This is a genomic window from Cupriavidus necator N-1, assembly GCF_000219215.1.
GTDB classification, from domain to species: domain Bacteria; phylum Pseudomonadota; class Gammaproteobacteria; order Burkholderiales; family Burkholderiaceae; genus Cupriavidus; species Cupriavidus necator.
This window is the reverse complement of the sequence record NC_015727.1, coordinates 1,209,803-1,324,594: the sequence shown is the minus strand read 5'-3', so window position 1 is coordinate 1,324,594 and position 114,792 is coordinate 1,209,803. Positions and strand designations below refer to the sequence as shown.

Sequence of the window (114,792 nt, the reverse complement as noted above, 5' to 3'; positions counted from 1 at the left end):
CGTTGGAGGCGGCGACAGACGGCGCATCAATCGTCACGACCGTGACTCGCGCCCGTGAGCCGTTCCTGAAAGCGGAAATGCTTGCGCGCGGCGCCCACTTGAACGCTGTCGGAGCAATCCTTCCGGTCAACGCTGAGTTCAATCAGGACGTATTCGCGCGTGTTGGATTCATAGCGGTCGATGACGTGGCGAACGCGCGCAAGGCATCACGCGAACTCATCGACTATTTCGAGAAGGGGCCTGGTGCCGGGGATTGGGATAAGGTTCGCCCACTCGGCAGCGTCATTGCCGATCACGAGTCTGCGCCGGATGATTGTGACCTCACGTTGTTCAAGTCGATGGGAATGGGTATCTCAGATCTGACCGTCGCCGCTCTTGCATACCAGCGCGCCGTGGAAAATGGAAGAGGCACTCCATTTCCGCTGACCAGCAAGGCCACGATACGCTGGACCAACTAACCGACAAGAGCTACTGGCCAAAATAAATAGCACAGTCAAAGGAGACACGGATGAACAACGGTATTACTCTGGTTGACTTGAGCGGGGCGCCGGCCCGGGAGCAAGCCTTCTGGCCAACAGTCGTGCTGCGCAAGGCCGCCATCGAGACGGAGATCGAGCGTCTCGCAAGTCTAGGCAGTCCTGCAGACGGGCGTCGGGTTGCGTCGGTAAATCATCCGATGAATACCGGCCCGGTGCCGGCGTATGCGCCCGGAATCGATGTGCAGATAATTGTACTCAAGCCGGGCGAGAGAAGCGAACCGGTGCTGCGCAACTCGAGCCGCGTCGACATGTGCATTCGTGGCAGCGGTGTAGTCAGGACGGACTCGAAGGTATTCGAGGTCGAGAAGTTCGACGTATGGAATACACCGTCAATGCAACCGCAAGTTGTGGAAAACAACGGGGATGACCTGTTCGTCCGTCTGTCCTACAGCAACGCTCCATTGCTTGAACGGCTCGAAGTCCATTACGTCAATGACAAGCCGCAAGTGATCGAGTCCAGTGGCGTCGTAGACGATACGGTGAAGGGGCAGCGTCGCGCGCGCGATGCATCGAAGCCGATCCCGATTGGATCGGACGGCGCGCAATTGCTCGGCTACGAATGGCTGGTCGACATTGACCCTGTGGACTCGAGGGCGCTGCACTGGCCGTGGAAGGAAGTGGCGCCCCATCTGGAGACGGTCTACGGCATGGATCTGGGCTACACCGGACGACATCTCTACGTGCTCTATAACCCGGCAACCGAGCGTCGGATCGGTACCTCGCCCAGCTTTTTTGCCACCATCGCGAAGCTGCCACCAGGAAAGGTCGACAAGCCTCACCGCCACACATCGGCCGCAATCAACTACATCATGTGGGGGCACGGAAAGAGCGTGGTCAATGGTGAAAAGATCGAATGGTCGGAAGGGGATTTACATTTTTCAGCGCCAGGCTGGTCGATACACAACCACGCTTCGCGCGAGCAGGGATTCATTGCTCTCACAATTCAGGATCATCCGTTGCATATCGCCAATGAATCGCTGCTGTGGCAGGAAACGCTCAAGTCGCCAATCCTGAAGCTGGGCACGGACTACGGCGTGCAGACGAACCTCGGCAGCCTTGGGGAGTGATGGCAAATGAAAGATCGGATTGCTCCGCTGGTGAAAGAAGTGCAGCGTAACGCCGAGACGATCGCGCTGGAAAGCGAACTTCGGAGTTTGTATGACGAAGTGGCGGACTTGCTCGACCATGATGAAGTCGAGAGGTTCCCCTCGTACTTCATCGAGGACTGCATTTACCAGGTTGTCTCGCGTGAGAACTATGCCGAAGGGTTACCCCAGGCAACCATTTATTGTGACGGCGTTAATATGGTGCAAGACCGTGTCACTGCACTTCGTGAAACACAGGTGTACGTGCCGCGCATCTGGCGGCACTTCATCAGTGGTGTTCGTATCACCGCAATCGAGGATGGCGAGATTCATGCGCGGGGCAATTTTCTCCTGACCGAAGCGATGTCAGATGCCGATCCCACCGTGTTCCTGGTTGGCCAGTACATCGACGTGCTGGTTCGCGTGGGCGGGACCCTGAAGTTCAGGCAGCGCCTAGCCGTATTCGACAATCACCATGTACGGCGCTCTCTAATCGTACCCGTGTGATAAGAGGGAGGAGACAACGATGGAACACACAATGAAAGCCGTATCGGCATCATCGGGTGCCGCAGAACGCCACTGGCCTTCGGAGGGTTGGACGCGCGTACCGTACTGGGTCTATACGGATCCGGACATTTATCAGCGTGAACTGGAAACGTTCTACTACGGGCCAACGTGGAATTACGTCGCACTTGAGTGTGAGATCCCCGAGAAGGGGTCATACAAGCGCAGTTGGATCGGCGAGCGCCAGGTGGTGGTGGTACGGGGAGAGAACGACAGAATCCACGTGTGGGAGAACCAGTGTGCCCATCGTGGGGCTCGCGTGTGCTGGAAGAACAAAGGAAAGGAAGAGTCTTTCACCTGCCCGTACCATCAATGGAACTACGGACTCGAGGGAAATCTTCAGGGCGTGCCGCTCAAGCGTGGTGTGCTAAAGAAGGGCGGCATGCCATCCGATTTCGATAATCGTCAACATGGCCTGCGGTCCCTCTCCGTGCACGTCGAGGGGGGCACAATTTGGGCCAGTTTCTCAGAGAACCCGCTGCCATTTGCCGAGTATTGCGGCGAAGAAGTGTTGGTGAATCTTCGTCGCCAGTTTCCCGGAAAGAAGCTTCGATTGCTTGGCTACAACCGGCAACTCATCCCCGGAAATTGGAAGCTCTATTTTGAGAATCTGAAGGACCCATACCACGCGACGTTGCTGCATTCGTTCCTGATTACATTCGGCTTGTGGCGCGCAGATACACAATCGGAATCGATTCCAGGCGATTCAGGCCATAGCATCATGGTTTCACGCAACGTCGGAAAGACCAAGTCGGAAGCGGCTGCAGAGATCGCGCGCTTCAAGGAGGCGTTGGAACTGCTGGATGCTGATACCGTGAGCCCGCGCCGCGAATTCGATGATGGGAAGGTGGTCGCAATCGCTCACTTTCCAAGCGTCGTCATTCATCAGCAGGCTAACACGCTCGGCGTTCGTCACGTCATTCCGAAGGGCACGGATTCGTTCGAACTGGCATGGACGTTCTTTGGCTACGAAGACGACGATGACGAAATGACGCGTCTGCGCGTGCGCCATGCGAACCTTTACGGGCCTGCCGGTTTTGTCGCAATGGAAGATGGGGAGGTGCTATGCGAAACGCAACATGGCGCCCACCATTACGGGCATCGTAGTGCCGTGGTCGAGATGGGCGGGCGCGACGTCGAGAGGCAGGACCACATGGTGACGGAAGTGCTCATCCGGGCGTTCTATAAGCACTATCGGGAGATGATGAATTTGTAAGAAATTTCCTTCCGACTTTGTGAAATCACCATCCACGGCCGCTGACTGCCACGTTGCTCCGTAACAGGTCGCGGCTGATAGAAAACGGAGGAGACATGTACAACTACCAGGAAGACGAAGGCGTCGCGGCATCGCGTCGCCAGTTCATCAAGGGCGCGGGCGCACTAGGCGCAACCGCGTTGTTCGGCGGCCTTGCTCCGGCAGTACTTGCGAAGTCCGTCGCACCGTTGCGGATCGGCGTGCTGAACACCTTCTCAAAGGTGTACGCTGCGCTCGGTAGCGCGAACCTTAACGGGATGAACCTCTATTTCGAGCAGATCGGCAACACTATTGCCGGCAGGAAGATCGAACTGCTGAAAGAGGACGACGAGCTCAATCCGCAGGTCGGCCTGCAGAAGCTGAAGAAGCTGATTGAATCCGATTCCTGCGACCTCATCACCGGAATCCAGGGTAGCAATATCGCAATGGCGGCAGTTCAGTACATGCGCCAGAGCCAGGCCTTCGTACTTTGCTCCGGTGCCGGAATCACGGACCTGTCGTATACAGGCCTGCCTTATCTCTTTCGTTGCTCGACCTCGTCGTACACCACCCTTGCGACCATGGGCGAATGGCTCTGCGCAAACCTGGCAAAGCAGGCTGTCATTACGGCTTCCGATTTTGCCGGTGGTCGCAACGCCGTGGCCGAGTTCAAGGCTGGCTTTGTGAAGCGCGGTGGAACGGTGGTGAAGGAAATCTATCCTCCGCTTGGAAACAACGATTTCAGCCCGTACCTCGCAGATATCCGTAGCACTGGCGCCAAAGTAACCTTCGGGTTTTATGCCGGCACGGATGCTGTGCGGTTCGTCAAACAATATGACGAATATGGACTGAGCAAGAACTGTCGGTTGACCGGGTCGGGCTTCATGCTCGACGGCGACACATTGCCGGCTCAAGGCCGCGCCGCGTTGGGTGGGATTAACGCGTTGCATTATGCCGATACGCTAGACAATGCCGCGAACAAGAAATTCGTGGCGGACTATACGGCGCGCTACAAGGAGTTTCCGAACGTGTACGCGGAATATGGTTACGTGGCAGCGCGCATCCTACAAGCAGCCATTGAGGCAGTCGACGGCAATACGAGCGAAAAGAATAAGCTACGGGAAGCCATGCGTGCGGTCAGATTCGAGGCGCCCCGTGGACCGTTTCGTTTCACCCCGGAAACGCAGAGTCCGACCCAGAACGTGTATATCCGGGAAGTCTCTGAGATTGATGGCCGGATCACGAACAAGGTTATCCATACTGTGCGCGAAGTAGCGGAGCCAGCTAAACGCCCGCTTTAAAGCACCACCCAGCTGCGTACCGCAATCTGGCCGACCGCGATCGGCCAGAGTCTTCCATACCTACGAGAAGGCGCTATGGATTTCTTCGTCTCACAATTTATTAACAGCTTGTGCTTGGGTGCATTGCTCTTCATGGCCTCAGCCGGATTGTCGTTGATCTTCGGGCTAATGAATGTCGTCAACCTCGCACATGGTTCGTTTTTCATGATCGGCGCGTTCGTCGCGCTTTCCATCATCAAGTTAACCGGCAGCTTCTGGCTGGCGCTCGGCTTTGGCTGGATCCCGGCCGCGATTGTGGCGATCGTGATGGAGCGATATTTCATCCGTCCAATGTACAGCGCCGGTCACTTGAAGCAGGTACTGCTGACGTTCGGATTCATCATGGTCTTCGGCGACGCCTGCAGGTTCCTGTGGGGCACCGAAATCCGCAACATTGCGCCTCCCGCAGTTCTGGAAGGCAGTCTCGAAGTCGGTGGAGCAGTTCTACCTCTGTATCGCGTTTTCGTCGTGGCGCTTGGCGCGGCAACTGGGTTCGCGATCTGGTGGTTTCTGGAGCGCAGCCGGATTGGCGCGATGGTGCGCGCAGGCGTCGATGACGCGGCCACTGCCGCCGGCATTGGAATCAACGTGCCATTGCTATTTGCGGCGATCTTTGCCCTTGGCGCTGCCCTCGCAGCGATTGGCGGCATCGTCGCCGGTCCGATCCTCGGCGTCTATCTCGGCATGGATATTGAAGTTCTGATACCTGCATTCATCGTGATCGTGATCGGCGGAATGGGCAGTCTGCGTGGCGCGTTGGTCGGTGCCTTGCTCTTCGCGTTCATCGATACGTTTGGGAAGGCATTCTTTCCCGATTACGCGTTGTTCCTGGTTTATCTGTTGATGGTGGTAGTGCTGCTGACCCGACCGCAAGGGCTGTTTGGTATCGCTAGGGGATAAGACAATGACACTGCGAAAGCAATCTATCGTGTTTGTGGCCCTGTGCATACTGTTGGTGGCGGGTTGGTTCGCGACTGACTATGCCAAGGAGATCATCGCTGAGGTGCTCATTTTCGGAATATTCGCGATGAGCCTGAACCTGCTCGTTGGCTATACCGGAATGATGTCGTTCGGGCATGCTGCCTTTTTCGGCATATCGACCTATACAGTCATTGCGCTAGGGGTGCATCTGGGCGTGTCAGGCTGGCTCGGGTTCGCAGCGGGAGTTGCGGCGTCGACTTTGCTAGCGGGGGTCATCGGCATGTTTTGCATCCAGGCCAGCGGGATATCGTTTCTCATGCTTACCATGGCGTTTTCCCAATTGCTGTTTGCAGGGGCACTGAAGTGGCGGAGCGTGACCGGTGGCACTGATGGATTGACTGGATTCGTCGCCCCCGATTTATTCGGAATCAGCCTCGCACAAAGCGCCGGAGCTCGCTATGCGGTGATCTCGATCGGATTCTTGATTGTGGTGGCACTGTTCGCCCGCCTGGTTCGGTCGCCGCTCGGGTCGATTCTTATTGGCATACGCGACAATGAACGGCGCATGCGGGCGATTGGCTATCCGGTACGGCGCTTCAAGTTGCTGGCTTTTATGATTGCTGGCGGACTGGCCGGGGTTGCCGGTGGGCTATACGCATTCCTGAATGCCTACGTATCGACGGACATCCTACATTGGCAGCAATCCGGTGACGCGATGATCATGGTGGTATTGGGGGGCAGCGGTACGGTGATCGGACCAGTGGTTGGGGCAGGGATCTTCTTGCTGCTGAAAACAGTCATGAGTTCTCACAACGAGTACTGGGCGTTCTGGGTGGGTGCAATCTTTATCGTCTGCGTGATGTTCCTGAGGGACGGGGCATGGGGGTTCATCATTGGACGGTTGTCTAGTCTCGGTGGACCGTCGCGCAAGGAGGCTGGATTAGCTAGCGCGGCAAGCGACATTTCGGAGGTAAAACATGACATTGCTTAAGACGGAAGCACTCCGCAAGGCATACGGCAGTCTCGTCGTGACGAGGGATGTCGACCTGGAGGTCTCGGTTGGGCAACGACATGTCATTATCGGCCCTAACGGTGCGGGAAAAACGAGCCTGGTTCACCAGCTATCGGGGCAGATTAGGCCGACAGCGGGCCGGATATTCTTTAAGGACCGCGACGTTACCGGGGGTGCTCCAGAGGCGATCTGTCAGATGGGCATGGGACGTACATTTCAGAAGAACAACCTATTCTCGAGCCTTTCGGTACGCGAAAACGTGCGTCTTGCCGTCCAAGCAAAGCATGGCGGATGGTATGAGGCGCTTCGAAGCGTCGGGTCGAGGCGGCAACAGTGGGAACGAGCAGATCAGCTTATCGAGCAGGTTCACCTGTCGGGCGATTACAGGCGCGCGGTGTCTAGCCTATCTTACGGCGAACAGCGACAGCTCGAGGTCGCAATCGCACTTGCCACAGACCCGGAACTACTGCTGCTCGATGAGCCAACCTCGGGAATGTCGCCAGCCGAGACTGATCGCATGATCGACCTAGTGCGGGAGCTGCCCGCTTCGCTGGCGGTTTTGATGATTGAGCATGACATGAAGGTAGTGTTTTCGCTGGCCGACCGCATTACGGTGCTCTATTACGGTGAGGTCTTGGCGTCAGGATCTCCGCAGGAGATACAGGGCGATGCCCGTGTGAGGGAAGTCTATCTCGGAGGGAAACACTGATGCTCGAGGTGAATGATATCCACACCTACTATGGGAACAGCCACGTGCTGCGAGGTGTTTCGTTGCAGGTAAAAGCCGGGGCGGTGACCTCGCTGCTCGGGCGAAATGGCGCTGGAAAGACAACAACGGCGCTCTCCGTAATGGGCTATCTGAAGCCGCGCTTAGGGAGCATTACCTATGCGGGGAGGGCGATTGCCGGGTTGCCGTCCTATAGCATTTCGCGCATGGGGGTAGGATTCGTTCCCCAGGAGCGAGGGATCTTCCCCAGTCTGTCAGTGGAGGAGAATTTAACCGTCGCCGCGAGGTCAGGCCGGGACAATCGATGGACGCTGGCACGCATTTACGAGATGTTCCCACGCCTTAAGGAGCGCCGCAATAATCGTGGGTTTCAGCTCTCCGGCGGAGAACAGCAAATGGTTGCGATTGCCCGAGCTCTGATGCTGAACCCCAGCGTCATTGTGCTTGACGAACCGTCGGAAGGGCTAGCACCGCTCATTGTCGACGAGATTGTCGAGATTCTGCGAAGGATGAAATCCGAAGGATTGGCAATTTTGCTAATTGAGCAGAACCTCAGTGCAGCGCTGGACTTGGGCGATATCCACTACGTACTGTCAAAAGGCGAGGTGTGTTTCAGCGGGACTAGCGACATGCTGCGAAGTAACGAACGCGTGCTGAGCGATTACCTTAGCGTGTAGCCCCGGTGGGGCGCTTGGGCGGCAGGCCTGCCGAGCGGGCGCCCGTAGCCATTCGCTTGCCCATTCCGTCGGTCGACCGTTGCCAGACGGCACTACGCGGCCCTGACGCTTCAGTTGCTCCGACCGGAGGCATGGCTTGATCGTCATCAGGGAGTCGACGTCAGGATATCCGTGAACCGTAACTGTCAGTCCAAGAATGCGCGGTTGACTCCCCGTCTTCTTGGGGGGGAATGTAGCGGATGGGCGCAATCGCGGGCCGCAAAGATGACCAACCGTGCGTCAATCTAGCGCCACGCTCAGCAGCGCTTACACAGCCCCCGGTAGAGTAAAAGAACCGATATGAAGCTAAAACACCAAGTTTTGCTGCGCAGTCAATTGCTGATTGCGGCCGAATGGCGGGATGCCGTCAGCGGCGAACGGATTATTGTGAATAACCCGGCGACGGGCGACGCGATTGGCACCGTGCCGATGGCCGGCGAAATGGAAGCGCAGATAGCTGTCGCTTCGGCGGCGCGGGCGCTAGAGAGCTGGCGCGCGCAGACGGGCAAGGTACGCGCCTCCATCTTGAGGCGTTGGAGCGACCTCATGCTACAACATTCAGTTAGCGGCTTGCCCTGTTCTGCCAGCACGCGGTGAAATCGCATATGCCGCGTCGTTTCTCGAGTGGTTTTCCGAGGAGGCCAAGCGTGTCGACGGCGACGTGCTGGCCAGCCCGCGCGCTGATCAGAAACTGTTGGTGCTGCGGCAGCCGGTCGGAGTGTGCGCCGCAATCACGCCCTGGAACTTCCCGGCCGCTATGATTACCCGGAAGGTCGGTCCGGCGCTGGCCGCTGGCTGCACCATCATCGTCAAGCCCGCCGAGCAGACACCACTTACGGCGCTGGCGCTTGCAGTGCTAGCCGAAGAGGCAGGTGTCCCGGGGGGAGTACTTCAGGTTGTGACCGGCGATGCCAAGAAGATTGGCGGCGTGCTGTGCAGCAGCCCGCTTGTACGCAAGCTTAGTTTCACGGGTTCGACTGAAGTTGGTCGCCTGCTAATGGCTCAGTGTTCCGACACGGTGAAACGACTTTCGCTTGAGCTGGGCGGTAACGCCCCGCTGATTGTATTCGAGGACGCCGATCTTGACCGTGCGGTGGATGGCATCATGGCGGCGAAGTTCCGCAACAGCGGCCAGACCTGCGTATGCGCCAATCGCATCTACGTGCATGACCACGTCTATGACGAGCTCGCACGGCGACTGGTGACCGCAGTCGCACGGATTCGGCCGGGAAATGGGTTAGCCCCGGACGTCACGCAGGGTCCGCTGATCGACGAAGAGGCTGTCAGAAAAGTTGAGGAACATATTGCTGATGCGGTGAAGCACGGAGCCACCGTGCTGGTTGGAGGTGAGCGCCATGCACTTGGGCGCACCTTTTTTGAGCCCACCGTAGTGTCCGAGGCAACTCCGGCCATGCGCGTGGCCCGCGAGGAAACGTTTGGTCCGCTGGCGCCCCTGTTTCGCTTCCGTAGTGATGAAGAAGTTATAGGCATGGCGAACGACACTGAGTTCGGCTTGGCTGCGTACTTCTTTTCGAGCAATCTGGAGCGGATTTGGCGAGTGGCGGAAGCACTCGAGTACGGCATGGTGGGGATCAACACGGGCATGATCTCAAATGAGGTAGGGCCGTTCGGTGGCATCAAGCAATCCGGCGTTGGACGAGAAGGATCACGCTACGGTATCGAAGAGTACCTGGAGATGAAGTACTTGTGCCTGGCCACCTGAACGGCGCTCTACGACGAAGTGATGGTTCGAGGCATTGAGCTGCCCGCTATTGGGATATTGGACTGAAGTGGTGGGTGTGACCGGCGAGGTATAAAAAGGGGGGGGCTTCCGGCCTCGCTTTAGCGTGGCAACCGTGGAAGCCAGATGGGGAGAGCGAGCGCCATCCCCTAGCTTTGCCGTGGTAGGCAGCGACGCAGCGATCAAGCTACGGATGCGTTCGCCTTAACGCCTATTTGCTCACATCGAGCGAACTGGCGTCGATGGTATAGCAATGGAGTCTGTGAAGTGCAGGAGACCTTCTCTATGGACCCCACAATTAGAACGTGGTCACCAACTGTGAGTTCGGACGAAAGCCTTGCCGCCACAAAGCCGCAGCTATCCGGCAAGCAGGGAACGTCACCGTCAAGGATCCAATCAAGGCGTGAAAATTTGTTCACCGTCGATTGAGAAAACAGTCTTGCAACTGCCTCCTGATGATCAGCTAGGACATTAACACCGAATCTACCAGCCCGAAGTATCTGGCTCAATGTTCTACTTTCGCGGCCAAGTGCGACCATGATAAGCGGTGGCTGCGCCGACACACTTGAACAGGCTGTGACAGTAGCGCCGGAGGGCGCGTCATCCGCATATGCTGTGACTATCGTTACCGTAGACGCGAACGACGCGAAAAGTTCGCGAAACGTCTCTGAAGAGATTGCCATGCTAGTCAGGCCACAAGCGCAGTTGGACTCTTGCACACGCTTAGGAATAGGACGTGCTTTGCCACCGCATTTGCGAGACTATGCTGCAATCGTTCAGATGTGAGCTTGCCCTCTGGTGAGAATGCCTGGGGCGCACTTGGGACAATGACCATGTCGGGAAGCACATGCATTCCAAGGCTGAAGAGAATCGAGCTCAGGCTAGACAAGCCGCGAAAACCACCGAAGGCACCCGGTGATGCGCTCATCAGTGACACAGATTTCCCGGAAAATGGAAGCTTGCCTTCCTGCGTTTTTGTTGGCCTGCTGGTCCAATCCAGAACATTCTTAAGCAATGGCGAGATGGCACTATTGTATTCAGGTGACGCGATGATAAAACCATGATGGGCGATCATAATATCCCTTAACGCCGTAGCATTCTTTGGAACGCCCTGTTCTTCTTCGATGTCGCCATCGTAAATCGGCAATGGAAAATCGCCAAGATTAACCAAGGTTACATCCGCGCCCAGATGGTCGGCCTCTGCCACCGCCAGAGAAATAAGCCGCTTATTGAATGAAGCTTTTCGAGTGCTACCCGAGAAAGCGAGAATTTTTGGTGTCGATTCCATGGTAAGTATAAATTTGGTTATCCGAGCCGGTGAAGAAGTCAGCGCTCCTTCACTTTTCAAGTCCGTTGACAAGAAGCTCCATAACTTCTCGTAACTGGGAAATCCCCTTCTTTGCCGTGGGCGTCTTTCCAGAAAGCCAGCGGAGAGTCTGAGCCCGGTAGATTGAAACAAGCAACCACGCGGCAGTGGCAGGGTTGACCTCAGGGCGAATGCCGCCAGACGCTTGATTCGCCTCGATTATCTTTTCAAGGTAGCCCATGCCACGCTCGTGACGCTCTCGCCAGCGCTTTACCTGAGGGCCATCCTTTCCGGTATCACTGTCAAAATGAAATGACTCGTGAAGAGCGGCCCTAAATAATACGGCGTCGCTTGCAAAATATTCATATTGACAGGCGAAAATATGGAGAATCTGGCCGAGCAACGATCCATCCTTCGGTTGCACATCAAACTGTTTCTGCAAGAGAGTGTCAAGCTCATCGTTGATGAGAAGGAATAGCAAATCGCGCTTGTCCTTTGCATAGACAAACAGCGTGGCAATTGCAATATCCGCTCGATCTGCTATCTCGCGAGTTGTAGCAGCTTCGAAACCCTTTTCCCGAAACACATCGCGAGCGGCTTGAACGATCCGCCTGTACTTTTCCAATTTGCCGCGATCTCGGCGCCCGAGCGAGCTGTCTAGGCTTTCGATCTCGTTAGTCCGCTGTGAGTTTGACATTTGCGTGAGTTCCTGTCGTCACTGAATTACCTGCCGTTCGTCCTGAAGGGCGTCATTATAGAATGACAGGTCAATGTACTCAGAGAGTTGACGTCCGCTTTGGCAGGATTCCACGTACTTTCGGCGGAGTCCAAGCACGGTTTGCATCCCTTCGAGGTCGACGGCTGCATCTTGCTGAAAACCCTGGTTCCCGTCGATCATCGCAGCGTAACTCGCTTGCGCCAGCTCAGGCCCGATCTGGGGCAAGTGCTTTATGAGAATTCGGATAGCCTCATCTCGATTCTCCGGCGCGTAGAGCCATTGGACGCCAGCGACCTGCGCACGAATAAATCGAACGAGTAGTTCTCGGTTCTCGAGCGCCCAGGACCGCCGCACCGCAGCCACTACCCCTTGGTACGACCCCAGCTGGGTAAAAGCGCTTGCCAGAGTTCGAAATCCTTTGGCATTCGCAATCAGGTCGAAGGGCGAAACGAGAAGCGTCGCATCGAAATCATGCTTGAGAAGCCCTTTGAAGCGGTCCGCGACTCCTCCGACCTTTACGAATTCCACATCCGCCTTAGCCAGGCCGAAATTGGCAAGTATGTCCATCAAGACAAATGCGTAACCAGTCGTTAAAGCATCAACTGCGACTTTGTGACCTTTCAGTGAACTGATATCGGTGAATTCAGCGGTGGAGACAAGTGAGAGGAATCCTCGGTCCCCCCCGCTGACGGCGACTACATCAGCTTGCTGCGAAGCTTTGGCGTCAGTCGCGCCATCCCGATAGGCGACCACGTTATCAAACGCGGTCATGGCGATGTCAAACTCGCCGCCGATCAGCGAGGTCATCTGGTATACGGAATTCGGCGTTGGAGTAATGCTGACATCCAGCCGTTCACGTTCAAAAAAGCCTAGCTCGGTTGCTGCAAATAGTGGCCAGTTGAACCCGCCAGGAAATACGATGGTTGAGATCTTATCCATTTTAGGAATTTAAAAAGTTATTGGTTGACAGGAATGATACGACCTTTTCTCGAACGTCCGGAAAAGTACTCCGTGATCGGTGTCATAATCAAACGGTCGCTCGCAACGTAAGCGATTACAACCGTGCAGCAAGTCGCAATCACGAGGGCGATGTTGCCGCTCTCCTGAGCATTTAGCATGACAAATCCAAGGCCGGAACTAGCACCAAACAGCTCTGAAACCAAGGATAGTTTCCACGCCATCCCAAGTGCCATTCTAAGAGACGACGCAATGAATGGCATCAATAGTGGTAGAACTAATTTGAAGAAAATAATGCTATTAGTCCGCGTGAAGCTTCTACCCATCTCGATAATTTCGAGGTCCAACTGCCGAATTCCAACCGTAACGTTGACAAGGCAGAACGGGACCAGAATAGCGACTTGAACGAACATCACCGCAAAATTTGACACATCAAACCAGATAACGCCAATGATTGCCCATCCAATGGATGGAATAGCATTAACAAATGGTTGAATCCGATTTTCGACAATCTCCGATGCCCAGGGCCACCACAACGGTAAGACTGCGAAGGCGGTACCAAGGAAGGTTGAGATCAATACCGCACCGAGTACGCGGGCGCCAGTACTGCCAAGATGCCAAAGCATTTCGGGGTCATATCCAAATCTGAGCAAGTTGCTCATGACATCGACAGGTCCCGGCAACACATAAGCGGGAAGTCCTTTGGCCGCATACCACCATATGACGAGCACAGCTACGAGGAAGCCGTCCGCAATAAGCCGCGCTGATTTCGGCGTGTGCACCTTCAACATTTCACGATTCGCGAGCATTTGGTTCACCAAGAAGGCGCTGTAACGGAGCGAAGATCAATCGATCTACAAAATAGATGATCGACATGATTACCGCGAATATGGCGAAAATTGTCGACATATCGAAACCCTGTCTGGCAATGTTCAGCAGAAATCCGAGGCCGGCTCCGCCGCCAAAAAGCTCGGCAGTCAAAGTAATCTTCCATGCAGTACCAAAATTGATTCGAAATGTTGCAAAGGCATATGGGACTACCGAGGGAAAGACGATGAGGCGAAGTAACTCAAGTTTGTTTCTTCCGAAGCTCGCCCCCATCTCGATAAGCTCGTGGTCAACGCTGTCAATTGCGGCGCGCATGTTGATGATGGCGAGCGGAGTAAGCACCAACGTGATGGTAAATATGACAGAAGTGCTTCCAATTCCGAACCAAACTAGCGCCAGAAGCGCCCAGCCTACACCGGGAAATGAATTGATGAATGGAAGAATTCGATGACGAATTAGAATGTCGAGTTGCTGAATCTCGCGGGATAGGATGGCCAGCAGCGTACCGACGATGAATGATGCAATCAGAGCGAGACCGACGTGTAATATCGATGCATACACATTAGCCATGGTTTCTTGGTCAGAAACCATGCCCCATAGAGTTCTCGCTACCAGTGTCGGCCCTGGAATCAAGTACGGCGGAAGAGCCAATGACGCCAGAAACCACATGGCTAGGGCTGCAAGAGTAAAAAGATGCGCAGCCAGTTTAGGCGAAATCGACAGTGACGAGGGCCCTGTCTCCCTGGCGCCCTGCATGCTGTGCAGTTTCATTGGGACAAGACTCCTTGCCAAACGGCAGCCACTCCGCTAGGGTAAGACGAGATTACCCCAAGCTCCTTCGAGAAACTCCAGATCTTCTCCAAGGACACAATGTCCTTCTGCCCGACGATTACTGGGAAGCTAATGTAGTGGTCAAACCAAGCTTCAAAATACTCCACCGGCATACCAGTTTCCTTCGATACAGCCCTAAACACTTCCGCTCGATTGGCTTGTGTATAGTCCAGGGAAGCTTTCATGATTCGAATGAATTCTTTGAACGCCTCCGGTCGTGCCTTGAGTCTGTCCGGATAACTGACGAGAACTGAATAAACCACATCCGAGCCGATCAACGCCTTAATGTCTCCAGACAAATCACCAAACTTTTTGAAATTTGGGTCTGACCGTACTTGAAATGCCTGGGTCGGGATAAGATTGGTCGCTTCAATGCGGTGCTGTGACAACGCGGCGGGCAAGTTGGGGGAGGGCATCTCCACCAGCTTTACATCACCTCCGGCTAGTGATACGTTAAAACCATAGCGCTTCAATAGAGCCAGGCGGATCATTGTCGTTCCCATTGACTTCAGACCCGTGACACCCAAGCTCTTACCTTTAAGATCTTGTATGGACTTGATGCTACTTTCAGCCGTCGTCCAAAGGGCCATACCCTCTCCATTCGGGACAAGCTTTTGGCCGATGCCAATAATTTTCAAATCTAGGCCACGAGTCGCCGCGTCTGGAACGGCAAGAGCGCTGGTTTGAATGACGTCAAATTGTTTTGTCGTAGTCGCTTGCGTTAGCGATGGCACAGTTAGTGCCTTCAGATCGATGGTGATCTTGTCCGATTTGATTTTGCCGGCCTTAATCGCATAGATCAGAGCTTCTTGGGCAGGATCTTTAAGATACGCATATGAGATCGATTCGGCAGCGAAAACCGACTCACCGGCAGTAAAGAGGAATAGACCAGAGATTGTCGCCAGTACTTTTTTAAGGCTACGCATTTAAGTTCTCCTCCGTGCAATCATTCTTACCGTCTGCGATATCCATTGCTGAGAACCAGGATAGGAGCTCGTCGCGGATAGTGTGTAAGGTGGGGCACCGCAAGTCTCTTGGTCGGGGTTGGTCAATACTGAGACTGCGCTCGAGGCGAGTAGGCTTCCTTGAAAAAGCAAGGACTCGATCGGCGAGCACAAGTGCTTCATCGATGTCGTGAGTGACGAAGATGACGGTCTTGCCCGTTTTATTCCATAGTTCGAGCAGTTCATTTCGCATTAGAGCTCGAGTGTTTGGATCAAGCGCTGAGAACGGTTCATCCATAAGGATGATTTCCGGATCTACCGCGAGTGCTCGCGCAATTGCAATACGCTGGCGCTCGCCGCCGGAAAGTTGGGCTGGCAGACGAGCTGCCTCCTTGTGTAAGCCGACGAGCTGAAGTGCATTCAAGGCTCGTTCGCGCCTCTCGTTGCGACTCCAGGCGCCGCGTAGCTCCATCCCCATTTCCACGTTGGCAAGAGCAGTCCGCCAAGGGGCTAACCGCGGAGATTGAAAGACATAGGCGATGCGCTTCCAGTTGTTAGCCGGAGTGCCGCCTGCAATGACCACGTTGCCGCTGTCCGGTTGCAATAGTCCACCGATGAGACGGAGGGCGGTGGATTTCCCGCATCCACTCGGTCCGAGAATGCATATAAACTCGCCAGCCTTGATAGAAAAGCTGATGTGGTCATAGATAACTTGATCGCCGAGGCGAGTGAGAACTCGATCGAATCTCACAATTTCCTGTTGCGGAGCGGAATTCTCTATCTCTCCGGAGGCGCGATAGCGGAACGGGGCTTCTGCGACGTTTGAAAACATTGTCTACTCCTTTAATTATATTATTATTGGTTTGTTGTCACGTCTGAAGTCGCGCACCGAGTGATAGGACGAACTCTAGGGAATCTGACAAGCCCCAGAACTCTTGAAGTTTTCCATCCTTGAACCTCAATACGCCGGCCTCATCTTTCGTAACATTCTTGCCATTGGAATTAAATCCAAGAAATGGGTCACCACTGAATGTGGCACTCAATGTCCATGTTCCCATGACCAGGTCTCCTTCGGCAATCAGTAGGTTTACCGTGTGGTGCCAGTCGGGGAAGGAGCGTCGAATGACTTGTAAGCCATTCATGAATCCATCCAGAGACGACGCTGCGTCGCCACGAATGCTCCGCTGTACTCCGAGGGCCTGTACGGCGCCTTGTAGGCCTGTTCGAAGATTGCGAAAGTCGTCTGCAATCAATTGCTTTGCGAGGTCGAAATCTGCTGTCCCAATCACATCTTCGATGATCCGTCTGGCGGCGGCCTTATTGCGTTGCTCAATAGTAGGCATCGTCTACGCTTTCCTTGGTTTGGGTATGCTCGGGCGAAACACCACGTCAGATGGGATCTACTCGTTGAAATTGCGGCATAACGCGTTCAGTGAACAGTCTCATCGAATGATCAAGTTTTTCAGGGGAGAGATTCCCGAAGTAAAGGCACGCGGTGAAATTCCGAATCCCGGCGGATTCATATTCCTTGAGTCGAGCAACAACAGTCTCAGGCGAGCCGACAATCATTGCCCGCGTCACGAACTGGTCAGTGTCAATCGCGCGTACTCCCATCTTCGGTTGCGTATTGCCAGAGTCGAGGCTCATGTCCTTGGGACTGTCGCTGGGGTACGCAATCTTGAAAATGTCGCCGTAGAGCTTCAGCGGCTCTCGCAAGTCGGCAAAGGCCTGTTCGTCAGTATCGGCGACGTAGACAATTTTTTGCATCAAGGTCCATTCAAGGCACTCCTTGATGACGTCATCCGAATGGCCGGCCTGGCGAAGCGCTTCCTCGTAACGGATTAGCAGCTGGCCGGCTTCCGCGGGCATGTAGCGCCCAAAGAACCAAGGCCAGCCCTGCTTCGCCGCATAGAGCATGCCGTCTTCGCTCGTGGATGCGCGACCAAGACGAGGGTGGGATTTCCGGAAGGGAGCAGGCATGATCCGGTTATGTACTTCCCCGTGGTCGTGCTCCGTCTCATATTGGAGAGGGGAATCGCCGGGCTTTAGAGACCACGCGTCATAAAGGATATCTACGACCTGCTCCATCAATCCACGTCGACGCGACGGGTCTCGCCCCATTCCTTTAAATTCAGTCGGTGAACCGCCGGTGGCAAGGCCAATGATGGCCTTCCCCTCCGACAGTTGGTCAAGCAGATTTGCCTTCTGGGCAAGTGCCATTGGATTGTGCAAGGCGGGTACTGCGGCAGTCAGAATGATGGTCGCTCGCTTGAGTTGAGGTGCGAGGTATGCCGCGTACATGAACGCATCGCCATAGGTGTTGTAGTCAGTGAACTGATGTTCAGTGAGACATACGGCATCAAAACCGCTTCTGTCAGCCAACAATACATGGTCTGTCGTTCGGCGGATGACTTCGGCATCGCTTTCTGGTCCAGGTGTCTGCGGATTCACATACAAGAAGAACTTCATGATTTCCCTCTTTGCCAATGATTGGATAGTGGTGCTGTTCCACGACCGCGGCCAAGCACCTAGAATATATCGCGCTCAAAGTTGAACGCGTTATGAAAACAATAGCTAGAGCAGACCCGATGGTCAAGATGTTTCGGCGTCGTGTGGGGGCAAAAAGGGGAAAACCCTAGGTTAGCTGCGAGGCCGCATTTCACTTCGCACCAGTGCGTAGGATTGGCGGATGCCGCCCATGCTCACTCATGCCTCGGCGAGGCAGAGTTCGAGCAGATACTCCGGGTCGGCGGACGAACCATGCTTTGCCGATGCGTCGCTTTCGTGCACGTTCAGAGGCTGGCAGGCTTGTGCCTGGTCCAGTGATCCAAGTTTTTGCGGCGTGCTGCCCGCATGCCCTGAGTCAACAGCCGAGCAGGGCTCCTCACTTCAATGTCGCCGCCTGACTGCGCAGGAGGGGGCCAGACCGCGCCCGTTGCGGTGCTGAGCGTGAATTTACGCGTCTCGCCGGCGATAGCGTTCACTGCGATAGGGGTATACGCCACTGATAATGACGTTCATCGATGAGCATACTTAAAAATGAGCATGTTATGAAAACCTGCTTTGGGGGACCGAGTTTTAACCATGCTTGTTCGGTGAGGCAGTCGTCGAACGGGAAGCGAGTTGTGCTGGCTGTCGAGCTAGAGGCATGGCTGTTGCCGATGATCGCCGCATGTCCGCTCATCGATTGCTCTTCAAAAGAAATACATGATGAAAGGGTGGAGAGAGGCAATGTTGGAGAGACGTGTTTGCGCACTAGCAGTTGCTGGCTTGTTTGTCAGTTCCGGAGCCGTCGCGCAGTCGGAATCAGTCGGAGCTATACAAGCGAGGGCACCGTCCGAATCGGAAGTGCAAGAGATAGCGCGCGCCGCCGCAGCGGCAGCGAAGGAAGCGGCGGATGCCGCGGCACGCGCGACGGCAGCCGCGGACGCAGCAGCCAAAGCCGCAGCGCGACTGAACGCGATTATGGCTCCCGGTACAACTCTAGCGACAAACTCAGGGGGGCGCAGCGAAGAGGAAACTAGCGCACGAAGCAGTGGAACGCAAACGGCTGCCGTTGACCCCAAGGATCCGGGAGAAAAGGTAAGCGCGAACGTGACGCCAGAAAAGAAATATGCCGGGGCGCAGCAACCGAGCGAGGACATTCGGCGCATACAGGGGACCGAGATCTATGGTGTGGCGCTTCCCTTCTTTAATACCGTCGGCGCCTCAGGTGCAACTGGGACGGCACCAAAGGGTGGCGCTAGTCTGCTTGCCCCGCAATCCTATACGGGCCTCAGTCAAGCGTCTCGGAATCGTATCGATGGTATTGCATTGATCGGCTTTCGAGGGAAAAAGGTCTTCTCAGATGACCTTTCTGCGCTCTACCAAGTCGAGAGTTCCTACGATACGACGGGCGATCAACAAGGCACAATTGGTAGTCGTAACAGCGGGGTGTCCTTGTCAAGCGTGAAATGGGGAACGGCACTTATCGGTATTTGGGATACGCCATATCAATTCGCGACTCAGAAGGCAGCGGCAATTCGCGGAAATAGTTCATTTGACTACGGAAACGTAATTGGTGTTCCTGGTTTCAATGTGCCCGTCTCTCTAACGCGTGCGGGTCCGGATGGTTCGAAGGCGGACGCAGGTTTTAACCGTCGACAAGGTAACATCATCCAGTACTGGACACCCTCGATAGCAAATTTCAGTGCCCGATTTGCGTACTCGTCAAACGAGTATCGTAACGCCACTACGAGCGGTACATCTACGAGCGCCAACCCGTATATTCTTTCGGCCTCCCTTTCCTATGATAAAGGCCCACTTACCTTGCGGTATGCGTATGAAACACACAAGGACTACTTTGGGCTTTCGCAACTAGGCGTTAGTTCTGGGCCCGTGGTGACAGTATCGCCGGGGCGATCTGCCACGAATCCTTCGTCTAGCGACTCAGCGCATAAGCTGTTTGTTCAGTATGAGTTTGGATCATCTCGGTTGCTCGGGATTTGGGAGCGCCTACAATATGAGAATCATGACTCAAAAATCGGAATGGTCAATCAGTACGAGCGCGATGCGTTCTACGTCATGGGGCAAACAAGATTTGGTAAGCATATTGTTTGGATGAGCTATGGCCTTGCAGGAAGCGGCCGTTGCTCCAAAGTTGGGGGCGCGGCGTGTTCGACTAGTGGCTTAGATGGAAACATGGCAACGCTTGGATATATGTATAACATTAGCCCAACGTTCGACGTCTACGCTGCGGCGTTCACGGTCAGAAACGGCGCCTCCGGCCAGTACGGAATTTATCCAACGCTTGGCTCAGGGACTGCCCCGGGATCCACCTATCGCGGCGTCGGGGTTGGCGTTCTCGCGGTGTTTAATTGATGCATGTCGGCGGATTGGAAAATCCTGTCATATACGTGTGCCACGTGAGCCAAGGTTACGCATGCACCTCACGTCGCTAAAATTTTGAGCACATCTAAAATATGAAGCGCGATCATAAATACGCTTTGCTAATAGCAACTTGTGCATTTTTGAGTGTTGCCGTAATCGGATGCAGCACACTTAACCCAGTATCTCAGGGGGTGGCATTAATTGGATCGGACAAAGGTGCAGTAGAAAAATCTTTTGGGAAGCCAACAGATGTTTATCAATTTTCCGATGGGACAACGCGTTGGTTCTATTCGACGCAACCGGCAGGGTACCAATCATACGCAGCAGATTTCGACTCCAATGGTAAGCTGTCAAGTTTTCGCCAGACGTTAGTAGAAAAGGAATTGTATAAGGCAAAAATTGGAGTTTGGACGAAGACCGATGTTGAGCGAAGTTTTGGTAGGCCACGCGAGGCGGTAAAGAACTACTCGATAGAGAAAATCGAGGTGTGGTCTTATCGTGTATTTTTAAATGGAGGGCAACCTGGGCATTTTTACTTCTACTTTGATGACAAAGGGGTATTGCGCTCAACTGACGTTGATGTGGATATCTTGTATTGATTGTCACGTAATGTATGGGTTGAGAAATCGACGCGCTAAGATTGGGCAGCGCGGTGATCGGTGATCCGTACGCGCTAGCCGACTGATACCTGGCATTGGGGGCGATACGGTTGCGCTGGAGTACACCGGGGTCTACTGGATCCCGGTGTACGAGGTGCTGGAACAGCATGGGATGGCGGTCGGGCTGGTCGACGCGAGACAGCAGTATGGTACCGCCCTGATAGCATTCATCGCGTGGCCGCCGCAAAGCCATGCTCGGCGCACTGAAATCGGACTCGATGGCCATCTTGCCGGAAGGCATTCAAGATCGAAAAGGCAAAACACATTCCGGGGTGCGAAAGGGGTGGGCTCGAAGCCGAGGTCAGCGGCGGGACATCGCCTGGCCCCTTCTCCGGAACATACTTGGATGCTCGCCTAGAGGCGTCCGGCCGCAAATGTCGCCCGGATTTCTGCATAGTTGCTTAGGGATAAGCCGACGTCGCCGGAAGGCGCGCAGTCGGCGCGGTGAAACCGCATCAACTCAACCCGTCTGACCGCAGTGGCATTGCCATCGAACTCGAGAACGATCGTGCATCGCATGTCGGCTCTCCGTCTCTTTGATACCGAAACGATACGCCGATGGCGGGCGGTATCCCAGGGTTTTTAACGGCTTCCGCCAACAACAGCCATGCTCCATCTGCCGTCCAGCGCTGCTCTTTCGAACGCAGGCCGAATTGCAGTCAGCGGCATGAGACGTCATCAGGACGGTGCAACGGTTCGGCCAGAAAGGAACCAGGTATGTACCAAGCCGATCCCCTTAGCAACGATGGTCCCACGCTCTTCAAACAAGAATTGCTCACCAAGCCGGTGCCGCGTTGCATCCGTTACCTGCACCCGTCCCGCCACGCCGTGGGATTCCATCCGGCTGGCGGTATTTACCGCATCGCCCCACAAGTCATAAATGAATTTTCGTTTTCCGATGACGCCGGCTACCACCGCACCGCTATTGATGCCGATGCGCATCTGCAGCTTATAGCCGCAGTGCTGATTGAAGCGCCCTAATGCGTCGATCATGTCCAACGCCATATGCGCAGCGCGTGTCGCGTGATCTGCTGCCGGTTCCGGAAGCCCCGCAGCCGCCATGTAAGCATCGCCAATGGTCTTAATCTTTTCAAGACCTCGATGGTCAGCAATGGTGTCGAATTCGGAGAAGATCTCGTTGAGAAGGCCTACGAGCCGCTCGGGTTTCATCCCCGCCGAAAACCTAGTAAATTCCACGATGTCGGCAAATAAGACTGTCACATCCGGGAAGCTGTCGGCGATGATTTCCGGGATGCAGTCGGCAATCAGCTCAGGACGAGCCTTCAATCGCTCCGCAATCGGGTAGGGAAGCAAATTTAGAAGCAACCGCTCCGACACTTTCTGCTCTGCTACGATCTTATTGTAGAGACTCTGGAGCTCGTCACGCTGGCGTCGAATCAATTCTCGGCTCGCCTGCAACTCTTCGTTCTTCCTTGCGATCTCGGCCTCGGCAAGCTTCTTCTCAGTGATATTGCGGCCTTCAGGCAGCAGAAATATGACCTTGCCATTCTTATCTCTGATTGGTAAGAGGGAGAAATCAACGATGATAGTATCCTCGCCCGCTGTTTGACCGTAGACTTCAAAGTCGCAGCGGACAAATTCGCCGTGGCTTGCGCGCCGGATCAGCCCCCGCAGCAATGCCTGTGTCTCCGACGAGATGACCCACCAACGGGCTTCCCAGAACGGCTTTCCCCGGACTTCATCGATTCGTATCCCAACTGCGTCGAGCGCTGCCCGGTTGATCTCTAGCATTATTCCGTCTGCATCCAATAGGCCGACGAACTGGTACATCGAGGCCAGCATGATGCGCGCGAGCTTATCCCGCTGTGTCTCGAGATCGTCGTCCGCACAGAGCGTAACATCGCACACATCGAGCTGCCGGGAAACGGAGAATAGTTGATGGCCGATGATATCCATCCATCACTTCCTGCGCTTGCTGTTGACTGTAGCCCTGTTAACGGGTTTCCAGCAAAGGTACCGAGCTAACGCCTGTTGACTGTTCGCGTCCTTGCCCGAGCCAACAGTACTTGTCCTTTGTATCAAGTTTTGGCTATCTGATCCAGGAAAGTCGGCGCCAAGGTCCATTGGGTCTGCCCGCCGGCCGGCAGGCAGGCCGACCTGCTCGGTCGAAAGTTTCGACTATGCCCGCCGATTACTTTTTAGGCGCTCGCATAAATCAGGCCGACGATATTGGCCCACTGACCCGGCGGCTTGCACAAAAGTCGAAGCGAATCGTGATCGGATTCGTGCCGTCTACGCTCTACGGCTCACTGCCGGATGTGATTCGTACGTTCCGCGAGACACAGCAAGACGTCGAACTGTCGTTACAGTAATCGAAATGTTCACACTCGAGCAACTCGGCGCGCTGAAGGGCGGCCGCATTGACGTCGGTTTCGGTCGGCTGCGGTTTTACGACGACCAGCTCGTGCGCGAGGCGCTTGTGGAGGAGAAGCGCAGTACTGGCGGCCGGGCATGCGCTTGCCGAACCCAAGCGGCCAGTAACGCTCGCCGACATAGCGCGGGAGACGTTGATTGTCTATCCGAGCACGCCGCGGCCTAGTTTCGCGGATCAGCAACTGTCTGCTCTGCGTGACGGCGGGCTCCAACCTGCGGCCATTTACGAGGTTCGAGAGCTGCAGACGGCGCTCGGTCTTGTTGCCGCGCAAGTTGCGCGTATCACTCGCGCCGGAAAGCGTTGAAGGTGTGCGGGTGCGGGGCATCATCTATCGTCGACTGCCCGAGCCAGTCGCTACGTCGCCAATCATCATGAGCCGCCGGCTGCGCGACGATAGTACTGTTACGGCGGCCTTCTGTCCGATCGGCGGGACTACTTCCAGCCGTAGTTCCGCCTGGGCGAGCGCGTGCCATACGAGGAGATGAACATCACGCGCGCAGCCGAGCGCCTGCACATGACGCAGCCGCCGTTGAGCCGGCAGCTCCAGGCTATCGAGGATGAGGTTGGCTTGCCGCTGTTCGAGCGTGGCGCCAGACCGCTCAAGCTGACTGACGCCGGACGGATGTTTTATGCGCAGGCGAGGCGCCTGGTAGCACTGCCTCGCCTCGAGGCGGAGCTGGCAGCTCGTGATCCCCCTTCTTGACCGTGCCGACGCCCGGACCGACATCGATCTCCACGCCTGCTCCATGGGGATTGATGGTTTCCATGGTTCGGTTCCTGTCCCGTTGCGCGCATGCGTAGGAAACGGCAGCGTTCACATTCCCTGAGATTCTGGAAGCGTTGTACACCATCCATTCCTCCAGGTGAATTCGGATTCTTACCTAATCGTGGCCCCCTGAGGCTATTGGTGCGCTGCATCTCTCCATCGGCGCATCCGGATAAGCGGATTCGACTTCTGAGTGGGCTCCATTCGGCGCGACTTCTTCGCGCGCCGTCTAAACCAATGTGTAATAGCCCGCCTGCGGGCTGCCCACTAATCTACGGACACTGTCTGGTACACGCGAGCGGCCAGACAGATAGCCGATACCAAATAGGAAAGTAGCGAAGCTGTCGCAGTTCCATGCATACCTCGAAAGTATGGAAATAGTACGAATCGGTGTTGGACGCAGGGTAGAGGATATTCATACCATCTGCATCAACAGGAGCGAACCGGATGATAGCAGCAGCCCCGGCCATCGAGCGCGTTGAGACACTATTAGGCGACATCCCAACGATCAGGCATCACAAACTGTCGGTCGCCACGATGAATTGCCAGACCCCAGTATTTGTCCGAGTTCGATGCCGGCACGGTATTGAGGGCGTAGGCGTAGGCACGACGATCGGCGGCCTGGCGTACGGCGAGGAAAGCCCGGAGAGCATCCAAGTCAGCATAGACACCTATTTCGCGGCGCTGCCGCTGGGGATGGACGCGACCCGCAATGGCGCCGCGATGGCGCATGTGCGCAAGCTTTTCCAGGACAACCGTTTTGCGAAGTGCGCGCTTGTTACGAAGATTTCAAGTTACATTTGCCCTAGGCTACTGGCCTTGGCATCGCATTCGACTGGGCTCGCATCGACAGGATGAAGCCCCGGCCTCATTAAACCCTCACACAACAGCCACATAGGAGACACTAATGGACAAGCAAGCCATCGACGCCCTGCTGAAGACGTTCGACGATTCCGCGACAAAGCCGGGCAACCCGCGCGTGCGATCGATTGTAAACCGGATCGTAAAGGACCTTTTCTACACGATCGAGGACTTCGATGTTCAGCCGAGCGAATTTTGGACGGCGCTAAACTACCTCAATGAAGCCGGGAGGGAGTTTGGCCTAATTGCCGCCGGGCTTGGCTTCGAGCGCTTCCTTGACATCCGAATGGACGAAGCTGAAGCGAAGGCCGGAATCCACGGCGGCACACCGCGTACCATCGAAGGGCCGCTCTACGTCGCGGGCGCACCGGAGTCGGTCGGTTATGCGCGACTTGACGACGGCACAGATCCAGGTCAGACGCTGGTGATGCGCGGGCAGGTTCTCGACGAGAACGGTGTGCCGCTCGCAAACGCACTCGTCGAGGTCTGGCATGCGAACCATCTTGGCAACTACTCATACTTCGACCCGTCGCAGCCGCCGTTCAACCTGCGCCGCTCGATCCGGACCGATGCCGAAGGCCGTTACAGTTTTCGCAGCGTGCTGCCGGTTGGCTACAGCGTGCCGCCGGGCAGCAAGACTGAGCAGTTGCTAGATCAGCTTGGCCGGCACGGTCATCGTCCCGCCCATATCCACTTCTTCGTTTCCGCGGCTGGATATCGCAAGCTGACGACGCAGATCAATATCGAAGGCGATCCGCACATCTGGGACGACTTCGCATTTGCGACCCGCGAAGGTCTTATCCCGAAGATCAAGCAGGCCGGAGGCGCTGAAGGGAAGCCGTACGGCATCGACGGCCAGTTCGCACTGATCGAGTTCGACTATACGCTGCTCAAGGAGCGGGAAAATGTCCCGGCGGCCGAAGTCGAGCGCTTGCGCGTAAAATCCTGATTCGAAAAGGCGGCGGGAGAAATCTGAGAGGCAAGGCATGCTATTTCAGGTGGAAACGAATATCGGCCTGCCCCGAAATGGCTCCCGTCAAGTGCAGCACCCTGAAGGCAACAGAAGGCAGTAGCCAACGATGCAGCGCGATAGCCCCTTGCGGCATTTATCGCCCATCGCTCGGGCGCTATGCGAATGTCAGCATCCTCGACGACGAGGGCCCACGCAGTTGCACCGGGCTGCTAAGACAGTTTCCGATGTCCCTACACATGGACATCGAATTGCGCGCTGTGGGACATCCAACATTTGGCCCACGACCACGAGCAGCGGTGATCCCCTGTCGATCCATGCGCCTTTGTGAGGCATGGATCGAAACGCATCACGTCATGGCCGAGACCTCACCACGCGCCGGGACATCCACATGCTGCGATCAGATCGCAGAGTCTTTCCCTTCGCTGGAAACGCCGGATTGAAGCTTTTCAACCATCCGCACCAGTTCCGGTAGCGATCGCGCCTTCATTTTCTGCATGATGTTGTGCCGGTGTACCTTTATGGTTACCTCTGCGATGCCAAAATCGGCGGCTACCTGCTTATTCAGCATCCCCCGAACAATCAACGGCATCACTTCCCGCTCGCGCGCGGTAAGCGTCGCATATCTGTGCTCAAGCTCACCTCGCTCGGCCTGTTGCTGCCGGGTAATGAAGTTGTGCGCGAGCGCCTCACGAATGGCGCTCAGCAGGTCTTCTTCACGAAATGGCTTCGGCAGAAATTCCAGCGCTCCGGCTTTCATAGCGCGCACCGTCATCGGGATATCCCCATGACCGGTAATAAATATCACCGGAATCCTGTCCTTCGCGTCGAGCAGCATACGCTGTAAGTCTAGCCCGCTCAGCCCGGGCATACGGACGTCCAGCACCAAGCACGTGGGGGCATCTGGGCGTGCAAAATCCAGGAATTCCTGAGCCGATGCGAAGGCTTCGACGCGCAGCCCGACTGAACGAACGAGGCTGGTCAGTCCTTCCCGCACAGAAAAGTCGTCATCGACCAGAAAGACGAGGGGCTCGATCGGGTTCATGATCCATCCGATGCTGCAATGGGGAAAGTGAAATGGAAGCTCGCGCCGAAACCGTCGTTCGGCATCGCCCAAAGCTGTCCGCCATGGGTCTCGACGATCGAGCGGCAGATCGCGAGCCCCATTCCCATGCCCTGCGGCTTAGTCGTGTAGAAGGCGTCAAAGACCCGCTCAAGTTGACGAGTATCGAGGCCCACTCCTGTGTCACGTATCGCGACATGCACGGCGCTCTGGTCATTCCTTTGAGTGGTCACCATTAAAACTCGGGCTCGCCCCTCGACCAAACTCATTGCCTCGATCGCGTTCATGACCAGGTTCAGAATGACCTGTTGCAATTGAACTCGATCAGCCGCTACAGGTGGGAGGTTGGGGGCTAATGCTTCACACAGAGAGATGCGGTTACTGCGCAGCGAATCCTGTACCATGCTAATCACTTCGGAAACGACCTCGTTTGGGCGAATTGCCGTTCGTTGTGGTTCTTCCCGTTTTAGGAACTGCCGGATCCTGGCGATCACGTTTCCGGCCCGGTTTGCGTCGCGGATGATGCGCTGCACCGCCTCATGCGCTTCTTGCTCGTTCGGCGGTGAAGCGGCTAGCCAGCGGAGGCAGGCGTGGCCGTTTGCCACCACTCCAGCCAAGGGCTGGTTTACTTCATGCGCGATGGACGCCGCTAGTTCACCCATCGTGGTCACGCGGCTGACGCGGGCTAGTTCCGCTTCGGTCTGCGCAAGCGCATGCTCCGCCCGTTTGCGTTCGGTAATATCTTCGACAATGCCGACCAGCATAGATTGCCTACTTCCGTCTCCAGGAATCAACGACACGCTAGTGTCCACCCAGACAGCACTGCCATCCTTGCGTGAATATCGCTTCTCCAGTCGATACTCGCGCCGCTTGCCTCCCACGAGGTTGGCAATGTGCAATCGAGCTATGGCTCGATCCTCTGCCGGCGTGATCGACTCGATCGACAGCCGCGTAAGTTCCTTTTCGGTGTATCCGAGCATCCGGCGAAACGCCGGATTGGCCGCCATGAACTGTCCATCGGTATCGGTCAATGCTATGCCCACGGCCGAATTCTCGAAGACCACCCGCCAGCGTTGCTCCGACGCCCGCTCTGCGGCAAGGCTCCGCTGCAATTCTTGACGGCTCGCAATGAGCTGCCGGGCTAATTGCCCAAGGTCATCGTTCTGGCTCGCGAGTTCTTTCTGCAGTACGTCGCGCGCAGATTTCATCCGGATGAGATTGCGGACCCTCACTCGTAGCTCGTGAACCGAAAACGGCTTGATGACATAGTCTTGCACCGAACTTGCTAGAAGTTCCAGTCGAAGTGCGTCGTCGGCCCTGGCCGAAAGCACTAGCACGGGCACTTGTGCGAGCGATGCTTGCTTACGCATCTCCGCAACGAGTTCGTCGCCGGAGAGCTCGGGCATCATGAGATCAGTGACGACGAGATCAGGCGGCTCCGCAATGGCGGCTGCCAATGCTTTCGAGCCGTCCATCGCGTGCTCGACGCGATATTCGTCGGCAAGTATCTGGGAAAGGAAGCGCCCCATTTCGACATTGTCTTCGACCACGAGCACGCGCGGTCGGTCGAGCGCTTGTCGGCTGTCTGCGTAGGGCAGTTCAGTGGCCAGCAGGGCCTCATTCACATCAACATTTACGGCGGGCACAACACGCTGTGGCAGGGCAACGTCCTGCCTAACGTAAGTCCCCTTCGGTGCTAACAATGGCAATTCAACTTGGAAGAGTGCGCCGCCCCCCGGGGCTTCAGACATGGACACCGTGCCGCCGTGCAGGTCGACAAACTCCTTGACGATGGCCAAGCCCAGTCCAGTGCCCCCAAACTCACCGGCCATGCCCGCGCGCCCCTGGCAGAATGGTTCGAAGAGGACAGTTCGCATCTCTGGCGCGACCCCTGGCCCGCTATCCTGCACGGTGACAAGAAAACGACTGTTCCCGCTCGGCTCGAGCCCGCATCTGATACGGCCACCCGGCGGCGTGAATTTGAAAGCGTTGGAGAGCAGATTCAGCACAATACGCTCAAATTTCTGCGGATCGACTTCTGCTTCGCAGGCCTCTGGTAACGCAACCACGTAGGAATACGACCGCTGCGGCGCCAGCGTGTCGAAGTGTGCAGCGACGGCACGGACGGTGTGCGCCACGTCGATACGCGCATAATCGAGCGATATCTTGCCGGCGTCGAGTTTGGCGAGGTCGAGCAGGTCGTTGACGTGCTTGAGCAGCGTGGTGGCGTTGCGACGAATCACAGTCAAGTCGCGCCTCTGCTGCTCGTTCAGATTGTCGCTGCCCGCAATCAAGGATTCCGCCGGCCCAAGGATGAGCGCTAGCGGTGTGCGAAGTTCATGGCTGACTTTGGCGAAAAAGTCGCTCTTCAGCGCGTCGATCTGCCGGATCTTGTCGAGTAGCTGCTGTAACTCCTCATTCTTGCGCACGATTTCCGCCTCGGACCGCTTTTTCTCGGTGATGTTGCGGGCTTCGGCAAGCAGAAACATGACCTCGTTACGCCGGTCCTTAACGGGGAGCAGCGAGAAGTCAACGATGATTGTCTCCTCGCCACCTGTCCGCCCATAGACTTCCACGTCAAAGCGCACGAACTCGCCCCGACAGGCGCGTTCGATAGCGTCCTGTGCACATTCCTGAGTCTGCTTTGAGACACACCACCACCGTGCCTCCCAGAACGGCTTGCCTTGGATATCGTCCAGCCGGATACCGGCACCCGCAAGCGCAGCCTCGTTGATCTCCAAAGTCAAGCCGTCAGCGTCCAAGAGCCCGACGAATTGGTACATCTGGTCAAGTACGATGCGTGCAAGCTTTTCACGGTGCGTCCGCAAACCATCGGTCGCGCGCAATGTGACGCCGCCCACGCGAAGCGTCTGCCCGTGCGAGAACAGTTGGGGATTGATGGTTTGCATGGTTCTGTTCCGGTGTCGTTGCGGGATCATGCGTAGGAAACGGCCAGCGTTCACCGATCGCTGAAGTCTTTGCAGGTTCCCGGAGATTTCGGAAGTGTTGTACACCATTCTATTCCTTCTGGTGAATTCGGAGTCCTACCTAATCCCGTCCTCGTGAAGCTCTTAGTGCGTTGCATCTCACGATCGATGCTTCCGGATAAGCGCGCCATCTTCAGGCTGGGCCGCATTCGGCTTGACTTCGCCGAAGGGTTCCTTCTAAACCAATGTGTAATAGCCCACCGACGCCCCGCGCACTAATCTACGGACACTGTTTGGTGCATCTGAGCCGCCAGTCAAATAGCCGATACTATTGATCCGGCATTCATGAACTTGAATCACGCCCCGTACTCGACCGAATGATGCTGAGAATAACGTCGAATGCGTTCGGGCTGTTTCTTGACACTGCGCAGGTGGCTGGACGCGGCCTTGACGAGTTGCAGTTTTTTACGAGCCGATGCCCGTGAGGTGCCCGCCTGCTTGATCGCGGCGTTGGCCATTTCGTCGGGATTGAGTTCGGGACTGTAACTGGGCAGGTAAAACATTTCGATCTGCTCGTTGTGATGGGCCAGCCAAGCTTTGACCGGCTTGCTGTGATGCGCCCTCAGGTTATCGAGAATCAGAAAAGCCCGTGTCGGCGAGCGCTTTGCACAGACCGGCCCAGTTGCCTGCGGCGCATTTCATGCTTAACCGCACCTTCGAGAACCGCGCTATGACGTTCTCGTACACGCTTGCTTTGACGCGCGCATGCGTGTCCCAGTTTGCGCCGGCCACCGCGACCGCCATCACCGCATTGCTCAAGTCCGAAAAGTCCGACACATGGGGTGTTAATGGGATGGACGCCCCCTTAAGTGGATGAATGGTGCGGACCAGTTCTGCAATCAGGCGAATGAAAAGCCGGATGCGCGCTCCGTCATGGCCGGCCAGGGGTGGCTGGAAAGGCTTTCAAGATGCAGGGCTATAGCAGCCTTGGGGAAGAGATCCTTTACCTGGGCGTAGGGATGTCGCCTTTTGGGGGCCGTACTCCGGTCAGTACATGAATGAAACGATTCAACGCTTGCTCTGTCCCGAATTCTGCGTGAAATTTCTGATTCGCATCTGACGACTCGCGCTGAGTATCTCCTCGCCGAGCAGGGGATTGGCACCGGCTACCGCCCTGGACACGATGAGCGCGCCTACCATCTCGCTGTAAACGCGATTGTCTCGTGGCGCGCATCGTCACTGTCGCTGTCGGCGCTCAGCGACGAGGCCTGTCAAGGTTTCAATCCTCACCTCAAAGCCGCTTGCAAAGTTCGACTGTGCCTCATGGTCTAGCCGGCGGACGTCCGCGGTAAGGCCGGCTACGGCGGAGCTCTGCTTGATATCGCTGCAGCCTGCCTGACAGGAAATAGTCAACCATTCGGCGCGACTTCGTCGGCCGCCGTCTAAACCAATGTGTAATAGCCCGTCTGCACGCTGCCCACTAATCTACGGACACTGTCTGGTCCACCTGAGCGGACAGACAACTAGCCGATACCAAATAGGAGACATCACCATGGCGTTATTGGAACGCGCGGACTGGTACGACATTGCACGCGCCACGAACTGGACTCCAAGCTACGTTGCGGAGTCCGAATTGTTTCCCGAAATTATGACTGGTGCCCAAGGCATCCCAATGACGAGCTGGGAGTCCTACGACGAGCCATACAAGACCTCCTATCCCGAGTATGTGCGGATCCAGCGGGAGAAGGATGCAGGAGCCTACTCTGTCAAGGCTGCCCTGGAGCGCAGCCGCATGTTTGAGGACGCGGACCCGGGCTGGTTGTCGATCCTGAAAGCACATTACGGCGCCATTGCGCTTGCAGAGTACGCGGGGATGAGTGCAGAGGCTCGCATGGTCCGATTCGGCCGAGCACCTGGCATGCGAAACATGGCTACGTTCGGCATGCTCGATGAGAACCGGCACGGACAGCTGCAACTGCATTTTCCTCACGATTACTGCTCCAAGGATCGCCAGTTCGATTGGGCCCACAAAGCCTATCACACGAACGAATGGGGCGCGATCGCTGCACGCAGCGCCTTCGACGACCTGATGATGTCGCGCAGCGCGATCGAGATCTCAGTGATGCTGACGTTCGCATTCGAGACGGGTTTCACCAACATGCAGTTCCTCGGACTCGCAGCGGATGCAGCCGAAGCGGGCGATTTCACATTCTCGAGCTTGATCTCCAGTATCCAGACTGATGAGTCGCGTCATGCACAGATCGGCGGACCCGCGCTACAGGTGCTCATTGCGAATGGCAGAAAAGAAGAGGCCCAGAGGCTCATTGACGTCGCGATTGCGCGAGCCTGGAGGCTATTTAGCCTGCTCACCGGTACTGCGATGGACTATTACACCCCGCTGGAGCACCGGAAGCAGTCGTTCAAGGAGTTCATGCAGGAATGGATCGTCGGCCAGTTTGAACGCATGCTGATTGATCTGGGTCTCGACATCCCGTGGTACTGGGATCAGATGATCAACGAGCTTGACTACCAGCATCACGCATACCACCTCGGCGTCTGGTTCTGGCGCCCGACGGTCTGGTGGAACCCAGCCGCTGGTATGACACATGAATGCCGCGACTGGCTAGAGGAAAAATATCCCGGCTGGAACGACACGTTCGGTGCGGCCTGGGACGTCATCATCGAAAACCTGCTGGCAGGCAAGCCAGAACTGACCGTTCCGGAGACGCTGCCCATTATCTGCAACATGAGCCAGCTGCCAATCTGCGCGGTCCCAGGAAGCGGATGGAACGTCAAGGATTATCCGCTCGACTACAACGGCCGCACGTACCACTTCAACTCTGAGATCGACCGTTGGGTGTTCCAGCAAGACCCAGTTCGCTACCGTGGCCACCTTTCCTTGGTGGACCGGTTCCTCGCCGGCCATATTCAGCCGCCTGATCTGTCGGGTGCACTCAAGTATATGAATCTCGGGCCGGGTGAAATGGGTGACGATGCGCACAAGTACGCGTGGGTCGAAACCTACCGCGACATGCGATATCAGAAGAAGGCCGCCTAAGGCCGCAATCGAACGGAGGATGACATGGCAGTCTTTCCAGTAATTTCCAATTTTCAATACGATTTCCTACTTCAGCTGGTCGCTGTCGATACCGAAAACACCATGGATGAGGTGGCCGCTGCAGCCGCTCATCATTCGGTCGGCCGGCGCGTTGCACCTCGGCCGGGCAAGGTGGTCAGGGTACGGCGCCAGGGCAGCGACCAGTTCTATCCGCGCGACGTGAAACTGAGCGAGACGGACATCAAACCGATGGAAGCGCTCGAATTCATCTTCAGCGAAAATTGAGCTCGGCTATGAATTTCCAGAAAGTTTGCACCCTCGATGAGTTCTGGGAGGGCGAGATGATCGAGGTGGAGATCGACAATCACGTGATCGTCTTGGTCTGGCCAGAGGGCGAGGAACCGCGCGCATTCCAGGGCATCTGCCCGCACCAGGACATCCCACTCGTGGAAGGAAAGTTCGACGGTCGTGTACTGATGTGTCGCGCTCATCAGTGGACGTTCGACGCGCGCACCGGGCGAGGAATCAACCCAGGAGACTGCCGTCTCGCCGAGTATGCGGTGAAGCTGGACGGAGACGACGTTCTGGTTGCCGTCGATGGCGTCCAACCGCTTTTTGCCCATTCCTAATTGGATAGAACTACACCATGAGCATCAACAAGACGGCAGACGCCTACCGCAACAACCGGGTCGGCCCTGTGCTGCGCGGAAGCGATATTACAGCCGGCGTGATCGAGGCCGCGCGGGAGGACAACCCAGGCAAGGATATTCGCATTGACGACAAAGTAGCGTATGTCCGCATCGATACCGACGGCGAATTGATCCTGCGCCGCTCCACCTTGGAGGAAGCGCTCGGTCGCCCATTCAAGATGTCTGAGCTGGAAGTCAACCTCAGTTCGTTTGCGGGCCGGATCGAAATCTCGGACGACCAGGTTCGATTCTATTACGAGAAGACGCTTTAAACGGAGGCGAAGATGTCCCAACCCGAGTTTCTGAAACCCCTGAAGACCTGGAGCCACTTGGCCGCTCGGCGGCGCAAGCCCAGCGAGTATGAAATCGTTACGACAAATCTTCACTACACCACTAACAACCCCGAAGCACCATTCGAGCTAGATCCGAACTTTGGGATGGCGCAATGGTTCAAGCGCTATCGAAATTCGTCAGCGCTAAGCCATCCCGACTGGAATGCGTTCCGCGATCCAGACGAAATGGTTTACCGTACCTACAATCTGCTCCAGGACGGTCAGGAAACCTACGTTTCTGGGTTGTTGGACCAGTTCTCGGCGCGCGGCCACGATGCGATGCTCGAGCGCACGTGGGCCGGTACCTTGGTGCGCCTTTATACGCCGGCACGCTTCCTGTTTCACGCACTGCAAATGGGGTCGGCATATTTGGCGCAGATGGCCCCAGCTTCGACCATTTCCAACTGCGCCGCTTATCAGACTGCCGATTCACTGCGCTGGCTAACGCATACCGCCTATAGAACGCGTGAGCTCTCGCGCACGTTCACCGACCTCGGGTTCGGTCGCGACGAACGTCACTATTGGGAGCAGGATCCTGCGTGGCAGGGTTGGCGCAGAGTTGTCGAACAGGCGCTGGTCGCGTGGGACTGGGCCGAAAGTTTTTTCGCGCTCAACCTTGTTGTTCGACCGGCCATGGAGGAGACCGTGCTGCGCGGTCTCGGACAAGCCGCCCGGCATAACGGCGACATGCTGTTGGGGCTATTGACCGACTCACAACTTGCCGACGCTCAGCGGCACCGACGATGGGCCGCCAAGTTGGTCGGAATGGCGCTGCAGCAAGAGTCGAACGGCTCCGCCTTCGCGACGTGGTTAAACAAGTGGGAACCATTAGCCGACGAGGCTGTGGCGGCGTATTGCGCCGCGCTGCCTGACGCACCTGAAGCCCAGGCAAGCGCGATTGCCGCTACACGAGACTTCAGGCTCACGATCGGATTGTAATGAAGGGGCCGAGGCGACTCGGCCGTGCCCACGGGAAACGGCGATGGAACACCAAGTAACGATTGAAGGCGGCGAGGCATTCAGCGTCGCCGCCAATGAGGACACCTTACTGCGGGGCGCGTTGCGTGCCGGCGTCGGATTCCCGCACGAATGTAGCGTTGGCGGCTGCGGAGCGTGCCGCTTCGAGCTCGTCTCCGGCACTATGGAGACGCTATGGCTGGAAGCACCCGGGCTGGCCGAGCGCGACCGCCGACGTGGCAAGCGGCTCGCCTGCCAGTCGCGACCAACCAGCAACTGCACTATTCGCGTGCGCTGTGCCGACTCTTACCGGCCGATCGTAGATCCCAACCGATGGTCCGCAGTACTGCTAAATAGGCGCGCGCTGACACCGGACATGAGCGAATTTACGCTCCACGTCCCGGACGCGGCGCAATTCCGGCCGGGCCAGTATGCGTTGTTGTACCCGCCTATGGCGCAAGGCGCGCGCGCCTATTCGATGTCGAATCTTTCCAATGGCGATGGCCTCTGGCAGTTCATTATTCGCCGAGTCCCCGGGGGAGCGAGCAGCAACGCGTTGTTCGACATCCGCGTCGGCGAGAGGATAACGCTCGATGGCCCGTACGGCCACGCCTTTCTGCGTGATGAAAATGAGCGCGACATCATCTGTATCGCCGGCGGATCCGGCTTCGCACCGATGCTTTCTGTCGCACGTGGAGCCCTCGCGCAGCCAGGTTCAAGGCGAGTCAGCTTCTTTTATGGAGCCCGCACACAGGCCGATCTTGGCGCCTCGGCAGAACTCGACGAAATCGCGCACGAACGGCTCGATACAACTATTGTGCTTTCGACCCCTCAGGTATCGTCTCCTTGGAGGGGTGCGACCGGCTTCGTGCACGAAGAGGTCGAGCGTGCGATTGCGAGGCCGTTGAACCGTTATGAATTCTATTTCGCAGGGCCGGCGCCCATGGTAGATGCCATCCAGACCTTGCTCATGCAAAAGCATCAGGTTCCATTCGCGCAGGTCCATTTTGATCGATTCTTATGACGACCTCATCATCGGCATCAAGTATCGATATCTCCCTCCGAGCCCCGCCAATGTATTAACGAGCATGCTCGAGGAATAACTTCCGAGCGCTCTCATTGATGGGAAGAGGGCAGATAAGAAATAGATCAGGAGACAAGTTGTGAAGTGTCGTTACGCTCGTGTGGCGTCCGCTATCTGTGCGGCCGTGCTGTGCCCCCATGCCAATGCAACGGAGGTATTCAACATGGAAGGTTATGGGCCGATCTCCCGCGGCATGGGAGGCATCGGCGTAGCCTATGACATCGGCTCTGCTGCGATGATGTTGAATCCCGCGACGCTTGGATTGATGCCAGAAGGAAAGCATATCTCTATTGGACTCGACGTGGTGAACACCGACATCAAGGTTACGAACACCGCGACCGGGGAATCTGTGCATTCCGGGAAGCATGGAAGCAACAATGGTCCATACTTTGCACCGGAGCTGGCTTTCGTCTATCGCCGCAATCCCTATGCTTTTGGCGTCGGGGTATTTGCGGAAGGTGGGGTGGGAACACAATACGGATCGAGCAGCTTCCTCTCCCGGACAACCACGAACAGTGTGGATACAGGGCTGGACAACTTTTCCCGGCTGCTCGTGTTGAGGATCCCGTTCTCTGCCGCGTACAACGTGACGGATAAACTGACAGTGGGCGGATCGCTCGACGTGGTGTGGACCGCGTTGAACGTCGGAATGCTGTTGGACGCATCGCAGATCGGCGGATTGGCTGCGGCAAATCGTGTTTCTGGCACCCTGGTGCCCGCGCTGCTTGGAATTCCGGGGCTTTCGGGCGGCCACATCAGGTTTTCACGTGACGGCCTAGTTGGTGGCGGAGCTGATGCCTGGGGCGTAGCCGGAAAATTGGGGATGACTTATCAGCTTGCGCCAAGCACGAGAATTGGAGTGGCATATAGCTCCAAAACGGCCGTTGGTGATCTCAGAGGTAATGCTACTCTGAATGCGGTGAGCGCAACGGCCGGCAACATCCCGGTGAGCGGAACCATCGTGGTCCGAAATTTTCAAATGCCAGCGCAATTCTCTCTCGGCATTAGCCACGACATCACGGACAACCTAACGGTCGCCGCCGATTATCAGCGAATTTTTTGGGCAAGCACGATGAAAAATATCAATATTGGATTCACAAGCTCCGGAAATGGCGCCAATTTGAACATCTCTCTACCTCAAAATTATAGAGACACCAATGTTTTTGGTGTCGGAGCCAGCTATCGTATCAATTCGAAATGGACGTTCAGAGGCGGGGTGCGTTACGCCCAGGAAGCAATACCTGGCGACAGTCTTCTTGCGGTCATTCCGGCGACGCCAACAACCCATTTGAGCACAGGCGCCTCATATGCAATCGGCAAGGATGACATTCTCGATTTCGCGCTGTCGCTTGCCTTGCAGAAGACACTCACGAACCCAGGCGGAACGAATAGCTCCGTTCCGATCAGGACGGAGCATTCCCAACTCAACGCGGTTATTGCTTATCGAAAGCGCTTCTAGTGGTAGGAGATGTGCATGACCTGTGCGGATTTGGTTAGCGCTTGTCTCAAGGCGATCGGAAAATCGGCTTTCGCGAGCTGACGTCATGTCGTCGTGTATAGCTGGGATTCAGGGCGCGGCAACGCCGATTCGGTGCCAACGTCACGCGAATGTGGAAGTAGCCAGGACAGGTAGTAAGACGGGAGACATCGCATGAACACGCAAGACATTCACGTAGCAACCACGCTAAAAGTGTTGGTCAGGGAGAAGGAGACGGTCGCCGACGGAATAGTACGTTTCGAACTCCGCCCGACCTCGGGGGAACTGCTGCCCTCATTCACCGCAGGGTCGCATATCGACGTCACCCTACCCAACGGCGCGGTGCGGCAGTATTCGCTCTGCAATGCGCCGGACGACAACGGCCGCTACGAAATTGCGGTACTGCTCGAACCGCTAGGCCGAGGCGGCTCACGTAGCGCCCACGTCGACCTGCATCGAGGCTCGGTCCTACAAATCAGCCCGCCGCGCAATCTCTTTCCACTGTCGGACGCCGGGCACTCGATCCTCATCGCAGGCGGAATCGGTATCACGCCAATTCTCAGCATGGCGCATCATCTGGCCTGCGGCGGCCGATCCTTCGAATTGCACTATTGCACGCGATCGGTGGCTCGCACCGCGTTTCTCGAGCGGATCACTTCGTCCGAATTCGCGGATAGCGTCACGATCTACCACGACGACTACACTCAGCAGGAACGGTTCTCAGCAAGAAACACGCTCGCCAGTCCAACTGACGATACGCACATCTACGTATGTGGACCGACCGGATTCATGGATCACGTCATCGGCGTCGCACTCGCTGCCGGATGGCAGACGGCAAACGTGCACCGCGAGTATTTCGTCGCACCTTCGGCAGATACATCGGGCGATCGTCCGTTTACGGTCGAGTTCGCTCGGACCGGGCAAGCCGTCGTCGTGCCACCTTCCCAGAGCGTAGCGCAGGCCCTTGCAGCGCACGGCATCGACATCCCAGTCTCGTGCGAACAGGGGATCTGCGGCACCTGCATGATGCGCGTGCTCGAAGGCGAGCCAGACCATCGCGACACCTTTCTGACCACTCAGGAACACGCCGCCAATGATCGCTTTACCCCCTGCTGTTCCCGGTCGAAGACAGCCCGTCTAGTGATCGATTTCTGATTGTTTCATTGCCGGGAAAGCTGTGCTCAGTCAACCCCGGAACGAATCGTTATAACTTGAGCTATGGAGTGAGCGAGATGAAAACCCAATCGCCTTATCTGATGAATGCCTGGTACGTCGCGGCGCTCTCGACGGAAGTGGGACCTGAGGAGCTCTTTCATCGAAAGATCCTCGACGTGTCCGTGATGATTTATCGAAAACAGGACGACGGCACTCCTGTCGCGATGCATGACCGGTGCCCCCATCGATTCGCGCCGCTGCATCTCGGCAAGCGGCACGGTGACGAGGTTTCATGCCCGTACCACGCGCTTCGCTTCGATTGCTTGGGGACGTGCACACACAATCCACACGGGACCGGCCATATTCCTAAAGCGGCAAGTGTGAAAACATTTCCGCTCGCCGAAAAGTACGGCTTCGTCTGGATCTGGATGGGAGATGAGGCGCCCGATCTCAAGCTGCTCCCGGATTACAGCGAACTCGACATTGGTCACGCGAACGCTGTCGGCTACACGTACATGCACATGCCGGTCAACTATGAACTGATCATCGATAACGTGATGGACCTCAGCCACATCGACCACGTCCACGGCGAAATCATCACAACTCGTGGCAAGCTGTCCCCGGTCATTCCGAAAGTGGCAGATGTTCAGCGCACCGTGAACGCCCGGTGGGAATGGACGCAGAGTCCTGCGATGATGATCTTTGCAAACTTCTTGCCTCAGCCAGAAGAGGAAGCGCGCCACTATTTCGACATTACGTGGGCACCGCCCGCCAACATTCAGCTTTCGGTCGGAGCCGTTCAGGGCGAAATGTCGTTTGACGATTACATCGGCCAGTACGATTTGCACACCACGACGCCCGAGACTCAAGGCAGCACGCATTACTTCTTCGCGACTCGGCGTAATCATATCGTGGAGGACGGCGACTACAACAAGATGAAGATTCAGGCCATGCACGGGGCGTTCGAGAACGAGGACGGACCCATCATTTCCGCGGTACAGCGAGAAATGGGGGACGCAAACTTCTTCGATCTTAATCCGGTTCTAATGTCTAACGACGTCGCAGCTGTCAAGGTGCGCCGCAAGCTCGAGATGCTTATCAGCGCTGAACGCCAGAGAAAGCTGGAGGAGTAAGAGGGCAACCGCTGGACACCAACAGGGACAGTCAATATGAAAACCAAAGCTGCAGTTGCATGGAGGGCCGGCGCTCCGTTGACAATCGAGGAAGTCGAACTCGAGGGTCCGAGCGTTGGTGAAGTGTTGATCGAGCTGAAAGCAACGGGCATTTGCCATACCGACTATTACACGCTGTCGGGCTCGGATCCCGAGGGGATATTTCCCTCGATCCTGGGGCACGAGGGTGCAGGCGTGGTGATCGATGTCGGTCGAGGCGTCGGCACGGTGAAGAAGGGCGATCACGTGATTCCGCTCTACACGCCAGAATGCCGAGAGTGCAAGTTTTGCCTGTCGCGCAAGACAAACCTGTGCCAGAAGATCCGTGCGACGCAAGGCAAGGGCCTAATGCCGGATTCGACATCGCGCTTTTCTCTCGACGGCCAGCCGATCTTTCACTACATGGGGACGTCCACATTCTCAAACTACATCGTTGTGCCAGAGATTGCGGTCGCTAAGATCCGCGAGGACGCGCCGTTCGATAAGGTTTGCTATATCGGCTGCGGTGTGACGACGGGCGTCGGCGCAGTGGTCTACTCGGCGAAGGTGGTGGCGGGCGCGAATGTCGTCGTGTTCGGGCTCGGCGGGATCGGGCTAAACGTCATCCAGGGCGCCAAAATGGTCGGTGCGGACAAGATCATCGGCATCGACATCAACCCTGCGCGCGTCGAACTCGCCAATAAGTTCGGGATGACTCATTTCATCAACCCCAAGGAAGTAGAAAACGTTGTCGACCACATCGTACAGATTACGGACGGCGGCGCCGACTATTCGTTCGAATGCATTGGCAACGTGACGACGATGCGCCAGGCGCTAGAGTGCACGCACAAGGGCTGGGGCCAGTCGTTTGTCATCGGTGTCGCATCTGCGGGGCAGGAGATCAGCACGCGGCCGTTCCAGCTGGTGACAGGCCGGGAGTGGAAGGGCTCGGCGTTTGGCGGCGCGCGGGGCCGTACCGATGTGCCAAAAATCGTCGACTGGTACATGGAAGGCAAGATCAATATCGACGACCTGATTACGCACACGCTGCCCCTAGAAAGAATCAACGAGGGCTTCGATCTGATGAAGAGCGGCGAGTCCATCCGCTCCGTCGTCATGTTCTGAGGTGATCATGCTTGAGCTGATTTCGGAACATTGCTGCCATGGTGGCAGCCAGCGGGTCTACCGGCATCAGTCGGAGACCATCGGACTGCCCATGCGGTTCTCGGTCTTCCTGCCGGCGCAGGTGCTGCGTCAGTGGGCTGGTGAGGGTGAACCAATCCGCCGTTTCCCGGCGCTGATCTATCTCGCAGGGCTGACATGCAATGAGGACACATTCATGACGAAGGCCGGCGCCCAACGGCTTGCCGCCGCCCGGGGGCTGATCCTGGTAGCGCCAGATACTAGCCCGCGTGACGCCGGCATCCAGGCCGAATCTACGTCGTGGGATTTTGGCGTGGGTGCCGGTTTCTATGTCGATGCAACGGAAGATCCATGGTCCGTTCATTGGCGCATGGAGTCGTATGTCGTCAGGGAGTTGTTCGGCATCCTGACCACAGTCTTACCAGCGGATGCGAATCGAGTCGGCATCTTTGGTCACTCGATGGGCGGCCATGGCGCGCTGGTGCTGGCGCAGCGGCATCCCCGGCGCTTCCGGTCAGTGTCAGCCTTCGCACCGATTTGTGCACCGGTTCAGTCGCCGTGGGGGGAAAAGGCGTTCACTGGCTATCTTGGCCCGGAACGGAACACATGGGGCGCCTACGATGCTTCCGCGCTCATGCGGCGCCAATCGCGCCCGCCGTATCCGGAGGGCATCCTCGTGGATCAGGGGCTAGCTGACAAGTTTCTGCAGGAGCAGCTCAAGCCCGAGATTTTTCAGCAGGCGTGCGAGAGCGTCTTGCAGCCATTGATTCTGCGCCGCCACGAAGGCTATGACCACGGCTACTTCTTTATCACGACGTTTATTGAGGACCACATCCACTTTCACGCAAGCATTCTAGCTGGGGCGATGCGCCCGTTACTGACGGGCGGGCTCCAGGTGCGGCACGACACCCCAAGGCCGGTTCATCCGCCAAGGCACTAAGCAGTTCACTGACATTTTGACAGGAGACCGTAGCATGTCGATCATTTCCCATGTGGTTGTTGGCACCAACGACCTGGAGCGCGCCCGCGTATTCTATGACGCGGTTTTGAAGACGCTGGGAGTCAAGCGGGTCGTGAACCTGGAAACCGCGTCACTTTGGGGCACGGAGAGCCCGGAATTCATGGTTACGAGGCCAGGCAATGGACTGCCGTCCACCTACGCCAACGGCGGCACTATCGGCTTTGCGGCCCCCAACCGCGCTGCTGTGCACGCCTTCCATGAGGCAGCAATCAAAGCACGGTGCCAGGGACGAGGGACAGCCCGGCCCGCGCCAGTTTACCCCCACGTCTTACGCTGCATATGTACGGGATCCGGACGGTAACAAGATCTGTGCTTACTGCTTTGCCCCGTCTTGATTGGCCCCTGTTCAAGTCCCGCTCTGCGACATCTGACCGTTTGGCCCTGCATTGGTAGGGCCATTTTTCTGCGTACCAGTTTTCAGGACAGGAAGCAAAGGAATGACAGCACGGTCAACGCCGCCCCGAAGGGTCAGTTCGACTCGATGTGGGCGGCCCGCGCGATAGGTGCAAGCCGAGCGCGCTTGCGCCAACGGGGAAGCCCTTGTAGTCTTTTCAGTGCCGTCCTTCATGCGAACAGTGAGCCGTCCGGATACGGCATAGCCCACATGGGAGGCCTGACAATGGTCGGTCTTGACCACCGGTTTGATGCACTCCGACCACCGCCATCCGGGTTCGAAGTTGAATCGACCGATCGTGAAGCCTTCAAGTTGAACGACCTCGACCCGGGTTTTCGCAGGGGTGCGGACCTCATCTGGCGACGCATGGGATTTCACTTCAAATTTTGTTACGGCGACTGGGGCTACCATGTTCTCACCTCCCATTGTCCGAAAAGCGAACACTGATCAGAAACCCACCGCTACAGGAACGGTGTCAGTCCCACTGGCGCTCCCCGGCAGCGCCAATCCAAATCTAGTACAGAATGTTGGTGATCGACGTGCTCGTCGACAGTGAGCCGCGTGGTCATCTTCGCTGGCCGGGCGTCGGCGGCATCCTATGCGCGCGTCAGTAGCGGGCGAGCTCGGCAATCAGCGCGTCGGTCACGGGCACCAGGGGCCGGGGCTTGTCGCCTGCGACCGACGATTTCCAGCCACCAGCACTGGGTCCCCTGCGCGTCGCTGGCCGTGGATCTCAGCGCTTTCAGTCCAGCCTCCCAACCAGCCAGACGATGGCAAGGTAGGTCAGCCCGTGCGCGTACTGGTCCAGGCCAAATGCCCACCAGAACTGCGGCTGATTCGGTGACAACTTCGCGCGTCGGCCGAGGCGCACCTTCCAGCGATCGATCAGGTAGTGAACGACAGCGTCGAAGATCCCCAGCCAGAGCCAGTAGGCCATACCGAAGCCGACGAGCAGCACCGCGGTACACAGGCCATGCAAGCCCGCGTGGGCATAACCACCTGGGCTCCGGAAATCGCCCTTGCCGGCCAGCATCCAGCCCGGCTGCCACAGGTAGTCGCAGATGAGATGCTTGGTGAACAGCGCGAACAGCAGCGGCAACGCCATGACCAGCCCTCCACCCAAAGTCATGCCGGACGGTGCGCATTAACGACTGCACGCCACGCAGATTGTGGCGACGGACGTAGAGCGAAGCAATTGTGCCACCGGCTCGCCTTTGATAGCTGCGGCCTGTAGGCAATTGCGGTGGCACTTTTGCTTTCACTTGGATCGAATGCAAAAGTGCCATTTCGCACACAGTACGCCTGAAATTTGCCACCTCAAATCCTAGACTTCGAGACCTGTCCCTAAGGTCTTGATCTGATGGAAAATTCTCCGCAGTTCACGGAGCCGGTCGCGCTTGCCCGACCGCCTGGCGCACACCGGTTAGAAGCCTTCAGCCCGAAGCTGGGACGACGGTTGACGTTCTATCGGCGCGCCTTGCTTGACCTGTGGTTGCTGTTCGAGGCGGACGCCAGCGTGATCGCCTTTTGTGAGCGCCCTGGCTACGTACACCTTGGTGAAAACGCTCGGCTTGCCGATTTCTGGGTTCAATACGTCGACCGACAAGAACTGGTTCTTCTCGCAGACGCCGGTATGGACGAGAGGGCAGCGCCGGGTAAGCAGGAACTGGACGAGGCAGCATTCTCAATCCGCAGCATGTCGTCGGGCGACCTCGCGGCCGCGCGCGTTTGGATTGGCAACTGGCAGCGCATGCTGCCATGCATCGTGGCCAATCGAGGTCTCATCCCATGGTCACTGTCCCGATCAGTCGAGCGCCTCCTGGAAAATCCACAGCAGCTAGAGACCCTCGAGCGCAAATGTTCGAACGTGGATCCGGTGTTGTTCAGGGCTGCACTGTTTGGCCTGGTGCATGGCGGTCGCGTCGCGGCGCCCGACCTGCGTACTCAGCCACTGTCCTTGCACACGTCGTTCGCTGTAGTCGACACGAACTCATGAACCGCCGCAAACCGGAGTTGCAAGCTCTCGACCTGGGGTCATGGCCGGAGGTCGCCTATACAGAGCTCGCCAGAGCTCTCGTATGTCACGTGGGAATGGATGAAGCTCGACAACGCCAAGGCGAACCTGGCTAACGAAACGCTGAGGGCACTGTGTGAATTCATCGGTTGTCTAGTCGATGCCGGTCCCAGGTACTGTCCGGATGAGCGCCCGTACATCGAACGCTTCTTCGGCACGCTGGCGCAGCGACTGTCTTCGCGCCTACCCGGCTACACGGGTTCGCACCCACGCGATTTGCGCCGCGCGCTCGCCGATCCGAAGGGCAATCTTCGGCTCTATGTGTCGCTCGACGAACTGGAGGAGCTGGTTGAGTATGCGATCACGACGTACAACGGTACACCGCATACCGGCTTGAACAGCGTGACCCCGCTCGAAGCAATGGAATACTTGCTCAATACTCAACAGACGGTGCTGACGCGGCTTGCTGAGCATCATCGTCGCACCCTGTGCTTGATGCAGTCGGCCCGCCGTTGTCGTGTGCGTGCCTATCTTGAGCAAGGCGTACGTCCGCACATTAACCTGTATGGCGTGCGCTACACGAGCGGTGTGCTGGCAAGAAGCGCGCGGCTGGTCGGCAAGCAGCTACTCGTCTACCTGAATGCTGACGATCTGCGATGCGTGCGAGCCTTTCTCACGGATGGCACGGAACTTGGCGTCCTGGATGCACAAGGCGCCTGGGGTGTGGTGCCGCACAACCTGAAGCTGCGCCAGGAGGTGAGAAAGCTGCGGGATCGGCGTCGAAGCCAACCGGGCGACTCGAACCCGATCGAGGCTTATGTGCAGGCCAAGCTCGCGCAGGCAAAGACCAGTCGGAAAGCCGCGACGGAATACGCGCGGACCGTGCGGCTGCTTGCCAGTGCACCGATAACGCGTACGCCAGCCGAGGCCATGTCCACGCGGAGCGCCGCCTCCTCTGTGGTGTCTGCACCGGCCGCGGTAGCGGCGGACGGTGTCCCGATCGCGCCTCACACGCCGGCGCAGCCGCGCAAACTCACGATCGGGACTGGCCAAGTCTTCTAACACCGTCGTTCACATTGCGAGGTATGCCATGACACCTCAGATGCTGCGTCCGATCGATCCGTCACTTCACCCGCTGGTGACCGGCAACTATCGTATCGCCACGCCTGCGATCGAAGCCTTCTATGAACTGGTTGCTCGATGTCTACGCTACCGGGTCATGGGAGCACTGACCTATGGCCCGTCCCGCATCGGCAAGACACGCGCCATCGAGTACGTGCGATTACTGCTGGCGCGCAATCATCCGAAGATGACGAGCTACCACGCGCAATGCGAACACAAGCCGCGGCATGCCGAAGGCCCGTTCTTTGCGAACTTGCTCGAGGCTGTTGGAGACCCGGACCCGAACGCAGGTTCCAATCCGGCCAAGCGGATGCGTCTGGCCCTCCGGATTCGCGAGGCGGCGGCTCGAGCGGGAAGCGGCACGGTGCTGCTCTTCTGTGACGAGGCACAGCTTAGGTGCGGATCTTGTTTGTATGTACGGTCCCATTCTACGTCGCCGCAAACATCGCTTTGAGCGCGTCGACGATCGCCCGCCGCGTTCATGAACTTATCGTCGTTTCTCGCGCGCGCCCTTTGATTGCTTCTCTTCGGCAAGTTGGTTACGCGTGCGCTGCAGTTCCGCACGAAGCTCTATCACAAGATAGACCAGCGCTCGATTTTTGCGCACCTGGTCCCGCAGTTCTATCCGAAGCTGCTTCAGCTTTTGTGACGGGTCGGCGCTGGGTTGGCGCGGATGCCCCTTCTTTGGGCTAGATTGCAGGCTCGCCACTATATCCCGATGAGATGTGTAGAGGTTCGCGCGGCTCACTCCAGCGAGCCGGCTCAGTTCACTCACCGAAATTCGAGAGCTTGGATTTTCAGATCGCGCGACTTTTAGGGCTGCTTCGACACGCTCCCGAACCGACAAATGCATCTTCTTGTTCATGATTGGGGCGCCACTTTTGCCGTCTTGCGCGAGACGAGGCCTGCAAGGAGCGCCTTCGATTGGTCCAGACGCTTCTTAACGAGGATTTTCGTCTGCTCAGGAAGACCACGTTGCGTGAGAAACATCTCTTCGCGGATGACCCGATCGTTCCACCACGCTTGATGCTCCGTCGTCACGACGAAGTTCGCGCAGGTTGAGCAGACATCCGGAGCCCTGAGGACTTCATTGGGTCCGATTGCATCTCCACGACAAGCCGAATGACTTTCGGAATACACGCAGTAACCCCAGTCACACGGTGCGATCTTGATACCTCGCCTGACAAGGTTGTCCACCAGCGTCTGAGGAACGGCCTTTCCGGCAAATGACGGGTCCTTCTGGTATTGACGCCTGAACTCGTTGATGCGCTCTGCAGCCTTGCCACCCATTCGACTGCTTTGCATCAGGCTGGTCAGCGTGCGAGCGAGATCATCACGGTCTTCCTGCTCCAGTAATTGGCTGAGCTGGAAATCTGCCCCGACGTAGACACCATCCGTGAATTCGCGGTAGGCATGACCATAGTGGACGGACAAGGCCTCCAGCGCTCGCTTGTCCCGTTTTACGACGAACTTGGCAAATGTCTTGCGTGCAGCGTGGGGGTGCAGCCGTGACGTGGCGGGCCTGTCCGCCCGAAATGGCGAATCAGCGAACGCTTGCATTAGCCTGATAGGAGCTGTCACACCCATCCGGTGTGCTGAAGTGCCCGGAGGGGGTATCAGCGCGGTTGATGAACGTGCCAAGAACAGAGCCTGACTGCCACTAGCCGTGCGGCATGGCGCGAACGTAGCTCGCAGCCACTCGATCACTTCGGGAATTGGATCGCCGGCAACCCATCGTCGCTGCCGTCCACCGGCTTTGGCAGCTATCCCACTCAGGTATGCGACGGGCACGCCTGCCTGCTTCCTCTCCACCTGGAGGCAGTCCACATCAAGTCTGACCAACTCTCGCACGCGCATCCCTACCATGAACAGCAGCACGATCACGGCTGCTCCGAGGGTAACTGTCATGGCTCGACACAGGATGTTGTTGGGCCGAGCAGTCTTCATTTGCAACGCACTTTCGAGATCGCTGAGAAGCGATTCCCATTGCGCCTCTTTGTAGAGAGCCTGAATCCTCGGCTGACGAGCCTTCTGGGGAAGCGTAACATTGGTGATTCGGACCTGCCACAGTTCCGCCACCACTTGTGTCAGCAGTGGGCCGAAACGGGTCAGCCATTCGATTGCATCTTTGATTAGCGGTAGCGCGACCTCTTCGGGAATCGCCTTGAATGGACGGTCGTCCGCGCATCTCAGCAACTGAACATCCGGCTCGATCAATCCTGGGTTTACGCGCAGCGAATTACTGTATCCCGTCCTAAGCTCCCACATTCTGAAATACAGCCGCACGTAGCCGTGCACAGTCGTTGCTGAGGCGCGGCCGGGACCATGTCGTTGACGCCTGGTTTTCAGAAACATCAAGAGGTGTTGCGTGCCGAGCTGAGAGAAGCTCCAAAGTCCCTCGGATGCCATCCAGGCTACGAGATAGCGAAGCTGATTGCACCATAGTAAGACTGTCGAGTGGGCCAGACCGGATCTCCCTTTGGTCACCGGATACTCGATCATTGCTTCGAGCAGTTCCTTCAGACTTTTCAGTAGCTTCAATCTCTGGCCTGGTGTGCCACCTTCCGGCAGCATCTTGCGCCAATCGATAACCGCGAGTTCTTCCTCATACAACGCTGAGGTGCGCAAGTGCCATTCGTACCGCGTTTTCCGATGTATCAACGGTGCTGTCATGGGCTATTCAATCCACGGCAGACGGTTCGTATCGACCAATTGACGCGCGCGTTCAACTACCGCCTCACCCAGTATGGGCAGAATTTCCCGGTCGATGATCGCTTGCACGGGGCCATACACCACTTCGAACCTCATCGTCCAGCCCTCCCGAAGCGACCGTTGTCGCGCCTGCATCAATGCTTCTGATGCAGACAGCAGCCTCGCTACCACGCCGATATCGTCAACCGGAATCAAGGCTCCCGGACACGTTGCACACCGAAAGAACTGAAGGCACATCCGGCCAGGCTCACTTCCCGGCGCCAATCCGGCAAAAGGATCTTTGCATCCGAATCCGAAGACCGTCTCCATCGGATCGCTTTCCAAATCTCGGCGCCCAAAAGGCTGAGCCTCATGCGCTCGATCCCTGCGGCGACTTTCCCGGACAAGAGCGCCCTGGAACTTCAGAATCGTCTGCTCGTGTACCTCCCGTAAATCGCTCGCTGGCGTATATCCCTGTGTGGTGATCTCGCTTGCATGATTGAGACGCATCTTCGCCGCACGAATGGAACGACCTGCCACATGGTGCAATTGCGCGCCGGCACGGCGCAAGTCACGCAACTGGAAGTAGGCGAGGCCGTGCCTCTCTCGAAACGCAACCAGGCAGCGATGGATGGTCTGCCAACTCGGCACACCTGTTTTTCCCTTATTACCCCGAGCCAGAAATACCAGTACCTCTTCGCCTGGTCTGACGGTTGAAATAAGCCTCTGGTTCATAGCGCATACGCGCCTGATCAGATTCGGTGCGCTCCACGTACGGCCCATTGGAAAGTCGACGCGCTGCTCACTCCCTGCACGCGGCTTCTCCCAAACGATGCACTCGAGATCCGCGCGTACCGCATGAGGTTCGATGCACGTTCGTTTGAGCAAGCGCAGCGCCTGCGGGTTAGCGCTCGTCTGAATCAGGATCGCTAGGTAAAAAGGGAATATGTCGCCAACGGTGGGATAGAGGCAACAGTTGAAGTACGTCAGTCCCCCGAGCGCATCAATCCGTGCCAGCACGCTCGACCCGAGTGGTACGCTCAAAATTCTTGCGCGAGAAGGGATTTCGCCATTTCCAATATCCAACAACTCCTGGATGACCTGTCGAAGCTGCTCAGCTTCTGGGCCGTCGGTGCTTCCGGCGCGCAGCAAATCCGTACGAGCCAAACGAGCTTCCGCCCGCTCAATGTCCGTGTAACAGCACCTCAGAATAGCCTTGATCTCCGCCTCACCCTTGGTTTCTCTGGGTCTTACGTTCGTCCGCAGGAACTGCGAAGGTAGGAGGGCAGCCTTCGAATCGACGATATTTTTGGAGTTTCGCGCGCACCATCTGAGCAGACGGCAGACCGAGTTCATGCAACCTTGCGCGGTCTTGGGGCAGTAGTGGGATTTCTCCAGCCAGCGCTTGAGGTCCCTAATACAGGTAGCTGGTAGCGGCCGCAATGAAACTTTCCGCCCCAGCGCAGCGGCAAAGCAGCGAATGTCCCTCCATACCAGTCGCTGGGTTTCGATTATGTTGTGCCCCTGCAATGCTATGAAGCCTCGAATCAAGGCCTTGGCTACCGAAGGCTCGAATCCTAGGGACCCAAAGTCGAACAGCGAGCGCGGTCGGTGGCCCTCTGGGCCCGATACGAGTAGCTGCTGGCCTGATACCCGGTGGACGAGTTGTGGTCTCATAGCGACGCTCCATACAGGAAGTCCAGAGCATTAAATACAGCATCGCTGCTTGCCTCCATAGCCCGCAGATAAAGCTCCGTCGTAGCGATGTTCGAATGCCCCATCATTACCTGCAGGGCCTTGATCGAATTCATCGGCTTTCCCTTGCCCTGGTAATTTTCCAGCGCTTCAAGCACCCGGACCGCAAAGGTATGGCGCATGTGATGAAATGTCGCGCTGCTGCCAATTTCGTCGGCGCAGCGACGAAATGCCCGGGTGAGCGAAGCACGACTTACAGGTCTGCCGTGCTGGTTGAGAAAGACGAGACCGTCGTATTCCGCCGCAGCGGGCTTCGGGCGGCTCACCAGAACATGCCAGAGCGTGGCCTCGACCAACTTCGCTGGTGCCTGTATCGTCGACACCCTCGATCCCTTTCGAAGCACATCGATAGGAATCAGCCCACCGTCCATTGCCGCCACTCCACTGGCGGTCGGCAGATCCTCAATCCTGAGCGAACAAGCCTCAAACCTCCGTGTCCCCGTCGTAATACACCACTGGAAGAGAAGCCGATACCGGCCCGGTACAATGGTGAACAGCCGACTAATCTCCTCAAGGCTTAAAACCTTGGGTAGTCTCTTGATCACGCGCGGTGCGATAGGACTACGCGGACCCGCGACCCTCACTGCGACTGGCCGCGTTAAGGATTGCGAGACCCGTCCACCGGAGCGTTCATGAAGGAAATTACCAAGCGGTGATTCCATGACGCTGCGGCGTTGTCCCCACTGATGAAACTGGGCAGCCACAACGACGCGATGATTCGCCGTTGACGATGCGTACTGCAATAGCGTCTTGCCATGTCGATCGTTGACGAGATGATTCCTATAGAGACTCAGATGTTCTTCGGTTGCATGGCTGGGCTCGATCTTTCGGGCTCGCAGAAATTCTAGCCATGGCACAAGGGCTTCGGCATAGGTGCGTACGGTATCACCCGTCGCACTTCGGCTTTTCAACGCAGTTTCAGCAAGGAAGGCACATGGCCATTGCAGGGGAACGCCATCTTGGTCGACAATTGCAGCCATCGCGCCGACATTGAAGTAGTGCATCAGATCGGAATCTGTCGACTCTCCATCCGTCAACATAACGACGCCTTCCGGTGATCCGAATTCTCGGTGTGGACTGAACTGCAGGATCTTCAGCGTTCTGCGTACCATTTTCTCTCCAGGCAGTAGAGCGTCAACTGGGCGTTCCGCGAAGCAATCGTCGCTATCAACTCGTGCGCCCCGACATTTCGGCGTCGCCGGTGGTTCGTCGTCTACGGCGGCGTAGCCGCCGTAGACGACGAACCACCGGCCAAAACAATCGCTAATCCACGGGACAAGACAGATCTGCCAACACGCCGTCCCAGTTGGACACTAGCAGCCTGAACCCAAGTGCGCAGCAGACAGACAGATGCAGTCACCTAACACAGCGCTACAACGACAACGAGTACGAGTGGCTTCGTGACGTCCACGATTCTCTCGATCGGCAGCAGATCAAGCTGTTTACCTTTCTCGTCGGTCAGCAGGAACTGCTCGCGCAGAAGACCGCCTTGCAGGTAGCGGGAAAGACCCAGATCGTCGCGCGCCTGATGGTGGAGGAATTGGCCTTCTACGGCATCCGTAATGCGGAGGACGTAGCGACGTGTTTGAATGGATACGATCAGACGGCATATCCCGAAGGTAGCCAATGGAGCTTTACGCGATTCTATGTTCCCGAGGCCTTTGACGCCGGCTACAGACTGGTCAGCGACGCCAGCGCGCTCTGGCAGGCGTTCGAGATCGCACACCACAAGGCGAATCTCCCGGGGCAGCTCGCGCTCCCGATGGAATCCTTCGCGCGGGCGGTCGAAATCGTGCTCAAGGATAGTGAAGTGAAGGACGATCCGGGCTATCGTCCTGTTCCTGCCTTGTGGGCCCATGCGGTACGGCATTCCGGCTATGTCCAGTCACGTCATGCCACCGGTCGCGTGCTCGTCGCCGACTAGCGAAATGTTGCTCAGCACGCCGAGGTTTCCGATTCTCACGCTCGACGAGGCTAAGCTGACGCCGGCCCTGGGTTACCTATTCCATCGAAAGTGGATCGATCCATACGAGTCGCTCGTTTCGATCCTATGGAAATTCGAGAAGGCAAATTCGTTGTCGGGGAGGGTGCTTGCGCATTTGATGGGACCGGACATCGACCCCTATGAGGGCATCGTACCGAAGCTCGGTGTCGTCGATATCGATCGATTGCACGGCGCACTTGGCTTGCCGAAAACAACGTTGCGTGAGGCGCTGCTCGCGCCGACCGAGCGGCGACGCTTTAGCGCGACATTTCGTCACTGCCGTCGCTGTATCGCGCATGGCTATCACAGTGTCGTGCATCAGGTCGAAACCATCTATCGGTGTCCAGCGCATCATTGCGCGCTCGAATCGGCATGTCATAGCTGTGGGTATGAAGCGCCATATCGTGTGAACGTGCAACTTCTCGAAACACCATACCGTTGCTCGCAGTGCCGTGAAAGCTATGGTGGGTATGGGTGGAGGCCCTCCGAGGCTCGGCCAATGCAAGCAGGGTACCGCAAAGCGCTGGCGCGGAAATATGTTGGGATTGCGTTGGGGTTGTGATCGTGCAGCTTCGACTTGGACGCTCGCTCACGCGTACTCGGTGGAGCGCGGTCGGGGCCCCATCGGGCGTTCACATCGGCGCAGAAAGCTGGCGCATCGGGCCGGTGGGTATGGTAGCTGGTGACACTTTCGCTTCGCTTCATCCAAGTTATTGAACCGTAAGGAAATTCTTCCCACACCGTGCCCTTGGCGGGCAGCGGTGGCACTTTTGCTTGCCAACCGGTGGCACTTTTGCGGGTCTCCCGCACTTTGTGTGACGGCCGCGTTGGGGGCTTGATTTCGGGCCGATCTGGCCTACGTTGATCGTTACCATGAGCCAAGTTCTCGGTGGGATCGATCGTATTCTCGCCCGTGTAGGTAAGCGCGTCGTCTCCAGTGACGCGCGAGGGGAGACCGTTACTGTCGAAGCCTGCAGTACGGTTCGCGCGGCACCGTGTCCTGCCTGCCATCGTTGGAGTAACCGACGCCACGGCAGCTATGTGCGCAGGCTGGAAGAACGTCCGATGCTCGACCAGCGGGTCGTTCTCGCCATTGAGGTGCGTCGCTTCAAGTGTGCAAATGCCGGCTGCCCGCGTCGTACGTTTGCCGAGAACATCCACGCCTTAGCCGGTCGGCATCAACGTCGTACGCAATCGCAGGCTCGGGCGTTGCACGCGCTGGGCCATGCCCTCGGTGGTGAGGCGGCTGCCCGGCTAGCTAACGTCCTGGGCTTGCGTACCAGCGCCGACACCGTGCTGCGGGAGTTGCGCAGAGCTCCTGAGCGCAAGCGCAGACCACGACCGCGGGTCGTCGGCATCGATGACTGGGCGATCGCGCGCGGTCACCAGTACGGAACGATCATCGTCGACCTGGAGCGACGTGAGCCGATCGCAGTGTTCGCCGGCAGGGAAGCAACTGCGGTGGCCGCGTGGATGCGTGCGCACCCATCGATCGAGATCGTCGCCAGGGACCGGGCCGGGGCCTACTCCGAGGCCGTCGACATTGCGCTGCCGGCAGCCACGCAGGTCTCGGATCGCTGGCATCTACTGTGCAACTTGCGCGACAACGTCGAGAGACTGCTGTGCCGACTCGGACCGCAACTGCGCCAAGCCGCGCAGCAAGTCGAGGTCCGTGGCGTGACCCTGGGCCGGCAGCGGGAGCTGAGCCGCAACTCACTGTGGTCATGGCAGCGTCTGAGCGATCAGCGACGCGCCTCGCGGCTGGAGCTGTACGAGCGGGTGATGGCGCTACACGCCCAGGGCGGCACGATGAAAGGAATCGGGCAAGAGCTCTCAATCGACCATCGAACCGTGCGCAACTTCATCACTGCGGGGGCATTCCCCGAGCGCGCACCCAGGGCGCGGGGTCCGACGCCGTTAGATCCTTATCTCAGCGATATCGAGGAACGAATCGCACAGGGCTGTCGCTTTCCTGAACTGATCTGGCGGGAACTCAAGCAGCGAGGATACACGGGCAGTCGCGCCGCCGTTCGGAATTGCGTGATTCGCCTCCTTTTTCCGCAGGGCAAGAAGCCTCTTTTCCAGGCATCCGTGCGCACGATGCCGTGCCCGTCGGCCCGGCGCGTGTTCGGATGGCTTATAGGATGGAGGAAGCTCGCGGTCGCGGAGCCCAGGAACGCGGACCACGAGCGCTTCGTGCAGGCGCTGTGCAAGATCGAACCCGTGGTGGGCGAGGTCCGCAGCCTCGCGCGGGAGTTTCTCGGGCTCATGCACCGGCGAAGTCCGCGGCAGTTCGATCGATGGTTGAAGCGTCTGTCGCGCTGCGACGCTGCGGAAATGCGCAGGTTCGCGCAAAGCCTGCGCGCCGACTTACCGGCTGTGCGGGCGGCCTTCAAGCTGCCATGGAGCAATGGCCAGACCGAGGGTCACGTCAACCGGCTCAAGTTCCTCAAGCGGCAGATGTATGGCCGCGCGAACATCGAGCTTCTGCGGCTGCGGGTATTGAAGCCAAGCTAAACCGGCCTGCCTTGTCCTGATGGACCCGCTGGTCCGGTCGCCATCGCAGGCGGGTGAGCTCGTACGGCCAGGACGAAGCTGGCGGGCTCGCCCACGTTTGTCAACGGCAGAAGAATGGTGGTAGTGGGGCCGGGGGATACGACGGCAAGGTCCTCCACGCGAGTTCGCCGTCGTCACACAAATTGCGGAAGACCCACTTTTCTATTGTTTCGGAGGCTTGCATCAATGGGGGCTACCAAAGTTTCACGATAGTGAAATAATCCCGAAGCTCGATATCTTTCGCTGCCCCCAGCCGATCCGGTGCCGCTCCCGCGTGGCTTCGTTCCGCGCATCCTCTTACTGTGCAGGTAGGCGCTGGTAGTGGCGATCGAGGCGTGACCAAAATTGTCGCGCATAAAACGCGGGTCGACCTGTTGGTCGCTCATGTGCGAGCCGGCGGTGCGGCCTCGGTCAGCCAGGCGAACAGCGCATTCGGCCGCTCCTGTGTCGCCTGGTGCATCGCATCCTCTTCGCTGTGCAGATAGGCGCTGGTGGTGGCGATCGAGGCATGGCCAAAGTTGTCGCGCACATAGCGCAGGTCGACCTACCGGTCGCTCATCTGTGAGCCGGCGGTGTGCCGCAAGCCAGTGGGCCGAGGCGCTGGCCAGGACTGCGGGCTGGGCCTCCCGCTCGGGGCCGCGCGCGCAGGCGCTCGGCAGCCAGGCCGAACACTTCCTTCATGACGAGGTGCAGCGCTCCGCCCGAATGTGAAAGCGTGGCTGGCCAAGCAACAGGGTCCCACATGCATTTCACGCCTACCAGTGCCTCTTGGCGAAACATGGTCGAACGCTTCTTTCGTGACTTGTCAGAGAACCAGTTGCGGCGTGCGGCCTTCCGCTCGGTACGCGATTTGCTCTGTGCCATTGAACAGTATGTGGACAAGCACAACCGTCATCCGAATCCGTTCATCTGGACCGCGAAAGCTTCTGAAATTTTGGCCCGGTCACGCGTGCCGGGGCCAAGCTGAATAAGAGGCAATCCGTTTGACGCACACCCTAGGCGCCCCGTTGGAGACCGAGGTTGTTTGCCCAAATCTCCGTGATCACACCCACGACGAGACCGACGCTGTAACGTTGCCGGTCGCTCACCAACGTGCGGCATGCCTGCTGCAACGCGCCGACGAGGAGGTTTGCGCGCAACTGTGCTTCTTCGGCGGCTAACGATTGGCCCTGCTCCAAAAGCTTGGCTAGGGCGTCCGTCGCCAAGCGAATTCCGACATCGAGCTCTCCAGATAATTCAGGCTCGCTTGCCAGCGCCTGCAACCCAACTAGAAAGCGATCGCCGTCATTGAACCAATGTTCGACGAAGTGGCGTAGCCACGACTCCAAGGTTTCCCTAGTTGGGTTTTCGTAGGAGCAAAGCTCCTGAACCAGCTCCTCGTTTTGCCGTTCCATTGCCTGAATCAGGGCTCGCATGACTTCCAGCTTGCTCTTGAAGTGCAGGTAGAAGGTGGCTCTTCCTACTGCGGCTGCTGTAACGATGTCGTCAATAGACGAGTCCGCATAGCCATGCTCAAGAAATACGCGCACGGCAGCGTCGAGCAAGCGGGCCTGGGTTAGCAGCTTTTGTTGCTCCCGAAGTGACATCGGCTTCTCATGTGGCTCGGCGCCACGACGAGCTCGTACGCTCGCTTTAGTCACGATTCGTCCTCCTGACGTAAGTTTGCCTATGGACTGCGCGTTCATGATTAGGAAAAACAATGGTCACATAGAACATTTAATATACACTTTGTCCATCGAATGGTCGACGTGACCATTATTGATGCGATTTGACCATTGTAGCTGAAACGTACCACGCCCTGCTCGGGCGCTTTCGAGGAGTAACACTATGCACTTCACTCTCTACCTCAGCCCGCAGACACCAGGCCCCGAGATGGATGGGGCGATCATGGAAGCTGCGGTCGAGAATGCCATCCTGGCAGACCAGGCCGGATTTCGGGGCATCGCCCTGACGCATCACCACTTCAGCAACTACAACACCTACGGCAACTCGTTTGTGTTTGGCGCCTATTTGGCTGGCCAAATCAAGCAGGCGTGGCTGCTGATGCAGGTCGCCGTGGCGCCGCTCCTCAATCCTCTGAAGCTCGTCGAGGATGCCAATCTGCTCGATCAGCTCTGGCGTGGTCGGTTCATCATGGGCATCGGCAGCGGTGGATCGCCGCTCGAATTTGAAGGTTTCGGCCGGGACCCTGCGTCCCGAGGAGAGCTTACTGCCGAAGTCATGGACGTTGCCTATCGCGCCTGGAAGCACAAACCGGGAGATCTGCCGCTCGAATACCGCACTCGCCATGAGAGCGGTCTAATGAGAGGGCGCATCATGCCGGGGCCTTATCGGAAAGGCCATCCATTGTTGGCGCGCGCGGCGCTTAGCGAACCTGGTTGGGCAGATGCAGGTCGCAAGGGCCATCCCCTATTCTTCGGCCGGGTCGGTCTCGAAGGTGCCGTTCGCGCAATGAAGGCCTATGACGGGGCTCTCGCGGATGCGGGATGGAGCAAGGAACATGTCGAATTCTGCAAAGAATGGACGACCATACAAAAGACCGTGTTGATCGCAGAAGACGATGACACGGCTCAGCAACTCATCGACGAGCCGCTGAACAATCTGCAAGCTCTGTCGAAGGCTGCATTTGCCGCCTACGGGGATGAGCAACGTAAAGCGGTCACCGGGGTGAGTGGCGATGATCCCGCGGCATTCCGCAAGTCATTTGTTGAGGGTGCGACCATTGTCGGGTCACCCGCAACGTTCATCGACAAGCTCAAGCAATACGAAGATGCAGGGATTAGGCATGTCGCCCTCCACATGAATTTCGGCGCCATGCGTCCGGAAGTCACTCGCCAAACGCTAGACTTATTTATCGATAAGGTAATGCCAAAGTTTTCATAATCGAGAGACATCCGCCATGCAAACTGATGAGGAAATTCGTAATATCGAGGCCTTCCGCGCAATCATTGAACGGATAATCAACGACGGCGAAACGGACCTCTGTGAGCGCTACATGCATCCGGACATGGTTATTCGTCGCTACGGACTCGCATCGACCACGGCATTGTTGATCCCCGATTTCAAGCCGACATCCGGCGGCGGCGGAGTCACTGGGTTCAAGGCCGGGCTTCAGCAGTTACGATCTGCGTTTCCAGATTGGAATCACCGCGTCGACAAAATAGTCGCGAAAGACGACTGGGTATCCGGAACATGGACGCTTAGCTGCACGCACCAGGGTGTATTCATGGGGATAGCTCCCACCCACCGTTCTATCTCGATGAACGAGGCGGGCTTCATTCGATTTGTCGAAGGAAGAATGGTAGAGGGATGGTTTATCGGTGATGAGCTGGCGTTGGTACGGCAACTCGGAGTCGATTGCATCGTGCCAAAGGCTGGTTAGCGTGACCAACCAGAAACGAAGATATCGGAAGCGGTGAAAGGATAGGTTATTTTGTTATGTCCAGTAAGAAAATTCTCGTCATATTCGGCTCTACCCGCCGGGAATCGATGAATCGGAAGCTGGCTGCGGCGGTGGCAGCGCAGCTCCGGGAAAAGGGCATGGTGGTAACCATGCTCGATATGGCTGAGTACGAATTGCCGTTGTATAACGGTGATCTCGAATCGCAGCATGGAATCCCGGAAGCTGCGCATCACCTGCATGAAGCGTTTCGAACCCATCAGGGCGTATTCATCGCCAGCCCGGAGTACAACGCCAACGTTTCGCCGCTATTGATCAATGTCATTGCTTGGCTCTCAAGGGTTCAGGAGCATGGCGGTTTGCACTCCGCATTTGGCAAGCCGGTATACGCGCTCGGGAGTGCCTCGCCTGGCGGCTTCGGAGGCTATCGCGGCCTGATGGCATTGCGGAGCATGCTTGAACTTGCTCTGGGCGCGCGCGTACTGCCGGCCATGGTGTCGGTTGGCATGGCGCACGAAGCAATCAATGATCACGGAGAAATCATCCCTCCCATGCCCCGTCAGATGCTTGACCGTATGGTCTCGCAGTTGGTGGAGGCAACTGCGTACTGAGTTCTAGCGCACTCGCGTCTTGGGAATTCGAGGAGACCAAGACGCAATTCCGCCACGACGCTCCGGGAGTTAAATAGCTGAAATCAGTCAAAGCCCAATCTGAATTCAGGGCAGGTACGTGTTCGCCCCCGTTCCACGTTTCTGTGCATACCGGGCTATGCATTGGCCAAGGCGGCATGGCGTCTGTGTGGCGCTAGTTCAGGAAAGTGGCAAGAGGCTGCCGGCACCACAACACTGTAATAGTGGGCCGTGCCCGAATACTTATTATAAAGAGGAGATTGCCAAGCATGAAGAAGACGCTTTTTGCTCTGACGGCACTGAGTGTCGTGGGCGCAGCCAACGCAGCATCGACGACGCTTACGTTGTATGGGGTCATCGATACCGGCATTGAATATGTCAACCGCGTGGCGGCGTCGCCCACCACGCCCAACGTCGGTGGCAGCCGGCTTGGCATGCTGGGCGTCGGCGGGCTTTCCGCATCGCGCTGGGGCCTGCGTGGTACTGAAGACCTGGGCGGCGGCAACCAGGCACTGTTCGTACTGGAGGACGGCTTCGTGCCCTCTACCGGTGCCATATTGCCAGGCGCACTCTTCACCCGCATGGCGCTGGTGGGACTTAAAAGCGATCTCGGACAAGTCACGGTGGGCCGACAAACTACCAGCCTTTTGGACGGTATGGTCAATTTCGCGCCCTTGCGCTTTGCCGTAACCTACGAGCCCGGTACGTGGTGGCTAGGCGTGAATTATCGCGAAAGCAATATGGTCAAGTACACCGGGCAGTTCGGGCCGCTGCAAGCCGTGGCGCACTACTCGTTTGGCACGGGGGTGCCGGTGCTGTCGACAGGCAACCTGCTGGCAAACGGCGGAGCAGGCGAAACGCCCGGTGCTTCGCGCGACAACACTGCGTTTGGCGGCTCGCTGATGTATCTAAACAGCACATTTGGCATCGGCATCGGCTACGACCAGTGGAACCCAGCTGTCGTGACCGGACAGACCGGCAAGGTACGCAAAGTATCGGTTGGCGCTAACTATGGCACCGGCCCGTATAAGCTTTATGCGGGCTACCGCTGGAACGAGGCTAATTTCAGCAACGGAAACACGCTGATTCGCGACAACTACTGGTGGCTTGGGGGCACCTACCAGCTAACGCCTGCCTTGGGACTATCTCTGGCCTACTACTATGCCGACGTGAAGTCCGCCGCTGCCACCGCTACGGCACCTTCTACGAACCCGCCCAATATGCAGCAGTACACGTTGCAGGCCGATTACAGCCTGAGCAAGCGTACGGATCTCTACGTAACCGTCGGCTATGCGCACAACGGTAGTCTTGTTTTCGACAGCGCCGTGACGGGCTTTACCGTCAACGATCCGACAATGACGGGGCAAAAGAACATGGTGGGTGTTGTCACTGGCATCCGCCACATCTTCTAAGCACCGCGCCAGCCTGCATAAAAGGCTGGATAACGGGCAAATTCGGCTCATTCGTGCGGCAATACAGGGGAACCTCCATGAATAGTTTGGAAAAAACTAGCCTAACCGACGCACCGCAGTGGTCTCAGCGCCATCGCGACTGGGTGCTACTCTTTGCAAGCATGTTCTCGCTGCTGGCCGGGGCAGCCGTGGCGCCGGCGTTGCCGGCCATGGCAGCTTATTTCAGTCATGTCCCGAATGTGGGAACGCTGACCAAACTGACGCTTTCAACTACGGCATTGTTCATCGCCGTCGGAGCGGGGCCCGCCGGCTGGCTGATTGATCGCATTGGGCGCAAGCCTGTGCTCGCTGCGGGTGCACTCATTACCGGCATTGCAGGCACCAGTGGGGCGGCCCTGGATTCCCTGTACTTGATACTGGTCTCGCGGGCGCTGCTTGGGCTCGGAGTTGCGTGCGTCGTTACGAGCGCAACGACCTTAATTGGCGATGTCATCGAGCCAGCTCGACAGGCGAGCTTCTTTGGACGGCAGACCGCGGCGATGAAGTTCGGCGGCATCCTGTTCCTGCTACTTGGTGGCGCGCTAACGACGCTGAGCTGGCGGGCGGTCTTCCTGATTGACCTGCTTGCGTTTGCGATCCTGCCTGGCGTACTGCGCGGCTTTCCAGAGGCTACGCGACGCGCAGTTCAGCCGCGAGCCCGCTTGTCGCTGCCTTGGCGTAATGCGCGAGTTCTCGCTCCGGTCTTCGCCACGTTCGCCTGCCAGCTCTTCTTCTACATGATTCCAACTCAGGTGCCATTCCACCTCGCGACGACGGTGAAGGCGGCGCCGATGGCTATCAGTGTGGCCATTGCGCTGAACCTGGTCAGCGCGGCGTTGGTTGCAACCCAGATTCACCGCATGATCCAGTGGCTTGGTGCACGTCAGGTCTACGCGCTGTCATTACTGACGATGGCACTCGGCTTCGGCTTGATCGGACTTGGTGACAGCTATGGCGTCTTTGTATGCGGCCTGCTTGTTGCAGGCATGGGCACCGGAACCATCTTCCCGTGTGCGGCAGCCGGAATCGTCAGTGTCGTTGGTGAGGCACAACGTGGGCGAGTCACGGGCCTGCTTGTGATGATGGCCTTTGCTGGCCAGTTCATCTCGCCGTTAGTCCTGGCTCCGCTGGTGCAGTCAATCGGAATCGGTCAAAGCTTCCTGGCTGCCGCCGCAGCGTTGCTTGCTTGCGCTGTCATTGTTCCCCTTTGGCTTAGCGCTGCTAACGAGTAAGTAGTTGAGCTTGATCTTAGAACGCAGTGAACGAGAGCGGGGTCGTGGCCGTACCATCGCAGTGATTCTCACGAGGTCGGGCGCCCTGATTACACCCAAGAAGGAAATCCAATGATCATCGAACATCGCACCTACCAGCTAAAGCCCGGCACCCTGCAGGAGTTCCTCAGAACTTACGAGGCTGAGTGTCTGCCGACACAAGTTGCTGTGCTAGGCGAGATGCTGGGCTATTTTTCGTCTGAGGTCGGGCATTTGAATCGTGTCATTCATCTCTGGAAGTTCGATTCATTCGAAGATCGACAAAATAAGCGTGCAAAACTTTGGGCCATTCCTGAATGGAAGGCCATCATGGAGAAGTTAAGCCCGATGATTGTAGATCAACACAATGAACTTCTAACGCCTGCTCCATTTTCTCCGATTAGGTGATGTGAGCATCCAGACCCGGAACCGGGTCTTTGCTCCTAAGCAAGCAATGGCATTTGTGAGCGATGAGCCCATGCAGTGGCAGGCGAAACGGAGATGACCCAATTGCTCAGTTGGCGTCGGTGGCGAAAACCTCTGTGACGACGGCGCGCAGCCATTTTGATTTGGGATCCTTGGCAAAGCGCCGATGCCAGTACACCTTCAGATCGTAACGCGGAATTTCAACGGGAGGCGTTACGATACGCACCCTCTTGGAGTCGGCAAACACATTGGCGACCGTACGCGGGAGCACCACCACCAGGTCGGATTCGGCGATGATGGTGGGGATGCTCATATAGTGCGCAGTATGCAACACGATATTGCGCTGGATGCCCTGCTTGGTGAGAACCTCTTCAAACATCTCCTGGCTACGACTTCCATCCTTGACGAAGGCATGCTCTGCAGTCTGGAACTGGGCCAGGGTCATGCGTGGTCCTTTGATTCGGTGCCCCGTGCGTACCATACAGACAAGGTCATGCGAGAACAGGCGCTGCTGGAAGAATTCGGCCTTGCGTAGATCAGGGAAGTAGCCCAGCGCCAGATCGACCTCGCCGGCCCGCAAGGCGTCCTCCAACTGGGCGGGAGCGAGGCTGACGCCACGGATGCGCGCCGACGGGGCCGTAGCACGGATGTGCTGCACCAGCTTTGGCAAAAACACGATCTCTCCGATCGCGCTCAGGCAAAAGACAAATTCATCTCTGCACACCCCCGGCTCAAATTCCGGCGCCCGCAGCATATCGTGATCGATGGCGTCCAGAACTTCCCTTGCCTTGCCCGCCAGGCTTTGCGCGCGGGGCGTAGGCGACATGCCATCAGCCTGCCGGATAAACAGGGCATCCCCCAATGACTCGCGCAACCGGGCGAGGGCGGCGCTGGTCGCCGGCTGGCTCATCTTCAGGCGCCTGGCCGCTGCCGTCACGCTACCGGTGTCGTAGATCGCCAGCAAGACCCGCAGCAAATTCAGATCGAGTCGCATAAATATTTGAAAAGCAAATAATCTGAATTATAACAATTTGCTTTGTCTATGCGTTCGGCGCGGCTACATTTGCACAAAACCAGCCGGCAGGATGTTGCATCAGCATCAACGCCAGCGGGACAGGAGACGAACGTAGCCAAGCCGGTTCACGCTGTGACCGGGGAAGCGCGTGCCTGAATCCTCCTGTCCCGTGATTTGCCGGCGGCGATCAACAGGAGACCCGATGATTCACCTTTCCGATATCCGTTATGTGCGTCTTGGGACGCGCGACCTGAAGGGTTGTGAGCGGTACGCCACGCAGATGCTGGGCTTGGAGGTCGCGCATCGCGAGAAAGGCACCCTCTACTTCCGCTCGGACAGCCGCGACCACACGCTGTGCTATTTCGAGGGCGATCCCAAAGACCACACTGCCGCCTTTGAGGTAGCGTCGCACGCCGAGCTGGCCGCGGCCGCCGACTTGCTCGATCGCAACGACGTGCGTGTCGTCACCGGCTCGAAAGAGCAGTGCGAGTTACGACGGGTCGGTGCCTTTATCAACTTTCATGATCCGTCGGGCAACAGCATCGATCTCGTTGTCGCGCCCGACCACAGTGGTCGTCGTTATTTTCCATCGCGCGATGCCGGCATCACCGGCTTCAGCCACATCGGCTTGCGTTCGACCAATCCGGCGCGCGACGAAACGTTCTGGACGGGGCTTTGCAATGCAAAGGTCAGTGACTGGATCGGCGAAGCGCCGCTGCTGCGAATCGACGAGATCCACCACAAGATCGCGCTGTTCCCTTCCACATACGCCGGCGTCCAGCATATCAACCACCAGGTGGAGAGTGTCGACGACCTGATGCGGTCTTACTACCTGTTGCGCGAACGGGGCGTCCGCATCCTGTTTGGCCCGGGCCGGCATCCCACCTCGGGCGCCGTATTCCTCTATTTCGAAGGCCCGGACGACATGATCTACGAGTACTCGACTGGCGTCAGGACCATCACGGAGGAGGACGAGAAGACCTACCGCCCCCGTCATTTTCCCAACGGTACTTCGTCATCCTTTTGCATGTGGGGTGCCAAGCCGGACATTGCCGAGTTCCGCTCATGAGCACAACCTCCACTCTCGTGGATGCGCAACAACGCCTCCTGCGTGTAGCAGCACGCGCGATCGGTCGCGCTCATCTCGCGCACGCCTATGGACATTGCAGCGTCCGCCTCAGCCCAAGCGAGTTTCTGGTGTGTGCAGCCAAACCGATGGGGCTGATCGGTGAAAGCGACATCGGCACGGTGGTGAACGTCAACGGGGCGCTTCCTGAGGGCGTGCTGGGCGAAGTCCGCATTCACCAGGAGATTTACCGGCTGCATCCACACATTGGCGGTGTCGTTCGCAGCATGCCACCGGCAGTGATGGCGTTGTCGGCAGCGCGCCTGACACCGCGCTGCCTGCACGGCATTGGCACGTACTTCTCCGCCGGGGTGCCGCTGTGGGACGACCCGCAACTGGTCCGCACGCCTGAGCAGGCGGCAGCCGTGGTCAAAACCCTGGGTACGGCCAGCGCGGTGGTGATGCGGGGCAACGGCGCCGTGGTCGCCGGTGCCTCGCTTGAGGATGCGGTGGTACTGACGTGGTACCTGGAAGACGCGGCGCGCATGGATCTCGCACTGCGCGGTGCGGGACTGAGCGACCTTGCCGCAGTCATCCCGCAGGCGGACGCCGAGTTGCGGGCGACTCGCGTTGGCCGGATCTTCGAACGGATGTGGGAATACCTGACAGCCGGCGATTCGGAGGGTGCGGCGATCGGATCGGCCTAGGGCGCCAACAGACTCCCAATTTACAGATGAGGCAGCCCGAGCTGCCCGAGGGGTGAGACATGAAGGATGAAAAGGTAGTCGAAATCGAAGACATAGTGGACCAGAGCCGCCTGTCTCGATTCCAGATCGTGGTGCTGGCCTTGTGCGGGTTGATCGTCGCGCTCGATGGATTCGACACGGCGGCAATCGGCTATATCGCGCCGGCCTTGCGGCAGGAATGGGGCCTGGCCGTTTCGGACATGGCGCCGGCGTTCAGTGCTGGCCTCTTCGGTTTGCTGGTAGGCGCCTTGTTGATCGGGCCACTGGCGGACAGGATCGGCCGCAAGCGGGTGATGCTGCTCTCCGTGGCGATCTTCGGCCTTGGCACTGTGGTGTCTGCCGCATCGACCTCGCTGGAGATGCTGGTTGCTCTCCGTTTCCTGACCGGGCTGGGATTGGGCGGCGCTATGCCGACGTCAATCGCGTTGACATCCGAGTACGCGCCCAAGCGGCACCGGATGTTCCTTGTCACCCTCAGCTTTTGCGGCTTCACGGGAGGCTTTGCCCTTGGTGGCGAACTTGCGGCGCAGCTTATCGTGGCCTATGGGTGGCGCAGCGTACTGGTGCTGGGCGGCGCGATGCCTCTGGTGTTGCTGCCGATCCTCGCGCTGGCCTTGCCGGAGTCGGTGCGCTATCTGGCGGCACGGCCGGTGCACCAACGGCAGTTGCATCGATTCGTGGAAAGAATCTGTGGCGACGCGCGCTGGCGCAATCACACCATCGTTGCCACCAATGATGGGGCTGTGTTGAAAGCGTCCATCAGCCAGTTACTCGCAGCCGGGGTGCTGCGGCGTACGGTCTTGCTCTGGGTTGCTTACTTCTGCTCGCTGTTCGTGTTCTATCTACTTTCCAGCTGGCTGCCCACCATCATGCGGGAGGCCGGCCATCCCATTAGCACCGCGGCGCGGATTGCGGCCATGGCGCCGCTGGGCGGCACCGTTGGTGCCCTGGTCCTGGCACGCCTGATGGACCGGCTCAACCCATATTACGTACTGGCGGCATCGTATGTGGGTTCCAGCCTTGCCCTGGCTGCGATCGGATTGACCATTGACTCGCCAGGCCGGTTGGCGTTGGCAGTGTTCGGTGCCGGCTTCGGCGTGGTCGGTGGCCAGACCGGGATGAACGCGCTGGCCGCAACGTTGTACCCGACGCAAATACGCGCTACCGGTGTCAGTTGGGCACTGGCCATGGGGCGTGTCGGGTCCATCGTCGGCGCTATCAGTGGCGGCATGCTGATGACGCTGTTCGCAGATTCCCGAGCGCTGTTCCAGCTGATTGCACTCCCTCCCGTGCTTGGGGCGATTGCCCTAGCCTGCTTGTCCGCTGCGCAAAGAAGACAGACCGCAGCAGCAGCGGTGCTGCTGGGGTCAGATGCGCGCTAGATAGTGCGGATCCTATCCCCTTTCAAAATTAGTTACCGAGGTAATTGCATGAAACAATTCCGCAACTTCATTAACGGCGAATGGGTCGGCACCGAACGGACGTTTGAGAACCGCAATCCGGTCGACAACAGCCTGATCGGGCATGTCCACGAGGCCGGCCAGTCAGAGGTCGACGCCGCTGTGGCGGCCGCGCGCCGCGCGTTGCAGGGCGAGTGGGGGCGCATGACGGTGGCCCGGCGCGTCGAGCTGCTGCACGCCGTGGCCGACGGTATCAACCGTCGCTTCGATGAATTCCTGCAAGCGGAGATTGCCGACACCGGCAAGCCGCTGTCGCTCGCCAGCCATGTCGACATTCCACGCGGCGCGGCCAACTTCACGGTGTTCGCCGACCTGATCAAGAACGTACCAGCGGAGAGTTTCGCCATGGCCACGCCGGACGGCGGCGAGGCCATCAACTACGCGGTGCGTTCCCCGCGCGGCGTGATCGGCGTGGTGTGCCCGTGGAATCTGCCGCTGCTGCTGATGACCTGGAAGGTTGGCCCGGCGCTGGCCTGCGGCAATACGGTAGTGGTCAAGCCGTCCGAGGAAACACCGGCTACTGCCACCTTGCTCGGCGAAGTGATGAACGAGGCTGGCGTGCCGCCCGGCGTTTACAACGTGGTCCACGGTTTTGGCCCGGATTCCGCCGGTGCCTTCCTGACCGCGCACCCGGATGTGAGCGGCATCACCTTCACCGGCGAAACCCGTACTGGCGAGGCCATCATGAAGGCCGCTGCTAATGGCGTGCGTCCGGTGTCGCTGGAGCTGGGCGGCAAGAACGCCGGCATCGTGTTCGCGGACGCAGATTTTGACAAGGCCGTCGCTGGCATTGCGCGCTCGGCTTTCGAGAACAGTGGCCAGGTCTGCCTGGGCACCGAGCGCGTCTACGTGCAGCGGCCGATCTTCGAGCGCTTTGTTGCGGCGCTCAAGGCAAAGGCCGAAGGCTTCCGGCTGGGCTCCCCATACGGCGACGGCGTGAACATGGGCCCGCTGGTTTCGCTGGAGCATCAGGCCAAGGTGCTGTCGTACTACAGGAAGGCGGCTGACGCGGGCGCCACCGTGGTCACCGGCGGTGGGGTGCCCGAGATGCCCGATGCGCTAGCCAACGGCGCTTGGGTGCAGCCGACCATCTGGACAGGCCTTCCCGAGGATTCAGCCGTGATCCGGGAGGAGATCTTCGGCCCCTGCTGCCATATCGCGCCGTTTGATACCGAGGAAGAAGCCATCCGGCTCGCCAACGACACGCCCTACGGCCTCGCCGCAACGGTGTGGACGTCCAATCTCGGCACGGCACACCGCATGGGCAGCGCTCTGGAGGTGGGCATCTGCTGGATCAACGCGTGGTTCCTGCGCGACCTGCGCACCGCATTCGGCGGCGCCAAGCAATCCGGCATCGGCCGCGAGGGCGGGGTGCATTCGCTGGAGTTCTATACCGAGCTGCGCAATGTGTGCGTGAAACTGTGAGCAAGGCCATGAAACCAGAACAAATTCTCGATATCGCTGCTGGCCTTCACCACGCGCTGTCTGCGCGCGAGGCCATTGCACCCCTGACCGACAGCTATCCGGATCTGTCCATTGACGACGCCTACGGCATCCAGCTCGCCATGGTGCAGCATCGGCTGGACGCCGGCGAGCGAGTCATCGGCAAGAAGATCGGCGTGACCAGCCGCGTGGTAATGGACATGCTCAATGTGCGCCAGCCGGATTTCGGGCACCTGCTGTCCGGCATGGTCTACGGCGATGGCGCCGCCATTGCCGCCGACACGCTTATCGCGCCGAAGGCGGAGGGCGAGATTGCCTTCGTGCTCAAGGAAGACCTGCAAGGCCCGGGCGTCACCAATGCCGATGTGCTGCGCGCCACCGCCTACGTGCTGCCGTGCTTCGAGATCGTCGACTCGCGCATCCGCGACTGGAAAATCCGCATCCAGGACACGGTGGCTGACAACGCATCATCCGGGGTATTCGTGCTTGGCGACGCCGCCGTGGATCCGCGTGGGCTCGATCTCAGCACGGTCGGAATGACACTGGAGAAGAACGGAGAGATCGTCGCCACCGGCGCTGGTGCCGCCGCGCTCGGCCATCCGGTTAACGCTGTAGCGTGGCTGGCTAATACGCTGGGCCGCCTCGGCATGGGCCTGAAGAAGGGCGAGGTGATCCTGTCCGGCTCGCTGGCCGCGATGGTGCCGGTCAAGGCCGGCGACCAGCTTCGCATTAGCCTGGGCGGCATCGGCTCGGCCGGTGTGCGTTTCATCTGAACGGATTCCCAAAGCCCCCCAACTACATCGCCATGAATCTCACCCAAGAAATCATCCAGCAGCTCGCCGAGCACCTGGAAAACGCCGAGCTCAACCGCGAACCGGTGCGCAAGATCACCGACGATTATCCCGAGATGGACTGGGACGACGCCTACGCGATCCAGGACGCGATCCGGGCACGCAAGGAGGCACGCGGCACGCGCATTGCCGGCCTTAAGATGGGGCTGACCTCGTTCGCAAAGATGCGCCAGATGGGCGTGACCGAGCCGGTGTACGGCTTCGTGACCGACTACGGCGCCTGCATGGATGGCGGCGCCATCGATACCGCATCGCTGATCCATCCCAAGGTGGAGGCGGAGATCGCCTTCGTCCTTAAGCGTCCGCTCAAGGGGCCAGGCTGCCATATCGGCGACGTGCTGGCCGCGACCGACTTTGTGCTGCCGGCGGTTGAGGTGATCGACTCGCGCTACGAGAACTTTCGTTTCGACCTGAAGAGCGTGATCGCGGACAACACCTCCTCGGCCCGCTTCGTGGTGGGTGGCACGCATCGCAGCGCCGACGGCATCGATCTGAAGAACCTCGGCGTGGTGATGGAAAAGAACGGCGAAGTGGTCGCCACTGCCGCCGGCGCCGCCGTGCTCGGTCACCCGGCCAGCAGCGTGGCTATGCTGGCCAACATGCTGGGTGCGCGGGGACGCGAACTGCCGGCCGGCACCTTCATCATGACCGGCGGCGTGACCGAGGCGGTAGCGGTGCAGGCGGGCGACAACGTCACTGTGCGCTACCAGCACCTGGGGACGGTATCGATGCGCTTCGTCTGATAGCAGCGCAGCCCGCAGGAGCAAGACTGGTTGCTCCCAATGACAAATGACAGGAGTAAAGCAATGCCCATCATGCAAATTTACCTGATGGAAGGAAGGACCGAGGAGCAGAAGGCGGGTCTGATCGCCGCGCTCACTGACGCGGCGGTGGCGTCGATCGGCGTCCCGAGCGAATCCGTGCGTGTGCTGATCACCGAAATGCCCAAGACGCATTTCGGCATCGGTGGGAAATCAGCCAAGGAATTGGGCCGCTAAAGGACAGCAGCGGCAGCAACGGAGAATCAGCATGGACATGAAAGCAGGCAAGCACAAGGTTGCCATCATCGGCTCGGGCAATATCGGTACCGATCTGATGATCAAAGTGATGCGGCACGGCCGTCATCTTGAGATGGGCGCGATGGTCGGCATCGATCCCGCCTCCGACGGCCTGGCGCGCGCCGCGCGCCTGGGCGTGCCAACTACCGCAGAGGGCATCGAAGGCCTGCTGGAAATGGAGGGATTTGGCGATATCCGCATCGCTTTCGACGCCACTTCGGCCGGCGCGCACGCGCACCATAACCAGTTGCTGCAGCAGCACGGCGTGCGGGTGATCGACCTGACGCCGGCGGCGATCGGCCCCTATGTGGTGCCGGTGGTCAACTTGGAGCAGCACCTGGAGGCCAGCAATATCAATATGGTCACCTGCGGCGGCCAGGCCACCATTCCGATGGTGGCAGCCGTGTCGCGCGTGGCGAAGGTGCACTACGCCGAGATCGTGGCTTCGATCTCCAGCAAATCGGCGGGGCCCGGCACGCGCGCCAATATTGATGAGTTCACCGAGACTACGAGCCAGGCGATCTGCACGGTAGGCGGCGCCGCGCACGGCAAGGCCATTATTGTGCTGAATCCTGCCGAACCTCCGCTGATCATGCGCGATACGGTGTTCACGCTGTCCGATCTTGCCGACGAGGCGGCGATCGAGGCGAGCGTTGCGGAGATGGTGCAGTCCGTGCAGGCCTATGTGCCGGGCTACCGGCTCAAGCAGCACGTGCAGTTCGAGCGCATTCCCGATTCTGCGCCGCTGAACGTGCCGGGCATCGGCCTCGCCAGCGGATTGAAGACCACCGTGTTCCTGGAAGTGGAGGGCGCCGCTCACTACCTGCCGGCCTATGCCGGCAATCTCGACATCATGACCAGTGCCGCGCTGGCCTGCGCCGAACGCCTGGCCGAGACCAGCCTGGCGGCCGCCTGACTGTGCAGAAGGAGACAGACATGGATCTGAACAAGAAGCTTTATATCTCGGATGTCACCCTGCGCGACGGCAGCCACGCCATCCGCCACCAGTACAGCTTGGACCACGTGCGTCGCATTGCCGCCGCGCTGGACGCAGCGGGCGTGGACTCGATCGAGGTCGCACACGGTGACGGCCTCTCTGGCTCGAGCTTCAACTATGGCTTCGGCGCGCATACCGATGTCGAGTGGATCGCCGCGGTAGCCGATACCGTGCGTCGCGCCAAGGTGGCGACTCTGCTGCTGCCCGGAGTGGGCACGGTGCATGACCTACGCGCTGCCTACGATGCGGGCGCGAGGGTCGTGCGCGTAGCCACGCATTGCACCGAGGCGGACGTCTCGCGCCAGCACATTGCTTTCGCGCGCGAACTCGGTATGGATGCCGTCGGCTTTCTGATGATGAGCCATATGACCGATCCCGCTGCGCTGGCACAGCAGGCGAAGCTGATGGAAAGCTATGGCGCGCAGTGCGTCTACGTGGTCGATTCCGGCGGGGCGCTGAACATGGGTGATGTGCGCGATCGTTTTCGCGCCTTTAAGGACGTGCTCAAGCCCGAGACCCAGACGGGCATTCACGCGCACCACAACCTGAGCCTGGGCGTGGCCAACTCCATCGTCGCGGTGGAAGAGGGCTGCGATCGTGTGGACGCGAGCCTGGCCGGTATGGGGGCGGGCGCAGGGAACGCGCCGCTGGAGGTGTTCATCGCAGCCGCCAGCCGGCTGGGCTGGAAGCATGGTTGCGATCTTTACACCCTGATGGATGCTGCCGACGACATCGTACGCCCGTTGCAAGATAGGCCCGTACGCGTGGATCGGGAAACGCTGGCGCTGGGCTACGCCGGCGTCTACTCGAGCTTCCTGCGCCACGCCGAGGCCGCAGCAGCACGCTACAAGCTGAAAACCGTCGACATCCTGGTGGAACTTGGGAAGCGTCGCATGGTGGGTGGCCAGGAGGACATGATCGTCGATGTGGCGCTCGATCTGGTTAAGCAGCGAGGCGAGGTAGCTGCTGAGGCTTAGCGATAACCCTCGCCGTGGATTGCAGACGCGGCGAATTTCAGGCGAGCCCGGTCACGCAGCGGCTGTAGGTCGATACGACTGCCGAACGCGCCAGGCTCGAATCGCATCACGAGGCAAGAAGAAGGCGCCGCGCTTGCCGCGGCGCTCGGAATTCTCAAGCCCGGTGACAGAAATTGCAGGCACACATGGCGGGGCATTTACCACCTTGACGGAGGCTCGGTGGCGCTTTCGCATGAACAACTAATAACTATATGACAGGAAACGGAGACGACATGAAGATTTGTAAGATGGCCGCTGCACTGCTGATGGTAGCTCCCGGATTGGCCGCCGCGCAGAACGTAACGTTGTATGGAGTCGTCGACACCGGCATCGCCTTCGTCAATGGCGTTGGCCAGGCACGCGACACTGAAACCTTCATGCCTGGCCTGACCAGTACCGTTCCGTCCCGCTGGGGCTTGCGCGGGAGCGAAGACATCGGTGGCGGCAACAAGGCGATCTTCTGGCTGGAGTCCGGCTTTCTGCCAGACAGCGGTGCGTCTGGCCAAGGAGGGCGGCTCTTCGGCCGCCAGGCGCTGGTAGGCCTCTCCGGGCGCTGGGGCCAAGTGGCGCTCGGGCGCCAGTACACGATGTTGTTCTGGGCCATGACCGAGCCCGACATGCTCGGCCCCAATCTCTTCGGTTCCGGTTCCCTCGACAGTTACATACCCAATACGCGCGCGGACAATGCCATGTCCTACAAGGGCACCTTTGGTGGCGTAACGGTTGGCGCTACCTACAGTTTCGGTCGCGACACGGTCAATGCCGGCCCGAGCCCGGCCGGTACCAACTGCGCTGGGGAGAACCCGGCAGACCAGCGAGCGTGTCGTGAGTGGTCGGTGCTCCTGAAATATGATGCGGCGCGCTGGAGCGTAGCGGCGGCCTACGATTCGTTGCGAGGCGGGCCTGGTGCATTTGCCGGCCTGACAAGTAGTGCCCTGACCGACGACCGGCTTTCCCTCAACGGGTATTTCATGGTGGGAGAGGCGAAGATCGGAGGCGGGTGGCTGCGCCGCGACAACCGGGCGAGCGCGACGCCGCGCAGCGATCTCTACTACCTTGGGACGTCCTACCCGATCACGCCGACGATCAGCGTCGATGCTGAGGCCTATCACCTGCGCTTTCACAACAGCCCGAACAAGGCATGGATGTTCGCAGGCCGCGGCACCTATGCATTCTCGAAACGTACATCTGTGTATGCGACGGCAGGCTTTATCGACAATCTCGGCAACCTCGCCTTGTCCGTCAACAGTGGTCAGGCCGGTACCAATCCGGCGCCAGGTGGAAACCAGTTTGGCGCAATGGTTGGCATGAAGCAGATATTTTAGGCGTTGGATTCTTGCATGACGCCGGGGAGCGGTGCCCCGTGAGGATCCAGGCCGCTTCAGGTTGTCTCTGACACCCACAGAATCTTTCCGCATGCATTCCGTATTGCCGCCGCAATGCGCTTTGCACAAAGACGCGGCCGGGGCGGCCATGACCGCCCGGATTAGCCGCATCACAAGCACACAAAGAGGAGACGAACATGCTTCGAGCAAAGAGATGGATTGCCTTCACTGCCATCGCCCTGTCCTGCACGCCGGGTGCACAGGCCGCTGACCCAATCAGGATCGGCTTCATCGGCTCCCTTACCGGACCACTGTCGGCCCTTTCGACTGACATGAAGGACGGATTCAACCTCGCCCTCAAGCAAAAGGGAGGCAAACTCGGCGGTGTCGACACTGTCGTGGCCTATGGCGACGATCAAGCCAACCCGGATGCCGGCAAGCAGGTCTACGAGCGCATGGCCAAGAGCGAGAATGTCGACATCATTACCGGCATGGCGTTCACCAATGTAATGCTGGCCGTGGCACCAACGGCGTTCAAGGACAAGATCTTCTTCGTCAATTCCAATGCAGGCCCCAAGGAACTCGCGGGGGCATCGTGCAATTACTATTACTTCAATCCTACCTGGCATACCAGTGCGCTGTCCGAGGCCGCTGGCCGTTTCGCTACCCAGAAAGGGTACAAGCGGATATTCGTGATTGCGCCGAACTACCAGGCAGGCCGCGAGCATGCTGAGGGTTTCGAGAAAGAATACAAGGGCGAGATCGCAGGCCGCGCCCGCAACAAAGTCGGCCAGTTGGATTTCTCTGTGGAAATCGGCCAGATCCGCGCGGCCCAACCTGACGCGGTCTTCTTCGCACTCTGGGGGCCGATGGCGATTAATTTTGTCAAGCAGTTCAACCAGGCCGGTCTGAGCAAGAAGATCGACCTCGTCACGCCCGGCTTCGCCGTCGACGCCGACACCCTGCCTGCACTCGGTGATGCAGCCGTCGGCATCTATAACACCAGCCAGTGGAGCCCGGACCTTCCCAACACGGTCAACAAGAGATTCGTCGAGGATTTCGAGAAGGAGTTCAAGCGTCCTGCCTCGAGCTACGCCTCGCAGGGCTACGAGGTCGGGCTATTGCTGGATGCTGCGATTCGCGAAAGCAAGGGCAAGTACAAGGACGACAAGGTACTGCACGACGCGATCATGTCCGCAAAGTACGAATCGGTGCGCGGCTACTTCAAGTTCTCCTCAAACCAGAACGCGACCCAGCACATCTACTTGCGCCAGGTGGTGAAAAACGAGAAGGGCAACCTGACCAACAAGACCGTCAGCAGCACGCCGGTGTATGCCGACCAGAGCGATCCCTACGTGGGCGAATGCAAGCTCGCGGCGAAATAGGACAACCGTTGGAAGGAGTACATCATGCTGGTTTTTCTGTTCGAGCAGCTCCTCAACGGCGTGCAGTTCGGGCTCATGCTGTTTCTGCTGGCGGCGGGCCTGACGCTCGTGTTCGGCATCATGAACATGATCAATCTGGCGCACGGGTCGCTGTACATGATCGGTGCCTATCTGGTCGCCACGCTGACCCTGAAGACGGATAGCTTCCTGTTCGGGCTGATCGGCGGCGTGGCACTGACCGCGGCGATTGGCGTCGTGCTCGAAATGAGCCTGTTGCGCCGGCTTTATGACAAGGACCATCTTACCCAGGTGCTTGTCACGTTCGGCATCATCCTGATCGCCAACCAGGCGGTGCAGGAGATCTGGGGGGCGCAGCCGATCATGACCAGCATGCCGCCGTCGTTGAGTGAGTCCGTGCCGCTCATCGGTCTCTTCGAGTATCCGGTCTTCCGGCTGTTCATTATCGTCGTCGGCCTGCTGATCGCCGCACTGCTGGCGCTGCTCATCACGAAGACGCGGGTCGGCATGTGGATCCGGGCGGGTGCGGCCGACCGTGAGATGGCCCGCGCCATGGGGGCGAACATCAACCTTGTGTTCTCGCTCGTGTTCGGTCTCGGCGCGGCGCTGTGCGCCATCGCCGGAGGCCTGCTCGGTCCTTTGCTGTCGATCAACGTCGGCATGGGCGAGAGCATTCTGATCCTGGCCTTCGTGGTGGTGGTGATCGGTGGCATCGGTTCCGTCCAGGGTGCGCTTGCCGGCGCTGTGCTCGTCGGCGTTGTCGACGCGCTGGGCCGGGCGTTGATTCCGATGGCGCTGCGCAGCCTGCCGGACCAAGGGCTGGCTGATTCGCTGGCATCCACGCTGTCAGCCGTTTCGATTTATCTACTGATGGCGCTGGTCTTGTACTGGCGGCCGCAAGGTCTTTTCTCGCGCTGAGGCTGTCATGAAATCTCATTCCCACATTGCCTGGGCATTGCTTGCCGTCCTTCTGATCGCATTCCCTGCGATGGCACAGGCGTTCGGCGGCAGCTTCTACGTTGGCTTCGCCACGCGCGTGCTGATCCTGGCCTTGGCCGCAACCAGCCTGCGACTGCTGGTCGGCGAACTGGCCCTCGTATCTTTTGGACACGCCGCCTTCTTTGGCACCGGCGCCTTCGTGGTCGCCATCTTGTCTAAGGAACTGACAGCGCCAGTCGGCTTGCTGCCGGGTACGGATTCCGCATGGATCGCCTGGCCGATTGCCGTCATGGTGTCAGCGTTGCTGGCGCTGGTGATCGGCATGATCTCGCTGCGCACGAAGGGTGCTTACTTCATCATGATCACGCTTGCGTTCGCCCAGATGACGTTCTATTTGTTCGAATCACTGAAGATGTACGGTGGCGACGAGGGCATCAATATGGCGCACCGCTCCAGGCTTGGCTTCGGTCTCGATACCGGTGACAACGTCACGTTCTATTACGTGGTGCTCGTCACCGTGGTCCTGGTGAACCTGCTCTTTCGCTTCTTGATCCGGTCGCCGCTGGGGCGCGTGATGAAAGGCATCAAGGAGAACGAAACCCGGATGCAGGCGCTCGGCTACCGCACCTACAGGTACAAGCTGATGGTGTTCGCGATTGCCGGCGCCGCTGCCGGACTGTCCGGTGCACTGCTGGCCAATCAGAACAGCTATGCCAGCCCGAGCCTGTTCAGCTGGCTGCAGTCCGGCAGCCTGCTCATCATGGTGATCCTCGGAGGCAGCGTGAACTTCTGGGGTGGCGCTGTAGGTGCCATCGTTTTTTGTGTGCTGGAAGAAGTGCTGCCACACCTGACCAGGTATTGGCAGATCGCCATGGGCGTCTTTGTCATCCTGGTCGTCATGCGTGTGCCGGAGGGATTGACCGGCCTGCGGTGGCGCGTCCGCGTCCCGCAAGTGGGGCAGCGCCGTTCGTCGAGCGAGGTGGGTAATGGCTGAGCAAGTGTTAGCGGTAAGGGGCCTCGTCAAGCGCTTTGGCGGACTGATGGCTACCGATCATGTCGACTTCGACATCACGGACAGCCAGATCCACGCGCTGATCGGGCCAAACGGAGCCGGCAAGACCACGTTCATATCGCAGCTCGCCGGCGGGCTGCTTTCGGATAAGGGATCCATTTCATTCTACGGAACCGACATAACCCGCCTGAGCATGGCCGAGCGCGCCGACATGGGCCTGGTGCGCTCTTACCAGATCACCAGCATTTTCCGCAATCTCTCGGTATTCGAGAATCTCGCCATCAGCGTTCAGTCGCGGCTGAAGGCTAGCTTCCGCTTCTTTGGTAAGGCATTGGTCGAAGAACTGCGCGAGGAAGTGGTTTCGGTTGCGCACCGCATCCAGTTGGCGGACGAACTTCATACCCAGGCCTCCCACTTGTCATATGGCCAGCAGCGCCAGCTGGAAATCGGGCTCGCGCTGGCGCTAAGGCCGCGCCTGTTGCTGCTTGATGAGCCGATGGCCGGGCTATCCCCGAACCAGGTACCCTGGTTTGTCGACTTCATCAAGAGCCTCAAGGGAAAGAACCTGTCCATCCTGCTGATCGAGCACGACATGGACGCAGTCTTCAGGCTGTCCGATCGGATCTCGGTGTTTGTGGCGGGAAAGCGGATCTTTAATGGATCACCCGACGAAGTCAAGAGCAGCGCGGAAGTAAAGCGCGCCTATCTGGGAGAGTGATATGAGCCTGCTGGAACTGACGTCGGTTGAGGCCGGCTACGGCGCGAGCCAGGTGCTGTTCGGTGTCGACCTCTTTATCGATGAAGGCGAAGTAGTGACGCTGCTCGGCCGCAACGGCATGGGCAAGAGCACGACCGTCAAGGCCACCTCTGGCCTGCTAAGGCCGATGCGCGGCAGTGTGCGCTTCAACGGATGCGAGGTGGCCGGGATGGCACCGGAACGCATCAGTCGAAATGGGATCGGCCTGGTGCCGGAAGGCCGCCGGATTTTTTCCAACCTGACGGTATACGAGAACCTCGTTGCGTTCGCGCGCCGGGGCCAGTGGACCTTGCAACGGATATACAAGCTGTTTCCGGTCCTGGAAAGGCGTAAGGACAACATGGGCTTCCAGCTATCTGGCGGCGAGCAGCAAATGCTGGCCATTTCGCGGGCGCTGTTGACCAACGCCAGGCTGTTGCTGATCGACGAGGCAACCGAAGGGCTGGCGCCGCTGATTCGCCAGGAGATCTGGCGTTGCCTGCACGAGGTGAAGAGGGAAGGCCAGTCCATCCTGGTGATCGATAAGTATGTCCAGAACCTGATTGGCCTCGCGGATCGTCACTACTTCATCGAAAACGGACGGATCGGATGGACAGGAAGCAGCGCACAGCTAAGTGAACAGCCGGAGATCTGGGAGCGATATCTTGGAGTCTGATCGCTCGCTCGTAGATTCGTTGACCGCCGGCATGCTCAACCAGAAGCTGTATGTGATGCTGCGCCGGACCGTGCGCGCCGAGTTGCTGAACGAAGAACTCGTCGCGCTTCATTTGAAATGGATGATCGCGCAGGAGCGCGAGGGAGTGATCTTCGCCTCTGGCCCATTCATCGTGCGCGGCCGGCCGCGTGGTGCTGGCGGCGGCATGACTGTCTTGCGTGCGACCGATGAGCAGGAAGCGATAGCAATCGGCGATACTGACCCGTTTGTGGCTGCTGGCGCCGTGGAATACGAGTTGCTCACCTGGATGCTGATGGAAGGCGGCCTACGCCTTACTCTCAACTATTCCACCGGAAAATTCGAACTTGGTTAAGAAGAGATGACATCTATTGGAATTCTGGGAACGGGTGGCATCGGCCTGGCCATCGCCCGCAAGCTCATTGGTGCGGGTACAGTGCCCTTCGGCTATCGCCGTGCTGACAACTCCGCCTTTGTTGAGGCCGGCGGCCGGCACTGCGCGTCGGCGGCGGAGTTGGTCGACCAGTCGGATATCGTGCTGTTGTGCGTGCCAGACGCGGCGCTCGAATCCCTGTTTTTCGGCGCAGGTAATGTGCTCGCGCACGTCAGGGCCGGTCAGACATTCGTCGACCTCGGGGTAGCGCCGATCGAGCTCAAGCGCGAGGTGCGCGACCGCTTGTCGCGTGCATCAGCAATCTTCCTTGACGCTCCCGTCATGGGCAATCCGCCGCTGATCGAAGCGGGTCGCGCGGTGGTATACATGAGCGGAGAGGAGGAGGCCTGCCGCGTTGTCGAAGACGAACTGCGGAAGTTCGCCGCCGCCCGTTACGTGGGAAAGTTCGGCGACGGCTCCAAGCTGAAGTACGTGTCCAACATGCTGCTCGCCGTACATACGGTCGCCGCGGCAGAGGCGGTTGTCTACGCGAAGAGATCGGGGCTCGACATCGGCACGTTGCTCGACCATATCCCGCCGATCGCGCAGTCCGGTGTACTCGGCATGCGCGGCAAGACGATGGCCAGCGGCGCCTATGGTAAGGGTGCGGGCACGGTATCGATGCTGCTCGACGTGATCAACGTGATCCACGACGACGCGTTGGCGTCGGGAATGGAACTTACGTTCTTGGGCAGCGCGAAGCAGTACTATGAAAGAGCGGTATCCGAAGGGTTGGGAGACTCAGACACCGAGAGCTTGGTGGAAGTGATCTCCTGAAATGCGCATGGGGCTCGCTTGAACGAGGAAAGGCCGGAAATGTTGCCGAGAACATTTCCGGCCAATTTCGTTGTCGAAACGCATGCGCAAACCGCTTCCACCCTGGCACTGCTACGCGGTCATTCTTTACCTGCGGTCGGTCTGCAGGATCGGCACGTCGCGTCGTTATCTGCGTCGACGATTGGCGGGTGGGGAAAACTGGCCGCCCGCGACAAGCAGGCTAGGCCAGCGCAGCGATACCAGCGCGCGCGATTTCAACATCTTCGTTGGAGCGGACGCCGCTCACACCGATCGCCCCGGCGCAGCTACCGTTGACCGTGATTGGCACGCCGCCTTCCAGAAGGCAATCCAGGCCGGGCGCAGTCAAAAACGCCTGCCGACCTGCGTTGACCATATCTTCATAGAACTTGCTTTCACGCTGGCCCATCGCCGCCGTGCGGGCCTTGGCGGCTGCGATGTAGGCGGTTGCCGGCGGGGCCCCGTCGGCCCGCTGCAGCCATTGCAGATGGCCGCCATCGTCGACGATGGCAATCGTCACGATCCATTGTTTTGCGCTGGCATAGGCCTGGGCAGCATCGGCTACCTTCTTCAGTTCCGCCATGCCGAGACTGGTCTTCTGATACATCCTTATGTCCTCTCCATTAATGGCAGCGCCGGCGTCAACGTGCGCCGGCGCTGCCTGCTAGTCTCAATCGCTAGGCCGCTTATGCGATCGTGAACTCGAATTCGCCAATGCTTTCGATCCACTGCTTGACGACATCGCCCGGCTTCAAGAAATCGCTGTTCGGCATACCAACCCCGGCTGGCGTGCCTGTCAGGATAACGTCGCCTGGGAGGAGCGTCACGCGCGAGGACAGATGGGAGATCTGGTCGGCGATGTCGAACAGCATCTGGTTGGTGTTGGAATCCTGCTTAAGCTTGTCGTTGACCCACAGTTTCATGCTCAGGTTCATCGGGTCGCCAATGAATTGCGCAGGGGTGATGGCCGGACCCATCGGGCAAGAACCGTCGAATGACTTCTGGCCGATCCAGTCATAGCGGAAGGGCGAGGTCTCTGCCACTTCGGGGCGGAAGATGTGGTCGCGAGCGGACAGGTCGTTGGCGACGGTATAGCCAGCCACACAGTCGAGCGCGTTGTCCCGCGACACATCCTTTGCAGGCTTGCCGATGACGACTGCCAGTTCCACCTCCCAATCGAGCATCTTCGACCCGCCTGGCAGCGCCACCCTGGTGCCGGGACCCACCACGCTCGAGCCGGTCGACTTGAGCGAGTGCCAGGGCTTCTCGCCGCTGCCCTTCGGATCAGCGTTGATGTTGAGCTTGAGGCGCTCCCTCATTTCCTCAACGTGGTCCTTGTAGTTCGCCCCTGCGAAATAGATGTTCCGCGGCGCCGGAAGCGGCGCAACCAGTTCGGCATTCTTCACGTCGTCTCGCTCGGCCAGTTTGGGGCCAAGCGTCTCGAGCTTTGCTGAAGCGTTGGACCAGTCCGCGAGTACTTCGAGCATGTCGTTGTAGGCACCGGACTGGTAAATCTTGCCGTTGGTCATCATGCCGGTGCGCACGCCCTCTGGCACCTTGAAGGTAACGAGCTGGATCATTTAGTCTGCCTTTCCGAAGATATTGAGTTCAGGGAGCGCGCTAAGGTCGACTTTTTCGTCGTCGGAGAATCGGTCCCCAAAATCGAAGAAGTCGTCATGCTGGAACCCGTTCGGGTAGTACTGGATCTCCCACCAGTTGTGGTCCAGGTCTTCCAGGTAGAACGAGTACACGCTGTGCTGCTCGTGCGGTTCCAGCACCTGACGGATCTTGTATTGGTCTTTGTACTTGAGCGCCGCCTGGTAGGCTTCGTCCACACTTTCGCGCGACTTGACGTCCAGCCCCCAGTGGTTAAGGACATTGCAAGGGTGGACTGCGTCACCGACTTCCACGCACACAATGTGGAAGCGCATACCCAGGCGAACCGACATTGACGGTTTGGCGTGGCGGCGGCACTCCAGGCCGAGGAACTCCTCATAGAATTTGCGGGACTCCTTCAGGCTGAAGCATTCCAGGGTGCCATGTCCAAGACAGAAGGGCTTCACATGCGAATTGCGCTCTGGGACAGGCGCGGTGAAGTCCGTGGGAATGGCATCTTCGATGTTGATTTCCATCGTGTTGTCTCCTTAGTATTGCCGGTGAGCTCAAGCAGCGGCTTTCTGTCGGTCTGCTTCGTTGATAAAGGAATCGGCGTAGAACTCGTCTTCTGGAAGGCCGCACCGCGCCGTAAAATCGCGGCGGGCGGAATCGACGACGATCGGCGCGCCGCAGGCATATACCTGATAGGCGGACATGTCGGGGAAGTCTTCTATGACCGCCTTGTGCACGAATCCGCTGCGACCAGTCCAGTTGCATTCGGGGGTGGCGTCACTCACGACGGGGATAAACTTGATGTGGTCGTGCTCAGCGACCCACTTCTCGACAAGCGAAGCCATGTAGATGCATGCACGCGTGCGGCCGCCCCAGTAAAGGGTGATGGGACGCGTGTTTCCGCACGCGATGCTGTAGTCGATGATGGACTTGATCGGTGCGAATCCCGTGCCTGAAGCGAGCATGATCATTGGTTTGTCGCTGCTCGCTCGCCAGTAGAAGGACCCGAGCGGCATCTCCAGCATCATCGTTTCGCGCAGCTTCATCGTGTTGAACACGTGCTCCGTGAAGCGACCACCGGGAACCAGGCGAACGTGCAGGTCGACTTGCCTTACACCTTCGCTGGAAGGTGCGGTCGCGATCGAGTAGCTGCGGCGCGTGCCGTCCTTGAGCACGAAGTCAACGTACTGGCCGGCTTTGAAGACGGTTGGCTCGTTGGGCGGCAGGCCAATGGTGATCAGCATGACGTCTGGCGCTAGCCTTTCGAGATGCAGTACGCGGCACGGCAAACGGCGCACCGGGAAAGCTTCTGCCGGGTCCAGTTCGCGGACCTCGATGCTGCAGTCGCCGATGGCTTTGGCCGAGCACAGCAGCGCTTTGCCGGCATGCTTGTCGTCTTCACTGAGGTAGGTCGGGTGAACATTGCCGAAATCCACCTTGCCTTGCCTGACGGTGCCGCGGCAAGTGTTGCAGACACCAGAGCGGCAGCTGAAAGGCATGAGCAGGCCGGCAGCCAGGCCGGCCGTCAGGATCGTCTCGCCGTCGTCGCACTGGAACTGGTTGCCACTGGGCAGCAGGGTGATCGTGTGCCTGGTCATGACAAGAGCCCCCAAGCCGCTGCGATCGGGGAATTGGGCGCTGTCTTAACATGCACTGACGGGCACAGCTGAGATAGCTTCATCGCGTCTCCTCCTTCTTCGGGAATGCGATGGGAGGTTAGGGCGCGACTCGCAGTGCGTCCATGCAGTGGCGTCAATGTAAGGTATTGACGCAGTGAATACCGGGGGGAGTCGGGAGGTGCGAGGCGGAAATCGCCAGGATCAGGCCAGCTCGCGGATGGAATGTGCCCTGCACGCATCAGCAGAGCATTGATCCTGCCAATGGCGTTCAGAGTGTCAGTCCGGAAACAAGCTTTTGAACTGGGCGCGTAGCCACTGATTGGCAGGGTCGTGGTGATAGCGTGCGTGCCAGTATTGGAATATCTCGATATGCGGAATATCGAACGGCAGGTCGAAGACCTGCACGGGGGCCGTTTCGCAGAACGCCTGCGCCAGCACGGACGGTACGGTCATGATCAGGTCGGTGCTGGAGATGATCTTCGGGATGCCGAGCGAATTCGCTACGCGCAATGCGACACGGCGGCGCACGCCGTGTTTCATGAATTCTTCCGCGAGGAGCGCCTCCAGCGCGGCGTGATTGCCGAGAGCAGGCACGTAGGAGATGTGCGAGGCGTTCAGGTAGGCGGGCAGGGTCAGGATACCGTCTATTTGGGGATGCCCCTTGCGGGCAACGGCGACGTAATGACCTGTCGTCACGCGCTGGCGGAAAAAGCTCGGCCCGAAATCTGAAAAATAGCCGATCACAAGGTCCACGTCGCCATTTGGCATCGCCGCCTGCGCTAGCTGCGATGTCATTTCCATAGCCTCGAGATCTACCCCGGGCGCGATCTCGGCGAAGCGGGTGACGATCTTCGGCAAAAAGACGCGTTGTCCCATTTCGTTCATACAGATGGAAAAACGCCGACAGGAGGTCATCGGGTCGAAGTACCGCTTGTCCTCGATCGCCCGGCGGAGTTGTCCCAGCGCCTCCTGGACCGGTTCCGCCATTTGCAAGGCCAGCGGCGTTGGCCTCATGGCACCATCAGAACGCACGAACAGCGGGTCGCCGAAGAAATTCCGCAGGCGCGCGAGCGCGTTGCTCGTGGACGGCTGGGTCAGCCCCATCTCCTCTGCGGTCCTGGACACGCTGCCGACACGGAGCATCGCATCAAAAACCAGCAGGAGATTCAGGTCCAGTGAGTAGAGCTTGTTCATCGTTGCGTCGGGGTGGACGAATTGATTGTATCAATAGTAGGCCGCTGCCAGTTGAAGGGAATGAGCCACGGAAGCGCCGGTCAACTCCGGGATCGTCATGGCACGTTGCGACCCCGGTGAGAGCGGTCTCACTGCTCCAAGCGCTCTCGCAGGAACTCGATAAAACGCTGCGTCTTCGCCGGCAGCAGACGCGTCTCGGTCATGGCATAGACGGGGATGGGTGTGGCCTGCCACTGTGGCAGCACTCGACGCAGTAGTCCATTGGCCACGTCGTCACCAATGATTGCTTCCGCCAATACGGCGATGCCGAGGTCGAGCGTCGCGAGGCGCCGGATCATGCCGACGCTGTTGAGCAAGAACCGGCCGCCGACTGCGACTTCAACCGTTTTCGTCGCGTCCTTCAGTGTCCATGCGCTGGCTTCCGTTGTGCGCAGCCGCAGACACTCATGCCGTACAAGATCGGCCGGCTGGCTTGGCTCGCCGAAGCGTTCGATGTACTGCGGCGAAGCGTAAAGATAGCGGGGCAGGCGGGCGAGGCGGCGCGCGATCAGGTTCGAACTTGGCGGTTCCCCCATGCGGATCGCGACATCGAATGGCTCGGCCACCAGATCGACGCGCCGCGGCGTGAGGTCGAATTCAAAGCCGATGCCAGGATAGCGGTGGGCGAATTCCGCGATCAGCGGCGCCAGCAAGATATTGGCCAAATCCACCGGCAGCGAGGCATGCAGCACGCCACTGGGCTGCGCCAGCATTTCGCCGAGTTGCTCGTGTGCAAGCCGCGCCTCGTCGACGATGCGCTTGCAGCGCTCGAAATAGACCTGGCCAGCTTCGGTCAGCTCGATCTTGCGTGTGGTGCGATGCAGCAGGCGCAGCCCGATCGCCTTCTCCAGGGAGCTGATGCGGCGCGACAGTGTCGAGTTCGGCACACCGATTGCCTCGGCCGCCCGGCGAAAGCTCCTGGCTTTGACGACCTCCACGAACAGGGCCATGTCGTTCAGCAGTTCCATTCTGACTGCTCCATGAGTGGATCAATCAATTCAATTTTGCCATATTTATCCCGCGAGTGATTTGCCGGATGATGCTTTACATCAACCAATCACTTCGGAGCACAGCGCAGCATGAACCAGCTATTTGCCCCCATTCGCATTGGTCGCCATTCCCTGCCCAACCGCCTGGTCATGGCCCCGATGACCCGTTCGCGCGCCGATGATGCGGGCGCACCAAGCGACGTCGTCCGGTCATGAGCGAACGTACAGCGTCTTCCGCAGAAAGAGAGAACCTGATGAATATCCCGTTGATTCAAAGGATGAAACGCGCAGCCGGGTACGGCTCAGTACACGATGTTCCCCAACTGGCGGCAGGATTTACGGATGTCTTTGAAAGCTATCTGGTCCCGGCTGGCGACCTTACCCTGCATGCCGTCATCGGCGGCCAGGGGGCGCCGCTGCTACTGCTTGGCGGGTGGCCGCAGAACTGGTTCGCATGGCGGCACTTGATGCTGCCGTTGGCGCGATCCTTTACGGTTATCGCCGTCGATCCCCGCGGCGTGGGACTCTCGGACAAGCCGGCAACCGGTTTCGACTCCAAGACGCTCGCCGCCGATATGTTCGCGCTGATGGATGCGCTAGGCTTTGAGCGCTTCGCTATGGCCGGCCACGACATCGGGATGTGGACTGGCTTCGCGATGGCGTACGACCAACCTGGCCGGATAGACCGGATCGCGCTCGGTGAAGCGCTCATTCCAGGCGTATCGGACTCGCCACCACTTCTCCCCAACGAACGTTGGCTGAGCGATTTCCTTTGGCACTTCAACTTCAACCGTGCGCGCGAGGTCAATGAGCGCCTCGTCGAGGGACGCGAGTCCATCTATTTCGGCCACCAGTTTGCGACGAAGGCCGGCTCTCCCGACGCTGTTCCCGCCTACGCGAGAGCGTTCTACATCGAGCAACTCAGGCGCGATCCAAACGCGCTTCGTGCAAGCTTCGACTATTACCGGGCGATAGACGAATCGATCCCTCAGAATCGTGAACGTGCGCGCAGTGCGAAGCTAACGCTGCCAGTGCTGGCGTTCGCCGGCGAACTGGCCTGTGGCGGCAGCGTGGAAGCGGAACTGAGGACGGTGGCGGATAACGTGCAGTCGGTGATCATCGCGGGCAGTGGCCACTATCCGGCGGAAGAGAAACCGGAGGCCATGCTCGAGGCGCTCCAGGCGTTCTTCGCGCCTTACGCGGATGGGGAGCACGACGCGATGCTCTATCTCTGAGGCGGCGCTGCTGGGCCTTCCGGCCATGGGATGCCCTTGATCGCTTCGATGACAAGGCTGCGAAACCAGATATTCGCGGGATCTTTGTGGAAGCGTTGATGCCAGTAAAGTGCAATCTCGAATGGCTCCAGGGCCAACGGCAGGGGGCGAAGGACCAGAGGGTAGAAACGAGCCAGCACATTGGCCAGGGCTTGAGGCGCTGTCCAGATCAGATTGGAGGCAAGAAGGGCGTGGGGAGCTGCCAGGTACTGCGGCATGCGCAGCTTGATGCGCGATTTTGCTCCGGCCTCGAGCAGGGCGCGCTCGAGAAGGATATGCCCACTGCCCGAGTAGGTAATTAATAGATGGTCCTGTGCCAGGAACGCTTCGAGGGGGAGGTCGGGTCTCGTTGCAAGCGGATGGCCAGCCCGCATCACGCAAATGTATTCCTCCTGGAACAGCGGGCACTTGTAGATATTGCGTTCGAGAGCCGGCAGATAGCCTACCGCAACGTCCATGCGGCCGGTCGCAAGAGCGGACAGGGTTTCGTCGATCGGCGCGTAGACGGTCTGGATGCAGCTCTGCGGTGCGGCACGCAGTAGTTCCTGCTGAATGCGTGGCAGCAACACGACTTCGCCTATATCCCGTGTGCGCATCGTGAATTGACGCCTGGCATGCGTTGGGTCAAAGGGCATCAAGGTGCCAGTAGTCTTGCGGATTGTCGACAGAGAGTCGAGCAGCGCTCCCGCAATTGCCGTGGCCAGAGGCGTCGGCTCCATCCGCCGGCCGACCAGCATGAACAGCCGGTCCCCATATTCCGCCCGAAGCCGCTTCAGGGCGCTGCTGACCGCCGCCTGGGTGAGCCCCAGATTCTCCGCGGCCGCAGTGACCGATCGATCTCTCCAAAGCGCCTCAAACACATAAAGCAGGTTTAAGTCTTTCAAGGTTTCTCCCTGGTCGGTCAACCGCAGAAGGTGCTCCGTCTTCGCCCGCGGTAACACCAGATTGCGTGTGCCGCACGCCGGAGAAGCATAAACCAGGTTTATACATTGGTTTTAACTGAGCCATCTGGCTTTAGAGGGGCTGCGGCGACAAGAATGCGGCTACAACAAAAAGCAAGCGTGAATCAGCGACAACATTGCGACCGACATTGAAAACAGTCCCAATCCTGGGGCGTTAGTGCCCCAGCCCTACAGCCAGGAGATTCATCATGACGTACGAAAAATTCAGTGCCAACAATGCCGCGCTGCTGTTGATTGATCACCAAGTGGGGACTATGGGATGGGTGAAATCTATTCCGTTCGAAGAGATGAAACGCAATGCGCTGATGCTCGCAAAGGCGGCAAGCATCCTGAAGCTCCCGGTGGTACTGACTTCCAGCATGGAGGAGTACGCTCAGGGGCCGCTGTTGAGTGAACTGGAGCAGATCCTGCCCGCCGAGTTTGCTTCCCGCGTCAAGCGCCTGGGTATCGTCAACGCCATGGACGATGAAAACTTCGCCGCCGCCGTCAAAGCTACGGGCCGTAAGAAGCTCATCATTGCCGGTGTCACCAATGACGTCTGCACGGTCTATCCGGCGCTGAGTCTGGTGCGCGATGGGTATGAAGTTCAGGTAGTTGCAGATGGTGGTGGCTCACCAAGTGTCATGGCCGATGACATCGCATTGCGGCGGATGGATAAAGGCGGCGTGACGCTGACCACCACCAACCAGCTGATTGCAGAACTCGCCGGAAGCTGGGCTACGCCAGAAGGCGGCCAATTGGTGCAAGTGTTGATGACAGCGCTTCAAGGCTAAAAGCGTTCTTGGAAGACTGGCAGAACTTCGACGTGAGGTTCTGCCAACCTGAGATCCGGTGACGTTTGACCGTGAGAACGCATCCCAGACCAGTTCCATATCCAGCCTCACTATTGCAGCGGGGGCTCAGGGTGATCCTCGCATCGGCCGCGACGGTGACGCTGGCTTCGTGTTTGAGTTCCGGAGGTCTGGCAAGGAATTCAGCATTAGATACCGCGGCTCGGTTGACTACCAGTCGGAGTTTGGAGAGCACTTCAATCTCCCCTGAATCCTGGCCGAGTGAAGCTTGGTGGACGACGTTTGGTGACCACCAGTTAGACGAGCTCGAGCGGAGGGCATTGAGCGGTCAACCAAGTCTACGCCTGGCAGCGGCCCGCGTCCGCCAGGCAGAAGCCCTTGTTGGAGTCGCCGGTGCTAATCGTTTTCCGCAAGTTGGGGCGAGCTTGAAGAGCACCCGACAGCGATACAGTGCAAATAGCACGGTGCCGAAGCCACTGGCCGGCAGCCGGGACGTCTTTAGCGATCTGAGCCTGGGCGAGTTACGAAATAGACTTCTGGGGGAAGAACCAGGCAACGTTTGAAGCCGCCCTGAATCGAGCGCAGGGAATAGAAGTTGACTATCACGCAGCACAGTTGTTACTCACAACATCGATTGCGCGCACCTATCTCAGGCTTGCGCACGGTTATGCGCAAAGAGACCTTGCCGAAGCCACATTGAAAGAGCGCGAGAAAATTCTGCAACTTACCCAGCAGAGAGTTGCTGCACAAATCGACTCAAAAATGGAGTTAAAGCAGGCAGAGGCCGCTCTGCCCGCCACACGAAGCGCCATCGCGAGCTTCAATGAACTCATCGCGCTGACGGAGGCACAACTTGCACAGCTCGTGGGCGAAGGCCCCGACTGGGGCATGGCCATCTCCCGTCCACGACTAAACCTGTCCACGCCAGTTTCACTGCCGAGCAATATCCCCGCAGAACTCATTGGTCGGCGCCCTGATCTGGTAGCGCAGCGGTGGCGCGTTGAAGCGGCTAGTGAAGACATCAAGGTGGCGAAGGCGCAGTTCTACCCGAACGTTAGTCTGACAGCGTTCATGGGCTTCCAGAGTCTTGGATTGCCGGATCTTCTCACCGCAGGCAGCCGTGTCATAGGAGTGGGGCCCGCGATCTCACTTCCTATCTTCGACGGAGGCCGCCTCCGGGGAAACTTGGCGGCACGCCAGGCGGAGTATGACATTGCGGTCGAACAGTACAACGGAAATCTCATTGCCGCGGTACACGACGTAGTCAATCAGCTAACGTCAATGAAATGGCTCAGGGAACAAATCGACGAGCAACACCAAGCCCTCATCCTGGCGCAGGAAGCCTTCGAGCTCTCAACGAATCGATACAAGAGTGGTGTCGGTAACTACCTCCAGGTGCTTTCTGCGGAGAGCCTGGTACTTACACAAAAGCGGCTTCAGGTCGAGCAAGAGGCGCGCGGGCGTGAATTGACAGTCGACTTAATTCGCGCGCTTGGCGGCGGCTATGTCCCGGAAGAAAGTACGGAGCAGTAACGCCGATCGAGCATGGCAATGCTGGATGCGAGGCAAACATGGCACACCCGGAAAACGACCCTGAAGCACCAACGGCTAAAAGTCATCAGCCGCGTAAGCGCCAGCTGCTGAACATTGTGATTCCGGTCGGTGTGGCAATCGCTTCGGCCATCGTAGCAGTTTTCTGGTATGGCGCCGCACGCAATCAGGAGACGACTGAAGATGCTTACGTGGAGGGGAACATCGTGCAGGTGACGCCACAGATTTCCGGTGTCGTCACTGCGATTGGCGCAGACAACACCGATTACATCGCGGAGGGCCAGGTACTGGTGCACTTGAATGATGTTGACGCGCAACTCTCGCTCGCCCGCGCTCAAGCTGCTCTCGCGAGAGCGGTCAGGCAGGTTCGCGGTCAGTTTGCCGCTGCAAGCCAGACCAAGGCTAATCGTGACCTGAAGGCAGCGGATCTGAACAAGGCGCAAGCAGATGTCATGCGGCGCAAGGCTCTGGTAGCGAGCGGAGCGATTTCGGGAGAGGAACTGCATCACGCCGAAGACGCGCTCGTCGTCGCCAAGGCCGCCTTTGAAGCGGCCGAGCAGCAGTTGGTGGGGAGTCGCGCTCAAATCGACGGGACGAAGGTTTCATCACATCCCGACGTAATGAGCGCGGCAACGCAAGTGCGAGACGCATATGTTGCACTGCAACGCACAACTATTCGGGCACCAGTAAGCGGTGTTGTGACCAAGCGTAGCGTCCAGGTCGGGCAACGCGTTAATGCCGGCACGGGACTGATGTCTGTGGTGCCGTTGGACCATCTTTGGGTGAGCGCCAATTTCAAGGAATCCCAGCTCAGGCATATCCGCATTGGTCAACCTGTAGCCCTGATTACGGATGTGTACGGGAGGGAGATTGAGTACCAAGGGGTCGTGGTCGGTCAGGATGCCGGCACCGGCAGTGCGTTCGCCCTGCTCCCTGCCCAAAATGCGACCGGCAACTGGATCAAGGTTGTCCAGCGAGTGCCGGTGAGGATAGCGCTAGATTCATCTCAGATCGCCGCCCATCCTCTGCGCGTTGGCCTGTCGATGAAGGTGATCGTCAATACCACGAAGCGGGATGGTAGGGCTGTAGCGGAGAAAGGGCATAGTCCGCAATCCTACAAGACAGATATTTTTGCCAACGAACTCGCGAACGCAGACGAAATGGTGGACAAGCTTATCCAAGCGAATCTCTAGTTGTCACTTCGATCCAGATCGGGAGTCATCGTGAGCCAACCATCGAGAAAGCCGCAGCTTCTCCTCCTTACCATATTCCTGCTGAACGGCATCGAGTTCCTCCAGACCGGCATGATTGCGTTCGCGTCTGCTCCGATCATGGGCGAGATCGGGGCCGGGCCAGAAGAATTCAGCCTGGTCAGCGCAGCCTACGCAAGCGTTGCCGTCATGGCTATATCCCAGCAGCGCTGGTTTGTAGAGCGCCTGGGATGGCGTAGGTTTTTGCAGTACTCGTTGAGCATCTTCATGATCGGAGCGGTCATTTGCGGATCAAGTCAAGCTTATAGTGAATTCCTTCTTGGCCGTCTCGTGATGGCACTGGGTGGGGCGTCATTCATGACCTCGGCGCGCATCATGGTCAATCACATTCATCCTGGCCCGCAAAGATTTACCGGGATCAAGGCGTTCGCTGTTGCGCTCGCCGCCGGTACCGCGGCCGCGCCGTGGTTGGCATCGGTTTCGGTGGCGAACGATAACTGGAGTTCGATATTCTGGATCGTGGTCGGCGCCTCAGCGGTAGTGTTTGTACTGGTGACGGCGGTTTTCGATGGTGAGTCGCCGTCGTCAAGTGACAGTGATAAGTCGCAATCGCATCCCGTCTTGCTAATGTTGCTGGCTAGCGGTGCATTCCTTCTGCTTTATTCGCTCCAACGGACCTACTACGATTTCTACAGCGACGGCATTCCCATTTTTTTGACCGCTTCAGTTGCAGTCGTTGCTCTCATTATGTCAGCGCCGAGCATCGACGCGAGACTCCTTTGATCAGAGTCAGGGCGCTGCTAAATCCACGCTATGTCGCAGGCGTTCTGCTTTTCACCTGCTGCTACGTCATTCTCGGTGCGGATAACTATGTGCTTCCAGCCCTGTTGCAACGGACACTTGGGTATCCGTGGCAGACTGTTGGGCAGTTTCAGGCAATGGGATTGGCCTCGGCTCTCGTCAGCTGGTTTATCCTGGCGCGACTTCTGCCAAAGTATCCGAGTCCTCGTAAATTCTTTGTGATTGGCTTCGGCGCGCTGGCGACGTTCGGCTGGCTTCTGTCCGGGCTCACGCCTGCAGCCAACCTCTGGCTGGATATCCTGCCGGCATTGCTGCTAAACGGGGTCTTCATGATGTTTGTCATGGCCAATGCTGCAATCCAGACATTCAGGGATGTCCAGTACGACGAAACGGTGTTCTCCCATGCCCAGCAAGCTAAAAATATGCTGGCGCAGATCGGTCTGGCGCTAGGAATCAGTCTGGCGACTATCGGACAGCAATGGCGGTCGACAGTGCACTACGACGCGCTGGCCAGAAATATCCATCTCGGCAACCCCATTTATCTACAGGCTGTCGACCACCTGGCAAGCCAGGTGTCGACCGTACTCGGGCAAGCGGACGCAGGCAGAGTCGCCGTGGCGCTGGTCGCGCAGTCCTTGGCTCAACAGGCAAATCTTCTCGCAAACCTTGACCACTTTTCCGTGATTGCGGTCATTGGTGGACTCGGTGTCGTGGTCAGCTTAAGTCAACGGCTGCTCAAGTAACTTATCGGGCTTGCGAGCGGCCGGGCCGCCGTCAGAATTTGTGTCGAAGGTTCAGTGTGACGCCAGTCTGGTTCTGCCCGGCCGCGATGGTGCTGCCGAAGCCGTTCAGACCGAGATTGGAGTTGTCCCTGTTGCGCGCATAGCCGATGGTCAGGAAGGCGTCGGTGCGTTTGGACAGCGCATAGTTGGCTGACCCTACCAGGCTCCACGGGTCTTGCCCAGAGCGCTTGTCGTTAAAGTAATAGCCGGCCGCTGTGAGGCTCAGGGCCGGTGTGGCCTGCAGGCGGTAACCCAGCCAATAAACATCGTTCCGGCGGCCTGGCGCGGTCGCCGCCAGCCCGATATTGCCGCTGAACCAGCGATAGCCGGCGAACAGCGTGGAACTGCCAAAGCTGAAGTTGCCGGCCGCTGCAAGGCGGCGGTCGCGCTGTCCAGAATTCTGGCCCGTGAGGCCGCGCGTGCCTTGCTGCTGGTCGTAGATCAGGGTCAGGCCGAAGGGGCCGCCCGCGTATTCCAGCCCGCCGCCGAAGGCGCGGTCGCTCTTGAGGTCGCCCGCGGTTTCACTGGCAAGCGAACTGGCGCCGCCGCTGGTGATGGTGGTACCCCTGGCAAAGCTGTACAGCGCGACGGCGGTCACGGGCCCGAACTTCCCTGTGTACTTGGCAGTGTTGTCGTAGCGACCGACGAAGTTGGGATCCATCATCAGCGCGGAATAGTGCGCGGCCAGCACCATTGGCTCATAGTTGATCAGAAGGTCATACAGTGCATTCTGCTGCCGCCCGAGTGTGACGCGGCCCCACTGGTTTTCCAGCCCGGCGAAGGCCTGCCGCCCGAAGAGCCGGCCGCCCTGGCTGGAGGTGCCGGCGTCGAGGTCGAATCCGCTCTCCAGGACATAGACCGCCTTGGCGCCGCCGCCGAGGTCCTCGACGCCGCGCAAGCCCCAGCGCGAGCCGGACACATTGCCCGAGGTCATCCGGAACAGTTTGTCGCCTTGCGCATTGGCATTGCTGAGGTACTCGAGGCCGATGTCGGCTACGCCGTAGAGCGTAACCGACGATTGCGCGGCGGCAAGCTGTGCCGATGTCGCCAGCAGAATGCCGAGGCACAGTGTTCTTCTCATGGAATTCTCCATTTTCTTATTGCACGCAGGGTGGGAAAACGCTGCGCCGCGCAGTGAGCGCGGCGCGAGTGGGCGCACTGAGGCAGGCGGTGCGGCGCATGTCCGCGTCGGCTCCCAGGTCCAAGTACGACTTGTGGATTGACGTTTCTGTGCTGCCGGAACGGGCAGCAAGCAAGCACTATTCGAGAGATATCGCGTACTTCGCCGCGAGTTGCTTCCAGAACGGGATTTCGGTCGCGATTGTCGCGGCAAAAGTTGCCGGATCTGAACCCACCGCGTCATATCCCTGGGCCTCGAGGATCTTGCGCACCTCAGGCTTTTTCATTGCGGCCAACGTGAGCGCGACCAGTCTCTTCAGAACGGGCTCAGGCAGGCCGTTCGGGGCAATGAGCCCGAACCACACGCGCATATCCAGGCTGGTCACGCCTTGTTCCGACGTTGAGGGTACCGCCGGAATGTACCTGCTGCGGTCATGACCGGTGACCGCCAGCACTCCGATACGGGGATCGCGGCTATACGGAAGCGCATTGGCTACCGTGCTGATAAAGATGGGCACCTGGCCGCCCAACGCATCGACCAATGCCGGCGCACAGCCCTTGTAGGGAACATGGACGAAGCGTACATTCCACGCCGCGGCGAGCATGGCGCCGGCGAAATGCTGCGGTGTGCCGTTTCCGCACGATGCGTATGCGAGCGGCTGGCCAGACGCTTTCGCTTTGGCGCGAAGGGCCGACAATGCCGATATGCCAAGCGTGTTCGATACACCAATGACGAGCGGGGACGAGGCAATCAGCGAGACCGGCTGGAAATCTCGCTGCGGATCGAAGGCTAACCGCTTGTACAGCGCGCCATTCATCGTGAGATTGCTGGTGGTGAGGCCAATGGTGTAGCCGTCTGCTTGCGATTTCGCGATGGCATCGAGGCCGATGTTCCCGGACGCGCCGGCGCGGTTTTCTACGATAAAAGGTTGTCCTGTATCCGTCGTGAAGGATTTTGCGAGTACGCGAGCAATGCTGTCCGTTCCGCCGCCGGCGGGAAAGGGCACAACAATGCGGACCGGCCTGGTGGGATAGTCTTCTGCCGCGAAGGCGGACTGGACCACTACGGTCGACCAGAGCATTGCCGCGAGCGTGGCTGCTGCGACCTTGGCCAACGGTGCCCTTTCCGAGGCAGGGCATGACTTACCGCGGGGCCGGCAAGAAACGCGATTGATAAAGGTCGTGCAGTCCATGCTGTCTCCTGCGAGGGCCTGATGCCAGGCCACCATGTTGTTTGTGGCTGCAATTGTGGGTAACCTCATCCATATCTTCAAATAGTTCTTATACCGTAATCACATAGCAATCCAGCTATGGATGGAGGAGGCGCGTGCGCGGATTCGACCCATATCTCACTTTCCAGAAACTTGAAGTTTTCTGCACCGTGGCGGAGCTCGGCAGTGTGACGCGCGCAGCCGACAGGCTGTGCATTGCGCAACCCGTCGTCACTGCGCACCTGCGCAGCATGGAGGCCCGGCTGGGGTATCCCCTGGTGGCGCGTGCCGGCAGGAACATCGCGCTCACCGAAGCAGGAGAGCGTGTCTATCGTTGGGCGACCGAAGTCATCACGCGGACGCGCGAGATCGAGCGGGAGCTCGCAGGACTTGAGGGCGGGGGTGCCGGAAACGCGGTCGTTGCAACGTCGATGTCGATCGGCTCCTATGCATTGCCGCCACTGATAGTGGATTTCTACCGGCAGCACCCCAACGGACTGGTGACCGTTCAGATTTCAAACCCGCAAGCGGCAGTGGACGCGACGCGCATAGGGGGCTGCGATTTTGCGGTAATCCTGCTGACGGCAAAGCAAGATCTGGATGGGCTGACGGCGATTCCGCTGTGGGAGGAAGACCTTTTGCTGGTATGCGCGCCGGGCAGCCGCTGGGTCAAACAACCGTCAAAGGAACTCGACCTTCATCAGGCGCCCTTTATCAGCACGCCACGGAATCTGGCAAGGCGTGAATTGGAGGACACGCATCTGCGCAAGCATGGCCTCGAGAACCGCAGGGTCGTGCTGGAGCTGGGGCATCCTGAAGCGATGAAGCACGCGGTCCGGCAGGACATCGGGCTGAGTTTCATGCTTGCTTCCTCGATCCGCGCCGATGTGGCACGCGGAGACCTGGTGGTCCTTGATCGCCCCGACTTGCCAATGAAGATTCCATCCTACGTGGTGTACCGGGAAGACAAGCGCTTCTCCGCTTTTCAGGCAGCGCTCTTGCAGTTCATCCGCGACGCCGCGCCGCAAAACAACGCCCTGCAGGTGCATCTCAAATCATAGTTGGTGGAGTATGGATCAAGGCCTAAATAGCTAATAGACCTATCATCAACCCAAGTCTAAGCTGTAACGACGTTCCGGGCAGTAGTGCGGCGTCGTATGTCCCGGGACGCGAATCGAACCACATTCGCCAACCTGAGACTAGGCCCTCCATGTGCAACTCCCATACCAATCCCGGCAGCAGCGTCGACTACGCTGAAGATCTCGATCGTCCTTCCGGCTCCGCAAGCGACACGTTGATCGAAGACCTGGTGTGCGCCAATCACATCTTGTTCGATCAGGGCATTGTCGATGCCTTTGGCCACGTCAGCGTCCGGCACGACAAGGATCCAGGCCGGTTTCTGCTGGCGAGGAACATGGCACCCGCCACTGTTACGCCAGACGACATTGTGGAGTTCAAGCTGGACGGGTCTCCAGTCAACGCGGGGGGGCGCGCCATCTACCTGGAGCGATTCATCCATGGCGAGATCTACAGGGCCCGACCCGACGTGCACGCCATCGTGCACAGCCACTCGCCTACCGTACTTCCATTCAGCGTCGTCAAGAACACCCCCTTCAGGCCCGTATGCCATATGAGCGGTTTCCTGGGCGCTGGAACACCGATCTTCGAGATTCGCGAAACTGCCGGCGACGCGACCGACCTGCTGATCCGCGATGGCAAGCTTGGCGCTGCGCTTGCGCAGAAGCTTGGCGAGGCGTCGTTTGTTTTGATGCGGGGCCATGGTTCCACCGTCGTCGGTCCCACGCTCAAGCACGCCGTCTACCGAGCGGTCTACGCAGAAGTGAATGCGCAGCTACAGGTGGGCGCTATGCGGCTTGGCGAGGTGACTTACCTCAGCCAGGGCGAAGCCGATACTGCCTGCCGGAATATCGAAACGCAAATCGAACGTCCATGGGCGCTTTGGAAGATGCGGGTGCAGCGCACCGGCGCCGTGGACGGACGCTGACCTGGGCGCGTGCCGGTGCGTGTCGCTTGCTGCCAACACCGGCGCGTCTATTACTGATGCCCACATCGCTCTCGAACCGTAAGCAAAGGCTTTTCGAGAGGAACTCATAAAGGTCACGCACGAATCACGAAAACAGGAAACACCAGCCGACGGCGCTACTGACGATAACAAATATGCCGGAATGCGGTGACGTGGACGAGCGATTGCTGCGTCTTTACTGCACGCGCTCTAACGCGAAAGGGCCCGCAACCTGACAGGGCCCCACCCGCAGTAAATACAGGAGACAAGACATGAAATTCAATCCCGGCACAGGGATGCTTGCCCTTTGCCTTGCCACCGTGATCATTGGCGTACCTGCCTCGGCGCAGACCTACCCGACCAAGCCCATCCACATCGTCGTGCCGCTGCCGCCCGGCGGATCCAATGACGTGCTTGCCCGAATCCTGGCGCAGAAAATGTCCGAGTCTTTTGGCCAGCCCGTCATCGTTGAAAACAAGCCGGGTGCCGCAGGCAATATCGCCACCGATTTCATAGCCAGGGCCGAAGGCGACGGCTATAGCATCGCCGTTGCACCCAATCAGACCGTGGCGGTTAACCCGGTTCTGTATCCCAGGCTGCCATTTGAGGTGAGCCGGGACCTGACGGGCATCACCCTGCTGGGTCGCGTGCCCATGGTGCTGGTGGTGTCGCCAGGCAAGGTGGCGGCAACTTCGGTCGCCGAATTGATTGCGCTGGCAAAAGCCAACCCCGAGAAGCTTTCTTATGCGTCCGCCGGCTCGGGGAGCCCGCAGCACATGGCAGCGGAAGTCTTCAAGTCCATGACAGGAACCCGCATCACCCAGATTCCATACAAAGGCTCGGCCCCCGCGCTCGTAGATTTGTTGGGTGGCAATGTGGACATGATGTTCTGCCCGATCAATTCAGCCCTGCCGTTCATCCGAAGCGGCAAGCTGCGCGCGCTTGGCACCAGTGGCGCGAAGCGCGTCGAGCTGCTTCCGAAGGTGCCGACGATTGCCGAGACGCTTCCCAATTTCGAAAGCGATATCTGGATCGGTATGGTTGCCCCAGCCAAGACGCCACCGGCCATCATCAACAAGCTCAATGCTGAGTTGCGCCGCTCGCTGGCGCTGCCCGATGTACAGGGCAAGCTGGCCGAGCAGGGCATCTATGCGGAGACCAGCACGCCCCAAGAATTCACCAGACTGATCGCCAGCGACCAGAAGCGTTGGGCAGAGGTGATCAGGGCCGCAAACATTAAGCCAGAGTAATTCTCTTCTTTGTATTTTTACCTGGGAGTTTCCATGAACGTTCCATCCGGTCCCTCCGTACGCCGCGATATTCCTACGCCTTCCGAACCGGATGAAGCCGTCTGGGCCAGTGACGCGATTGCCGACATGCTGCGCGCGATGAACATCCCCTATGTGCTGCTCAATCCCGGCGCAAGTTTTCGCGGCCTGCATGACAGTATCGTGAACCACCTGGGCAATGAAAAGCCGCAGATGATGGTGGTGCTCCATGAAGAGCATGCGGTGGCCATCGCGCACGGCTACACCAAAGTTACTGGCAAGCCGCTGGTGGCCATTGTGCACAGCAATGTCGGGCTGATGCACGGCTCCATGGCTATTTTCGATGCCTGGGTGGATCGCGTGCCGGTCATTGTGCTGGGTGCCACCGGACCGGTCGACGCGAACAAGCGCCGGCCGTGGATCGACTGGATTCATACGGCGCAGGACCAGGCCGCGCTGGTGCGCCACTTTATCAAGTGGGATGCGCAGCCGGCTTCGATTCCGTCCGCGCACGAAGCGCTTCTGCGGGCCCGCCAGATTGCCACCACCGCACCCAAGGGCCCGGTCTACGTCTGTTTTGATGCGGCACTGCAGGAATCGAGGCTGGCTGAGCGGCCGGCGATTCCCGAGCCGGCGCGCTATCTCGCGCCGCCGCCGGCCCGGCCTTCGGATGACATCGTGGCGCAGGCGGCAGCGCTTCTGTCAGAAGCCAGCCGCCCGGTGATCCTGATGGGCCGCGTGTCCCGCGACGTCGAAGGCTGGGAGCAGCGCATCCAGCTGGCCGAAACTCTGAACGCTGAAGTGCTGACCGACCTGCGTGTCGGCGCGGCCTTTCCGACCGACCACCCGCTGCACGCAGCGCCCAGCGGTGCCTTTCTCACAGCTAATGCACAGGAAGTCTTGCGCGAAGCCGACGTGGTGCTCAGCCTGGACTGGCTGGATCTTTCAGGAACGCTGAAGCAGGCCTGGGGAGACAAGCCCGTCGGCAGCAAGATCATCCAGGTCTCCGTGGACCACTACAGCCACAATGGCTGGAGCATGGACCACCAGGGCCTGCCGCCGGTCGATGTCTTCATGTTGTGCGAGCCTGAGCCGGCCGTGGCCTTGTTGAACCAGCACGTCAAGCCGCGCGAAACGCCGGCGCCCGCCAAACGGCCGCTTCCCCCGGTCTCAGTGACGCTGCCCGTGCCAGGCGCCACCAGCGGTAGCAACATTACGGTGACCACGCTGGCGGCCACCTTAAAGCGCGCCGTTGGTGAGCAAGAGGTTTGCCTGATGCGCCTGCCGTTGAGTTGGAGTGGCGAGATGTGGGACTTCCGGCACCCATTGGACTTTCTAGGGTACGACGGCGGCGGGGGCATCGGCTCGGGCCCCGGCATGTCGATAGGCTCTGCGCTGGCCCTCAAAGGCAGCGACCGTCTACCGGTCGCGGTGATCGGCGACGGTGACTACATGATGGGCGTCAACGCGCTCTGGACGGCCGCCAATGCACGCATCCCAATGTTGATGGTGGTGTGCAACAACCGTTCATTCTTCAACGACGAGGTGCACCAGGAGCGCGTCGCGCGCCAGCGCAAGCGGCCGATTGAGAACCGCTGGATAGGCCAGCGCATCAGCGACCCACCGCCCGACCTCGCCATGATGGCGCGCGGCCAGGGGCTTACCGGCATCGGCCCAGTCGAGGACGCCGCCGAACTGGAAGAAGTCCTGCGCGATGCCATCGCAGCAGTCAAGAAGGGCGAGACCGTGGTGGTCGACGTGGTGGTGCAAACCGGCTACAGCCCGGCCATGACGGCGGGCCTGACGCGGTCGAAGGACTGATTGCGCTCCGGCGCCCGGCATTTCTATTGTTGAGGACACAGAACCTATGCGCGCACACGAAATTCCCCCCGGCGTCTTGCCGACGCGACGCGAACTGTACTACGGCGGTGCGTGGCACACCCCCAAGGCGGGCGGCTACGCCGAGACCATCAACCCGGCTTACAACGAGACCATTACCACTGCGCCGCTTGCCGATGAGGCCGATGTGGCCGCCGCGGTGCAGGCGGCCCATGCAGCTTTTCCAGCCTGGGCCGCCACGCCACCCGTCGAGCGGGGGCGCTACCTGCGCAAGGCCGCCGCGGTGTTGCGCGAGCATGCCAAGCCGCTGGCGCTGCTGGACTCGCTCAACAATGGCAATCCGGTGTCGGCTCTGGCCATGGACGCGGCCTTTGCTGCCGACTGTCTGGAGTACTTCGCAGGCCTGGCCACGGAAATCAAAGGGGAGACCATCCCCATGGGCGACGGCAACCTGAACTACACCATGCAGGAGCCGCTAGGCGTTATCGCCCGTATCGTGGCGTATAACCACCCACTCATGTTTGCCGCTGCACGCCTTGCCGCGCCGCTGGCGGCCGGCAACACCGTGGTGGTGAAGTCGCCCGACCAGGCGCCGCTGTCCATCCTGCGGCTAGCCGAACTGGTGGGCGATATCTTTCCGGCCGGTGTTGCGAATTTTTTGTGCGGCGGTCGTGAATGCGGCGACGCCATGGCACGGCACCCGCTGGTGCGCAAGATCACGCTGATTGGCGGAGTGCCCACAGGCCGTGCCGTCATGAAGACCGCTTCGGACAACCTCAAGCCTGTACTACTGGAACTTGGCGGAAAGAACGCGCTGATTGCCTACCCCGATGCGGATCTCGACAAACTTGTGAACGGCATCCTGGGAGGTATGAACTTCACTTGGTCGGGTCAGAGCTGCGGCTCCACCAGCCGCGTCTTTCTGCATGAGTCCATCCATGACCAGGTACTGGAGAAAATCGTCCAGTTGCTGCCGCAGCGCCACAAGCCCGGGATCCCGACAGACCCCGAGACCACGATGGGCTCGCTCGTCAGCCGTGCACAACTGGAAAAAGTGCAGGGCTATGTGGCTAAGGGTCTGGAAGATGGCGGACGGCTGGTGTGCGGTGGCAAGCAGCCGGACGCCCCTGCTCTGAAGGACGGCTTCTTCTACGAAGCCACTGTGTTCGCCGACATGAAGCCGCACATGCGTTTGGCTCAGGAAGAAGTGTTCGGCCCCATCATGTCGGTTTTCAAGTGGAGCGACGAAGACGCGTTGTTCGAGCAGGTCAATGGCGTGGAGTTTGGCCTGACTGGCTCGATCTGGACGCAAAGCCTGAACACGGCGCATCGTGCAGCCAAACGCATGCACACGGGCTATGTGTGGATCAACAACTCCAGCCAGCACTTCATGGGTGCGCCTTTCGGCGGCGTGAAGCAGTCGGGCATAGGCCGTGAGGAATGCTTTGCCGAGTTGCTGGAGTTTACGTACACCAAGAATGTGAACCTGAAGCTGGCTTAAGGCGCTGGCCGGACTCAGCCCCGGGCGGAGCGGGGCCGTGGGGCTCCAGTGTGGCACGCTTCAGAAATCGGACAGTATTGCAGCACAAGGGCCTCGCTGTTGAGCAAAAAAAAGCTCAAGCGCGGTTTCCAATTGACCGACCACCAGCTCACCCGTCTTTGGTAAGAAAAATCGCGGGTGAAGCCGGTCCACCCGTCGATCTCCTTCAGCAGTCCGGCAACCTTGACGCAGCCGAGTGCCGCTCCTATGTCCGTCTGCGCCTGCAGCAGTCGCTCGCTCAGGGCTGACGGACGTCTGCGTCCCGGCCAACTCGTCGTCCAATCAGTACACTGCCAGTGACCGAAGTTGCCAGCTACTGCCGTTGGGCTGCCCCGAGGGTCAACAATGGTTAGGGGCTGCTCGCTGAGGCCGCAGGGAAGCGGCGGCGGGCCGATAAGGTCCGATAACGGTGCCTTATTATCCAGGACGGCGCCGCCTCGCGCTTTTTTCTGAGCGCAATCGCCCACGGGTTGGCGTCCCATGCGCCTGTTCGGATGAGCCTCAGCGCTCGAATGGCCGGTGCAACGGCAGCTCGGGGTTGAGGCGCACACCGAACCCGGGCGCATCCAGCGCGGAGGCCTTCATTCGTCCGTTCACTGGCACTGGCTCGTCAAGCAATTGCGGATGGAACATCGGCACGATCTCGTCCGCGCCCGGCGACATATTCAGGAATTCAGCAAATGGGCTGTTGTGGCGCGTGATGACAAAGTGATAGCTGTAGACCGACGAGCCGTGAGGGACCACCAGCTTGCCCCGCGCGTCGGCCAATGCGGAGATTTTGATCAGCTCGGTAATGCCGCCGCACCAGCCGACATCCGGTTGCAGGATGTCGCAGCATTCCATCTCCAGTAGCATGCGAAAGCCCCAACGCGTAGCCTCATGCTCACCGGTGCTCACGAGCATGCCGCGCGGTACATTGCGACGTAGCTCGGCGTAGCCCCAGTAATCGTCGGGCGGCAAGGCCTCCTCGATCCATTTCATCCCAAACTCGTTGTACGCGGCCTGAGCGAGACGCGTAGCATAGTCAACATCCAGGCTCATCCAGCAGTCGTACATCAGCCAGAAGTCCGGGCCGCATTTTTCGCGCATGTCAGCGAGCAGTTCCAAGTTCTTCCTCAGGCCTTCTTTGCCTTCCGCGGGGCCGTGGTGTAACGGCAGCTTGCCGCCGATGAAGCCCTGCTGCTTGGCGAAATCGGGCCGCGCGCCCGTCATGTAGAACTGCAGTTCATCACGCACCGGACCCCCAAGCAGCGCGTGGACAGGCTCCTTGCGGATCTTGGCCAGCAGATCCCACAGCGCCAGGTCCACGCCCGAGATGGTGTTGAGGACGATACCCTTTCGTCCGTAGTAAAGCGTCGAGTTGAACATCTGGTCCCAGATTTTCTCGATGTCCGTCACCTTCTGGCCCTCGATGAAGCGGGCGAGATGCCTCTCGACAATCCAGCAGCCGAGCTCGCCGCCGGTCGTGACAGCAAAGCCCACGGTGCCATCGCTCGCCTCGATCTCGACCACCAGCGTGCCAAGGACGTTGAGGCCAAAACTCCGGCGGCTCTGCCGGAACTCGGGATACTTGGACATTGGCGTGGCGATGTGATCGTCAATCCAGTGACCATCACCCTGGTCGTGATAGTCAGCGCCAGCGCCGCGCAGCGTGAAAGCGCGAACGTGCTTGATGGTAGGCATGGACATGTGGGAACTCCTACAAAAGGCTCAGTTTGTTTGGTCAGAGGTGTTCGGGGGCGAACCGCTCGGGTTCAAGCCGAGTGCGTTCCAGGATTTGCCACGGGAGTGGCAGCCCTCGGGCTTCGGAGTTTCAGGAACAGCACTGCGCCGATCGCAGTGGTGACGGAGAGAAGATTGAGCCCGGCACTCGGCGATGCAAAGGCATGCTCCGCCCACGTCTTGACGTTCGGCGCGACAAAGCCGCCGAGTGCGCCGAGCGAATTGATCAGAGCGATGCCGCCAGCAGCCGCGGCTCCCCCGAGGTAGTTTGTCGGGAAGGTCCAGAACAGCGGCTGCACCCCGATGAAGCCGGCGGCCGCGAAGCACAGGGCAATCAGTGCGACGATCGGAGATGCCGCATTGACTGAGAGCGCGATGCCGGCGGCCGCCACGGCCAGCGTGGCGAGCGCGATGCGCTCATGGTGTCCGCGCCGCTCGGCCATTCGGGGAAGGAAGTAAGCCGCCGCGAGCGCACAGACCCATGGGATCGCTGTTACCAGGCCGACTTCGAAGCCGACCTTCTTACCCAGCAGCGCCGCCACTTGCGTTGGCAGGTAGAACACCACGCCGTACACGCTGACTTGAATCAGGAAGTAGATGAGCGATAGGAACAGCACCCGACCATTGCCCAACGCGCGCAATACTGTGCTCGGTCCGTGCGAGGATTTGATTTGCTCTTCGCTATCGATGGCCAAAGCGAGGACATCGCGCTCGGCGGGGGACAGCCATTTCGCATCGCGTGGGGTATTGTCGAGATACCAGTACGCCCACACGCCCACAATGCTCGCGAGCAGCCCTTCGACCATGAAAAGCCATTGCCAGCCTTTGAAGCCTAGCAAACCATCGAGTTCGAGCAGCATGCCAGAGAGCGGGCTGCCGAAGATGAATGCCAGGGGCGCGCCAAAGTAGAACATCCCCATCACGCGGGTGCGTGCACTCGCCGGGAACCACTTCGTCAAATAGTAGATGACGCCGGGAAAGAATCCGGCCTCCGCTACCCCCAGTAGGAAGCGCAGTGCATAAAAGGCGGTTTCACTGTGGACAAACATCAGTGCAGCGGAAACCATTCCCCACGTCACCATGATCCGCGACATCCAGATGCGGGCGCCAACGCGGTGCATGATCAAATTGCTCGGCACTTCGAGTAACGCGTAGCCGAGAAAGAACACACCGGCGCCGAGTGCAAACATTGAATCGGAGATGCCAGTATCGAGCTGGAAAGCCTTCTTTGCGAAGCCGACGTTGGCGCGGTCGAGAAAGGCAAGCACGTACATCAGCAGTAGAAAAGGCACCAGGCGTACGATCGCCTTGGCGGTTACCGACTCAATGGCCGGACGATGGGCATTCATGATGTGTGTCTCCGGGGCGCGGCTGCCTTGCGGGCCTGCGCGCCCTTTTTTGTAATGTTTGGTCCATGGAATCGCGACCTGTCTTATGCAGGCCTGCGTCCAGGCTCAATAGGTGGCGCGTCCGCCAGAGAGGTCAAACACCGCCCCAGTGCTGAAGGCGCAGTCTTCGGTAGTCAGCCAGGTGATCATCGAGGCGGCCTCGTCTACTTCAAGGAAGCGCCCCATGGGGATCTTGGACAACATGAACTCGATATGCTCGGCTTTCATCGAATTGAAGATCGGCGTCTTGGCAGCGGCAGGCGTAACCGCGTTAACCAGTACACCGCTCTTAGCCAATTCCTTGCCGAGCGACTTGGTCAACCCGATCAGGCCAGCCTTGGAAGCGCTGTAGTGTGACGCGTTGGGGTTTCCCTCCTTGCCGGCCACAGACGCGATGTTGACGATGCGCCCATAGGCCTGTTTGATCATCTGAGGCGCGACGGCGCGGCACGTCAGGTAGCTGCCGATCAGGTTCACCTCGATCACACGGCGCCACACTTCTGGTTCCAGTTCCCAGGTCGAGCCGTTGCCGCCCGTAATGCCAGCGCTGTTGACCAGGACATCGATGCGACCGAGCTTGCCCAGAGTCGCCTTCGTGGCGGCACCCACGGAAGCTTCGTCGGTCAGTTCAACCACTTCGGTGGTGACCTTGCCGAATTGGGCCAGAGCGTTACGAGCCGTGGTGAGTTGGACTTCGTTGATATCCCACAGTGCCACCTCGGCGCCCGACCTAAGCATGCGTTCCGCCACGGCGTAACCGATGCCCTGAGCGCCGCCAGTGACGATGGCCACGCGGCCTTTCATGTCAAGCTGATTCATTGTGCGCCCTCTACATTGGCAGGGACAGTGCGCTGGCGCTGCTCACCGAGCCCAGTGATGCCGAGCCGCATGACCTGGCCCGCGCCGAGGTAGACTGGAACGGGCTTCTGGCCGAAGCCCACGCCCGGCGGCGTGCCGGTGGAAATCACGTCGCCCGGCTGCAGGCTCATGAACTGGCTGATATAGGACACCAGCGTCGGCACGTCGAAGATCATTGTGCTCGTGTTTCCATTCTGGTAGGACTTGCCGTCTACTTCTAGCCAGAGTGCGAGCGCCTGCGCGTCGGGCACTTCGTCCCTGGTCACCAGCCAGGGGCCCAGCGGGCCGAATGTGTCGCAGCTCTTGCCCTTGTCCCACTGGCCGCCGCGTTCGAGTTGGTAGGCACGCTCCGAAACATCGTTGACGATGCAATAGCCGGCCACGTGGTCCAGCGCATCGGCCTTCGACACGTATCGCGCGGTCTTTCCGATCACCACTCCGAGTTCCACTTCCCAGTCGACCTTTTCAGCGCGGGGTGGGATTTCGACGTCGTCATTGGGGCCCACGATTGCGCTGGTGGCTTTCATGAACAGCACCGGTTCGGTCGGTATCGCCATATTCGATTCCGCCGCATGGTCGGAATAGTTCAGGCCGACGCAAACCATCTTGCCCACCGCGCCAACGCAGGGACCAACGCGGGGTGAGCCCTCTACCAGCGGCAGAGTCGCCGGATCTATGGCGGCCAAGCGTGCCACCGATTGCGGGGAAATCGTGTCGCCCGTGACATCGGGAATGTGGGCAGAAAGATCGCGGATGCGGCCCTGTGCATCGACCATACCTGGCCGTTCCTGGCCTGCCGCGCCATAGCGGATCAGCTTCATTGTGTCTCCTGTCTGTCGGTGTGGAATGCGTTGAACTGTATGCGGGCCCGCTATATCATTCCAATCGAAAGATACGAAGAAGCTATTCCGTTTCGGAATATGAAGGAGACTGTAAATGTCGCTGACGCCCCGCTTGGTGAACCGTCTCAAACTCAAGCACTGGGCTCTGCTGAGTGCATTAAGCGACACACCGACGTTGAATCAGGCTGCGGCGCTCATCAATGTGACCCAGCCCTCAGCCACAAAGATGCTGGCGGATATCGAGCAAGCCTTTGGCTTCCCCATTTTTGAGCGTCACGCGCGCGGCATGCGGGCGACGCCGCTGGGGCAGGAGGTGGTGACATACGCGCGGCAAACGCAGGCTAGCCTGGCCCGCTTTCTTGAGGATCTCGAAACCAAGCGGCGGGGTGGCCATGGCCATCTCGTTCTCGGTGCGATCATGGGGGCGGCCCCGGATCTCGTCGCCGCAGCGGTGGCGGATATCAAGCGCGAACGGCCCCGCCTGAATGTGCGAATCCTTGGTGAGACCAGTGACCAGATTGGCGCTCTACTGGAGCGGCACGAGATCGAACTCGCCGTGGGCCGATTCACCGGGCCACTGGACCACAACAAGTTCGACTTCTCGGCGCTGTCGGACGAACCGCTACGCATCGTCGTTCGCAATGGGCATCCGCTCGCGCGGTGTGAGCAACTGAATTGGGACGAACTGGTGCGCTGGCCATGGGTGCTACAGACACTAACCAGCCCGGCCCGCTTGATGTTGGAAGAGCAATTCGCGCAGGCGCACGTGTCCACTCCGGAAGACGTGATCGAGTGCTCTTCGATTTTTGCCACCTTGCAACTCTTACAGTCCGGTGACGCCGTCGCGATGTTGCCGGAATCGGTCGTGCGGGATCACGTCAGGGCGAGTTTGCTGGCAACGCTGCCGATCGTCATCGGGCTGGACTTGAAAGCATTCGGCGTGCTGACCCGCAAAGATGAGCCACTTTCGGACGTGGCGGAAAGATTTATCTCACATCTTCAACGCAGGGCGCAGTCGAAGGCAACTGTAAGGGCAACCCATGCGGAGATGACTCGCCAGCTTTGACTTTCGGAGAATGTCCTTGCAACAGAATCGACCGGTAATGGTCAATGGGACGACTAGATGCGGTCGGGCTGATCGTGCGACACCGCAATGAGATCGCGCGACTTCAGTCATTCGGCGATGCCACTCAAGGTGGCCTCGCCGATGTCCAGGCGGCGAAGCACCTTCGAACGTACACGGGCCGCTTGTGAAGAGCGGCACCTCCAAGACGCGGCCCGCGAGCGGCGAGAAGCCGAGTTCCAAGTACTGCCGACGCAGGCCGATCTCCCTGACCAGTGCGACCTGCCGACGGCGTGTACCTGAGTCTGCTGACTTGGCATTCACGCTGTTCAATTCCGCGCGGCTACTCTCCTATTTACCTACGATCCCGCATATGCACCCATCGTCTTTTGCCTGCCCAGTTCTGGACGCCAGCGTCCCTGGCACCTGATGGACGCGCACCGCATGACGGAAATCGCGCCGTGCCAGCGCCTGCAGGTCAATGACGGGGAGGGCATGGTCGCCGCCGCGGTGCTCGGCTTGGGCATTTGCCAGGTCCCGGACAAGATGGTCGGTGAAGAACTGGCAGGCGGCACGCTGGTTGAGCTGCTGCCCGGACACCGGCCGCCGGCCATGCCCATCATCATCGTGATGCCCTCCGTGCGCCTGCAGCCTCCGCGCGTGCGCGCCTGCTGAATGCACTGGCGCAGCTGGAAAGACGATAGCGCGATGCGGCCGCCGTCAGCCGTTGAATGCGCCGCCGGCCAATGCCTTCCCAAAGAACGAATCGTCGCCAATTTGTCCGCCCTTGAGGATAATCTCCATGCTGTCCCGCTGCGGCAAACGCGAGTAAGCGCGGCAAAGGGGGGCGCCCGGTGCCATGGCGGCTTCCACTGCCAGCGCCGCGATGCCGAGCATGCTGACCACCTCCCCGGAACTGTCGCCGCCTGCCACAACGACTCGCCTGAGTCCGGTGCGATCAAGCAGGCGTTTCATGACCTCCGCCAGCGTGGTACCCACCAACCGCGCGGCATCGGCCCGGGTCCGGCCGGCGTCGCGTGCGAGCGTGTCGAAGCCGATGACGGCCGAATCGTCCGGCCCCATGGCGGTGTAGACGACTGGGCTGATTCCCTGCCGGATGCTGCTGCAGGCCAACTCGACCACACGTTCGATTTCTGCTTGCGCCGTCTCGGTGTGCAGGATCTTCCAGAGGTCCACGCGTTCGGTGGTAAAGCCATTGCGGGCAGCCCACTCGATCTGTGCGGCCGTCACCGGAGAGCAGCTTCCGCTCACCACTGCGATGACCGATGCGGGCGCGGCGGGGGGCAGGCCAGCCTGCGGCGAAATCCAGCCGCGCTGGCGCCAGTATGCCGTGAGCGCGTACTGCAAGCCGGACGACGAGGCCGTGAACACACCGCTGCCTTTGCCTTCCCAGACCAGTTGGCCGGCTGCGAGCAGGGTCGCGTCGTCCAGCACGTCGATCAGCACGACCGGCGCCTCCTTGTTGTTGTCAGCGGCGTGGGCAGCGACGTGCCCGGCTCCCATTCCCGCTTGCAGCCGCACCATGTCGACCAACGTGATGGGGCGCGCCGACTGCTCGCGCAGGTGCACGCGCAAGTCGGCCTCCGCCATCGGCGTCACCGGGTGACGCGACATGGTCGGGTGGCGATCAAGCCGAAAGCCTTCACCGCCGATGGCGGCAAACAGATTGCCGAACAACTGGTAGCGCTTCAACCGCGGCGCGCCAACCACCATCGGTACCCATCGACCGCCGACTGTCTGCACGCCCAGGTCGATGGCCTTTCCGATCGAACCGATGGCGGGCGAGGAGTCGAAGGTCGAGCAGATCTTGTACTGCAGGACCGGCGCGCCAAGCTGCTTCAGGCTGGCGAATGCCTTCGGCAATTCAGTTTCCATCCACTCGGGGCTACGGCCGCGGGCGGAACCCGCAAGGCCGACGCAGCGTGCCTCAGGGAAGCGCTTGAGCAGTTCAGCGGTGGGCGGCTCCAGGCATAGCACGGTGGGAATGCCGGCCGCCGCCATGACTTCCATGGCATCGGTGGAGCCGGTGAAGTCGTCCCCATAGTAGGTCAGCAGCAAGCCCGCAGGCAGGCCAGCGGTCGAGGATGCGCTCATCGCCAGAACTCCATAGCCTGGCGCAACGCGCTGCTGGTGGCCGCATGCCGCGCCAGCGGAATATGGTTGACTGCCGCGACCCACGCTTCGCGCAAGGCTTCCACCCCTGCGGAAACGCCGGCCGGATGGCCGAAGATGCCGCCGCCCGCGGTGTGGATCAGGTCTGTCGTCCCCAGGGCCCGATAAGTGTCCTCGGCCTGCAGGCCGGTCTGTCCCGAACTGAAGACTGGCATGGCCGGCATGGCGGCCTCGGGCATGACTGGCGCGAGCACCGCTTTTGCCGCGGCAATGACGCTTTCGTCCGCTTCGCTGAATTTGTTGCGCAAGCCGTTCACGTGAAGATGATCGGCGCCGGCAAGCCGCCAGATCTTCTGCCAGGGTGCATAGTCCCAGCCGAGGGCGGGACTGCGCGACAGGTACCCCCAACCCGCGCGATGGGCATGGATGGGCAGTTGACTGTGCCGGCGCAGTTCCTGCAACCCGACGATGCCGACCGAGTTGAGGCAGACCATGACACAAGTCCCGCCCTGTGCCAGCACATGGTCGTGCCGGCGCTTCATCTGGTCCAGGTCACCAGTCAGGTTGAACGCGACCATCGCCTTGCGGCCGCTGCGCTGCGCTGCCTCGTTGACCACGCGCATCACCGCGCTCACCCGCTCGTCAAAGGGGCAGAAGCTGCCGTCGGCCTGCAGTTCGTCGTCCTTGATGAAGTCGATGCCACCGGCCACCAGTTCCCGGACTTGCTGCGCCGTCTGCTCGACGGAGAGCCCGACACTCGGCTTGATGATGGTGCCGATCAGCGGACCGGTTGTGACATCGGCCAGCTTCCGTGTGCCGTCGATGCCGAAAGCCGGTCCCTGGTACGCGCGGGCAAATGAAGCCGGCAGTTGCAGGTCCGTGATGCGCAGCCCGCTGACCTGCCGGAGTTCGAAGAGATTGCCCGCGATGGTGGACACCAGGTTCGGCAGCGACGGGCCGAGATTCTCGAGTGGCCACGAGATCTGTAGCGCGCAGCGGCGATAGACATCAGATGGCATCCCGCCAGGCAAGCTCGGCTTGTCGACGGTCTCCAGCACTTCGAGGCGCTCGACGCGCGCTCCCGAGCGCTGCTTGAGTTCGGGCGTCTCATTCGGCAATGCGATAAAGGTGCCGCTCGACTGTTCGCCGGCGATGACCTCGGCCGCGCGCCGGGGGTCGTCGCCGGTTTCCAGCCAGTAGCTGGCGTAGATTCGTTCGCTCACTCTTTGCTCCTGCTCTGGGTTCCTGCCGCCGGTCGGCCCGGCAGCATGGCTCGCCTCGGTTGGCTGTGGGGTCAGGTGATGCGGCGGATGCTCTCGGCAATCTCTTCGCGGTCGAAGACCTTGATCCAGTCGTCGCGCATCAGCCGCGGCTTGCCGAACTCGATAGCCTTGTTGCAGGCATCGGAGAAGGCGCCTGGAATTTCGTTGAAGATCACCGCGCCGAGGATGTTCATGTGACCGAGCAGGAAGTCGCGCGCCGCTTCCTTCGGCACGCCGCGGCGAACGGTTTCGTCCATCGCTTCGCGCATCACTTGGAGCAGGGTGGCGCAGATCGTCTCCGACAGGCCCGGCTCCAGCAGGGCCATCTGGTCGACGGTCAGGCGATAGGAACGGAGAATCGGGGCATAGATCACCTTCGCCACGGCTTCGCCCAGGTCGAATGCTTCCTCGGGGCCCTGCATCAGCGCGCTGGTGATCGACTGCTTGGCGGCGCCGCCGCCGAAATAATCGCGGCGCGCCTCGGGGTCGGTCTCGTCGTTGAAGATCAACGGGTGGCACGGGTGAGCGACAAAGTAGGTCAGATCCGGCCGGTCGGGCAAGTGACCCGCGAACGGTGCGGCCGCATCGAGCGTCATGACCATGGTGCCGGGCCTCAGCTGAGGGGCAATCTGGGCAGCGATCTTGCCGATGATGGTATCGGGCACGGCCAGGATCACCACATCGACATTGTCCAGGGCGGCTTCGGTGCTCACGCATTCGAGGCCGAGTTCGTCCTTCAGGCGCTTCTTGCCGACCTCGCTCACCTCAACGTGGCTGACGCGATAGTCCGACTTGAGCAGGTTTTTGGCCAGGCGCACACCCATCTTGCCGCCGGCGCCAAACAGGGCGATCTTCTCTTTCATGCTGGTTCTCCAGTTGGGCAGGCATCGCGATACCAATGCGCTGCGAATTCATTTCAGGTTGGCCTTCGGTTCCAGCACGCTGTTTCGCTCTGGCGCGGGCTGCTTCTCCCGGGCGGAGATGGCAAAGACGAGCACCGCGGAAAGCAGCATGAAGCCGCCGACGATGAACATGGGCACCTGGTAGGAGCCCGTCGCGTCCTTGACCGCGCCGGTCACAAACGGGGCGGCGAAGCCCGCAAAGTTGCCGATGGTGTTGATGAGCGCAATACCCGCTGCGGCGCCGGCACCGGAAAGGAAGCGCGCCGGGATCGACCAGAAGTTGGGCAGGGCGGAGAAAATGGCGCAGGCCGTCACAGTGATCACAGCCACGGTCGCGGCGGGCGATTGCATGTACAGCGCCGCGGGGATGCTGACGGCGCCGATCAGCGCGGGCACGCCCACATGCCACGGCCGCACGCCGCGCCGGGTTGCATCGCGGCTCCACAGGAACAGTGCAAGCGCCGCCGGGAGATAGGGGATGGCCGTGATCCAGCCCTTCTGGAAGACGTCGAACTTGGTGCCGTATTGCGCTTCGAAGCCGCCGATGATGGTGGGCAGGAAGAACGCGAGGGCATACAGGCCGTAGATCAGGCCGAAATAGGTCAGCGCCAGAACCCAGACGCGGCTGTCGCGCAACGCCTGGCCAGCCATGTGGCCATGCGAGTGGGGCTTGATCTTCTCTTCTTTGTCCAGTTCAGCGCTGAGCCAGTCGCGCTCCGCCTTGGTCAGCCATTTGGCGTGCGCAGGCTTGTCGGCCAGGTAGAACCACGCGACCACCCCAATTACGACGGCCGGCACCGCCACGCCAAAGAACATAATGCGCCAGCCGGCCAGCCCGAACAGGCCGTGCGCCTCGATCAGCAGCGCGGCAACTGGCGCGCCGATGACAGTGGTGAGGGGCTGCGCCAGATAGAACAGCGCCAGCACGTGGCAGCGATGGCGGGCCGGCACCCACATGCTCAGGAAGAGAATGGCGCCGGGAAAGAACCCGGCCTCGGCAACGCCCAGCAGGAAACGCAGCAGGTACAGGCCTTCGATGCTGCTGACCCAGGTGAACAGAATGGCGACGATGCCCCAGGTCACCATGATGCGAGCCAGCCAGCGGCGGGCGCCGTATTTGTGAAGCGCGAGGTTGCTGGGAATCTCCAGCAGGATGTAACCGACGAAGAACACGCCGGCAGCAAAACCGAACTGCGCGGCGCTCAGGCCCAGGTCCTTCGTCATGCCGTTGGGGCCGGCAAAGGAAATGGCGGTCCGGTCCAGGAAGTTGATGAAGAACATCAACGCAATGAAGGGTACGAGCCGGAGCGATACCTTGCGGATCGCGGACCGCTCGGTGGCGGTGGTTCCAGTGTTTTCCACGTTGTCTCCTGTAGGTCTCACGCCGGCCCGGTCGTCGGACGGCGTCTTGACGCAGTCTTCCGCTGCTGTCTTGGTGTAATGGTATGATGAGTATACCATCATGCCAAGCGGCATTTTGTCGGGGTTTACGTGAGCCCCAAAATGGGCACGGAAAAGCGCTTAGAGGAGACGCGGAATGCCAGGGCTAGAACTGGCGTGAACCAGCGGTAGGGAACGCGCGGGCCGGCTTCAACAAGCCGGCCGGGCCGGCAAACGCTGCCACCAGGAGATGGGAGGTAAAGCGGCGGCGGCTACGAGATAGCCGCTGTGGAGCCGTTCAGGGTCCGGTAGAGCGCGTTGGCTCGCGTGAGGTGCTCGCGCATAGCGCGCGAAGCCGCATCGCCATCATGGGAGGCCACTGCGTCGATGACACGTTGGTGTTCCGCGAGCGTCAACGCCTCGGCGCCGGGTGCACGCACGATGCCTCGGTAGTACTCGCGCGCCCACTCGAACAAGGCCTGGACGATGGCGGGAAAAATGGGATTTCCGCTGATGCGTGCCAGTTCACAGTGGAAGGCCATGTCGCGCGTCAGGAAAAGCGCCGAGTCGTCCTTGGCCTGGCGCTGTTCTTCCAGGCGGGCTTGCAGGCGCTGGATGTCGTCAGGCGTCGCATTGGCGGCGGCGAGTTGCGCCATCCCGCATTCCAGAAACACACGCGCGCCCTTCAGGTGTTCCAGCGAGTCCGGGTCAGAGCGCAGCAGATGCTGCGCACCGGCGCCGATCTGCTGAATCAGGCGTTGCGGGGTCGGGATCACGACCCGCGCGCGCTCGCCGTGCGCGATTTCAATGATCCCGGCGCGTTCCAGCGCCTGGAGCGCCTCGCGAATGGCTGGTCGACCTACACCGTAGTACTCCATGAGATCGCGCTCGGCGGGCAGCTGTTCGCCTGGGGCGATCTCGCCGTTGCGGATGCGCTCGGTTAGCCTGTCCAGCACGTCCTCAAATAGGCGGCGTCGTTGAATGGGTTCGCTTGTTGGCATGGTCCGTCTGATCTTGATGTCATCAGACCATATGATGGCATGAACTGTCGGATGGCAAGCCAGCATCGCCTTTGACGAGCCGGCCGCCCAAATAAACTGATCGGGACAGCCGTTGCTTGCAGGTGCATGGCTCGCCACGCTGGGACGGGGTTTGTTGCTGATCTTTTGGGCGCAGGCCTGCGCGATTGCCGCGGAGATCCGTCTTACGCCAAGGTTTATTCACCCGTTTGTTCATGCAGAACATCCTGGCCGGCGTTCTGGGTGAGCCCGTTCACAGAACGTTCCCAGCTGATTACGACAGAATCCAGATAAGAAGGGCATTTGCACAATCGATTACATCGTGGGTAGCTTGGCGTGGAACAAAGCGGCCATCATCGGGTCTGGTATTTTCGTTCTTTCGCAACAATGAAGGACTCGTGAAATGCTACCTCCGACGCGGGACTGTCGCGTCTACAATCGAAATCGAGGATAAATGGATCGACGATACCGTCACCGAGAATGCAAATATTGTCACTACGGGTGAGGTAGGAATCGTACTAAATATGCTTCGATTGGAAATGTTTGTGCAATCTTATGCGAAGTACATCGCCTAGATAAGTACGAAAGTCATAATTCCAAGGAACTCGCTGGCTGACTGCGGCTCTAAGTGAAGCCCTGCGATTACTGTTTGAGCTATGGTAGAGCGAATCATGGAGAGGGATGGCGCGCGGCGCATGGTGGCCACTCCGATCGGTGTTATTTTCCGAGATCTATGGAGAGTTTCCCGTGCTCCATTCATCGTCATTGCGATTATCATTCTCGGATCGTCTTTCTCGTCGGTGTCCGGTCCCTATTTGTTCTCGCGCCTTGTCGACCGTATGACTGGCGACGGCTGGCTTGGGGCACTCTCGACAGGCTTCCTCGTCTATGCGGTTTTGACCGGTCTGACTTTTGCTCTGCAAAGCACGGTCTCCTACCTGGCTGCAATGAGTGCTGAGAATCTGCGCTTTATTGCGTCGACCAGCTTCTTCGACCGACTGCTAAAGAAGCCGCCGCAGTTCTTTTTGGAACACAACCCCGCTGAGATTCAGTCCGCGCAAATGCAGGGGACACAGGCGCTCGATCTGATTGTACAAGTGGGGTTGATAGTACTGATTCCGGGTTTCGTTCAACTCGCGCTGACATTGACTATTCTGGGTGCGGTGATTGATTCGCGAATCGCTTTAATCGTGCTGGTCTACGGTTTGATAGTCATAATGTTGACTTACTTCTCCAACATCTGGTCGAGACCGCACCTTGAGACGGCGACTAATGCTGGTCAACAAAATGCGCAGCTGATTGGTAACGCGATTTCATCAATCGAAACGCTGCGCTATTTTGGTAGCACGAATTGGATGAGTAGTCGATTCAGTAGGGGGGCGAGAGAGGTTTTTACCAATTGGCGAAGGTACTGCTTGAAGAGGATCGCCTATGCTAGCGTCTACGGCGTTGCACTTGCGCTTCAGTTCGTCATTACGTTCTTCATTTTCCTTCCGCGCTATCGCGCCGGCGTGGTCTCTGTCGGCGACGTCGTGCTTTTCAACACGCTCCTGCTTCAACTTAACCGGCCCTTTGAGATGGCGGGGCTTGCCCTTGAGAGCTTGATGCGTTCGTATGTTCAATTGAAGCCATTTTCCCGCATTTGGATTTACCCTGAAGAGGACGATTCAACACTGAGTCGAGGCAAACCGCTTGCCGATA

At 59.1% G+C, this 114,792-nt stretch carries 105 protein-coding genes and 11 pseudogenes (2 of these 116 only partly in view); 74 read left to right on the top strand and 42 right to left on the bottom strand.

Translation table 11 applies throughout. The annotated features are described in order from the left end of the window. The 10 genes and pseudogenes from CNE_RS35955 to CNE_RS35910 form a co-directional block, all read left to right on the top strand. Positions 1-458: the 3' portion of an ornithine cyclodeaminase family protein gene (locus tag CNE_RS35955; RefSeq protein ID WP_013959697.1), read on the top strand. The gene continues 541 nt to the left of window position 1, outside the view; the window shows 458 of its 999 coding nt (coding positions 542-999); its start codon lies off the left edge, out of view; the stop codon is at positions 456-458. A 50-nt stretch (positions 459-508) separates the two neighbouring features. Beyond that, positions 509-1,606: a cupin domain-containing protein gene (locus CNE_RS35950; RefSeq protein ID WP_013959696.1), complete on the top strand. Its 1,098-nt coding sequence runs from the start codon at positions 509-511 to the stop codon at positions 1,604-1,606. A 6-nt stretch (positions 1,607-1,612) separates the two neighbouring features. Then, a complete protein-coding gene (locus CNE_RS35945) occupies positions 1,613-2,131 on the top strand; it encodes an aromatic-ring-hydroxylating dioxygenase subunit beta (RefSeq protein ID WP_013959695.1) in 519 nt (172 codons plus the stop codon). A gap of 19 nt (positions 2,132-2,150) precedes the next feature. After that, positions 2,151-3,404, top strand: a complete 1,254-nt coding sequence (locus tag CNE_RS35940; RefSeq protein ID WP_013959694.1) for an aromatic ring-hydroxylating dioxygenase subunit alpha — start codon at positions 2,151-2,153, stop codon at positions 3,402-3,404. Between the two features lie 95 nt (positions 3,405-3,499). Then, the gene (locus tag CNE_RS35935) at positions 3,500-4,723 is read left to right on the top strand and encodes an ABC transporter substrate-binding protein (RefSeq protein ID WP_013959693.1); all 1,224 of its coding nucleotides are present in this window, start codon (positions 3,500-3,502) and stop codon (positions 4,721-4,723) included. A gap of 75 nt (positions 4,724-4,798) precedes the next feature. After that, complete coding sequence (locus CNE_RS35930; protein WP_041229114.1) at positions 4,799-5,662, top strand: branched-chain amino acid ABC transporter permease; 864 nt, start codon at positions 4,799-4,801, stop codon at positions 5,660-5,662. A 4-nt stretch (positions 5,663-5,666) separates the two neighbouring features. After that, the gene (locus tag CNE_RS35925; RefSeq protein WP_013959691.1) at positions 5,667-6,674 is read left to right on the top strand and encodes a branched-chain amino acid ABC transporter permease; all 1,008 of its coding nucleotides are present in this window, start codon (positions 5,667-5,669) and stop codon (positions 6,672-6,674) included. Then, complete coding sequence (locus CNE_RS35920) at positions 6,661-7,404, top strand: ABC transporter ATP-binding protein (protein ID WP_013959690.1); 744 nt, start codon at positions 6,661-6,663, stop codon at positions 7,402-7,404. Before CNE_RS35925 ends, CNE_RS35920 begins: the two co-directional genes overlap by 14 nt. Continuing rightward, on the top strand, positions 7,404-8,099 hold the full coding sequence (locus tag CNE_RS35915) for an ABC transporter ATP-binding protein (protein WP_013959689.1): 696 nt from the start codon (positions 7,404-7,406) through the stop codon (positions 8,097-8,099). Before CNE_RS35920 ends, CNE_RS35915 begins: the two co-directional genes overlap by 1 nt. 339 nt (positions 8,100-8,438) lie before the next feature. Continuing rightward, positions 8,439-9,861 (top strand): annotated as a pseudogene (locus tag CNE_RS35910) (NAD-dependent succinate-semialdehyde dehydrogenase). Between the two features lie 200 nt (positions 9,862-10,061). On the opposite strand, the gene CNE_RS43265 reads toward CNE_RS35910, so the two are convergent. Genes CNE_RS43265 through CNE_RS35870 form a run of 10 tightly spaced genes read right to left on the bottom strand, consistent with a single transcriptional unit; the run spans position 10,062 to position 17,932 of the window. After that, a complete protein-coding gene (locus CNE_RS43265; RefSeq protein ID WP_080569671.1) occupies positions 10,062-10,562 on the bottom strand; it encodes a flavin reductase family protein in 501 nt (166 codons plus the stop codon). Positions 10,563-10,567: 5 nt separating this feature from the next. Beyond that, positions 10,568-11,239, bottom strand: a complete 672-nt coding sequence (locus CNE_RS40340; RefSeq protein ID WP_238553173.1) for an NADPH-dependent FMN reductase — start codon at positions 11,237-11,239, stop codon at positions 10,568-10,570. Next, positions 11,217-11,882, bottom strand: a complete 666-nt coding sequence (locus tag CNE_RS38840; protein WP_049800741.1) for a TetR/AcrR family transcriptional regulator — start codon at positions 11,880-11,882, stop codon at positions 11,217-11,219. Before CNE_RS38840 ends, CNE_RS40340 begins: the two co-directional genes overlap by 23 nt. An 18-nt stretch (positions 11,883-11,900) precedes the next feature. Next, complete coding sequence (locus CNE_RS35900) at positions 11,901-12,842, bottom strand: ABC transporter substrate-binding protein (RefSeq protein WP_013959684.1); 942 nt, start codon at positions 12,840-12,842, stop codon at positions 11,901-11,903. Positions 12,843-12,859: 17 nt separating this feature from the next. After that, on the bottom strand, positions 12,860-13,669 hold the full coding sequence (locus CNE_RS35895; protein WP_148271785.1) for an ABC transporter permease: 810 nt from the start codon (positions 13,667-13,669) through the stop codon (positions 12,860-12,862). Then, positions 13,653-14,459 carry an ABC transporter permease gene (locus CNE_RS35890; protein ID WP_041229111.1) on the bottom strand — a complete coding sequence of 269 codons (807 nt, stop codon included), beginning with the start codon at positions 14,457-14,459 and terminating at the stop codon, positions 13,653-13,655. Before CNE_RS35890 ends, CNE_RS35895 begins: the two co-directional genes overlap by 17 nt. Continuing rightward, entirely contained in the window at positions 14,456-15,445 is a 990-nt protein-coding gene (locus CNE_RS35885) for an ABC transporter substrate-binding protein (RefSeq protein ID WP_013959681.1), read from the bottom strand. The genes CNE_RS35890 and CNE_RS35885 overlap by 4 nt, the downstream gene beginning before the upstream one ends. Further along, entirely contained in the window at positions 15,438-16,295 is an 858-nt protein-coding gene (locus CNE_RS35880; protein WP_049800739.1) for an ABC transporter ATP-binding protein, read from the bottom strand. The genes CNE_RS35885 and CNE_RS35880 overlap by 8 nt, the downstream gene beginning before the upstream one ends. Positions 16,296-16,332: 37 nt before the next feature. Next, the gene (locus tag CNE_RS35875; RefSeq protein WP_041229110.1) at positions 16,333-16,806 is read right to left on the bottom strand and encodes an ester cyclase; all 474 of its coding nucleotides are present in this window, start codon (positions 16,804-16,806) and stop codon (positions 16,333-16,335) included. Positions 16,807-16,852: 46 nt separating this feature from the next. Continuing rightward, positions 16,853-17,932, bottom strand: coding sequence for an LLM class flavin-dependent oxidoreductase (locus tag CNE_RS35870; protein ID WP_013959679.1), 1,080 nt, complete (start codon positions 17,930-17,932; stop codon positions 16,853-16,855). 762 nt (positions 17,933-18,694) lie between these two features. Between CNE_RS35870 and CNE_RS40335 the strand changes: the two genes are divergently transcribed. Both CNE_RS40335 and CNE_RS40330 read left to right on the top strand, forming a co-directional pair. Beyond that, positions 18,695-20,323, top strand: coding sequence for a porin (locus CNE_RS40335; protein ID WP_158310054.1), 1,629 nt, complete (start codon positions 18,695-18,697; stop codon positions 20,321-20,323). Between the two features lie 101 nt (positions 20,324-20,424). Next, on the top strand, positions 20,425-20,931 hold the full coding sequence (locus CNE_RS40330; RefSeq protein WP_080569670.1) for a hypothetical protein: 507 nt from the start codon (positions 20,425-20,427) through the stop codon (positions 20,929-20,931). 738 nt (positions 20,932-21,669) lie between these two features. Here the strand turns inward: CNE_RS40330 and CNE_RS35865 are convergent. After that, on the bottom strand, positions 21,670-22,908 hold the full coding sequence (locus CNE_RS35865) for an adenylate/guanylate cyclase domain-containing protein (RefSeq protein WP_013959677.1): 1,239 nt from the start codon (positions 22,906-22,908) through the stop codon (positions 21,670-21,672). Between the two features lie 254 nt (positions 22,909-23,162). On the opposite strand from CNE_RS35865, the pseudogene CNE_RS35860 reads away from it, so the two are divergent. The 4 genes and pseudogenes from CNE_RS35860 to catA form a co-directional block, all read left to right on the top strand. Continuing rightward, positions 23,163-23,871, top strand: a pseudogene (locus CNE_RS35860) (LysR substrate-binding domain-containing protein); the annotation flags it as partial. Beyond that, positions 23,868-24,038, top strand: a pseudogene (locus CNE_RS35855) (LysR family transcriptional regulator); the annotation flags it as partial. The pseudogenes CNE_RS35860 and CNE_RS35855, both read left to right, overlap by 4 nt. A 561-nt stretch (positions 24,039-24,599) precedes the next feature. Beyond that, positions 24,600-24,941: pseudogene (locus tag CNE_RS35850) on the top strand (muconate cycloisomerase); the annotation flags it as partial. 118 nt (positions 24,942-25,059) lie between these two features. After that, on the top strand, positions 25,060-25,962 hold the full coding sequence (catA, locus tag CNE_RS35845; protein WP_013959674.1) for a catechol 1,2-dioxygenase: 903 nt from the start codon (positions 25,060-25,062) through the stop codon (positions 25,960-25,962). Between the two features lie 421 nt (positions 25,963-26,383). Here the strand turns inward: catA and CNE_RS35840 are convergent, their stop codons facing one another. From CNE_RS35840 to CNE_RS43260, 4 genes and pseudogenes are all read right to left on the bottom strand, one after another. Further along, positions 26,384-27,028 carry a response regulator transcription factor gene (locus CNE_RS35840; RefSeq protein WP_013959673.1) on the bottom strand — a complete coding sequence of 215 codons (645 nt, stop codon included), beginning with the start codon at positions 27,026-27,028 and terminating at the stop codon, positions 26,384-26,386. Further along, positions 27,025-29,955, bottom strand: coding sequence for an ATP-binding protein (locus CNE_RS35835; protein WP_148271783.1), 2,931 nt, complete (start codon positions 29,953-29,955; stop codon positions 27,025-27,027). The genes CNE_RS35840 and CNE_RS35835 overlap by 4 nt, the downstream gene beginning before the upstream one ends. A gap of 374 nt (positions 29,956-30,329) precedes the next feature. Beyond that, positions 30,330-30,623 (bottom strand): annotated as a pseudogene (locus CNE_RS42580) (transposase); the annotation flags it as partial. Then, positions 30,601-30,792, bottom strand: coding sequence for a hypothetical protein (locus CNE_RS43260; RefSeq protein WP_148271782.1), 192 nt, complete (start codon positions 30,790-30,792; stop codon positions 30,601-30,603). The gene CNE_RS43260 and the pseudogene CNE_RS42580, both read right to left, overlap by 23 nt. Before the next feature lie 733 nt (positions 30,793-31,525). Between CNE_RS43260 and CNE_RS35825 the strand changes: the two genes are divergently transcribed. The 12 genes from CNE_RS35825 to CNE_RS35770 all read left to right on the top strand — a co-directional run bounded on the left by CNE_RS35825 (position 31,526) and on the right by CNE_RS35770 (position 42,341). Next, positions 31,526-33,031, top strand: coding sequence for an aromatic/alkene/methane monooxygenase hydroxylase/oxygenase subunit alpha (locus tag CNE_RS35825; RefSeq protein WP_013959669.1), 1,506 nt, complete (start codon positions 31,526-31,528; stop codon positions 33,029-33,031). Between the two features lie 24 nt (positions 33,032-33,055). Beyond that, on the top strand, positions 33,056-33,316 hold the full coding sequence (locus CNE_RS35820; RefSeq protein ID WP_013959668.1) for a toluene-4-monooxygenase system B family protein: 261 nt from the start codon (positions 33,056-33,058) through the stop codon (positions 33,314-33,316). An 8-nt stretch (positions 33,317-33,324) separates the two neighbouring features. After that, positions 33,325-33,660 (top strand): Rieske 2Fe-2S domain-containing protein, encoded by a 336-nt coding sequence (locus CNE_RS35815; protein WP_013959667.1) that lies wholly within the window; start codon positions 33,325-33,327, stop codon positions 33,658-33,660. A 17-nt stretch (positions 33,661-33,677) separates the two neighbouring features. Beyond that, positions 33,678-33,992: an MmoB/DmpM family protein gene (locus CNE_RS35810; RefSeq protein ID WP_013959666.1), complete on the top strand. Its 315-nt coding sequence runs from the start codon at positions 33,678-33,680 to the stop codon at positions 33,990-33,992. Between the two features lie 12 nt (positions 33,993-34,004). Further along, positions 34,005-34,991, top strand: a complete 987-nt coding sequence (locus CNE_RS35805; protein ID WP_013959665.1) for an aromatic/alkene monooxygenase hydroxylase subunit beta — start codon at positions 34,005-34,007, stop codon at positions 34,989-34,991. A gap of 43 nt (positions 34,992-35,034) precedes the next feature. Further along, positions 35,035-36,033, top strand: a complete 999-nt coding sequence (locus tag CNE_RS35800; RefSeq protein ID WP_013959664.1) for a 2Fe-2S iron-sulfur cluster-binding protein — start codon at positions 35,035-35,037, stop codon at positions 36,031-36,033. 139 nt (positions 36,034-36,172) lie between these two features. Then, complete coding sequence (locus CNE_RS35795; RefSeq protein ID WP_013959663.1) at positions 36,173-37,552, top strand: OmpP1/FadL family transporter; 1,380 nt, start codon at positions 36,173-36,175, stop codon at positions 37,550-37,552. 192 nt (positions 37,553-37,744) lie between these two features. Beyond that, a complete protein-coding gene (locus CNE_RS35790) occupies positions 37,745-38,725 on the top strand; it encodes a PDR/VanB family oxidoreductase (protein WP_013959662.1) in 981 nt (326 codons plus the stop codon). A gap of 77 nt (positions 38,726-38,802) precedes the next feature. Next, positions 38,803-39,858, top strand: a complete 1,056-nt coding sequence (locus tag CNE_RS35785) for an aromatic ring-hydroxylating dioxygenase subunit alpha (protein WP_013959661.1) — start codon at positions 38,803-38,805, stop codon at positions 39,856-39,858. A gap of 36 nt (positions 39,859-39,894) precedes the next feature. Continuing rightward, positions 39,895-41,001 carry an S-(hydroxymethyl)glutathione dehydrogenase/class III alcohol dehydrogenase gene (locus CNE_RS35780; RefSeq protein WP_013959660.1) on the top strand — a complete coding sequence of 369 codons (1,107 nt, stop codon included), beginning with the start codon at positions 39,895-39,897 and terminating at the stop codon, positions 40,999-41,001. A 7-nt stretch (positions 41,002-41,008) separates the two neighbouring features. Further along, the gene (gene fghA / locus CNE_RS35775; RefSeq protein ID WP_013959659.1) at positions 41,009-41,959 is read left to right on the top strand and encodes an S-formylglutathione hydrolase; all 951 of its coding nucleotides are present in this window, start codon (positions 41,009-41,011) and stop codon (positions 41,957-41,959) included. Between the two features lie 34 nt (positions 41,960-41,993). Then, positions 41,994-42,341 carry a VOC family protein gene (locus CNE_RS35770; RefSeq protein ID WP_013959658.1) on the top strand — a complete coding sequence of 116 codons (348 nt, stop codon included), beginning with the start codon at positions 41,994-41,996 and terminating at the stop codon, positions 42,339-42,341. A 45-nt stretch (positions 42,342-42,386) separates the two neighbouring features. Here CNE_RS35770 and CNE_RS40310 read toward each other — a convergent pair whose 3' ends face one another. Together CNE_RS40310 and CNE_RS35765 are read right to left on the bottom strand one after the other, a co-directional pair. Continuing rightward, the gene (locus tag CNE_RS40310) at positions 42,387-42,845 is read right to left on the bottom strand and encodes a cupin domain-containing protein (protein WP_238553171.1); all 459 of its coding nucleotides are present in this window, start codon (positions 42,843-42,845) and stop codon (positions 42,387-42,389) included. A 331-nt stretch (positions 42,846-43,176) separates the two neighbouring features. After that, entirely contained in the window at positions 43,177-43,539 is a 363-nt protein-coding gene (locus tag CNE_RS35765; RefSeq protein ID WP_013959657.1) for a DUF3307 domain-containing protein, read from the bottom strand. 255 nt (positions 43,540-43,794) lie between these two features. On the opposite strand from CNE_RS35765, the gene CNE_RS35760 reads away from it, so the two are divergent. The 3 genes and pseudogenes from CNE_RS35760 to CNE_RS40305 form a co-directional block, all read left to right on the top strand. Beyond that, positions 43,795-44,430 (top strand): hypothetical protein, encoded by a 636-nt coding sequence (locus CNE_RS35760; protein ID WP_013959656.1) that lies wholly within the window; start codon positions 43,795-43,797, stop codon positions 44,428-44,430. Positions 44,431-44,484: 54 nt separating this feature from the next. Beyond that, positions 44,485-45,510, top strand: a pseudogene (locus CNE_RS35755) (integrase); the annotation flags it as partial. Positions 45,511-45,538: 28 nt separating this feature from the next. Next, positions 45,539-45,961: pseudogene (locus CNE_RS40305) on the top strand (ATP-binding protein); the annotation flags it as partial. A 96-nt stretch (positions 45,962-46,057) separates the two neighbouring features. Here the strand turns inward: CNE_RS40305 and CNE_RS40300 are convergent. From CNE_RS40300 to CNE_RS40295, 4 genes are all read right to left on the bottom strand, one after another. Next, the gene (locus tag CNE_RS40300) at positions 46,058-46,435 is read right to left on the bottom strand and encodes a hypothetical protein (RefSeq protein ID WP_148271781.1); all 378 of its coding nucleotides are present in this window, start codon (positions 46,433-46,435) and stop codon (positions 46,058-46,060) included. Further along, a complete protein-coding gene (locus CNE_RS35750; protein ID WP_013959652.1) occupies positions 46,432-48,243 on the bottom strand; it encodes a tyrosine-type recombinase/integrase in 1,812 nt (603 codons plus the stop codon). The genes CNE_RS40300 and CNE_RS35750 overlap by 4 nt, the downstream gene beginning before the upstream one ends. 3 nt (positions 48,244-48,246) lie before the next feature. Beyond that, positions 48,247-49,617, bottom strand: coding sequence for a site-specific integrase (locus tag CNE_RS35745; RefSeq protein WP_238553170.1), 1,371 nt, complete (start codon positions 49,615-49,617; stop codon positions 48,247-48,249). A gap of 317 nt (positions 49,618-49,934) precedes the next feature. Next, entirely contained in the window at positions 49,935-51,128 is a 1,194-nt protein-coding gene (locus CNE_RS40295) for a tyrosine-type recombinase/integrase (RefSeq protein WP_148271780.1), read from the bottom strand. Between the two features lie 254 nt (positions 51,129-51,382). Between CNE_RS40295 and CNE_RS35735 the strand changes: the two are divergent. From CNE_RS35735 to CNE_RS35725, 3 genes and pseudogenes are all read left to right on the top strand, one after another. Next, positions 51,383-51,940, top strand: a pseudogene (locus tag CNE_RS35735) (hypothetical protein); the annotation flags it as partial. Between the two features lie 4 nt (positions 51,941-51,944). Further along, positions 51,945-52,562 (top strand): hypothetical protein, encoded by a 618-nt coding sequence (locus CNE_RS40290; protein ID WP_013959648.1) that lies wholly within the window; start codon positions 51,945-51,947, stop codon positions 52,560-52,562. Positions 52,563-52,873: 311 nt separating this feature from the next. Continuing rightward, a complete protein-coding gene (locus CNE_RS35725; RefSeq protein WP_013959647.1) occupies positions 52,874-54,517 on the top strand; it encodes an ISL3 family transposase in 1,644 nt (547 codons plus the stop codon). Between the two features lie 421 nt (positions 54,518-54,938). Here the strand turns inward: CNE_RS35725 and CNE_RS43010 are convergent. Further along, positions 54,939-55,094 (bottom strand): annotated as a pseudogene (locus CNE_RS43010) (tyrosine-type recombinase/integrase); the annotation flags it as partial. A 163-nt stretch (positions 55,095-55,257) separates the two neighbouring features. Here CNE_RS43010 and CNE_RS40285 point away from each other — a divergent pair. Beyond that, positions 55,258-55,543, top strand: a pseudogene (locus CNE_RS40285) (IS630 family transposase); the annotation flags it as partial. Between the two features lie 8 nt (positions 55,544-55,551). Here CNE_RS40285 and CNE_RS35720 read toward each other — a convergent pair. Further along, positions 55,552-56,196 carry a TetR/AcrR family transcriptional regulator gene (locus tag CNE_RS35720; protein ID WP_013959644.1) on the bottom strand — a complete coding sequence of 215 codons (645 nt, stop codon included), beginning with the start codon at positions 56,194-56,196 and terminating at the stop codon, positions 55,552-55,554. 187 nt (positions 56,197-56,383) lie between these two features. Between CNE_RS35720 and CNE_RS35715 the strand changes: the two genes are divergently transcribed. From CNE_RS35715 to CNE_RS35690, 6 genes are all read left to right on the top strand, one after another. Then, a complete protein-coding gene (locus CNE_RS35715) occupies positions 56,384-57,439 on the top strand; it encodes an LLM class flavin-dependent oxidoreductase (RefSeq protein ID WP_013959643.1) in 1,056 nt (351 codons plus the stop codon). A gap of 16 nt (positions 57,440-57,455) precedes the next feature. Continuing rightward, positions 57,456-57,938: an ester cyclase gene (locus CNE_RS38835; protein WP_049800738.1), complete on the top strand. Its 483-nt coding sequence runs from the start codon at positions 57,456-57,458 to the stop codon at positions 57,936-57,938. Positions 57,939-57,994: 56 nt separating this feature from the next. Continuing rightward, positions 57,995-58,567 carry an NADPH-dependent FMN reductase gene (locus CNE_RS35705; RefSeq protein WP_041229105.1) on the top strand — a complete coding sequence of 191 codons (573 nt, stop codon included), beginning with the start codon at positions 57,995-57,997 and terminating at the stop codon, positions 58,565-58,567. A gap of 287 nt (positions 58,568-58,854) precedes the next feature. Then, positions 58,855-59,997 (top strand): porin, encoded by a 1,143-nt coding sequence (locus CNE_RS35700; protein ID WP_013959640.1) that lies wholly within the window; start codon positions 58,855-58,857, stop codon positions 59,995-59,997. A gap of 17 nt (positions 59,998-60,014) precedes the next feature. Continuing rightward, positions 60,015-61,268, top strand: coding sequence for an MFS transporter (locus CNE_RS35695; RefSeq protein WP_330995923.1), 1,254 nt, complete (start codon positions 60,015-60,017; stop codon positions 61,266-61,268). A 111-nt stretch (positions 61,269-61,379) separates the two neighbouring features. Then, entirely contained in the window at positions 61,380-61,694 is a 315-nt protein-coding gene (locus tag CNE_RS35690) for an NIPSNAP family protein (protein ID WP_013959638.1), read from the top strand. Positions 61,695-61,800: 106 nt separating this feature from the next. On the opposite strand, the gene CNE_RS35685 is transcribed toward CNE_RS35690, so the two are convergent. Further along, positions 61,801-62,706: a LysR family transcriptional regulator gene (locus tag CNE_RS35685; protein ID WP_013959637.1), complete on the bottom strand. Its 906-nt coding sequence runs from the start codon at positions 62,704-62,706 to the stop codon at positions 61,801-61,803. Between the two features lie 223 nt (positions 62,707-62,929). Between CNE_RS35685 and CNE_RS35680 the strand changes: the two genes are divergently transcribed. The 17 genes from CNE_RS35680 to CNE_RS35600 all read left to right on the top strand — a co-directional run bounded on the left by CNE_RS35680 (position 62,930) and on the right by CNE_RS35600 (position 78,683). Next, a complete protein-coding gene (locus tag CNE_RS35680) occupies positions 62,930-63,796 on the top strand; it encodes a VOC family protein (RefSeq protein ID WP_013959636.1) in 867 nt (288 codons plus the stop codon). After that, the gene (locus CNE_RS35675) at positions 63,793-64,500 is read left to right on the top strand and encodes a class II aldolase/adducin family protein (protein ID WP_013959635.1); all 708 of its coding nucleotides are present in this window, start codon (positions 63,793-63,795) and stop codon (positions 64,498-64,500) included. Before CNE_RS35680 ends, CNE_RS35675 begins: the two co-directional genes overlap by 4 nt. A 59-nt stretch (positions 64,501-64,559) precedes the next feature. Continuing rightward, the gene (locus CNE_RS35670; protein ID WP_013959634.1) at positions 64,560-65,921 is read left to right on the top strand and encodes an MFS transporter; all 1,362 of its coding nucleotides are present in this window, start codon (positions 64,560-64,562) and stop codon (positions 65,919-65,921) included. 48 nt (positions 65,922-65,969) lie between these two features. After that, positions 65,970-67,424 (top strand): 2-hydroxymuconic semialdehyde dehydrogenase, encoded by a 1,455-nt coding sequence (locus tag CNE_RS35665; RefSeq protein ID WP_013959633.1) that lies wholly within the window; start codon positions 65,970-65,972, stop codon positions 67,422-67,424. Positions 67,425-67,432: 8 nt separating this feature from the next. After that, the gene (gene dmpE / locus CNE_RS35660) at positions 67,433-68,215 is read left to right on the top strand and encodes a 2-oxopent-4-enoate hydratase (protein WP_013959632.1); all 783 of its coding nucleotides are present in this window, start codon (positions 67,433-67,435) and stop codon (positions 68,213-68,215) included. A gap of 32 nt (positions 68,216-68,247) precedes the next feature. After that, on the top strand, positions 68,248-69,036 hold the full coding sequence (gene dmpH / locus CNE_RS35655) for a 2-oxo-3-hexenedioate decarboxylase (protein ID WP_013959631.1): 789 nt from the start codon (positions 68,248-68,250) through the stop codon (positions 69,034-69,036). 39 nt (positions 69,037-69,075) lie between these two features. Further along, positions 69,076-69,291 carry a 2-hydroxymuconate tautomerase gene (locus tag CNE_RS35650; protein ID WP_080569667.1) on the top strand — a complete coding sequence of 72 codons (216 nt, stop codon included), beginning with the start codon at positions 69,076-69,078 and terminating at the stop codon, positions 69,289-69,291. Between the two features lie 31 nt (positions 69,292-69,322). Further along, positions 69,323-70,267 carry an acetaldehyde dehydrogenase (acetylating) gene (locus tag CNE_RS35645; RefSeq protein WP_013959629.1) on the top strand — a complete coding sequence of 315 codons (945 nt, stop codon included), beginning with the start codon at positions 69,323-69,325 and terminating at the stop codon, positions 70,265-70,267. Positions 70,268-70,287: 20 nt separating this feature from the next. Then, complete coding sequence (dmpG, locus tag CNE_RS35640) at positions 70,288-71,325, top strand: 4-hydroxy-2-oxovalerate aldolase (RefSeq protein ID WP_013959628.1); 1,038 nt, start codon at positions 70,288-70,290, stop codon at positions 71,323-71,325. 272 nt (positions 71,326-71,597) lie between these two features. Beyond that, entirely contained in the window at positions 71,598-72,689 is a 1,092-nt protein-coding gene (locus tag CNE_RS35635) for a porin (RefSeq protein WP_013959627.1), read from the top strand. A 197-nt stretch (positions 72,690-72,886) separates the two neighbouring features. After that, a complete protein-coding gene (locus tag CNE_RS35630; protein ID WP_013959626.1) occupies positions 72,887-74,074 on the top strand; it encodes an ABC transporter substrate-binding protein in 1,188 nt (395 codons plus the stop codon). A 24-nt stretch (positions 74,075-74,098) separates the two neighbouring features. After that, a complete protein-coding gene (locus tag CNE_RS35625; RefSeq protein WP_013959625.1) occupies positions 74,099-75,010 on the top strand; it encodes a branched-chain amino acid ABC transporter permease in 912 nt (303 codons plus the stop codon). A 7-nt stretch (positions 75,011-75,017) separates the two neighbouring features. Continuing rightward, complete coding sequence (locus CNE_RS35620) at positions 75,018-76,025, top strand: branched-chain amino acid ABC transporter permease (protein WP_013959624.1); 1,008 nt, start codon at positions 75,018-75,020, stop codon at positions 76,023-76,025. After that, positions 76,018-76,761: an ABC transporter ATP-binding protein gene (locus tag CNE_RS35615; protein WP_013959623.1), complete on the top strand. Its 744-nt coding sequence runs from the start codon at positions 76,018-76,020 to the stop codon at positions 76,759-76,761. Before CNE_RS35620 ends, CNE_RS35615 begins: the two co-directional genes overlap by 8 nt. A gap of 1 nt (position 76,762) precedes the next feature. Further along, on the top strand, positions 76,763-77,455 hold the full coding sequence (locus CNE_RS35610) for an ABC transporter ATP-binding protein (RefSeq protein WP_013959622.1): 693 nt from the start codon (positions 76,763-76,765) through the stop codon (positions 77,453-77,455). After that, positions 77,445-77,828: a YciI family protein gene (locus tag CNE_RS35605; protein ID WP_013959621.1), complete on the top strand. Its 384-nt coding sequence runs from the start codon at positions 77,445-77,447 to the stop codon at positions 77,826-77,828. Before CNE_RS35610 ends, CNE_RS35605 begins: the two co-directional genes overlap by 11 nt. A 6-nt stretch (positions 77,829-77,834) precedes the next feature. Further along, on the top strand, positions 77,835-78,683 hold the full coding sequence (locus CNE_RS35600; RefSeq protein WP_013959620.1) for an NAD(P)-dependent oxidoreductase: 849 nt from the start codon (positions 77,835-77,837) through the stop codon (positions 78,681-78,683). A 220-nt stretch (positions 78,684-78,903) separates the two neighbouring features. Here CNE_RS35600 and CNE_RS35595 read toward each other — a convergent pair whose 3' ends face one another. The 6 genes from CNE_RS35595 to CNE_RS35570 all read right to left on the bottom strand — a co-directional run bounded on the left by CNE_RS35595 (position 78,904) and on the right by CNE_RS35570 (position 84,129). After that, entirely contained in the window at positions 78,904-79,308 is a 405-nt protein-coding gene (locus CNE_RS35595; RefSeq protein ID WP_013959619.1) for a GlcG/HbpS family heme-binding protein, read from the bottom strand. A 79-nt stretch (positions 79,309-79,387) separates the two neighbouring features. After that, positions 79,388-80,281, bottom strand: a complete 894-nt coding sequence (locus tag CNE_RS35590) for a fumarylacetoacetate hydrolase family protein (protein WP_013959618.1) — start codon at positions 80,279-80,281, stop codon at positions 79,388-79,390. Beyond that, positions 80,282-80,833 carry a VOC family protein gene (locus tag CNE_RS35585; protein ID WP_013959617.1) on the bottom strand — a complete coding sequence of 184 codons (552 nt, stop codon included), beginning with the start codon at positions 80,831-80,833 and terminating at the stop codon, positions 80,282-80,284. Between the two features lie 30 nt (positions 80,834-80,863). Next, the gene (locus tag CNE_RS35580) at positions 80,864-81,907 is read right to left on the bottom strand and encodes a CDP-6-deoxy-delta-3,4-glucoseen reductase (RefSeq protein WP_013959616.1); all 1,044 of its coding nucleotides are present in this window, start codon (positions 81,905-81,907) and stop codon (positions 80,864-80,866) included. A 297-nt stretch (positions 81,908-82,204) separates the two neighbouring features. Further along, positions 82,205-83,122: a LysR family transcriptional regulator gene (locus tag CNE_RS35575; RefSeq protein ID WP_013959615.1), complete on the bottom strand. Its 918-nt coding sequence runs from the start codon at positions 83,120-83,122 to the stop codon at positions 82,205-82,207. Positions 83,123-83,250: 128 nt separating this feature from the next. Next, positions 83,251-84,129 (bottom strand): LysR family transcriptional regulator, encoded by an 879-nt coding sequence (locus CNE_RS35570; RefSeq protein WP_013959614.1) that lies wholly within the window; start codon positions 84,127-84,129, stop codon positions 83,251-83,253. Positions 84,130-84,240: 111 nt separating this feature from the next. On the opposite strand from CNE_RS35570, the pseudogene CNE_RS41390 reads away from it, so the two are divergent. Beyond that, positions 84,241-84,357, top strand: a pseudogene (locus tag CNE_RS41390) (oxidoreductase); the annotation flags it as partial. Between the two features lie 47 nt (positions 84,358-84,404). Continuing rightward, entirely contained in the window at positions 84,405-85,385 is a 981-nt protein-coding gene (locus tag CNE_RS35565; RefSeq protein WP_049800736.1) for an alpha/beta fold hydrolase, read from the top strand. On the opposite strand, the gene CNE_RS35560 is transcribed toward CNE_RS35565, so the two are convergent. Continuing rightward, positions 85,376-86,308 (bottom strand): LysR family transcriptional regulator, encoded by a 933-nt coding sequence (locus CNE_RS35560; protein WP_049800758.1) that lies wholly within the window; start codon positions 86,306-86,308, stop codon positions 85,376-85,378. The genes CNE_RS35565 and CNE_RS35560 overlap by 10 nt on opposite strands. 266 nt (positions 86,309-86,574) lie before the next feature. Here CNE_RS35560 and CNE_RS35555 point away from each other — a divergent pair, with 266 nt between their 5' ends. From CNE_RS35555 to CNE_RS42560, 6 genes are all read left to right on the top strand, one after another. Further along, the gene (locus CNE_RS35555) at positions 86,575-87,159 is read left to right on the top strand and encodes an isochorismatase family protein (protein ID WP_013959611.1); all 585 of its coding nucleotides are present in this window, start codon (positions 86,575-86,577) and stop codon (positions 87,157-87,159) included. Between the two features lie 71 nt (positions 87,160-87,230). Further along, the gene (locus CNE_RS42815) at positions 87,231-87,740 is read left to right on the top strand and encodes a TolC family protein (protein ID WP_319609735.1); all 510 of its coding nucleotides are present in this window, start codon (positions 87,231-87,233) and stop codon (positions 87,738-87,740) included. Beyond that, positions 87,706-88,710: an efflux transporter outer membrane subunit gene (locus tag CNE_RS35550; protein WP_080569665.1), complete on the top strand. Its 1,005-nt coding sequence runs from the start codon at positions 87,706-87,708 to the stop codon at positions 88,708-88,710. Before CNE_RS42815 ends, CNE_RS35550 begins: the two co-directional genes overlap by 35 nt. A 38-nt stretch (positions 88,711-88,748) precedes the next feature. After that, positions 88,749-89,921 (top strand): HlyD family secretion protein, encoded by a 1,173-nt coding sequence (locus tag CNE_RS35545; RefSeq protein WP_013959609.1) that lies wholly within the window; start codon positions 88,749-88,751, stop codon positions 89,919-89,921. A 30-nt stretch (positions 89,922-89,951) separates the two neighbouring features. Next, positions 89,952-90,722, top strand: coding sequence for an MFS transporter (locus CNE_RS42565; RefSeq protein ID WP_238553168.1), 771 nt, complete (start codon positions 89,952-89,954; stop codon positions 90,720-90,722). 89 nt (positions 90,723-90,811) lie between these two features. Beyond that, a complete protein-coding gene (locus CNE_RS42560) occupies positions 90,812-91,483 on the top strand; it encodes an MFS transporter (protein ID WP_404997154.1) in 672 nt (223 codons plus the stop codon). Between the two features lie 31 nt (positions 91,484-91,514). Here the strand turns inward: CNE_RS42560 and CNE_RS35535 are convergent, their stop codons facing one another. Both CNE_RS35535 and CNE_RS35530 read right to left on the bottom strand, forming a co-directional pair. After that, on the bottom strand, positions 91,515-92,603 hold the full coding sequence (locus tag CNE_RS35535; RefSeq protein WP_013959608.1) for a porin: 1,089 nt from the start codon (positions 92,601-92,603) through the stop codon (positions 91,515-91,517). A 178-nt stretch (positions 92,604-92,781) separates the two neighbouring features. Further along, positions 92,782-93,834: a tripartite tricarboxylate transporter substrate binding protein gene (locus CNE_RS35530; RefSeq protein ID WP_013959607.1), complete on the bottom strand. Its 1,053-nt coding sequence runs from the start codon at positions 93,832-93,834 to the stop codon at positions 92,782-92,784. A gap of 134 nt (positions 93,835-93,968) precedes the next feature. Between CNE_RS35530 and CNE_RS35525 the strand changes: the two genes are divergently transcribed. From CNE_RS35525 to CNE_RS35505, 5 genes are all read left to right on the top strand, one after another. Continuing rightward, positions 93,969-94,913, top strand: a complete 945-nt coding sequence (locus tag CNE_RS35525; protein WP_013959606.1) for a LysR family transcriptional regulator — start codon at positions 93,969-93,971, stop codon at positions 94,911-94,913. Positions 94,914-95,062: 149 nt separating this feature from the next. Next, positions 95,063-95,857: a class II aldolase/adducin family protein gene (locus CNE_RS35520; protein ID WP_013959605.1), complete on the top strand. Its 795-nt coding sequence runs from the start codon at positions 95,063-95,065 to the stop codon at positions 95,855-95,857. 290 nt (positions 95,858-96,147) lie between these two features. Further along, entirely contained in the window at positions 96,148-97,125 is a 978-nt protein-coding gene (locus CNE_RS35515; protein WP_013959604.1) for a Bug family tripartite tricarboxylate transporter substrate binding protein, read from the top strand. A 33-nt stretch (positions 97,126-97,158) separates the two neighbouring features. Then, complete coding sequence (locus CNE_RS35510) at positions 97,159-98,964, top strand: thiamine pyrophosphate-binding protein (RefSeq protein WP_013959603.1); 1,806 nt, start codon at positions 97,159-97,161, stop codon at positions 98,962-98,964. A 46-nt stretch (positions 98,965-99,010) separates the two neighbouring features. Next, positions 99,011-100,483 (top strand): aldehyde dehydrogenase family protein, encoded by a 1,473-nt coding sequence (locus CNE_RS35505; RefSeq protein ID WP_013959602.1) that lies wholly within the window; start codon positions 99,011-99,013, stop codon positions 100,481-100,483. Between the two features lie 540 nt (positions 100,484-101,023). Here the strand turns inward: CNE_RS35505 and rhmD are convergent. From rhmD to CNE_RS35485, 4 genes are all read right to left on the bottom strand, one after another. Beyond that, positions 101,024-102,211: an L-rhamnonate dehydratase gene (rhmD, locus tag CNE_RS35500; RefSeq protein ID WP_013959600.1), complete on the bottom strand. Its 1,188-nt coding sequence runs from the start codon at positions 102,209-102,211 to the stop codon at positions 101,024-101,026. A 65-nt stretch (positions 102,212-102,276) separates the two neighbouring features. Next, the gene (locus CNE_RS35495; RefSeq protein WP_013959599.1) at positions 102,277-103,593 is read right to left on the bottom strand and encodes an MFS transporter; all 1,317 of its coding nucleotides are present in this window, start codon (positions 103,591-103,593) and stop codon (positions 102,277-102,279) included. A 105-nt stretch (positions 103,594-103,698) separates the two neighbouring features. Then, positions 103,699-104,451: an SDR family NAD(P)-dependent oxidoreductase gene (locus tag CNE_RS35490; protein ID WP_013959598.1), complete on the bottom strand. Its 753-nt coding sequence runs from the start codon at positions 104,449-104,451 to the stop codon at positions 103,699-103,701. Beyond that, positions 104,448-105,311 carry a fumarylacetoacetate hydrolase family protein gene (locus tag CNE_RS35485; protein WP_013959597.1) on the bottom strand — a complete coding sequence of 288 codons (864 nt, stop codon included), beginning with the start codon at positions 105,309-105,311 and terminating at the stop codon, positions 104,448-104,450. The genes CNE_RS35490 and CNE_RS35485 overlap by 4 nt, the downstream gene beginning before the upstream one ends. A gap of 115 nt (positions 105,312-105,426) precedes the next feature. Here CNE_RS35485 and CNE_RS35480 point away from each other — a divergent pair, with 115 nt between their 5' ends. Next, positions 105,427-106,398: a LysR family transcriptional regulator gene (locus CNE_RS35480; protein WP_013959596.1), complete on the top strand. Its 972-nt coding sequence runs from the start codon at positions 105,427-105,429 to the stop codon at positions 106,396-106,398. A 315-nt stretch (positions 106,399-106,713) separates the two neighbouring features. After that, positions 106,714-107,070, top strand: coding sequence for a LysR substrate-binding domain-containing protein (locus CNE_RS35475; RefSeq protein WP_319609755.1), 357 nt, complete (start codon positions 106,714-106,716; stop codon positions 107,068-107,070). A 45-nt stretch (positions 107,071-107,115) separates the two neighbouring features. Here the strand turns inward: CNE_RS35475 and oiaK are convergent, their stop codons facing one another. From oiaK to CNE_RS35450, 5 genes are all read right to left on the bottom strand, one after another. Next, a complete protein-coding gene (oiaK, locus tag CNE_RS35470; protein WP_013959594.1) occupies positions 107,116-108,510 on the bottom strand; it encodes a 3-oxo-isoapionate kinase OiaK in 1,395 nt (464 codons plus the stop codon). Further along, on the bottom strand, positions 108,507-109,751 hold the full coding sequence (locus CNE_RS35465) for a ribulose-bisphosphate carboxylase large subunit family protein (RefSeq protein ID WP_013959593.1): 1,245 nt from the start codon (positions 109,749-109,751) through the stop codon (positions 108,507-108,509). The genes oiaK and CNE_RS35465 overlap by 4 nt, the downstream gene beginning before the upstream one ends. A gap of 71 nt (positions 109,752-109,822) precedes the next feature. Continuing rightward, positions 109,823-110,653: a D-apionate oxidoisomerase gene (gene apnO / locus CNE_RS35460; protein ID WP_013959592.1), complete on the bottom strand. Its 831-nt coding sequence runs from the start codon at positions 110,651-110,653 to the stop codon at positions 109,823-109,825. A gap of 48 nt (positions 110,654-110,701) precedes the next feature. Next, complete coding sequence (locus tag CNE_RS35455; RefSeq protein ID WP_013959591.1) at positions 110,702-112,168, bottom strand: MFS transporter; 1,467 nt, start codon at positions 112,166-112,168, stop codon at positions 110,702-110,704. Positions 112,169-112,344: 176 nt separating this feature from the next. Continuing rightward, positions 112,345-113,073 (bottom strand): transcriptional regulator NanR, encoded by a 729-nt coding sequence (locus CNE_RS35450; protein ID WP_041229103.1) that lies wholly within the window; start codon positions 113,071-113,073, stop codon positions 112,345-112,347. Between the two features lie 689 nt (positions 113,074-113,762). On the opposite strand from CNE_RS35450, the gene CNE_RS35445 reads away from it, so the two are divergent. Then, positions 113,763-114,792, top strand: the 5' portion of a protein-coding gene (locus tag CNE_RS35445) for an ABC transporter ATP-binding protein (RefSeq protein WP_158310053.1). The gene runs 704 nt beyond the window's last position; the window shows 1,030 of its 1,734 coding nt (coding positions 1-1,030); it begins with the start codon at positions 113,763-113,765; its stop codon lies off the right edge, out of view.

Excerpts from the sequence above, each read along its gene's own strand:
- CNE_RS35785 (WP_013959661.1), top strand. The coding sequence starts at position 38,803 with ATGAAAACCCAATCGCCTTATCTGATGAATGCCTGGTACGTCGCGGCG.
- CNE_RS35875 (WP_041229110.1), bottom strand. The coding sequence starts at position 16,806 with ATGCCTACTATTGAGCAACGCAATAAGGCCGCCGCCAGACGGATCATC.
- CNE_RS38835 (WP_049800738.1), top strand. The coding sequence starts at position 57,456 with ATGCAAACTGATGAGGAAATTCGTAATATCGAGGCCTTCCGCGCAATC.
- CNE_RS35630 (WP_013959626.1), top strand. The coding sequence starts at position 72,887 with ATGCTTCGAGCAAAGAGATGGATTGCCTTCACTGCCATCGCCCTGTCC.
- CNE_RS35625 (WP_013959625.1), top strand. The coding sequence starts at position 74,099 with ATGCTGGTTTTTCTGTTCGAGCAGCTCCTCAACGGCGTGCAGTTCGGG.
- CNE_RS35590 (WP_013959618.1), bottom strand. The coding sequence starts at position 80,281 with ATGATCCAGCTCGTTACCTTCAAGGTGCCAGAGGGCGTGCGCACCGGC.
- CNE_RS35665 (WP_013959633.1), top strand. The coding sequence starts at position 65,970 with ATGAAACAATTCCGCAACTTCATTAACGGCGAATGGGTCGGCACCGAA.
- CNE_RS35515 (WP_013959604.1), top strand. The coding sequence starts at position 96,148 with ATGAAATTCAATCCCGGCACAGGGATGCTTGCCCTTTGCCTTGCCACC.
- CNE_RS35610 (WP_013959622.1), top strand. The coding sequence starts at position 76,763 with ATGAGCCTGCTGGAACTGACGTCGGTTGAGGCCGGCTACGGCGCGAGC.
- fghA (WP_013959659.1), top strand. The coding sequence starts at position 41,009 with ATGCTTGAGCTGATTTCGGAACATTGCTGCCATGGTGGCAGCCAGCGG.
- CNE_RS35935 (WP_013959693.1), top strand. The coding sequence starts at position 3,500 with ATGTACAACTACCAGGAAGACGAAGGCGTCGCGGCATCGCGTCGCCAG.
- CNE_RS35485 (WP_013959597.1), bottom strand. The coding sequence starts at position 105,311 with ATGAAGCTGATCCGCTATGGCGCGGCAGGCCAGGAACGGCCAGGTATG.
- CNE_RS38840 (WP_049800741.1), bottom strand. The coding sequence starts at position 11,882 with ATGTCAAACTCACAGCGGACTAACGAGATCGAAAGCCTAGACAGCTCG.
- CNE_RS35570 (WP_013959614.1), bottom strand. The coding sequence starts at position 84,129 with ATGGAACTGCTGAACGACATGGCCCTGTTCGTGGAGGTCGTCAAAGCC.
- CNE_RS35930 (WP_041229114.1), top strand. The coding sequence starts at position 4,799 with ATGGATTTCTTCGTCTCACAATTTATTAACAGCTTGTGCTTGGGTGCA.
- CNE_RS35450 (WP_041229103.1), bottom strand. The coding sequence starts at position 113,073 with ATGCCAACAAGCGAACCCATTCAACGACGCCGCCTATTTGAGGACGTG.
- CNE_RS35745 (WP_238553170.1), bottom strand. The coding sequence starts at position 49,617 with ATGAACTCGGTCTGCCGTCTGCTCAGATGGTGCGCGCGAAACTCCAAA.
- CNE_RS35705 (WP_041229105.1), top strand. The coding sequence starts at position 57,995 with ATGTCCAGTAAGAAAATTCTCGTCATATTCGGCTCTACCCGCCGGGAA.
- oiaK (WP_013959594.1), bottom strand. The coding sequence starts at position 108,510 with ATGAGCGCATCCTCGACCGCTGGCCTGCCTGCGGGCTTGCTGCTGACC.
- apnO (WP_013959592.1), bottom strand. The coding sequence starts at position 110,653 with ATGAAAGAGAAGATCGCCCTGTTTGGCGCCGGCGGCAAGATGGGTGTG.
- CNE_RS35835 (WP_148271783.1), bottom strand. The coding sequence starts at position 29,955 with ATGCAAACCATCAATCCCCAACTGTTCTCGCACGGGCAGACGCTTCGC.
- CNE_RS35815 (WP_013959667.1), top strand. The coding sequence starts at position 33,325 with ATGAATTTCCAGAAAGTTTGCACCCTCGATGAGTTCTGGGAGGGCGAG.
- CNE_RS35585 (WP_013959617.1), bottom strand. The coding sequence starts at position 80,833 with ATGGAAATCAACATCGAAGATGCCATTCCCACGGACTTCACCGCGCCT.
- CNE_RS35950 (WP_013959696.1), top strand. The coding sequence starts at position 509 with ATGAACAACGGTATTACTCTGGTTGACTTGAGCGGGGCGCCGGCCCGG.
- CNE_RS35455 (WP_013959591.1), bottom strand. The coding sequence starts at position 112,168 with ATGCCGCTTGGCATGATGGTATACTCATCATACCATTACACCAAGACA.
- CNE_RS40310 (WP_238553171.1), bottom strand. The coding sequence starts at position 42,845 with ATGGTAGCCCCAGTCGCCGTAACAAAATTTGAAGTGAAATCCCATGCG.
- CNE_RS35545 (WP_013959609.1), top strand. The coding sequence starts at position 88,749 with ATGGCACACCCGGAAAACGACCCTGAAGCACCAACGGCTAAAAGTCAT.
- CNE_RS35770 (WP_013959658.1), top strand. The coding sequence starts at position 41,994 with ATGTCGATCATTTCCCATGTGGTTGTTGGCACCAACGACCTGGAGCGC.
- CNE_RS35505 (WP_013959602.1), top strand. The coding sequence starts at position 99,011 with ATGCGCGCACACGAAATTCCCCCCGGCGTCTTGCCGACGCGACGCGAA.
- CNE_RS35595 (WP_013959619.1), bottom strand. The coding sequence starts at position 79,308 with ATGTATCAGAAGACCAGTCTCGGCATGGCGGAACTGAAGAAGGTAGCC.
- CNE_RS35780 (WP_013959660.1), top strand. The coding sequence starts at position 39,895 with ATGAAAACCAAAGCTGCAGTTGCATGGAGGGCCGGCGCTCCGTTGACA.
- CNE_RS35510 (WP_013959603.1), top strand. The coding sequence starts at position 97,159 with ATGAACGTTCCATCCGGTCCCTCCGTACGCCGCGATATTCCTACGCCT.
- CNE_RS35750 (WP_013959652.1), bottom strand. The coding sequence starts at position 48,243 with ATGACAGCACCGTTGATACATCGGAAAACGCGGTACGAATGGCACTTG.
- CNE_RS35495 (WP_013959599.1), bottom strand. The coding sequence starts at position 103,593 with ATGAATGCCCATCGTCCGGCCATTGAGTCGGTAACCGCCAAGGCGATC.
- CNE_RS35670 (WP_013959634.1), top strand. The coding sequence starts at position 64,560 with ATGAAGGATGAAAAGGTAGTCGAAATCGAAGACATAGTGGACCAGAGC.
- CNE_RS35675 (WP_013959635.1), top strand. The coding sequence starts at position 63,793 with ATGAGCACAACCTCCACTCTCGTGGATGCGCAACAACGCCTCCTGCGT.
- CNE_RS35615 (WP_013959623.1), top strand. The coding sequence starts at position 76,018 with ATGGCTGAGCAAGTGTTAGCGGTAAGGGGCCTCGTCAAGCGCTTTGGC.
- catA (WP_013959674.1), top strand. The coding sequence starts at position 25,060 with ATGGACAAGCAAGCCATCGACGCCCTGCTGAAGACGTTCGACGATTCC.
- CNE_RS35765 (WP_013959657.1), bottom strand. The coding sequence starts at position 43,539 with ATGGCGTTGCCGCTGCTGTTCGCGCTGTTCACCAAGCATCTCATCTGC.
- CNE_RS35760 (WP_013959656.1), top strand. The coding sequence starts at position 43,795 with ATGGAAAATTCTCCGCAGTTCACGGAGCCGGTCGCGCTTGCCCGACCG.
- CNE_RS35635 (WP_013959627.1), top strand. The coding sequence starts at position 71,598 with ATGAAGATTTGTAAGATGGCCGCTGCACTGCTGATGGTAGCTCCCGGA.
- CNE_RS35820 (WP_013959668.1), top strand. The coding sequence starts at position 33,056 with ATGGCAGTCTTTCCAGTAATTTCCAATTTTCAATACGATTTCCTACTT.
- CNE_RS35885 (WP_013959681.1), bottom strand. The coding sequence starts at position 15,445 with ATGCGTAGCCTTAAAAAAGTACTGGCGACAATCTCTGGTCTATTCCTC.
- CNE_RS35685 (WP_013959637.1), bottom strand. The coding sequence starts at position 62,706 with ATGCGACTCGATCTGAATTTGCTGCGGGTCTTGCTGGCGATCTACGAC.
- CNE_RS35700 (WP_013959640.1), top strand. The coding sequence starts at position 58,855 with ATGAAGAAGACGCTTTTTGCTCTGACGGCACTGAGTGTCGTGGGCGCA.
- CNE_RS35800 (WP_013959664.1), top strand. The coding sequence starts at position 35,035 with ATGGAACACCAAGTAACGATTGAAGGCGGCGAGGCATTCAGCGTCGCC.
- CNE_RS35565 (WP_049800736.1), top strand. The coding sequence starts at position 84,405 with ATGAATATCCCGTTGATTCAAAGGATGAAACGCGCAGCCGGGTACGGC.
- CNE_RS35810 (WP_013959666.1), top strand. The coding sequence starts at position 33,678 with ATGAGCATCAACAAGACGGCAGACGCCTACCGCAACAACCGGGTCGGC.
- CNE_RS35805 (WP_013959665.1), top strand. The coding sequence starts at position 34,005 with ATGTCCCAACCCGAGTTTCTGAAACCCCTGAAGACCTGGAGCCACTTG.
- CNE_RS35555 (WP_013959611.1), top strand. The coding sequence starts at position 86,575 with ATGACGTACGAAAAATTCAGTGCCAACAATGCCGCGCTGCTGTTGATT.
- CNE_RS35650 (WP_080569667.1), top strand. The coding sequence starts at position 69,076 with ATGACAAATGACAGGAGTAAAGCAATGCCCATCATGCAAATTTACCTG.
- CNE_RS35490 (WP_013959598.1), bottom strand. The coding sequence starts at position 104,451 with ATGAATCAGCTTGACATGAAAGGCCGCGTGGCCATCGTCACTGGCGGC.
- CNE_RS35900 (WP_013959684.1), bottom strand. The coding sequence starts at position 12,842 with ATGGATAAGATCTCAACCATCGTATTTCCTGGCGGGTTCAACTGGCCA.
- CNE_RS35725 (WP_013959647.1), top strand. The coding sequence starts at position 52,874 with ATGAGCCAAGTTCTCGGTGGGATCGATCGTATTCTCGCCCGTGTAGGT.
- CNE_RS35530 (WP_013959607.1), bottom strand. The coding sequence starts at position 93,834 with ATGGACTGCACGACCTTTATCAATCGCGTTTCTTGCCGGCCCCGCGGT.
- CNE_RS35790 (WP_013959662.1), top strand. The coding sequence starts at position 37,745 with ATGAACACGCAAGACATTCACGTAGCAACCACGCTAAAAGTGTTGGTC.
- CNE_RS40295 (WP_148271780.1), bottom strand. The coding sequence starts at position 51,128 with ATGGTACGCAGAACGCTGAAGATCCTGCAGTTCAGTCCACACCGAGAA.
- CNE_RS35575 (WP_013959615.1), bottom strand. The coding sequence starts at position 83,122 with ATGAACAAGCTCTACTCACTGGACCTGAATCTCCTGCTGGTTTTTGAT.
- CNE_RS35915 (WP_013959689.1), top strand. The coding sequence starts at position 7,404 with ATGCTCGAGGTGAATGATATCCACACCTACTATGGGAACAGCCACGTG.
- CNE_RS40335 (WP_158310054.1), top strand. The coding sequence starts at position 18,695 with ATGTTGGAGAGACGTGTTTGCGCACTAGCAGTTGCTGGCTTGTTTGTC.
- CNE_RS35840 (WP_013959673.1), bottom strand. The coding sequence starts at position 27,028 with ATGAACCCGATCGAGCCCCTCGTCTTTCTGGTCGATGACGACTTTTCT.
- CNE_RS40300 (WP_148271781.1), bottom strand. The coding sequence starts at position 46,435 with ATGAACAAGAAGATGCATTTGTCGGTTCGGGAGCGTGTCGAAGCAGCC.
- dmpE (WP_013959632.1), top strand. The coding sequence starts at position 67,433 with ATGAAACCAGAACAAATTCTCGATATCGCTGCTGGCCTTCACCACGCG.
- CNE_RS35880 (WP_049800739.1), bottom strand. The coding sequence starts at position 16,295 with ATGTTTTCAAACGTCGCAGAAGCCCCGTTCCGCTATCGCGCCTCCGGA.
- CNE_RS35865 (WP_013959677.1), bottom strand. The coding sequence starts at position 22,908 with ATGGATATCATCGGCCATCAACTATTCTCCGTTTCCCGGCAGCTCGAT.
- CNE_RS35645 (WP_013959629.1), top strand. The coding sequence starts at position 69,323 with ATGGACATGAAAGCAGGCAAGCACAAGGTTGCCATCATCGGCTCGGGC.
- CNE_RS35825 (WP_013959669.1), top strand. The coding sequence starts at position 31,526 with ATGGCGTTATTGGAACGCGCGGACTGGTACGACATTGCACGCGCCACG.
- CNE_RS35620 (WP_013959624.1), top strand. The coding sequence starts at position 75,018 with ATGAAATCTCATTCCCACATTGCCTGGGCATTGCTTGCCGTCCTTCTG.
- CNE_RS35600 (WP_013959620.1), top strand. The coding sequence starts at position 77,835 with ATGACATCTATTGGAATTCTGGGAACGGGTGGCATCGGCCTGGCCATC.
- CNE_RS35520 (WP_013959605.1), top strand. The coding sequence starts at position 95,063 with ATGTGCAACTCCCATACCAATCCCGGCAGCAGCGTCGACTACGCTGAA.
- dmpH (WP_013959631.1), top strand. The coding sequence starts at position 68,248 with ATGAATCTCACCCAAGAAATCATCCAGCAGCTCGCCGAGCACCTGGAA.
- CNE_RS35870 (WP_013959679.1), bottom strand. The coding sequence starts at position 17,932 with ATGAAGTTCTTCTTGTATGTGAATCCGCAGACACCTGGACCAGAAAGC.
- CNE_RS40290 (WP_013959648.1), top strand. The coding sequence starts at position 51,945 with ATGTTGCTCAGCACGCCGAGGTTTCCGATTCTCACGCTCGACGAGGCT.
- dmpG (WP_013959628.1), top strand. The coding sequence starts at position 70,288 with ATGGATCTGAACAAGAAGCTTTATATCTCGGATGTCACCCTGCGCGAC.
- CNE_RS35680 (WP_013959636.1), top strand. The coding sequence starts at position 62,930 with ATGATTCACCTTTCCGATATCCGTTATGTGCGTCTTGGGACGCGCGAC.
- CNE_RS35940 (WP_013959694.1), top strand. The coding sequence starts at position 2,151 with ATGGAACACACAATGAAAGCCGTATCGGCATCATCGGGTGCCGCAGAA.
- CNE_RS35690 (WP_013959638.1), top strand. The coding sequence starts at position 61,380 with ATGATCATCGAACATCGCACCTACCAGCTAAAGCCCGGCACCCTGCAG.
- CNE_RS35715 (WP_013959643.1), top strand. The coding sequence starts at position 56,384 with ATGCACTTCACTCTCTACCTCAGCCCGCAGACACCAGGCCCCGAGATG.
- CNE_RS40330 (WP_080569670.1), top strand. The coding sequence starts at position 20,425 with ATGAAGCGCGATCATAAATACGCTTTGCTAATAGCAACTTGTGCATTT.
- CNE_RS35895 (WP_148271785.1), bottom strand. The coding sequence starts at position 13,669 with ATGCTCGCGAATCGTGAAATGTTGAAGGTGCACACGCCGAAATCAGCG.
- CNE_RS35580 (WP_013959616.1), bottom strand. The coding sequence starts at position 81,907 with ATGACCAGGCACACGATCACCCTGCTGCCCAGTGGCAACCAGTTCCAG.
- CNE_RS35890 (WP_041229111.1), bottom strand. The coding sequence starts at position 14,459 with ATGAAACTGCACAGCATGCAGGGCGCCAGGGAGACAGGGCCCTCGTCA.
- CNE_RS35925 (WP_013959691.1), top strand. The coding sequence starts at position 5,667 with ATGACACTGCGAAAGCAATCTATCGTGTTTGTGGCCCTGTGCATACTG.
- rhmD (WP_013959600.1), bottom strand. The coding sequence starts at position 102,211 with ATGTCCATGCCTACCATCAAGCACGTTCGCGCTTTCACGCTGCGCGGC.
- CNE_RS35480 (WP_013959596.1), top strand. The coding sequence starts at position 105,427 with ATGTCGCTGACGCCCCGCTTGGTGAACCGTCTCAAACTCAAGCACTGG.
- CNE_RS43265 (WP_080569671.1), bottom strand. The coding sequence starts at position 10,562 with ATGGCAATCTCTTCAGAGACGTTTCGCGAACTTTTCGCGTCGTTCGCG.
- CNE_RS35945 (WP_013959695.1), top strand. The coding sequence starts at position 1,613 with ATGAAAGATCGGATTGCTCCGCTGGTGAAAGAAGTGCAGCGTAACGCC.
- CNE_RS35535 (WP_013959608.1), bottom strand. The coding sequence starts at position 92,603 with ATGAGAAGAACACTGTGCCTCGGCATTCTGCTGGCGACATCGGCACAG.
- CNE_RS35920 (WP_013959690.1), top strand. The coding sequence starts at position 6,661 with ATGACATTGCTTAAGACGGAAGCACTCCGCAAGGCATACGGCAGTCTC.